The sequence below is a fragment of the Terribacillus saccharophilus genome, assembly GCF_002272745.1.
In the GTDB taxonomy this organism is placed as follows: Bacteria; Bacillota; Bacilli; order Bacillales; family Amphibacillaceae; genus Terribacillus; species Terribacillus saccharophilus_B.
This window is the reverse complement of sequence record NZ_NPBD01000002.1, coordinates 346,028-461,370: the sequence shown is the minus strand read 5'-3', so window position 1 is coordinate 461,370 and position 115,343 is coordinate 346,028. Positions and strand designations below refer to the sequence as shown.

The following is a 115,343-nucleotide window of genomic DNA, read 5'->3' as shown; positions in this document are numbered from 1 at the left end:
AAAGAACAGCAGCAGATCAGCAAAATTGAATGGCGTACACAGGAGCCCGCTGAGACAGACAGTGTACCCGAGACGATGCAGAAGCTGCAAATAGAACTTGAGGCTATAACAACTGCTGTTACGCAGGGCGAGCAGGAGCTTGTACAGCATAAAAATATTTGGCAGGAACGTCAGCAGCAATATTATGAAGCAAAGCAGCTACTTGACACGTTCAAACAGTTGGAGCAAGCGCTTGTTCAAAAAGAACAGCTCGAGCACAAGCTTCCTGATATCAAACAAAAACAGCAGCGCCTTCAGGATATGGAGCGCGCAAACCGCTTAGTGCCGTATGAGCAGCAGCTCGTCACCCGTAAACAGGAGTGGCAGCGTCAAGCAAAAGCCCAGCAAGAGACAAAAGAAAGAAAAGATCTACTAGAGCAGCAGTACACCACTATCTCCTCTTCTTACACAAAAGCAAAAGAGTTGGAACCGCAGCGGAAAAGCCGGCAGGAACAGCTGCAGCTACAAAAGCAGCAGCTCGAAAAGTGGAAAGAGTATGAGAAGCACAAACTAGAATTAACACGCATTCAGAAGATGCTTGAAGATAAGCAGCAGCGTTTGCATAAGTTAAAAGAGTTACACACAGATAAGAAGAGCCAGCAATCTAAACTGGAACAAGACTTAAGCCAGGAAGCTGCGCTGATTCAAGCATTCTATGAGGATCAGGGAATACTAGAAAAACTGGAACGACAAATAGAGGAAGCAGCGCGATTGAAAGATGCTTTCCGCCAGTTACAGGAAATGCGCAACGTTTATCAGCAGACCAAACAGCTGTTGCAGGAAAAGGAGAATAATGTACAGCAACTGCGGCGTGAGATTGCTGAGATGGAAGAAGCTCAGGCGGCCCATCACGCTGCACATCTTGCCGGACAGCTTGCATCTGGTGACCCTTGTCCTGTTTGTGGATCTATCGAGCATCCATCACCGGCTCAGACAACAACGCATATACAATCATTTGAGATGCTGAAACAAAAGAGAATGCTGCTCGAAGAGGCCCAGCGTGCATATGATGAAGTACAGAAAAAATATGTGGAAGCAAAATCGAATGGGCAGGCCATCCGCCAGGTGACAGATGAGCTATACCGGAACATTACCGGAGAAGCTTCTTATGATCAGGCAAAACTGGATGAATTGACACAAGATATACAAACGAAAAAGGACAAAACAACTGGCTCCCTTCGTGTTAAGCAGGCAGAGCGTAAGCAGCTGGAACAGAAGAGAAAGACACTTGAGCAGCTTAAACAAACGTTTGAACAAGAGCAGAAGGCCGCAGAAGAGCTCCAAAACGATCTGCGTACACTAGAAGAATCGTACACCCGCGCTGAGGCAGAAATAAGTTATCAACGCAAACAGCTGCCTGAAGTGCTTCAGGATCATTCCGAATGGGAACATAAAATCAGGCAAGAAGAAGCTGCAATCGAAGCTGCAATTAACGAATGGGAAGCATTACAGCACCAATTTGAGGAAATCTCCAGAAGCAGACAGCAAATAGCAGCAGCTCTTGAATCGACTGCAAAATTTACAGCAGATTTGGAGCAAACATACTTCCAGGAAGAAAAAGCTTTTCTCGCTAAGCTCGAAGAAGCTGGATTTTCTGATACGGAATCTTTCAGGCAAGCCAGCGGTTCGGAGCTGGAGGTAAGGAAGCTTCAGGAAGAATTGGAGCGGCATGAACAGCAGCGTCGAAGTGTTTCTGAACAGATCGAGTCACTGCTCAAGCGAACCGATAAAAAGGAAAAGCCAGATTTGAATCTGTATGAACAAGCAGTGACAGAAGCAGAGAAAGTATTCGAAGCGAAAAATAGCAGCCTGAATATAGCAAGAAGCTATGCCTCTCACCATGAAGATATTATGACATCCTTACTACGTCTTCAGGAAGAAGCCGCAGAGCAAAAAACACAGTATTACGATATTGGTGAATTAGCCAATTTAGCAAAAGGGGATAACAGCCTGCGACTTTCCTTTGAGCGCTATGTGCTAACCAGCTTCTTGGATGAAATCATTCTTCAGGCTAATATACGATTAGAAGAAATGACAGATCACCGCTATCAGCTCAAACGAAGCGGGCAGATTGCCAAGCGTGGTGCTCAAAGCGGATTGGATCTTGAAGTGATCGACCATCACACTGGACAGGAACGCCCAGTCAAGACATTATCCGGCGGAGAAGGCTTTAAAGCAGCACTATCGCTTGCTCTTGGCATGTCTGATGTTGTTCAAGCGCATGCAGGCGGTGTTGAACTCGAAACCTTATTCATTGATGAGGGCTTTGGTACACTGGATGAAGTGTCACTTGAGCAGGCCATTGACAGTTTGAAAGGATTGCAGGCGAGCAATCGTGTACTCGGCATCATTTCTCACGTACCACAGCTGAAAGAGGAGATTCATACAAAACTGCAGATTGATACTTCACCGACAGGGTCATCTGCAAAATTTATATTCCAATAAGGAGGAAGACAATTTGGGAACACCAATCAATTTTGAAACAGTCCTGCGTACAGAAGGAAAAGAAAAACGAATTGACAGCAAAGAAAATATTTTTCAGCTAAAACTTCAGGGATATCATATATTCCCCCTTCATCAACCGATAGATATCAAGCGAGCTAAAGATACCGACGAAATTGGCAGAGCAATCATTGTCGAATTGACGTTGAAAGAGGAGCAAACCATTTGTACGTATCAGCTTGTTTCGTTATCAAGCGTCAATTAACGACATAATCCCCTGCTTTAAAAGGAGGTAGAAGGGGAATTTTGCGCTTGCCCGGGAAATAGGAGCTGGATAGGGAAATATATTGCCTGCATACGGAATAGAATGGAACAAAAGACTTCTTACTCGCGTAGACTGGTAGAAATATTGACGTGAGAAGAGGTATGTGAATGGCAAGAAATCTATTCGGTCCTTCCGCCTTTGGGCGACGAGGCCAGCCACCTGTAAGAAGGAACCCGTTTCTTTCTCATCAAAGAGTTGTACCGCAGCCTCCGCCTCAGCCTCAACGTACATCTGGCGGCGGCTTATCTGGTGTTCTGCAAAAGATTCTGAACCGTGGAAGCAGAGGCGTACAAACTACGGCCAGGGCAGCTCTTCCGGCTAGCAGAAGTTCTTCTGGGGGAGTATCGTTCCTTGACATGCTGAATCATACACAAAGCGCACTCAGGGCAGCTGAGTCCTTCATGCCAATGGTGCAGGAGTATGGACCGATGGTGAAAAACTTGCCTTCCATGCTCAAAATGATGAAGGCTTTGAAGGACATCAACTTTGACGATGACGATGAGGAACCAGCATCTGAAACAGAAGCAAAGAATAAGGATGAGGAAAAGGATAAAAGCAATGAAGACGACAAGACCTTGACCTCTATCTCTAAGGATGAAAAAGCACCATCTAAACAGGAACCGAAGAAAAGCGGATCTGGAGAGTCTCTTCCGAAAATGTATATTTAAGCGTGCTACTTGATTTTTTTCCGCAAAAGAGGAAAATATATAGCATACGATGAAGGAGGGATTTATTATGGCATTACAACACGCTACCTTTGCAGGAGGCTGTTTCTGGTGCATGGTCGAACCATTTACGGAGCGCCCTGGGATCGAAGCAGTAGTTTCCGGTTACACAGGCGGCGACAAACCGAATCCCACATACGAGGAAGTGTGCTCGAACACAACTGGTCATGTCGAGGCCGTTCAAATTACTTTCGATCCAGATGTTTTCTCTTATGAGAAACTGGTAGAAACGTTTTGGCAGCAGATTGACCCGACTGATGCTGGCGGTCAGTTCCACGACCGTGGCGAATCTTACAAAACTGCGATCTTTTACCATGATGAACAGCAGCGGCAAGTGGCAGAGGCATCCAAAGCGAAGCTGCAGGAGAGCGGACGTTTCCAGAAGGATATCGTGACCCCGATCCTGCCTGCCAAGCCGTTTTATCCGGCGGAAGAGAAACATCAGGATTATTACAAGAAGAACAAGTACCATTATAAGATGTACAAGCGTGGTTCCGGTCGGGAAGATTTCATCAAGCAGAACTGGGCTCCTAAAAAAGACAAAGCAAAGCTGAGAGAAACTCTGACTCCGATCCAGTATCACGTTACGCAGGAGAATGGAACAGAACGTCCTTTCGAAAACGAGTATTGGAACAATACCAAGGAAGGTATTTACGTGGATGTCGTATCCGGCAAAGCATTGTTTTCTTCTAGGGACCAATATGACGCAGGCTGCGGTTGGCCAAGCTTTACTAGACCGCTTGATTCATACGAAGTGAAGGAGAATATGGATCTTTCACACGGAATGGTTCGGACGGAAGTAAGGTCGGCTGAAAGTGATTCCCATCTTGGTCATGTTTTCGATGACGGTCCGAAAGAGACAGGCGGACTGCGGTACTGCATGAACTCTGCAGCAATGAAATTCATTTCTGTCGCCGAGATGGAAAAAGAAGGTTATGGAGAGTATTTGTATCTCTTCAAGTAAATAAATACAGTAACAGCTTTGCTCTTGTTCGCTATACGATGGAACAAGAGCATTGTTTTGGACAAGGGGTATGAGAATGGATTCTTCATTAATAATTGAATATGGCTGGATTTTGCTAGTCCTGATTGGACTGGAAGGATTACTAGCAGCAGATAATGCGCTTGTAATGGCGCTTATCGTAAAACATCTGCCTGCTGAACAGCAGCGTAAAGCTCTATTGTACGGTCTGGGAGGGGCGTTCATCTTTCGTTTCGCTTCCTTGTTCTTTGTCAGCTTCTTAGTGAACATTTGGCAAATCCAGGCTTTAGGTGCTCTTTATCTTCTATATATTTGTATATCGAACCTTATTAAACTGAAGAAAAACAGCGGCGAGGAAGATGGCGAGAGTCCGTTTAGCAAGAAAAACTCCGGATTCTGGATGACAGTATTAAAAGTCGAATTAGCGGATATCGCTTTTGCAGTGGATTCTATTCTTACTGCAGTAGCACTTGCAGCTTCTCTATCAGCTACACCACTTCCTCATATCGGCGGAATGGATGGTGGTCAATTCCTTGTTGTATTAGCAGGCGGCATGATTGGTCTGATTCTAATCAGAATTGCGGCTTCTTATATCGTAAAAATCTTGGACAAGCGCCCTGGCCTTGAGGCAGCTGCATATTTAATCATCGGCTGGGTAGCAATCAAATTGGCTATCCACACATTGGCGCACCCTGCATTAGAGATCATTTCAGAACATTTCCCTGATTCTACGGGCTGGAATGCTACATTCTGGATCGTGATGGCTGTTATTGCCATTACCGGCTGGTTCTATAAACCTAAAAGCGAAAGGGCCTGACTTTGATGGGGGAGAACGGTCAATTACGTTCCATCTTGAAGTCTTATCTGATTGCCTTGATAGGCGGCAGCCTTTTCACTTTGCTGCATTTGCCGCTTCCTTGGATACTTGGTCCGGTAACGGGCCTTTTGCTTTCCAAAATTTTCTGGAATAACCGGACAGCTGCATCACAGCCGCTTCGTAAAGTGAGCTATTGGCTGCTTGGTATCCAGATCGGTAACACATTTACGGTGCATACATTCCATAATGTGCAGCCTTATCTTTTGATCTATACACTTTTGACATTGCTATTGATTGCAATTTGCATGGTCAATGCTTATATGGTCAGTAAATGGGTGAACGTGGATATGAAAACAAGCATGCTCGGCAGTATACCTGGAGGTTTGTCTGCTGTATCGGCGCTGAGCGAGTCTATGAAGGCCAATACTGGACTTGTGACGATATTCCAGACAATTCGTCTCGTCAGCATTCTATTCATCATTCCGTTTGCCGCTACGCATCTGTTCATGGATGCAGGGAGTCAAGGAGCAGTACAACTGCCGCAGACAGAGCAAGGAGCTTGGTGGACAATCGGGTTATATGTCATCATGTACATAATCGCCCGTCTGACAAACAGATTTATTCCGTCATCGCTTGTTATCGTCCCGATGCTGCTTACAGCAATACTGCAAGTAAGCGGGATGCATTTGTATCAGTTTCCGCATCTGTTTTTTGTTGCGGCACAGTTGACAATCGGCGTCTATTTAGGTCATTCTATTTCTATAAGAGATTTAAAAAAGGCCGGCAGACTTTGTCTCTATTATACTGGTCTGTCTATACTACTTATTTTACTTTGCTTTGGACTAGGGTTTTTGTTCAGCAAGTTCACATCATTGAACATGGCTACCTCTGTGCTAAGCATGGCACCAGGAGGACTAGTTGAAATGGCACTCACGGCGCAGACAACTGGCGGAGACCCTTCCATTGTAAGTTCTTTGCAAACAATAAGGTTGCTTTTGGTCGTACTTGTATTGCCTCTTCTGCTGCAATGGACGCTACCGAAGCTTGAGAAACATCAACGAAAGGAAGAAACGTAATGATCCATAAAAATTGGCAAGATACAGAAACAATCAAACAAGTGGAATGCGTCCACACAAACGCAAAAAAATATGTTGTTAATACAACTCTGACACCAGGAAAAATCTACGATGTTAAAAATGAAACAGAAGAATTCATCTTCATCATCGACAACACAAACCGGGTTGGAGCTTTCAGGAAAGATTATTTCAAGGAAGTGTAATAAATTGACAGAGTAAAGGCTAACCTAGTAGAGGTTAGCCTTTTTTGTTGGCTAGTATTTTCCTATGCTTGTAATTGTCTGATGGTTAACCGATAATAAGGCTAAGCATAGCTAGAAGGAGATGGGGCTTGTGAAAAGGATTATTCTTGTTCGTCATTGCAATGCACAAGGACAGCATAAAGACTCGCCGCTAACGTATGAAGGAATCAATGAAGCCCGATTGCTTGCTGCTTTTCTGAAAAGGTTGGATTATCCAATTCAACGTATCCTCTCCAGTCCCTTCTTCCGGGCCGTCGAGACAATTAAACCTTTCGCCGATGCAGCTGATGTACCGATAGAGCTAGACCGGCGGCTGCAGGAGCGCATTTTGAGCGAAGAACCTGTTGACGATTGGCTGGAAGTATTGGAAGAGTCGTTCGCTGACTTTGATATGCGGCTGCCTGGCGGTGAATCATCAAATGATGCCAGAGTCAGGGTACGTGCCCTGCTCGATGAACTGGAAGCAGAAGAGAAACTGGAAAATGTTGTTTTAGTCACACATGGAAATCTTCTGGCGATCCTTATGAAGGAATTTCAGACTGATATAGGTTTTTCCCATTGGAAAGGTTTTTCAAATCCGGATGTATTTCTCGTGCAGCGCACTGGCGGCAGTTATATGGTCGAACGTATCTGGAATGCTTAAATAGTATCACTTGCGAGTATGACCATTAAAATGGTGCGCAGCTTTTCATAAATTGTATGAACTTGTTCAAGGGGCAAGGGATTTTGTCCTTTGCCCAGTTCAATCGTAAAGCCAGGCCGCTGATAGGAATCAATGAACCAATCTTTGAATCCCGCATAATTATCAAGTTCCTTAACGGCTTTGTATCCGCTAAGATGCTCCATTTGAACCACTAGCTCTTCCGTTGAAGGCGGCTCTTTTTCCTCAAAGCTCCAATAGATCTCCTCTCCTTGCGTATGCAGCGCCACGACAGAATCAAAATCTTCTGATACAACGAGCTCATACATACCGATTGATTCCGGTTCTGTTAAAGGCGTAAGGCCAGGAAAGTCACGAGGTCCAGGCAATTTCGGTTTTCTCAGCTGCTCATATTCCCACTTGGCAGGATATTGTTTATTCAAATCCACACCTGTTATATTTGCCTTCCACCCTTGAAAGTCATAAGAACCTTCGTTTAGGAAATGGACAAGTTCTTCATAGTCATACGCAGCTTTACTTCCGTGAATAACAAGATCAACACCATCCGGGTTAACCATCGGTACAATAGAAAGCGTCACATCACGATATAATTTGCTTGCAGAGTGCCCGAAAATCTTTTTGTCATGGGTGACTGCAAGCAAGTACTCATTTACGAACCGCATAAGAGCCAAAGTAGTGATCCATTCATTGCCGTGGAAACTAGCATTTATATGAATCTTTTTCTTTCCTTTGCCAATTTGCAGTTCCGTTACTGGTTTTCCTAGTACCGATTTGTATACAGTACGCATACGGAAAAATGGAAAAAGATGATGAAGTGCTCTTATATCGTGAAGACAAGTGGCATAATCATAGTGCTGGCGGAAGCAAGTTACTGGATAGGTCACTCGCTGGGGGAGTACGAGCTCAGCACCTTCAGGGAAATAGGATGCGTTATACAATAGATGAACTAGTCGAAGCGGAAGCTTATAAGCAGATGCAAACACAGAATCTGTCATCTCCTTATCGAGTGTAACTGACTTAGGAGCATAGCCAGGGACCTGAATAGAGTGCTGTGATTTTACATGCGTGGAAAGAAACGGATTTGCAGCGAACAGGACATACGTCGGGAGGTGGAATAGTGTTGCCACCGTGCTTAATTGACAGCTTTCCTGTAGAGTTATTTCCATCTGAATCGCCTCCTTTGCTACAGTGTATGTCAAGTATGAAGTATTTAGGCAGAACGGGCAAGCTGTCAAATATTGAGTACGCCCGTTGTTATTATCGAATATTGTTGTTATAATTTGAATCGATAGGGTATAAATACATATAGTTCGTTGTATTTTGCGAAGTCGCAGTATACCTGGATAAAAACCGCGTCGAATGACCGGTTCATTCATAGTAGTAGAGGAGGCTATACACATGGCTTTTGTCATTACTTCCCCATGTGAAGCGGAAAAAGCGGGCGAATGCATGGAAGTTTGTCCGGTTGACTGTATCGCGGAAGGTAAAGATATGTTCTATATCGATCCTGACATCTGCATCGATTGTGGTGCATGTGAAGCGGTATGCCCAGTTGAAGCAATCTTCATGGAAGATGAGGTTCCAGCGGAAGAAACAAAGTATATCGAAATCAACCGCAAGTTCTTCCAGGAAAACTAAGTAGATCCACTGCCAAGAGGCAGTGGATTTTTTTGTTTATCTTTTCCTCAAATAGGTTAAGTGTAACAAAAAAAGGAGTTGTCGCTATATGTCGACTGGCAAGCATGAATCTTATTGGATTGAAACCAGTGCTTTTCCGAACTACGAGAAGCTGCAAGAAGATACGGAATCAGAGGTTTGCGTAGTCGGCGGTGGCATCGCGGGAATCACGACTGCTTATTTACTTACAAAGAAGGGCTATAAAGTCACTTTAATTGAGGCATTGAAACTTGGCCATGGTACAACAGGCTATACGACTGCCAAACTGACAGCACAGCATGACTTGATTTATGATCAGCTGATTAGTAAATTCGGTGAAGAAACTGCTAGACTCCATTATGAAGCAGCAATGGAAACAATCGACTTCGTAAGGGAAACAGAAAAGGAATTGCAAGCAGACTTTCAATTGAGTGTTGAGCCTGCCTACGTCTTCACTGATGAAGAAAAAAATGTCCGCCAAATTGAAAAGGAATGGAAAGCATATGAGAAGCTAGGCATACCAGGAGCACTAAAAGACGAAATAGCTCTACCGGTTTCTGTACAAAAAGCAGTAAGAATGAATAATCAAGCACAATTCCATCCGCTTCTTTTCCTTCAAGCAATGGCAGAGTATATCAGCTCGCATGGAGGCCGTATCTACGAAGACACCCGTGCAGAAACGATCGAAGAAGGTGCACCAGCTACTGTTAAGCTGAAGGATGGTGGAAGTGTAACAGCTAAACATGTGGTAATAGCTACTCATTTTCCATTTTACGATTTCAAAGGAGCTTACTTTGCACGTTTGGATGTTGCACGATCATACATTGTTGCAGGTAAAAGTCCACTTGCTTACCCAGGCGGCATGTATATCTCTATTGATAGCCCGTCCAGATCTGTGCGAAGTGCCCAGGATAAAAATGGAGATACAATATGGCTGATAGGCGGTGAGGGACATCGCACTGGTAAAGGGAGCAATATGAAGGAGCATTATAGTAATCTTCGTAATTGGGGACGCTCTGAATTTGATATAGACGAATATGAGTATAATTGGTCATCTGAGGACTTTATGAGCTTGGATCAGCTTTTCTATATCGGTCGTATAACAAAACGAACACAAAATCTGTATGTAGCAACTGCCTTCCGTAAATGGGGAATGTCCGGGGGGATCACAGCAGCCAAGGAAATTACTTCTTTGATTGATGAAGGCAAGAGTTTGTACAACGATATCTATGATCCAGCGCGGCAGGACGTTTCAAAAGGTATCGGTTCATTAGCTAAAAACATGGTGGAAGTAGGTAAAGAGCTCGTATCCGGTAAACTTGAGAAAACAGAAAAGACTATCGAAGAGCTAGACCGGGGAGAAGCAGGGAAAATACGACACAACGGAAAACTAGTTGGTATATATAAAGATGAGGAAGGTACTGTCCATAAAGTAGATACAACATGCACCCATATGGGATGTGAAGTACACTGGAATGATGCAGAGACGACCTGGGATTGTCCTTGCCATGGCTCTCGCTTCAGAGCAAGCGGTGAAGTTATCGAAGGACCGGCGGTTAAAGACTTGAAAAAGGTAGAATGAAAAAACACCCGGCTATTATGCCGGGCGTTTTTCGTTTACCTTACTTCAAAACGTTTGAAGCCTTGCTGTTTTTCTAAGTATTTCAAATCTACTTGTTTCACTTTTACAAACGAATTCGGACCTTTGCGGATTTGCTGGATGAATTGTTCCACCCGGTCTGGATCTCCCTCGGCATCAACTCGAACAGTACCATCTGCTTCGTTCCGAACAAAACCTACTAATTCAAGATTTCGGGCGATTTCTGCGGCTGAAAGCCGAAAACCGACACCTTGAACCTTTCCGCCAACTACCATCTGTACGCATTTCATCTCTATACCGCCTCCTTGAAGAACGTCTTCCCTGATAGCGTATACAAAAAACGTCTGATTAACACATCATTTATTTGGCAAAAATGTTGCTATTACAACAGATGGGGTGATTTTAATGACACATAATAAAAGCTATTGGCGGGAGAAGACGGAGATTCCGCAATTCGAATCACTCCGTTACGACACAGAAAGTGACATCGTCATTGTTGGAGGAGGTATTACCGGTGTAGTCACAGGCTATATGCTTGCCAAAGAAGGACGTCAGGTTACCATACTGGAAGCCGACAGTCTATATAGCGGAACCACAGGCTATACGACAGCAAAGCTAACTGCACAGCATGGGCTCATATATGATGAATATATCCAGCATTTTAATACTGATACAGCTAAGACACATTATGAAGCTTGCATGGATGCTATTAGATTTGTTAAAGAGACAACTTCTGCACATAGTATCGACTGTCATCTAGCAGAACAGGATGCTTACATCTATACAAAGGAAAAGCAGAACATCACTAAACTGGAGAAGGAATATGAAGCATATCAGAAGCTCGGAATCCAAGGAGAACTGACTGATTCGATTCCGCTTGGCTTTGACATAGAGAAAGCATTGACTATGAAGGGGCAATATCAGTATCATCCGCTGAAATTTCTTAACGGCTTGCTGCAAAACTTTTTAGATAATGGAGGTAAGGTATATACAGATACCCCAGTCGACACTATCGAAGAAGGACAGGATCCCGTTGTCATTACCAAGAGCGGATTGAAGATAAACTGTAAAAAGGTAGTCGTCGCTTCTCATTTCCCATTCTACGATGGTAAAGGCTTTTACTTTGCCAGATTGTATCAGGATAGATCTTACGTAGTAGCGGCTAAGCCAAAAACGACCTATCCAGGCGGCATGTATATCAATGCAGATACGCCTTCCCGGTCCATACGCAGCATTGAAACAGAAGAACACGGCACCTTACTTCTCATAGGCGGGGAATCCCACCGTACAGGCGAAGGTCATCCAGAAGAAACGTACTATAAGGAACTCACGGACTTTGCTGCTTATATGGGTACAGAGACTCCTATCTATATGTGGTCCGCACAGGATATCGTCACGTTAGATAATCTTCCTTATATAGGGCATATAAGCAAAGGAAACGATAATATCTTTGTCGCAACGGGCTATCGTAAATGGGGAATGACAAGCAGTATCGTTGCAGGTCTTGAAATCAGTTCACTGATTACAGCAGGCAGCAGCCGATACAAAAATATTTATCAGCCATCAAGGTTTCGGGCTGACCCGGATTTGGGTAGTGTAACTAAGAATGTTATGGAAGTGGCGAAGGAATTTGTATTAGGTAAACTGGAACAGCCATATGAGTATGTCCCGAACCTCAAGCGGGGCGAAGCGACCAAAGTGCGATTTAACGGCCTGCTGCTTGGTGTTTACAAGGACGAAAGTGGAGAAATTCACCAAGTCGATACAACTTGTACCCATATGAAATGCGAAGTCAATTGGAATAGTGCTGAATCCAGTTGGGATTGTCCTTGTCACGGATCACGTTTTTCTGGAACAGGTGAAGTTCTAGAAGGACCAGCTAAAAAGCCGCTAAAAAAATTGGATCGCGGGCTGAACAGTTAACAATTTGTTTACACACTCTCAAATCTTCCTTAACACCATATTGTTTTTCATTGCAACATCGTTAGCATATAATTGTTAACGAACGTACCAAGAAATGTTGATGTCACAGGAGGATGAGTCATGAAAATTGTTGTAGCTGGTGGAGATGGTTTCTGCGGATGGCCGACAGCCCTTTATTTGTCCAAGCAAGGTCATGAAGTAGCAATCGTCGATAACTTAGTAAGACGAAAGTATGATGAAGAATTACGATCCAATTCCGTAACACCAATTTATTCCTTGGAGGAGCGGGTCGCGAAGTGGAAAGAGAAGACCGGCAAGGAAATCAAGACATACATAGGCGACTTAAATCATTATGATTTTCTAGCGGAAGTATTCCGTCAGACACAGCCTGAGGCATTCGTGCACTTTGCGGAACAGCGCTCTGCTCCGTATAGCATGATTGATCGTGAGCATGCTGTATATACGCAGCAGAATAATGTGATCGGAAACTTGAATGTACTTTATGCAATCAAGGAATTCGCTCCGTCTTGTCATCTGATTAAGCTTGGTACGATGGGAGAGTACGGTACCCCTAATATCGATATTGAAGAAGGCTATATTGAAATCGAACATAAAGGCAGAAAGGATAAACTGCCATTCCCGAAACAGCCAGGATCTTTCTACCACTTATCTAAAGTGCATGACAGTCATAACATCATGCTCGCTTGCAAAATCTGGGGCATTCGTGCAACAGATTTGAACCAAGGTGTAGTATATGGTCTTCATACAGAAGAAACGAAACTTGATCCGGTTCTTGCAAACCGTTTCGATTATGATGGTGTCTTCGGTACAGCATTGAATAGATTCCTCATTCAGTCAGCTACTGGCCATGACATCACTGTATATGGCAGCGGCGGACAGACACGTGGCTTCTTGAATATTACGGATACAATCCGCTGTGTGGAAATCGCTGCAGAAAATCCAGCAGATGCAGGGGAATTCCGTGTATTCAACCAATTCACGGAAAGCTTCTCTGTGAAGGAGCTTGCTGAGAAGGTGCAGAAAGTGAGCCGGGAGAAAGGTCTTGATCCAGAGATCAAATCTATCGAAAATCCGAGGGTGGAAGCAGAGGATCATTACTATAACGCGGTAAATACAAAGCTGCGTGATCTTGGTCTCGAGCCTAATTTACTTACTGACGATGTGCTTCGTGAAATTTTAGAGACGGCTCTTGAACATAAAAATCGAGTCATTAAAGAAAATGTACTTCCTACGGTTACGTGGAAATAGGAGAACACATTGAAAATCGTCATTATCACCGAGACATTTCTGCCATCGACTGACGGTGTCGTCACCCGGCTCACCGAAGCGATCAAGTACCTGCGCAGCCAGAAGCATGAAGTCGTCGTCATTGCTCCGGATTTAGGTGTAACTGAATATGAAGGTGCGCTTGTGGAGGGGGTTGGGACAGTAACAATGCCATTTTACCGTTCCAAGAAATTCTCCATGCCGACGAGACGTATCAAAGCCTTGCTGGAGAAGCACCAGCCGGATCTTGTGCATGTGGCGAATCCTGCCTTAGTCGGAGTATCAGGAATACATTACGCGCATAAGAAAGGACTGCCGCTTTTGGCATCCTACCATACACATGTACCGAAATACCTTGATTATTACAAACTTTATAAACCTTTGAAACCATTATTCTGGTGGCATTTCCGAAGGCTTCATAATACAGCTGACATCAATCTGTGTACGTCTGCTGCTATAAAGCAGGAGCTTGATGCGCATGGCTTTGAGCGGATGCATGTGTTGCGCAGAGGTGTCGATGTAGAGAAGCGTCATCCGGATTTTTATTCAAAAAGTATGCGTGAGCGGCTTTTACAAGGAGATCATAGTAAGAAATTGCTCATCTTTGTCGGCAGACTGGCAATTGAGAAGGAAATCCATAAGATTCGTCCATTATTGGATGAACGGGATGACTTAGCATTAGCTATTATCGGAGACGGTCCAGCACGTAAAGAACTGGAGAAGATATTTGCGGGAACAAACACGCTCTTCACAGGCTTTCTTCATGGAGAAGAGCTATCCCAGGCGTTTGCTTCTGCTGATGCTTTTCTGTTCCCGTCTATTACCGAGACACTAGGTCTAGTCATACTAGAAGCAATGGCTTCCGGAATTCCTGTCATTGCTGCTAAAAGCGGACCGACATTGGAACAAATTGAGGAAGGTAAGACAGGGTTCCTCTTTGAAAATGAAGATGTAGCGAGCATGAGTAAAGCGGTTGGTAAACTTGATGATCAAGAATTAGCGTCTAAAATGAAACAGAATGTACGAATAGAAGCTGAGAAGCATTCCTGGACGAATGCTTCCAGTGAATTATTCGATTACTATTTAGAGACTATTCAAGCAAGATCCCCTGTATATCAAGCAGTGCAAAACCCGAGCTCCAGATAAAAGAGCCGGGTTTTTGCATGTTTAAGCTTTTTATCATATGGTTAACAATAAGAAAAAGCACACGAAATGAGGTGCAGCAGCATGAAATTCTTCAAAGGACTGCTAATCGGGATCTTGTTAGCTATACCATTCTGGATAGTGCTGATTTATTTACTTTTCTTCCGTAAAGGTTGAGAATTAAGAGTGAAAGGGAGTAATAACTATGAAAGCAATCACATTACAAGGTTTCGGCGGCACAGAGAAACTAAAACTGGAAGAAGCCGATAAACCCAAAATAAAACCAGACGAAATTCTTGTCTCCGTAAAGGCTTCAGCAATTAACCGTGCAGATATAGAAAAAAGAAAAGGAAATTACCCTTCAAGTGATTTTGATCCAATTTTAGGATTGGAAATTGCTGGTGTTGTGGAAGAAGCAGGAGAGGAAGCATACGGATGGGAAAAGGGAGAGCGTATATTTGGACTCATTCCATCCGGCGGCTACGCAGAATACGCTGTACTTAACAGCAAGCTTGCAATGCCCATTCCAGAGCATTTGAGCTACGAAGAGGCAGCGGCGGTACCAGAAGTGTTTATGACAGCTTATCAGACGCTACATTGGCTCGGTGAGCTTAAACAAGGTGAAACTGTCTTGATTCATGCTGGTGCAAGCGGCGTCGGAACGGCTGCCATTCAATTAGCTAAACAAGCAGGTGCAACAGTAGCAGTTACAGCGGGGTCTAAAGAAAAGCTTGATTTCTGCAAAGAACTCGGCGCTGACATCACCATTAACTATAAAGAAGAAGATTTTGCTGAAAAGCTTGCCGATACAGGCGCTGATGTTATATTAGATTTCATTGGAGCAACATACTGGGATCAGAATATCGAAACGCTCAAAACAGACGGCAGATTGATCTTAATTGGTTTCCTAGGCGGTACAAAGCTTGAAAATGCGAATATAACGCCATTACTTGCAAAACGCTTACATGTAAAAGGAACGTTATTAAGTACAAGAAGCATTGATTACAAAGCCAGACTGACGGCTGATCTGATTGATAATGTATTGCCATTGTTTGAATCACAAGCAATCAAACCAATTGTCGACAAAGTATTTCCTTTAGCAGAAGTTGCAAATTCGCATGAGTATATGGAAAGCAACAAGAATACAGGCAAAATTGTTTTGCATGTAGCGGATTGATAATAAGATCAGATTGTGCAGCAAACTAGTTGCGCAGTCTGTTTTTTTGATCTTGTCTCAATATCTTAAGAATACTTAGATTTTGAGATATGAAACAGCGTTTCATCATTACTTCCGATAATATATATTATGTAAACTAAGAAAAAATAAAATTATCTAATGAGTATTCCTAAGCTATCTTTATACCCCTTCTCGTTCATTAACACACAGAATTATACAGCCACGTTGCTATAAGTTCAATTAAGGTAATTCTATTAGCAGATCTTCTACAACTTCATAGCAACATGACCGTACTTTTGGATCAACTACTTAGACTCATTAATAATTTAATGCAATCGTATTTACAACACCTTAACCAAATTTAGATTCAATATAATCTCAAATCTTAATCTGCTACTTTAGAAACATTTTAACTACTGGTAAAGCTATGTTTATCCTACGTACAATATTAAATCTTATAACATTCTCGCCAAATCATTCGTTGCCTCGATATATTGTATTGGTGCTGTCTGGAACGCATCTTACATTAGCAGTGCCGCTTGTCTTTGTGATTGCTGGTATTGCTTTGTTTACATTCGTTTTTTTTGCAAATCATTCTATTGCCAGTAGTTTAGTTGGGAAACGTGCAGCAAGTCATAAAGCTCAAGCATCCTCTCTCTATCTTTTCTTTTATTATACTGGATCTAGTATATTCGGTTCCTTGGGCGGTTTCTTCTGGAGTGGATCAGGCTGGAAAGGAGTAGTCGCAATGGTGAGCGTGATGATACTGGTTACCCTGGTCCTTGCTATCAGTGTCATCCGCGAAAATGATGTCGCAGCAAACACAAAATGGTGTCCTTGTAGTGCAGTTTTCCTACTGCATACTTTTCTTTATTTATAAAGCTTGACTTGAAGCTAACTATAAGGAGTAATATAGAGCAGGATTAAGTGAGGTGAAAACAGATGTGTACGATAACGGAAGCTGCAGTAAAGACAGGATTTTCAACCGGTACACTCCGTTATTATGAGCGAATCGGACTTGTGAAAAAGCCGCAGAGAAAACCTAATGGTGTTCGTATATATACAAAAGGAGACATACAGCTGCTGCAAGCTCTTGCCTGCTTAAAAGAAGCTGGTCTCTCATTGGATGAGATTTCTTCCTTTATGAAAGATAATGACTGGCATGAATTGGGGTTCTTGGACGGAGACGATATCTCCAATCGTAATAAAGTGAGTATCCTTGAGACCCATTTGCAGAAATTAGAGGCTGAAAAGCAGCGTTTGGAGTCTGCCATAGCTTTAACACAGAAAAAACTGGCCAAATATAGCAAACTGTTTAACGAAAAATAGAAGAAATGAAGGAATGAACATGAATCAAGTAAGAGTAGTTAGTATGATAGCAATCATTAGTATTATTTGGGGATATTTATGGGTAACTGTAAAGATTGGTTTAGAGGATTTCCCTCCCTTTTTGTTCTCCTCCTTCCGTCTCCTGATTGGAGCGGCAGTATTAGTAATAGTTTTATTAGTAAAGAAGGTGCGCATTTTGCCGGAAAAGCATGAGTGGAAACCCTTCTTTATACTAGCCGCATTAATGTGTATTGGTTATTATGCGCTGTCTACATTCGGAATGCAATTTGTCGACTCAGGTGTTTCATCTGTTCTTGTATACACAATGCCGATAATTGTCAGTGTGATGGCACACTTTATGCTTAAGGAGCGACTAGTAATGAATAAAGTAATCGGACTGCTAGTCGGAGCTGCCGGTTTAGTATGTATTATAGGTACAAAGCTATTTCATTTGTCCTTTGATCTTACGTTAGTAGGAGAAGCGATTATCGTGGTTTCAGCCTTTTTCTGGGCAGGAGCGAATATCTATACAAAGAAAGTCGGTGGCGCACACCATAAAATTAAAATGACAATGTGGCAGATGCTGATTGGAGCAGTTCTTCTATTCGTTATTTCTTTTGCGAGTGAACATGCCGCGATCACGAATTTAACAGTATCCACTTCTTCCTTGCTCGCATTGCTTTACAACGGGATACTAGGTTCCGCTGTTGCATTCGTAGGATGGAACTGGGTATTGAGCAAAATTGAGGCTTCGATTGCATCTATCTCACTCATGTCCGTGCCGCTGCTAGGTTTATTTTTCGGCTGGCTACAACTGGGCGAGGAAATAACGCCCAATATTATCCTAGGTGCCGTACTAGTTTGTATCGGTATTCTGCTTACATCGATTAAGATACAGAGACAAACTATAGCTAAAGAGAAAAATGCAGATTAACTTATATAAAGAGATGTGTCATTAAGTACACATCTCTCTTTTATTTAGCTCTTCAGTTCATTAATCTTCCTTTATTCCCCAAAGCCATGCAGAAATTAGGATTGATTGATAAAGCCCTATTATAATAATCTAAGGTTTCTGTTTAAAGCTTCCCTATTGTTAATACCCCTTGCAGACGTTCGCTACAGCTGCATTCCTCAGGAGTTGATGGAGAAACAGGTATTTTCCTATACTAAAAAAGGGTGAAACTCAATGATTTCACCCTTTCGAAACAATTACTTATAAATTAAGTACTCTTTTCGAACCTTCTTAAATTCATATAGTTCGTTTTGGTATTTTTTCGTGATTTCTGTAACGGATGCTCCTTCAAGAATCATTGTTCTGACCCAATCGTTTCCAATTAATTTATCAAAGAAGTTGTTTGAAAGAAATTCGAAATCGTCTGGATACATGTCATGAATTATTTTAATGATGTAAAGACCTGTAGTTACCGCATCGAATTCAGCTCGGTCTGTTACATGAATTTCAACACCATGGCTGAGTTTTCCAGCATGTTTTGAAGATGTCGGTGTAAAGGATGCAGCCCTGAATTTCACACCTGGTAGACTAAGTGAGTTCAATTCTGCAGCAAGATTTGTGCTGTTGATAAAAGGTGCACCGATCAGTTCAAATGGTTTGGTTGTTCCCCGCCCTTCTGAAAGGTTTGTTCCTTCAATCAGACCGGTTGAAGGATAAACAAATGTTGTTGAAACTGTCGGCATATTTGGTGACGGTAGGACAAATGGAAGTCCAGTGTCATCGAAATCCATGGACCGCCTCCACCCTTTCATTTTGACGATTCTCAAATTTGCTCCAATATTAAATTCTTCGTTGAAGAAGGAAGCAAGCTCTCCGACTGTCATTCCGTGCTTTGTTGGAATTGGATACATCCCTATAAAGGAAGAGAACTCAGGCTCAAGTACAGGACCATCAACTGAAAGTCCGCCTAGAGGATTCGGACGGTCAAGCACGACAATTGGAATGTTGTTTTCTTTTGCTGCTTCCATGGCATAAGCCATTGTGTAGATGTATGTGTAATAGCGTGTTCCGACGTCCTGAATATCAAAGACAAGCACTTCTACGTTTTTAAGCATTTCAGGTGTTGGTTTTCTTGTTTGTCCATAGAGACTGTAAACAGGTAGTCCTGTTTTTTCGTCAATATAAGATTCAACATATTCCCCTGCCTGAGCATCACCGCGTACACCATGCTCAGGACCGAATAAAGCTGTCAGTTCAATATCCGAATCTTCATGCAGCAGATCAACAATGCTGTTCATTTTTGAGTCAATACCGGTCGGATTGGTAATTAAGCCAACTTTTTTGCCTTTTAAAAGTTCTTTCTGATCATCTAAAAGGACCTCAACACCAGGCGTTACTTTATTATCTTTCTTTCTCTTATGGGCAGCAACCTCTTTTTCCGCAGGAAAAGCACTTAAAGCAAGCATCAGAATCATAACCAGCAACAAACCCCTTTTCAATGGAACTCCTCCCCTTTAATTCGGATTATTTAAGCAGCTTGCCTGAACGAATATCGAGTCCATAACCATATGGATAAATAATTTCTTCAGGTTGATTGACAGATGGAATATCTACTGGTAATTTACCTTTTGGCTTTGATTCACCAAATATGGTCTTAATACCGGCAGGAATGTTCGGCTGTCTATATGCTCCATTTGAATAGCCTTTAAAACCATAGACCGCAAGCACAGCTTTTGCTTCTTCAAAATTCCCGACATCATAAGGATTGCGCAGACTCATTAACACAAACTTTTTATTCTTTGCTTCAGCATCTTTCATGACAGCTCTTGGAAAAGCTGTTGCCCATTTGCTCGAATCCTGAATACTATCATCAATGACGCCATCGTTTACAGCAGGGTCATTTTTCACAACATAGGAACCGGTAATAACATAGTCTGCGTCATCAATCATGGCTGCCACCTCTTCATTGAAAGACTTTTCCGAGAAAGCATAGCCAGTAATTTTAACATTTTTCTTCTTGCCTTTTAATTCGTTTATGCTTCTTGTCATCGCTTCTACTTGGTCATCAAATGGAGCTAGCACAAGAACATTGTCCCCTTTTTTCGGTTTGAAAGGGAGTGTTTTGTCTTCATTTTTCAAAAGAGTAACAGCATCCTCCGCCATGTTCTTTTCTTTCTTCAAATGCTCCTTGTTGCCTACTACTTTTAACGATTTAGCTACTTTTTCTTCAATTGGTGCTTTGTCAGGATCCAAAATACCACGTTTTTCTTTCAATTTAAGAATTCTCTCAACCGATGCATTTACTTGCTCCATTGGGATATCTCCAGATTCGATTGCTTCTAGCACTGCGTTATAAACGGAAGCCAAATTCTTTTCCATTTCCAAAGAGTTCACTTGTGCAGGCATTAACGCAATATCTACACCTGATTTTAATGCTAATACTACGGCTTCTTCCTGGCCAAAGTTGTATGAAATCGCTTTCATATTAAGAGCATCTGTGACGATGACACCTTCAAACCCCATTTCCTCGCGTAGCAATCCTGTCAAAACCTTTTTGGAAAGTGTGGCTGGAACCAAAATCTCCTGACCGTCTTTTTTGCTGATATACGTTGTATCATCAAAAGCAGGAAATTGAACATGCGCTGTCATAATCATATCTATGCCTTCATCAATCGCATTCTGAAAAGGCAGAAGTTCTACAGCATGTAATCTATCCTTGTCATGTGTAACAAGCGGCAAACCGTAATGACTGTCAGTAGCGGTATCGCCATGTCCTGGAAAATGCTTTGCTGTTGCAGCAACATTCTGGCGTTGCAGTCCTTTTATAGTCTCAATGCCTAGCTTTGAGACTAGCTCTGGATTAGAGCTGTATGAACGGACACCTATTACAGGATTTTCAGGATTATTGTTTACATCCAATGACGGGCCGAAATTTACATTTACACCAAGAGACGATAATTCTTTCCCAATGATTTTGCCAGTTTGATAAGCATATTTTTCACTTCCTGTTGCACCCAACGCCATGTTGCCGGGGAGGTTCGTTCCCGTTTGTAGACGTGTCACGATTCCGCCTTCCTGATCAATAGTGATGAAAAGCGGTAGTTCCGGACTTGCATTTTGCAAGCCATCTATCAAACGGACTGTTTGCTCAGTACCCACGACGTTTTCGGCAAATAGGATAACGCCCCCTAAATGATATTTCTGAATGATGCTTCCCACTTCATCGTTCATCTCTGTAAAACCTGTTGCTTTGCTTTCCCCTTGCTTTTGCCAGTTGCGGAAATCCGGCATAAGCATTTGACCCACTTTTTGTTCGACCGACATTCCCTCAACAATTGCCTTCACATCTGTGTCAGCCTTCACATCTGTAGGTTTGATTCCAACGAAAGCTGTAACTGAAAGCACTGCAACTAAAGCAGCTGCTGCCCATTTCTTTTTAAACATATTCCCATCCCCTTTTTAATTATTTGATGCTAAAGCTTTGAAAATAGCTATCACTACACTCCGGTAGTTTCCTGTTATGACAAGATCCCCGTAAAATGGATTACAGTCTTCAGTAAGCAGGACACTTCCCAAGTCTTGTTCCGGGTCAATGATGGTTAGGAGAATGATGCGAACATCGCACAAGGTAAAAGGTTGAGAGGAGCGACCGATCAAAGTGAGTAAGCCCGATGGTTATATCGCCACTCCCTTTTACAAGATTGAGCACTTAAAGGATTTTCTTTGTTTTGCAGGAAAAGAGGTAGCAATTAGGCATCGTCCAGGTTTGCATTGTCCATAAAGCTTGCAATTAGACACTAAATAGTAGTGCTGTTGTACCTTAATAAATGCGGAGTAATTTCTGTTGAACATTCGCTACTGTATTGTAAGCACCTATACCACAAAAACGGACGATTTTTTCTTTTATTAACATGAATTACATTTTTATAATTTCAATTAATAACTTCAGCTGTAACACGGACGATCTGAATATTAGTTCTTATAAGTGAGAATTGGGCTATTTCTAAAGCTGGGTGCTTTAATAAAGTGGAAAGCTTCAAATATAATTAATATTTTGAAAACTATGAGGAGGGGATCGGCAGTAAACGATAGATACTAAAACTAAGTAGTAGTATTTCCTGTTATATTGTGACCTCCATATCTATTTTTTCCCCAAGCTTAACATACTCCAATATAAGATGGTTCAATATTAGAATTTCTTTTAAATTCAGGAAAACTTGACTATTACCTTTTATATAGGACTGAAGGTTTACAATTCAGAACATATCAGGAAAGAAGAGTTGTGCTTTGAATACACAGCTCTTCTATTTTTTCTAATTCTTCAGTTGTATAATTCTTTTTGTCAGTTGATTAAAACGCTCATCCAAATGCTTATACGCTGTATCTCCAGGTATAAGCATACTCAGCTTCCCTAATACTTCCTGCCGTTCATTTTCCAGCTGCATGAGTATGATATCCACTTCTGAGTCTGGTTCCGCTTCTCTAGTACTTAGAATCTTCTGCATCGTGCCTTCCTGAATGATCAATTGCGTATCTGTCACTTTCTCTCTGAAATAGCGATCATGCGAGATAACAAGCAGTGTCCCACTGTAAGCTGCGAGTGTTTGTTCCAAATGTTCCCGAGATGGAAGGTCCATGTGGTTTGTTGGTTCATCCAGCAAAAGGACATCCTTATCTTCCAGGATATGCTGCATAAGTTTGAGCTTCACACGCTCCCCCATACTCATTTCTTCTATCTGAAGTCTCCAGCTTTCTGTCTCGAAACCGAGATGCAAAAGCAGCGTTTGTACCTTTCCCCTCTCTGCATATGATTCCTGGTGAAAGATCTCCGCAGGTGTCTTATCCAAAGGCAGATCATAGACATCCTGTGAGAGATAGCCGATGTTTGCTGTTGGTGACTTCCATATCTCTCCTGCATATGGTTCACTATCAGTTATCATACGGAAAAAGGTTGTCTTGCCGCACCCGTTCGGCCCTTGCAAGCCGACTTTCTCTCCATGCTTGATTGTAAAATTGGCATCACGAAAGAGTACCTTACTTTCATATTGCTTCGTTACGTTTTTACATTCCAAAAACCGTTTTCCTTTTTTGCGGGCTGATTTTAGTTCAAAGGTTATGCCTTGCTCCGGTTCAACAGCTTCTACTTTCTCCTTTTCCAATTCATTTTCTAGTCGCTTCCTTTTGGATTTTACAGCCTTATCCATTCGTTTCGCTTTTTTACGATAATATTCTTTAGCACCTTCTTGTTTGGTAGATTGTGAATGTGCTTTGGCGCTCCAGTTTTGCAACGAAGCTATTTGGTCTTCTACTTGGTTTATACGTTTTTGCTGTTTCTCATAGGCATGCTGTTGGGCCGCTTTTTCTTTATGCCGATGATCTGTATACGCAGTATAATTCCCTTCAAAAGTATGGAGCATCTGTTCTTCTATAGACCATATCTTTGTGGCCACTTGATCTAGTAGATAGCGGTCATGCGAAACGATCAATAACGTTTTATTTGATTCTTTGATTTCTTCCACAAGCAGGTTTACACTGTCTTCATCCAGATGGTTTGTTGGTTCATCCAGCAGCAATATCTCTGCCTTACTTGAAAGTCCGCTCGCAAGCCTCGCTTTTAGTTTCTCTCCGCCGCTCATATTATGATAAGGAACAGATGGCACGCTCCATTTTCTGCGCAGTATTGCTGCTTCAGATTGAATTGGATCATAACTATAATTGTCCTTTTCCTGTTCAACCAATTCAACATGGAGAGAATCCGCTGTCCGAATTACTCCTTCGATTACATGCTTATTACCTGCCAAAATCTGCAGTAATGTACTCTTACCAGCGCCGTTCCTTCCGATTATGCCAATTACATCACCCTGGTGAATTGTACCATTTGCCTGCTGTAATATGAGACGCTCACCGTACATATAGCTGATTTGCTGTAATTTGATTAATTCTTTCATAAGTAACCGCTCCTTAACGATAGGAGGACAGAAAAAAATCCTCCCAAAATAAATTGGAAGGATTAGCCGTACCAGAAAGACACATACATCCTTGGAGAGGTATACGTTTCCGTTCAATTAGAAAATGGGCAGACTAATCCTATTTTGTACGCGTTGAAAATGACTTTTCAATTCGTGAAAAATAAGATTAGTTAATCATTGGTCACCCATCATCCTCTCGTATTTGTTGCTTACAGTATACCAAAAGTGAAATGGAAGTCAATTACACTCAGATTAATTGCTCTTTTCGTTCTGTTCCAGGCGCTAATACAGTCTCATCTAGACCAGCTTGATACGGCTTATCAGCAGTTGCTCTTATGAACTCTGCCTTTGCTTGTTCCACAAGAGCTGGTTCAGTAAGAAGGTCATATGCGGTCAAAGCCATGATTCGCGCCGCATAATGCATGCCCTTCAGTCCAATACTTGTTCCGAATACTGCCGTAGCTTGCCACGCATGTACTTGGGTTCCAATCGGCCCGCATGTCGTACCGATACTAGCAAGCGGAGTGATCCAGCTTACATCGGCTACATCTGTCGAGCCAGGCATCGTTGTATCTTTCATTGTTATATTATAGAAATTCTTGGTGGGAAGTATATCATTGTAATCAAGCTGCAGCTGTCGGCGAGATTCTTCAATAAGTTTCGGATCCATAGACTTACGCAGTATAGCGGCATAAGCAACTTCATCCGAAGTAAAGCTTTCCATCGGGTAATCCTCCATATTGCGATAATTCAGCGTATCCATTGTGTCATTTGTCAGCATATGATAGCAATTGGCTAAAAGTTCATGAGAAGTTGAGGTGCCAGTAATCAATGCTGCCCCTTTTGCGATATCATGCATGCGCACCAGCATATCCTCTACTTGATCCCGATTTTCTCCTCGCAGGTAATACCATACCTCTGCTTCATCTGGAACTATGTTCGGCGCTTGCCCGCCGTTTGTGATGCTATAGTGGATGCGTGTGCCGTCTACTAGATGCTCCCGCAGATAGTTGGCTCCGATATTCATGATTTCAACAGCATCAAGCGCACTGCGTCCGGCATGCGGTGCACCTGCTGCATGTGCCGGGACACCATGGAAACGGAATTTGATGGAGATCATTGCTTGAGTGCTATAATTTTGGACCACATTACTTGTTCCAGGATGCCAGGTGAGACAGCAATCCAAATCATCAAATACACCTTCTCTTGCCATAAATGTCTTTCCTGAGAGCACCTCTTCAGCGGGACAGCCATAATAGCGGATCGTCCCATTCACCTTGCCTTGATCGATAAGCTGCTTCAGCCCTAGCACGGCCTCTACACCAGCGGTTCCAAGCAGATGATGGCCGCACGCGTGACCAGGTGCGTTATCTCTGACAGGATCCTTGTAAGGCTTGCTTGATTGCGACAAACCTGGCAGTGCATCAAATTCTCCTAGTATACCGATGGTTGGATGCCCACTCCCGTATTCCGCATAAAAAGCAGTTTGCATACCACCGATGTTATCTGTAATGCGGAAACCTGCGTCTGCAAGCACATCCTTCTGCGCTGTACTTGCATAAGTCTCTTTATAAGCGATTTGAGGATGCTGCCATATATCAAGTGCTAAACTTCCTGTAACGTGTTCCAACTCCTCCAGATTACGAACCAGCTCTTTTTTACTCATGAACCATCTCTCCTTCATTTGTTTTGGATGCTTGCTTGTTTTCCAAAAGTACACAGATAATGACTGTCAAGAACATACAGACCAGGCCTTTGAAGAAGACTGGAATTGGAATCTGTGTCAACAGGATGCCGAAAACGACACCGGTCACACCGAAAAGCGGTTTTCTCATAGCCAATTGAGCGATCATCCCGCCGAAGATAGCAGGAATGATATAGGTGAATGCAGCCTGAACGGATTCTGGGATTGCAGAGAGGATATACGATCCTGCTAATATGACAGGAATCAGCACGGCGATATTCATAAAGCTGGCTGCCGCTATTGCGAGAGTTGCTGCTACCTCGCCTTTCCTTGTACCTGGTTCTGCGCCTATCACCTGCTGAGCCGCAGCCGCAGATGGAAGACACATATTGGCGATGTTTCCAGTAAGGAAACTAAGGTACGTTCCAGAGACACCAAGTGTTGCGTAATAACTGACCGGCTCCACCACCCAAGCAAATCCAACGAGGGCGATATATGCGAGAAAGGCAGCGAATATTGCCTGCCAGCCAGGGTGGTATCCCGCGACAAACGATAGATAAAGCGGCAATGCAGCCGATAAGACAATCACACATCCAATCGTGAGTCTTCCCCAAAAATGAGCATTCACATGAAAAGCATCAAATGATTGCTGCTGTGTTTCAATCAGCTGTTCCTGTATTACTACCTGTTCCGCTGTTTTAGCCATTTTCCCTTTCCCTCCCTTATCCGATAAAGTAGCCGACTGTCAGTCCGCCAATGATAGCAAAACCTAAAGCCCATTCTTTCAGCCAATTCCTTTGCAGTTTATTTGCTAAGAGTAAAGTGCCGATCGTTATCAGGATGCTTGTCAGGATGACCAAGGTATGACCGCTGCTTTTCACTGCTTCATTTGCTGCAAAGTATCCGAACGCTCCAAGCATAGCTGCGGTTGAAATAATAACCATCTTCTTTGTGCCATTCTTACGTGCTGTTATTTTCTTTTGAAATGATCCCAATGACTTTGTAAAGAAAAACGTGACGATTAGCCATCCTGTTCCGCCGATACACAATGTCCAAGCAATAGTTGTAAAAGCCTCAGGACCAAAGTTTGCTGATCCTAGCTCAGTACCATAAGCTGTTGAAGCCATCTGGGCACCGAGTGACTCGGTAGCGGAGGATCCGATAATTGCACTGCGCATCATCGTAAGCGGATTTCCGATCAACGTCATCAGTGAGACGGCAATGATAATATTGCCTAATGCAGGACCGATGGCTGCAATAGCACCTGTCTTCATCGCACTTCGGGCCTCACGATCTGTCATACCGACCGCCTCTTTCACCTGAAACGCTGATCGCATGAATACAACACCTTGAAAAATAACGATAGATACAACAAGCAGACAGAACGCCCATAAAACACCGCTGTTCATGATCTCAGATATCTGCAATTTTTCGCCTCCTTTTATATAATTAATAATTCTGATTATTATGTTAATTGTGTTGTTACCCACTGTCAAAACCTTTATGAAAAACAGGCATTTCTGCGTAAGGATGCAGACGAATCAATACGGAATCATACCTATCACTTGTCAGTTTCTTTATCAAGAGACATTCGATAAGTAACAAGCATTGATGATCCTTTGGCTAACGACTATTAGGTGCTTGCCCTTATGCATAAGAGAGCATCTCCGGCTTTGTCCCAGCAATGTCATGATTTAATAGCTCTAATTTAAATAAAAGTTCGATTAATAAGTACTTACCTTTATCTAACAATGGCATTTAAACTGTCCGCTTACTATTCCATGACATAAACAGCCCCTTCCCCACATACATCTAAACCATGGACAAGTTGAGGTGACAAATGTGGGAAAACAATCATTATTGAAAGGTACGATCATTCTTGCAGTTGCAGCTTGCTACAGCAAGCTGATCGGATTTATAAACGGAATCGTTTTGTCACGGCTTTTGGGTCCAGAAGGAATTGGACTTGCGATGATGGCAATGCCGATAACCGGTCTGCTGATCGCGATCACAGGCTTCGGTTTGGAAGTGGCCGTAGCCAATTTGGTGGCAGAGAATAATGCGACGAATAATCGGACAAGACTTCGGCATGTCCTTTCTATCTCCTTTTTGATAACAGGGACATTAAGTATTGTCACATCCTTGCTGCTGCTTGGACTGATCCACTATGTTCCAGGACTTTTATTTGCTGATGAACGTGCTATATACACATTCACAGCTATCATTCCGATTATCCCGATAGTTGCAATTTCATCCATTTTAAAAGGCTATTTTCATGGAAAACAGTATATGTCGCCTGGAGCCTTCGCTTCTATTCTTGAGCAGAGTGTGCAGCTTGTTGTTACGTATATGCTCGTACAATACTTGCTTCCTTATGGTTTAGGTGTTGCCGCTGCAGGAGCAGTAATCAGTATGGTAATCGGCGAAGCGATATCTTTAGGTGTATTGATCGTAGCATTCAACAGGCAAAGAGAATTCAAATGGCGTTTCTTTCATATTATCCGGGACCTTGTTCGCGACGGGAAGCAGCATACACGAGACTTAATCCGTGTCGCATTACCGAATACCGGCAGTCATTTGGTCAATAGCTTTGCTGGTGTTCTATTGCCGATAATCATTACGCATAGTTTTCTTACTGCCGGACTTACTGCCGAGACTGCTACCGAAACATATGGCCTCTTAATGGGCTATGTCATGCCGCTTGTGTTTGTACCGACGTTCATCACACATTCCTTATCGACTAATCTGCTTCCTTCCATAAGTGACTTGTATGCACGTCGTCAATTTCAGCAGATGTACAGCAATATAAATCAGGTTATCAACGTTACAATGATGATCTGTATTCCTTGGGCACTGTTTCTTTATTTCTTTGCCACTGATTTGACCAGTTTGTTTTATCACTCTGAGGAAGCGGGTCTGCTTATTCAGAAGATGATCTTTTGCTTTATGCTCAGCTATTTACAGATTCCGCTGCAGGCAGTGCTGATTGGTATCGGGAAAAGCAGTGTTGTTCTTTATAACAATCTGATTGCTGCGTTAGTCAGTCTGGTGATGATCTACTTTGTTGCTTCTCAACCGAGCATGGGTGTAAATGGAGTCATACTCGGCCTTAACTTAGGAGAGGTTCTCGGGACAGTGCTTCATTTTGCGAGTCTGTACCAGGCTGTGCGTTTTCCTTTCAGTTTTGCGCGGTTTTATAAGCTGCTTATTGCCATCACTTGCATGGCTTCGTGTGCGATATTCCTTTATATGACGCTGGACTCGTACATTTCAAATGGTTATGTACTCCTTAGCAGTGTACTACTCGTTTCTGCAAGCTTTTATTTGCTACTTCTTCACCGATTCCGACTGTTCAAACAGGAACTGTAAAGAATCATGCTTGAAGCCGATAATTCCGCTGGGTTATACTTATACTAGTAATTGAGGTGAAGAGATTGTATAAACTATTGTCACATAATGACCTGGACGGTGTCGGCTGCGGTATTTTGGCCACACTTGCTTTTGGAGAGGATGTTGATATCCGCTATAACTCCATCAGCAGTCTGAATGAAGAAGTAAAGAAATTCCTGGCCGATGAAGCACAGCATGAAAAAGAATTATGGATAACGGATTTGGCTGTGAATGAAGAAAATGAAGCTGCTATCAGCAATTTCATCCAATCTGGCGGAAAGGTCCGCCTTGTGGACCATCACAAAACTAGTGAGCACTTGAATGCCCATGATTGGGCATGGATTGCGACTAAGGAAGAAGATGGAACACCTACGTCAGCAACAAGTATGTTGTATGACGTTCTTGTCAAAGAAGGACATTTAGAAAAAACCAAGGCGGTAAGCGAATTCGTCGAGCTTGTACGCCAATACGATACATGGGAATGGGAGAAACGGAACAATGAAGCTGCTAAGCAGCTGAACGCACTGCTCTTCCTGCAAAGCATTGAAGAATTTGCTGATGAGATGATCCAACGTCTGCAGCATAATGATACATTTGTCTTCAGCGACTTGGAGGAAAAATTGCTCCAAGTACAAGATGCTCAAACAGCTCGTTATATTCGTAAGAAAAGAAAACAAGTTGTTCCTGTTAAGACAGATACATATCTGGCTGGTGTCGTACATGCAGAATCTTACCTCTCTGAATTAGGTAATGATTTAGGTAAGACGTTCCCGCATCTGGATTTGATCATCATGATTATGATGGGGACAAAACGGATGAGCCTCCGGACAATCCATGATGATGTGGATGTTTCTGCTATTGCCGGTAACTACGGTGGAGGTGGCCATCAGAAAGCTTCTGGAGCTTCGCTCACTGACGAAGCTTTTGAATTGTTCGTGAAGAATGCTTTCGACTTGCAGACATTGCGACCTGATGCCGTAGATAATAGATTTAACGTACCAGAGAACGATCTTGGGACGCTGTATGTTAATGAGCAGAATGACAAGTTCCTCATTGTGCAGCAAAACCGCAAATATTATATTATGAGAAATCAACAGCCTGCAGAGATTGGATTTGATTCCTTCGAAGAGGCTGAGAAGCATCTGAAACGGGAAGAGCTTGCTTTCCTCGTTACTGATCACCGCTATGTAAGATACTTGAGTGAACGCGTGAAGAAACAAGATATCATCGTGAATCAGCCAATCCAAAAAAATCAAGAAAACTAATAAAAAGGCGGAAAGCACTTAAGTGTTTTCCGCCTTTTCTTTATGGTCCGTCAGCAGTCGCAATAGCTTGTTCTATCAAAAGAATATCATCATGAATTAGGCTCCGGATTTGAGGTTCGGGGCATCTTTTATACTCATCTTCCAGCCGTTTCAGTTCTGCGTAGAATATATCCATTTCTGTATAATGCACGATTCCTGCCTCCAAATGGTTTTTTTACTTATATATGCCGAATCCAGCAGAAAATATACATCTTATGTAATATTATTTATAGTTGTTGCAATAAATGAACTATGATAGAATCTCTTACATAGTTTAAAAAGTGTTAATATTTTATCTATTAAATTATCAAACAATTATGAAAATGAAAGTATCACATTTGGAGGCATTCATCATGAAAAAATCAATTCCTATGTCTTATGTTATCATTACTGGTTTCATGCTCTTCGCTTTGTTCTTTGGCGCAGGCAATCTAATCTTCCCTGCTTTACTAGGTCAGTCATCTGGTACTAATGTGTTGACTGCCAACCTTGGCTTTATTATCACCGGTGTAGGTCTGCCGCTGCTCGGTATTCTAGCGTTCGCCATTTCAGGCAAAAACGATCTCCAAGACTTAGCCAGTCGTGTTCATCCGATATTCGGCTATGCATTCACTATCATCCTGTATTTGTCCATCGGTCCGCTTTTCGCCATGCCGCGTACAGGAACTGTGTCATACGAAATTGGCATACAACCTTTCTTATCGAGTGATGTTGGACCATGGCCGTTGATTATCTATTCTATCTTGTTCTTCGGTATTACCTGCTTCTTTTCTTTGAAGCCGGCTAAAATCGTCGATATCGTTGGTAAATACTTAACGCCTGCCCTGCTGCTGTTCATCGCCATATTAATTATTACCGTTCTTGTCAATCCTATCGGCAGTCCTCAAGAACCAACGGAAGCATATAATAGCAACGCTTTCTTCAAAGGCTTCCAGGAAGGTTATCTGACGATGGATACATTAGCAGCTTTTGTCTTTGGAATCATCGTCATTAACTCAGTAAAGAATATCGGTATCACTGATCGTAAAAGTATTCTCGGATTCACTTGGAAGGCGGGTCTCATCGCTGCCGCACTTCTTGCTTTGATCTACACTTCTATATCCTATCTTGGTGCAACAAGTGTAGCTGGAATCGGCTTGTTGGATAATGGCGGTGCCGTATTAGCTGACGTTTCCGAATTCTATTATGGATCTTTTGGTAATGTATTGCTCGGTTTGATCGTGCTCGGCGCTTGCCTTACAACAAGTATCGGACTGGTAACAGCATGCAGCAGCTATTTCAGCCGTCTGTTCCCTAAGGTCTCTTATACAGTTATTGCAGTTGTACTGTCTGTATTCAGCGCCGTCATCTCAAACGCTGGACTAGCAAATATCATCGCATTCAGTGTACCTGTATTGACCATTATCTACCCACTGGCAATAGTGTTGATTTTCCTCACTTTCTTGCATGATGTTTTCGGTGGCAGCAGAGCCGTTTACTTGATCAGTCTGCTGTTCACTTTCGTCGTCAGCTTGATGGAAGGCTTAAATGCTGCGAAACTCCCTATACCGGGAGTACAGGAATTCTTAACTAATAACTTACCAATGTACAGTCTTGGTCTTGGATGGCTAATACCGGCGATTATTGGAGCGGTTATCGGGTATGTCATTTATCTATTTACAAAACCGAGTCAAAATGAACTAAGAAAAGCAAATGCAAGATAATGATACTTATTACAAATAGTGGGACGAAAAACCGCCTGGAATCATATCCGGGCGGTTTTTTTGTCATGATAAAGCTAAACAGCCTTTTCAAATGCAGATAATATATCATCTCATGCAGCGTTCGTTCATCGACAATCGTATCAACTTCCATGCGGCGGTATTCTCTGGAAGCAATAAAAATAGTAGCTCAACTATTTAATTGAGCTAACTGGATATGATTTCTGTAAAATAATAATGAATAATCGAGCTATTACACAGCATCTGTTCTAGGGAATGATTGAAGATCATAAGAACAATTTTCAAGAATTTCAATAAAGATGTCAACTATATCTGGATCAAAGAGGCTACCTTTGCAGCGAATCAATTCAGCCGCGGCCTCCCGAACTGACATACCTTCACTATAGGTGCGTACTGTTGTCATCGCGTCAAATGCATCTGCCACGCCGACGATGCGGGCAAATAACGGAATCTCTTCTCCTTTTAGCTGCTTTGGATAACCGCTGCCATCCATCCTTTCATGGTGGAGCATCGCTGTATCGATTGATTTTTGAAAGAAACGGTTTGGCTGAATTGCAGAAAGGATACGGGCACCAATTTCAGTATGCGTTTTCATGAGCTCGTATTCGCTTTCGTTTAATCCAGTCGTCTTGCGCAATATCCTGTCTTCGATGCCGATTTTCCCTATATCGTGCAAAATTGCTGCCTGATATAATTCGAAACATACTTCGGCATCCAACTTCATTCTTTTTCCGATTAGCCAGGCATAGCGAGCGACTCTCTCTGAGTGCCCCTTCGTCAGTGGATCACGTGCATCAAGCGCTTCTGCAAGCATACGAATCATACTGACAAACATCTTATACAATTCATCGTACATTTGACTGTTATGTAAAGCTAAGGCTGACTGCTCCGCCAATATGACAGCAAGCTCCCTGTCTCTATTGTCGAACTGACTTCCGTTCTCTTTATTCACGAGTTGAATGGCACCTAAGATATGCCCTTTTGCATGAAGTGGCACAGTAAGGATGGATTTAGCATAAAGTCTGGGATATGCTGCAGAGCACTCGATAACATTCTCCGCATTTTTTATCAATTCTGCCTCGCCAGTCTGAATCACTTTTCCAATGATTCCTTCTCCAATTGTAAGTGTGGGCATAGGCAGTGAATCAACTGAAACCCTGTAGGATGCTTTTGCTACAATCCGGTTCTTCTCTTTTTCATGCACCCATAATGTTGCTTCTTTTGCTTCCGCGATCATTACCATTTGATCGAGGATTCCCTGGTAAATATCTTGCAAATCAATTGCGGCATTCAATTCCTTCAGGGCTTCTAGCAGTTTTGATAATTCTTTCACTTTTGATTCAAGCTTCGATATAGTTGTCAAAACGCTTCCTCATTTCCCTGAACTCATACTTCTGTCATGGTACGTTCTTCCTTATATTCCTTGTTTTTAAGTATAAGCGAACAAGGGGTAAATTAGAAGCTGTATCCCTACTAAACTAGGGTATAGTAGATATTAATAAAATCTATATAGTGATAAGTCTATAAGATTGTTCACTTAGGACAATCTCTTATGCTACGCTGGAACTAAAATTGGAAAGGAGAAATTATAATGTATAACGATATCCCTACCAAAAAACTGCACGACGGAACGATTCTTCCTGCTGTAGGCTTCGGTACATACAGTTTGAAAGGCAGTCAAGGTGTTCAGGCTATCCGCAGCGCTATCGATGCAGGCTATCGTCTATTAGACACAGCTTATAATTATGAAAATGAAGCAACTGTCGGACAGGCCATTAAACAACATGGTATTTCGCGTGAGGAGATTTTGGTCACTTCCAAGCTTCCAGGCAGATATCATCAGCATGAAAATGCAATTACGACGATACAGGAATCACTTTACCGCGCTGGTCTAGATTATTATGACTTATATTTGATTCATTGGCCGAACCCGAAACAAGATCAGTATGTAGAAGCATGGCAGGCATTGCTTGATGCTCGTAAATGGGGCTTGATCCGTTCTATCGGTGTTTGCAACTTCCTGCCAGAGCATTTAGAGAGACTGAAGGCAGAAACAGGTGAACTGCCTGTCATCAATCAGATCGAACTGCATCCTTTCTTTAACCAAGAAAAACTAAGACAGTATCATGAAGAAAATGGGATTGTAACAGAGTCATGGAGTCCTCTTGGCAGAAAAACGAATCTGCTGGAGCATCCATTGCTTGCTGAAATTGCCGAGAGTCATGGCAGAACTGTCTCTCAAATTGTACTGCGCTGGCACTATCAGCTCGGGAGCATTGCCATACCTAAATCCGCTACTCCGAGCCGCCAGGTAGAAAATCTCGCTATCTTTGATTTTGAACTGAATCATGTAGATATGGAGAAAATCAACAGCTTGACCGTTTCAGACGGACGTATTGCCGATCAGGACCCGGCAGTTTACGAAGAATTCTAAAAGAGAGATGTGTGGTTTCTACAGAGCTTCTAATTTTGACAAATTTTATTCAGATAAAACTTAATAAGATATATAAAAAAACAACATCTTTTTGGATTTTAGAGAAAGATGTTGTTTATTTCTTTTTATTATTTTCTTTTTCGGTTGTGTCGAAAGAATTTAATATCGAATCCTCGAAATTATTAAAAATCCCTTCCAACTCCTTCGTTATTTCCTTTACTTTAGGTTCCTTTTCACTATTTATCACGCCAACTCTAAATATCCTGTCCTTTTTCTTCCTAGCCATTTTCACACCCATTTCTTTTGTGTTTTTTGAAGATAGCCTGCAATTTATAATTGCTTCATTTGTTTACTTACATATGTTTATTCTAGTAATAAGCTCATGATTCCTTTAAATAAGTGCTAATTTAACGTTTCCCTCCCAATTTGTTAATAATGGTCGAGATCTGACGTAAAAAATAGAGCGATGTGTGGAATCCACACATCGCTCTCATCATTTCTTCTCAAATTCCATCTTCCAGCTGTAGTAATCATTGTCTTCATTCTTTTCATAGGAAAGATAAGCCGAGAATTTCTTACCTCGTTTGCTCGTCATTCCTTTCACATGAGCCGTTCCGCTTTTCAGCAGAGCTTTCACCATCGTCTTCGTTGGTTTCTTCCGCACTGCTGCTAGGAATTTATCGTTCTTCCAAATGATATAGCTGCATGTTTTCTTATAGTTTTTACAGCCAAAGCCTTTATAACCTTCTACGACTTCTCCTCCACATGCCGGACACTTGCCCAGCACTTCATGGGTGATTGTTTGCTTTTCGATAGTTCGAATGGGTGCAGCTTCGTCTTGTTTCATGGTCTGCACTGCATCCTTCGTAAAGGAAAAAATCATCTCAAGAAAATCTTCTCGCCCAACTTTCGCATCCTCGATATCAGCAAGTGTCTTCTCAAGCCGTCCTGTAAAGTTCAAATCGAATAATGGCTTAACCGGGAACGTTTCGACTAGTTTCTTACCGGTCTCCGTTACGTGCAGTTCTTTTCCTTTATTACTGATATAATGGATATCTTTTAGTTTCTTGATCGTTTCTGCCCTTGTTGCTGCTGTCCCGATGCTGAAACCACGCAGCACTTCGACGACATCCTCTTCATCCTGTTTGCCTTTACCGCATGTTTCCATAACTCGTAATAACGTTCTTTCCGTATGTGGCTTTGGTGGCTGTGTCATATGAGAAGTAACGCTTGTTTCCCATGTATCCACAATCATGTCTTCCTGTACCTCTGGCAGCAATGTTTCCTTCGTCTGCTGCTTCTCGACTTTCTTCCAGCCATCAACAAGCTGAATACGGCCTTTTGAGATAAAGCTGCCAGATAATGAGATATCAGGAATAACAGTTTCTAAAGTTGTCTCTTCATACACTGCGACAGGCATGAATTGCATGATAAAACGGTTTTTGATTGCAGTGTATACAAGCTCTTGATCAGGCGCAAGCCTTTTAGGCAGAACATAAGTCGGTATGATCGCACTATGGCTAGATACCTTGCTGTTATTAAACACCCGTTTTGATCGGCTGAATTTAATCTCTGATTCATAAGGCAATCCTGCTGCTACTTTTTTCAATACACCAGCCGCTTTAGATACAAGGCTTTCTTCCAATGCTGTACTGGATGTTCTTGGGTAGGTAATGTACTTCTTCTCATAAAGTGTTTGCGCCACTTTTAAAACTTTATCGGATGTCCATCCGCTGTATCTAGCAGTCATATACCCTTGCAAACCGGAAAGGTTGAATAGCGGCGGACAGAATTCTTTTTTCTCTTCCGTCTGTTTATCCTTGATCTGGCCTTGTTTGCCTTGGATTTGCTGGAGAATATCCTGAAGTGGATCTCTTTCCTTGAATTTATCCGTTTTTCCTTCCTTATAGACACCTTCATAGAATTTCTTTTCAGGCGTACGGAAGGTTGCAAGTAGTTTGAAATATGGTTCCGGCTTGAACTGTCGGATTTCCTCATCACGATCATAAATGATCTTAAGTGTCGGCAAAAGTACCCGGCCGATATTGAGAACTTGTCCGCGACCGCTCTGATAACGAAGTGTCGCTACCGAGGTAAGATTGATTCCGATAACCCAATCCGCCCACTGACGGCCGATTCCGGCATCATAAAGAGGCCTTAACTCTGTGTTCGGCCGCAGTGATTGAAGACCGCGAAGCACTTCCTGCTCAGTCCATTCATTCAACAACAGCCGGTAAACTGGCTTGTCCGGCTTGATGTAGTTGATGATGCTGTCTCCGATCAGCTGCCCTTCCCTGTCGTAGTCACATGCAGACACGATTCTTCCGACATCTCTTCTTTGCATGAGTCGCTTTACAATTGCAATCTGCTTCTTTGCACCAGGATCGGCTGCATCACGATTGCGAGGGCTCGATTTAATTTTGTATTGGAAAGCATCCGGTACGAACGGGAAATTATCCAGCTTCCATCTTGCCATAGCAGTATCGTAGTCTTTCGCATCAAACAACTGCAGCAGATGTCCGAATGCCCAAGTAATGATATAATCAGGACCCTCATAAAACCCGTCCTGTTTTGTTTTTATTTTCAATGCATCGGCGATATTCTTCGCAACGGAAGGCTTCTCCGCCAATATGACTGTCATACTCATATATAGATAAAACTCCTTTAATCTATCAAACTCATAACTTCTATTTTAACATAAAAAAGCACTGACTCTTTCATAAGAGTCAGTGCAGTATTATTAAAGTGCATTCAATAGATTGGAATGAATTGTACGGAGGACATCCCCGCGGCTGATAACCCCAACCACCTGCTTTTGATCATTCAGGACAGGTATTTTTTTGAAGCGATGTTTTGCCAAAATGTTCACCACTTCTTCCATTTCGTCCTCTTCATGGACTGTGACGATTCCTCGTTTTTTAGCAAGATTCAATATAGGATGATCTTTTAGTTCATCAACGATTTTGTCTATCTTCTCTGCTTTAAAGCTTACAGTAAGCAAATAGTTGAAGACGACTGTATCCTTCGGCTGAATCCCTCGCAGAATATCTCCGTCACTGACGACGCCTACAATACGTCGGTCCTTATCCAGTATCGGCATTCCGCTGATCCGCCGATCAACAAACGTCTCCAAAACCTGCTTGACCGTATCTTGTTCGCTCGCTGCTATTACATCTGTTATCATGAAGTCTTTTGCTTTCATAAAAAAGCCTTCCTTCTGTATGGGATGAATGCTACATCTTTATTATACGCTTCCATGACGAAAACTGCTAAAAAAAAGACATCTGCCATAAGCAGATGTCAGTTTATCATTCTTTTTCGAGTTGCTTTGTGCTGCGTACAGTATCGATCGGACGGACAAGTTTTTCGATTTGTTCGCGCTTTGGCTCCAAAAACGGCGGCAAGGAAAGTTTTTCTCCAAGCGTCTCATAAGGTTCATCTCCCATGAAGCCAGGACCGTCAGTCGCAAATTCGAATAAGATCCCTGGTGCTACCCGGGAATATAGGGATTCGAAGAAGTGTCGATCCACATATCCGGAAGTTTGGAATTGGAAGCTGTGCATCCGTTCAATCCATTCCTCTAATACTGCTCGATCCTCGACACGGAAAGCAGCATGGTGTACAGTACCGAATCCTTGTCTTCCGTCTGGCAGAATTGTATTGTGCTCAAGAACAATGCTAGCACCATTCCCTCCTTCGCCTACTTCATACAAATAGTAGGATCCTTCCTGAGCAACAGGGCGGAAAACAAGTACTTTTTCAAGCATTTCCTTAAAATAATCAATATGTGCTGTCCGGACAAAAATCGGACCAAGACCTGTGATAGCAAACTCTAAAGGTACAGGACCGTCTTGCCAAGGTGTTCCTGAAGCCACACCTTTATCTTTTTCGTCACTGATCAACTGATATTGTTGTTCGTCAAAATCCTCGAAGGATAATGTCTGGATGCCGAATTGCTCTTTGATACCGTGATGCTTAACTTCTAAACGATCAAATCGTTTTACCCAATAATCTAGAGCTGCGTCGGATGGCACTCGGAATGAAGTTTTATAGATTTCATTTGTGCCGTGTGTACCCTTCGGAATGCCAGGGAAATCGAAGAAAGTCATATCTGTTCCCGCGCTGCCTTTGTCATCCGCGAAAAACAGATGATATGTTTGGATATCATCCTGGTTCACTGTTTTCTTAACAAGACGCATGCCAAGTACATACGTAAAGAATTCATAGTTTTTTTCTGCACTGCTCGTAATTGCCGTTACATGGTGAATACCTTTTAAATGATTCATTTTTATCACTCCAGCCTGATGATGGAATTACCTCGAATTCGAGATAAATATATTATGACGTACTCTTCCCCTGATGTCAAATGGATAGAAATCAAAGAAAAGATTTAATTTGTTTCAATTGCATCAATTCGTTTCAATTTTAGACTGAATTGATGTTAATTCGCGGTTTTGTTTCAAAGTTCCCTTTTCCTTTTTGATTTTCCCTCTTGTGGCAGAGGTCGCCGCTCCGGCGCATTTCTTATTTTTTTTCAATTTCTATCCAAAACAATAGAGGTTATTCCGCTCGAGCAGAATAACCTCTATTTCTATACTATAATCTCTTTTAGCTGCTTTGCTTTTCTTCTCAGTTTATAAATAGCGTATATATACAAAAGAGATACAGGAGCGATTGACGCTTCTATCCAAACAGGGAAACTACCCTGATTCGTAATCACCGGCACCCAAAATGAAAGTACATGAGATAATAAAATAAACGTCATCAAGTTTGATATTTGTATGTATTTAGCCGCCCTTGAATACATATCTGTAAAGATCTCCAGTTTATCAGTTCGGTCGTCTTCCTTACAGAAATAATGCCAGCCACTAAATGTACTAATAAATTTCCACCCATCCATTTCAAATAAATCAAAGTAGCTTCTGTCAGGAAAGCCCATCCTATAGTCCAGTCGATACACTAATTCTGAAGGGGCTGCAGCTTTAAAGGTGTACCTGAACCATTTGTATTCTTCAAGTACCCATCCTTGCTGTGCCATTTGCTGGAGCCACACCTCTTCTTTTTGGTCATCCCATGCCCAGAACCATTTTCTTATCTTCTTTCTCTCTATCATAGTTCTCCTCCTAACTGCTTTTCACTTATTTCAACAAGCTTTTTTAGCCGCTCATACTCAGCTATTAATAATCCTCCCCCGACATCCGTCAGCTGGTATGTCTTTTTCGTATCCTGCTGGTCCACTTGGCATATCAGCTGCAGTTTTTCAAGTTTTCTAAGTACTCCGTACAATGTTCCGGGCCCTAGTTTGACGGACCCTTCACTAATTCTCTCTACTTCTTTCATGATTCCGTAGCCGTGCAGAGGCTGCTTGAGAACCATCAAAATATAATAGGTAGTATGTGTCAGAGGTAGCAAGTCTTTCACTTTTTTCGATAGCATCTTCATCCTCCTCTATATCGGGGCACGTTATATATCGCACCTCGATATAGTAACATAATATTTACAATTATGGGTATCGATTTTTTCTATACCTAATGATACTGTGAAAAGATAATGGAAGGGCGGCTTTCGATGAAAAGTGCAGTTCGCGACCGTGTATTTGTAATGTGGACGATGTTGTCTTTGTTTTCACAAGTAGCAGCTTTATTAGTGGCGTTAAACGATAAAGACTTTTATATCGTTCTTTCATAATTGGCTTTGTGTTTACTGGATTATCATTTACAAGTGCTGATCGCTTCTATAAGTAACAAAAAACAAGCGCCTGAACAGTTGTCCAGGCGCTTTACCAATGCTTGACATCCTTGAAATCCCGCATGATAATGCGCGATTCTTTAATGTCCTGATATAATCGATATGGCTTGCTCGCCAGCCGGATCGGCAGCGTAAAGAGAAATTGGCTTAAGTCATCTTTGTACTCTGTTGTCATTCGGGAAGGTTTCGAGAGAATACGATTTTGCCATTCTTCCTTGAATTCCTTTTGCAAATCAAGTCTGACATCGATAGCATGATGGCATTGCGTACAGCAAATCGTTTTGAGTTTATCGTTGATGTACGTAATCGTAAATGGAGACTCCTCGCGACAATGGATACAATATAACTCTGCTTCCATGCGGCTTTGTTTCACCGTTATCTCCTTCTTTCCTAATATCTAGTTCCAGAAACCAGAAACTGAGCTTCAAACGATTAGTCCCAGAGTAGGATAAGACTGCTTACATCAGGCTTCCTCTCTTACTTCTCCGTTCCTATTTAGAATATTTCGCTATCCGCTTGCTGATATCCTGTCTATATCTCTCAATTTGTATGCATACTTTTCAACTCTTCATATACTATTTTCAATATCTTGTCTTCAATCACCGGTCCTACTTCTTCATCCAGCATTCCGTTTAACAGGATGGAAAAAACAACACGTTCACCAGATTTTGTTTTCATATAACCTGAAAGCGAACTAACGCCAGTAAGCGTGCCAGTCTTTGCTTCGATCTTTCCTGCGAGCTCCGTGTCGACAAAGCGATTACGGAGAGTTCCACCGACCATGCGTTCTGCCTTTCCTGCAACAGGCAAGGATGTTTTAAATACATGGAACCAAGACTCCTGTTGGACTTGTGTAAGCAATGTCGTCAGCTGCCGGGCAGTTATTCCATTCACATGTGACAAACCAGATCCATCTCTTATGACCATTTTTTCCTTCGGGAGCTGCATCCCGTCGAGGTAGTGCTCTAACTGGTTGATGCCATCTTCCCAATTCCCCGCCTTTTCGCTGCTGCCGATATGCTTCAGAAACATCTCAGCGTGCCCGTTATTGCTTAATTTCATAAAAGGAATAAGCAGTTCCTTGAGCGGAGCAGATTCCTTCCGCAAAAGCTCGGTTCGTTTCGCTGGAGCTTTGGCTGTTTTGGTAGTGCCTTTTATCTGGATACCGGATGCCTCCACATAATCATGAAAAAGGTGTAATACATATTCTGTTGGTTCCCAGACCGCTACCCATTCTTGCTCATTTTCTCCTGTTGCAATAGACCCCGATACTACAATGTCATTACTACCATGAGCTCGAGTCACTTCCAGCTCTGCTTCTTCGATATCGGAAACTATAACAGCATTGTTTTGAATCGTAACGTAATCCGTTTCAGGAACCACCCTTACCTCCGGTTTACCCGATGAGGAACTTGCCTTCACCATGACCTTAACTGTCCCCGTATCATAATCATTGTCAGGCGCTACTGTCAGGGCACTGATGGCAGCTCCATAATAAGCTGATTCGTCTTTCCATGTTGTATCCTCACTGTAGCGTTCCTGATCAAAATACGTATCATCTGCGATAATATTGCCGTTAATTTTCCGTATTCCTAGTTCATGCAGCTGACTTGCCAGCCGCTCTATATCTTCATATGTAAGAGAAGGATCTCCTTTACCGATCAAATATAAGTTCCCATTGAGTTGTCCGTTTTTTACTAGCCCATCTGTTGCAATTATCGTTTCGAAGCGATGCTCTTGTCCCATTTCGTCCAGCACCGCTGCAGCAGTCAGGAGCTTCATATTGGATGCAGGACGCATACGCTGATCAGCATTTTTTTCAAACATCGTCTTTCCTGATTGTTCTTCCATAATGTGAATTGCAAAGGCTGCTCCTTGCAACTGTTCTTCATTAGCCAGATATTCTGTTAACCTATCTATCATCCTATCCTCTTTTCCGGCTACGTGGACATGTGTATGAGGGACCATACAAGCGAAAAGCAGCAGTCCTGCGGCTAAAATCCACATCACTTTGCGAAGCATCAGCAACTCCTCCTTTTGCATATCCAACTTAACCTGCACGTTATAATGTATATGTATGTATTCTTCCTTAGTGTAACAAACTATCAGATTATTTAAAATATTGTTTTAGGCATAAAGAAAAGACACCATTAAATGGTGTCTTCGTCCTTGATATATAAGCATACCGGACAATGGTCGCTACCCATTGTATCTGCATGTATTTCCGCTTCTTGTATTTTGTTTTTCCAACGTTCGGAGACGATGAAATAATCGATACGCCAGCCGATGTTCCGTTCTCTTACTTTATTCATATATGACCACCAGCTGTAGGCGTCGTCACGATCCGGATAAAGGTACCTGAAACTATCTACGAAACCAGAAGCAAGGAAAGCAGTCATCTTTTCCCGTTCTTCTTTCGTAAATCCGGAATTACCGTGATTTGTTTTATGATTTTTCAAATCGATTTCCTGATGGGCGACATTTAAATCGCCGCATAAGATAACAGGTTTCCTATTATCTAGTTCCTGTACGTATGAGAGGATCTTATCTTCCCATTCTAAGCGCTCAGCTAAACGTGCTAAATCCCGTTTAGAATTTGGGGTGTATACCGTAACTAAAAAGAATTGGTCATATTCTAACGTGATGATTCTGCCTTCAGGCTCAATAACACCTTCATCTAGTCCGTATGTGACATGAAGCGGTTTATGCTTCGTGAACACTGCAGTACCTGAGTACCCTTTACGTTCAGCGTAATTCCAATACTGGTAATATCCAGGCAGATCTAATTCAATTTGGCCCTCCTGGAGCTTCGTTTCCTGCAAGCAGAAGAAATCTGCATCTTGTTCCTCAAAGTAGTTTAGAAAGCCTTTCTTTACACAGGCTCTGATTCCATTAACATTCCATGATACCAACTTCATTTCTCAATTTCCCCCGTTGTTTCTTTCTAATCTGTGATGTGCAGAATTATTTTTCCTGCATGTGTTCTGCTTTCCATTAGCTGATGTGCCTTATTTGCATCCTCGAGCTTGAATTCTTGTATGCTGGGAAACGTAATATCTCCCATCTCTACTAAACTGATAACTTGATCAGCAATACGTTTCAAATCTTCTGGCCGTTTTTTACGTGTCGTTCCCAAGCTATATCCGAGTAGTGATCGGCAGCTTGCGTGGACATCTGATGTTTTAATAGAACCAGCAGCACCACTGGCATTCCCGTAGTTTACTAATCTACCATAGGGAGCAAGACAAGTAAAACTCTCTTCCATTACAGAGCCGGCTAGCGAGTCTAATATAAGGTCAACACCAGCGCCATCGGTCAAGTTCCGTACAGATTCTGAAAGATTATCATAAGTTATACAATGGTCTGCGCCAAGTTCCAAAGGCATAGCTGCTTTCTGATCTGAGCTTACGGTTCCAATTATCTTGCCTGCACCTAGCTTTCTTGCAAGCTGAATCAATGTAAGGCCTGTCCCTCCCGATGCTGCATGAACAAGCACAGTTTCTCTCTTACTAAGTCTTCCAACGCGCTCGAGCAGCATGAAAGATAGAAAAGCAGGAACAGGACACGCAGCAGCGACAGCTGTATCTACATGATCTGCAATCGGATAGACAAGCAACGCATTCGCTATAGCAAACTCCGCATATGAACCTGTCTTTACGAATGCGATAACTCGATCTCCAATATGCAGCCCGTTGACGTCTTGTCCAACCTTATCAATGATTCCGACAGCATCGAGTCCAAGTATGCCCGGGATTCCAGAACCCTTGGCGCCTTTCCGCTTTTTTATATCTGCAAAATGGACACTTGCTTTTAACACCCTTATCCTTACTTCTCCTGTTGATGGTTCGGGTACTGTTATATCTTTATATTCCAATACCTCCGGACCACCTGTACTTGCCGCTACAATTGCTCGCATAAATAAGCCTCCTACCTGAACGGGACATGATGACGAGTCATAATAAGCTATTCTACGCATATTTTATCATATTGCAGTATATTTTCCGTTCCATAACTCTCGGGAAAAGGAGCTGTATCATGAGCCAGGTCAACATGGAAGATGTGAAGATGGCAATTGAGAAGCGTATCAATAAGCTTGAAGAGCTGCAGCAGAAAGATGGAACTTGGCGTATGTGCTTTGAGGGTGCGATTTTGACAGATTGCTTCTATATCATCACCTTCACTTCCTTCGGCAAGGAAACAGATACCGTAGAGAAATTAAAACTCCAATTATTAAAAAAGCAACGGGACGATGGCAGCTGGGCAGCATACCCTGGTGAAAGAAACGGCAACTTATCAGCGACTGTCTTGGCATATGCTGCACTTCGTTTTTCAGGAGTCTCTGCTAAAGAGCTACGGGCTGCAGAACGCTATATCAGCACTAACGGCGGCATCAACAAAGCACACTTTATGATACGCTTCATGCTGGCAGTCCACGGTATGATACCTTGGCCTCACTTTTTGAAGTTCCCGATGACCGCGCTGCTTGTTCCGACAACTTTCCCAATAAATTTCTTTCAATTCAGTTCCTATGCCAGAATCCATTTTGTCCCGATGCTGCTATTGCTGAATAAAAAATTCAAACGAATCAGCATGCACAGCGTGCAGCTAGAGCATTTATTGTTTGAGGATGAATGGGATGATTTAACGGATGCTCGCTCTCCTTTTCGTACCATCACGAATGAATGGAGTCGTCTGGCTCGCCTGCCAGCCCGTCTGCACCGTGCTGGCTATAAATATGCAGAACAATATATGCAGGAACGAACTGAATCTGATGGCACACTCTACAGCTATGCAAGTGCCACTTTCTTCATGATTTACGCCTACATGGCACTCGGGTATGAAGAAAACAATCCAAAAATACAGCGGGCATTAAAAGGTATACATGGTCTTGTCAATGAAAACTGCAACGGCATTCATGTCGAAAATTCCACATCAACTGTATGGGACACAGCATTGCTCAGTTATGCACTTCAGCAGGCAGGTGCCCCTGTCAAACAAAATATGATTCAATCAGCCAATCATTATCTGCTGCAGCGACAGCATGTTCAAAAAGCAGATTGGCAAATCCATCAATCTAGCTTAGAGCCTGGCGGCTGGGGGTTTTCTGATACTAACACCAATCATCCAGATAATGACGACACAGCTGCCGCACTTCGAGCCCTCACAAGACAGGCTCGTCATGATCTTACTGTTAAGCGTGCTTGGAAAAAAGGATCAGATTATTTACTAGCGATGCAAAATAAAGACGGCGGATGGGCAGCATTCGAAAAAGATACGGACTGGTGGGTATTAGGAAAGCTTCCGATTGAAAATGCAGAAGATGCAGCGATTGATCCTTCAACTGCAGACTTAACTGGCAGGGTTATGGAATTCCTCGGAACGTATGCTAGTTTGAAAAAGGACCATTACAGTATAAAAAAGGCTGTCCGTTGGCTTTATAAGCATCAGCAGTTAAATGGATCATGGTACGGGAGATGGGGAGTTTGTTATTTATATGGGACATGGGCTGCTTTGACAGGCCTTGCAGCAGTTGGTGTAAATCCGACAGAAAAACATGTCAAGCGTGCGGTAAATTGGCTGAAAGCTGTCCAGCATGATGATGGTGGCTGGGGAGAATCGTGCCGAAGTGCAGAAGTAGGAACGTACGTAGATTTACCGATCAGTACAGTCGTTCAGACCGCCTGGGCTGTTGATGCCCTTATTGCCAGCGGCGAACAGGATAGCAAGGAGGTACAGCAAGGCATCAGCTTTTTGCTGTCAGAGCCTCTGCTGCAAACCTCGATTGACTATCCTACTGGCATTGGCCTTCCTGGCCAATTTTATATCCGTTATGAAAGCTATTCGCATATCTTTCCGCTGCTTGCTTTAAGTCATTACCGAATCAAAGCGAAGTCTTAACTAATACTTTTGACCATTCCGCCATCCACGACGAAAGCTTGACCAGTAATATACGAATTGGCAGAAGAACAAAGGAAAGCAGCCATCTTAGCAAATTCTTCAGGCATACCGTATCTGCCCATCGGGATAGATGCTTGGCTCTGCTGCTGCACGTCCTCCAAGCTTTTGCCTAGCTGATCAGCGGTCTTCTGATCCAGCTGATCGACCCGGTCAGTATGTATTTTTCCAGGACCAAGCGTGTTGATCAATATATTGTGTGGTGCCAGTTCCTGCGAAAGAGATTTTGCCAATCCGACAATTCCAGCACGGAATGTATTGGATAACAGCAAGTTATCGATTGATTGCTTAATGGAAGATGAAGCGATATTAAGAATATGGCCCCCTCCATTTGCCTTCATGATCGGAACAGCTGCCCGGATGAAACAGACGAAACTTAATAAATTCAGCTCGAAAGCTTGCTGCCAATCTTCATCGGCAAAATCCATAAGTTTACCGGCCGGTGGTCCACCAGCATTATTAACAAGGATATCAACTGATCCGGTATGCTGCTTAGCTGTCTCGACTGCTCGGGTAATCGCTTGTACATCGGTAATATCACAAACTGAATATGCAATAAGATCATTTCCGGATTCATTTATTATTTCATCACGTGTCTGTATCAGTGCTTGCTCATCACGGCTGACTATGTGAACGCAAGCGCCTTCTTTGGCTAACTGCAAGGCTGTCGCCTTACCCAGTCCTTTGCTGGCTGCAACGACCAATGCTGTCTTGCCCTTTAATCCTAAATCCATATGATCACTCCTTACTCTGCTGCTTTTGCGATTTTACTTCTGATCCAGCGAGCTGCTGTTTCCTCCGGGATCTCATATGTACCGCCTTCGCGAAGCAGTTTATTTTTATACATCGTTTGGACGAGCATGATTACTTTCATCAGTGCAACTCCTTTCTGGTTCTCATTATACACCGAAGCCGCCTAGCTGACAGGCTTGGCGGCTTTTTCAAAGGAATACAATATAATTTCGATGGACAACGGCTTTATGCCAAACAGAAGATGGATCAGTCTCGCGGTTTGTTAGCATTTCGCGTAGATCTGCAGATGAGATATCACTAATTCCACGGGCAATTGTATCTCCAACGGTTGTCTTGATTTCAACAACAGCAGACGAGGTAAAAGTTCCCTGTATTTCCGTGATTCCGATCGGCAGCAGACTTTTCCCATGCTCTAGCAAAGCTGTAGCTGCACCTGTATCGATCGTAAGGCTGCCTGTCGCTCTGGCATGATGCGTGAGCCATTGCTTCGTTTTGCGCTGCACCTCTGTTGCTTCGTCTCCTATATACGTACCTGCTCCATTGCCTTGGGAAATCTCCAGCAGCGTCGATTGCTCATTCGTTGTACCGATAAATACCGGCACTCCTAGTTCAAGCGCAGTCTGAGCAGCCAGCACCTTCGAATACATGCCTCCCGTACCGACATTGGATCCGGATGTCTGTTCAATGGATGCCTGCATTTCCGGAGGAATGGCTTCTAATTGCTGATATCGCTTCGCATCAGGATAGGTATTGGGATTCTTATCGTAAATACCGTCTACATCCGTTATTAGTATCAATAAATCAGCTTTCACGAGCCCGCTAACATAAGCAGACAGCATATCATTATCACCAAATGTCAGTTCTCGGATAGAGACTGAGTCATTTTCATTGATGATCGGAATGATATTACGCTTCAGCAGCTCCTGCAGTGTATTGTAGCTGTTATGATATTGATCGGAATTTGTGAAAACATCGCGTGTTAAAAGCAGTTGCGCACATTTCATATCATGTCTGCCGAAAGCCTCTGTATAAGCTTGAACGAGCAGACCTTGTCCAATCGCTGCTGCAGCTTGTTTTCCTTCAATTGTCACTGGTCTTGACGGGTATCCCAGCTGACGGAATCCAGCTGCTACAGCACCGGATGATACAAGTATCACTTCATGCCCTTCTTTGATTAGTGCAGCTATTTGATCCGTATGCTGGCGGATTTTGGATTCACTCATTCCCCCGCCAGATTCCGAAAGCATGCTTGAACCTATTTTTACAATTATTCTTTTCATATTCCATTCACCTTTTCGTCTAACAACTCATTTTAGTAACGATTATATAGCAAAACAACGCAAGCTCCTAGTCTAGAAACTAAAAACCCCCACTGCTATGTGTGGAGGTTCCTCTAAAGTTAGTTGACTTCGATTGTCCAGCCGAATGTATCTTCTACCTCGCCCTTTTGGATACCGACGATCGTTTCATAGACGCGCTTAGCAACTTCACCAGTGACGCCATTATTGATCTCGTATGTTTCTCCTTCATAGAAGAGCTTACCGACCGGTGAAATGACTGCCGCTGTCCCAGTACCGAACGCCTCTTCCAGTTTGCCTTCTTTCTGCGCCTGAACCACCTCTGCGATAGAAACGCGACGTTCTGTTACCGGATAACCCCAGTGCTTCAACAAATGAAGGACACTGTCGCGTGTAACACCTTGCAGGATGCTGCCGTTCAGCTGCGGTGTAACGATTTCACCATCAATTTTGAAAAATACATTCATACTGCCAACTTCCTCGATGTATTTCTTCTCCACACCATCCAGCCAAAGAACCTGGGAGAAACCAGATGCTGCTGCTACTTCTTGTGCTTTAAGGCTTGCAGCATAGTTTCCGCCTGTTTTCGCATCGCCTGTACCGCCTTTGACTGCACGTACATAGTCATTCTCCACTGCAATGCTTACTGGGTTAATACCTTCTTTATAGTAAGCCCCTACAGGAGAAAGAATGATGATGAACTTGTAGCTGATAGATGCAGCTACGCCAAGGAACGGCTCCGTCGAAATGATGAACGGACGGATATAAAGTGAAGTTCCTTCTGCAGTCGGGATCCAATCTTTCTCGACCGAAATGAGCTGTCGCAATGCTTCTAATGCCACTTCCTCATCCAAACGCGGAATACATAGTCTGTCATTCGAACGGTTAAGTCGCTCGAAGTTCTTATCTGGACGGAATAGCAAAACTTTTCCTTCTTTGGTCACATAGGCTTTCAAGCCTTCAAATACTGTCTGGCCATAGTGGAAGCACATAGCTGCCGGATCAAGCTCCAGCGGTGCATATGGCACAATCTGAGGATCATGCCAGCCTGTTTCTGTTGTATAATCCATTGTGAACATATGGTCAGTGAATACCTTTCCGAATTGAAGCGTACTTGCGTCCGGTTTCTGTTTTAGATTCTCACTGCGTGTAAAAGCAAAAGTTTGTTGTTTCAAAGCTAGGACTCCCTGTCATTTAAGATTTTCATTCTCTTTTTTGGTTAAATTGTTTCTAATGATAGAATATTGCGACAACAATATCTTATCAACAGATTATATAGGAGATTCTATATAGTTTCAACCTAAAATTTTAACAAAATTCCGTTCAGTATGTTAGGATAAACAAAGATTAGGGAAAAGAACAGCACATACATAAAGGAGGGACGGCATATGGAAATGGGTACAATTATGTGGATCATTTGCGGCGTCATTATTATCGGTGCACTGGCTATAGCAGCTGGCATGATCATGAAAGCTGTAAAATCAATGCTTGCAACAAAGAAAAAAATCGATAAGACAATGGCTCCAATGCAAGCGGATATGCAGACAATCAAGCAAGAGCAGACAGTTTTGCAGCAGCATCAGAAGGATATCCAGTCTAATGTCCAGTCTATTACTGAAGGATCGAAGACTGTTATTTCTTCCATTAAACAAGCACCTTCTGCATTGAAGGAGCAATTTAAACAAACACAGTTTGAAAGCAAATAACCAGCAGTCACTTGACTGCTGGTTTTCTTTTATGTAAGCTCATTTAATTGTCGGAGTACGCTTTCTGCTTGCTGCATAGCTCCTTTTACATCCATAAGCTCTCCAGTGAATTGTTTGATACTTTCCTCTGTTCGGCTGCTTATTTGTTCGTTACTTTGAGAATGCGTCATGATGTTCTCAAATTTTGAGGTTACATCTCCTAGCTGTACAGTTCCATTGGCAATCAAATCCTCTGCTGTCTCCATGAATTTGCTTACGTTACTAATCTGGGAATGCGTATCTTGAATCAATGCTGTTACATCAGACACAGATGATTTCGTTTCTTCCGCCAATTTCCGGACTTCGCTTGCTACGACGGCAAATCCTTTTCCTTGTTCGCCTGCCCGTGCAGATTCAATCGAAGCATTAAGAGAAAGCAGGTTCGTTTGCTCAGCAATACCTTCCACTAACCCAACGATACTGCCGATTTTAGCAGCTGCTGCCTCCAGCGCCGTCAGCTCTTTTTGCACCATTTCCATTTGCTCTCCGATGTGCTGCATCCGTTGCTGCTGGGACGCTAGACCCGCTTGGCCTTCCTCGGAATGGTTTACTACTTCTTTTGCCGTTTGTTTCGTTTCATTACTTTGTTCTGTCAGCTTTGTCGAGAATGTAACTAGCTCTTCCACAGCTCGGTTCACCTTCAAGAATATGCTTGTAAGACTCTCGGAAGTTACTTGTATACTTTCATATAGTTTATCTTGTTTTTCAATGTGCTCAATATGTACGCTTTCATGTTCGGTATTATAAGCATCCAACACAATTTGCTGTTCGATGTTAAAAATCTTTGTCGTGGCAAGTACGGCTATGCGGTAAGCTGCAAAATCAGTGAGATGCTGTTCGAATATGGATAACATCTGCTGCAATAGATCTTGGAAAGCGCCCATATACCATTTCGGCTCCAGTCCAATTTTCGCATGAATCAAGGCAATACGTTTGCGCTTCTCTACATAGTCAGCATCTACCTTGCCATCAAACATTTCCTGTATATGCCGTTTTAATGTCTGCTTCAATCGTTCTACAGAACTATTACTTTCAATAATAGCGAGCAAATTTTCCTGATTGGTTATGTTCTGATAAAAGCGGCTCACGATACTTTCAATCTCTGCACAGACTAATGGCTGCAATCCTGTTAACACACGCAGATCGACTTCTGTCAGATGAATCATATCAAGCTGTTTTTTCAACTCACCCTCAATTTTCAGTACTACTTTTGCTTCTTTAGATATATTAGTAAGTTCCACTGCTTCTGCTTGTCTCTCTTTTTTGCGTTTCAATAACATGCTGATCCTCCTCATTGAATCCCCCATCCCTTGTATATCGGATGAATACAGGCATTATGAAGTTGTTCTGACAAAATACTGGCAGGAATCCTGACAAGTTGCTGGCTTGCATTTCCTTCTGAAGGCATAATAAAAGCAGAACCTCCGTTAAACGGAAATTCTGCTTTATCATCAAGGTAATACAGTCTCACCCATTAGTTGAAGATCAACCTGTTTGGCAACATCTCTGCCTTCGTTAATAGCCCAAACAATTAGACTTTGTCCGCGGCGGGCATCGCCAGCGGCGAAAACTTTATCTACATTCGTACGATAATCTCCGTAGGCTGCTTCCACGCGTTTGTTTGGTGTTACATTCACACCAAACTCTGTAAGCAACGGCGTTTCAGTGCCTTCAAAGCCGATGGCAATCAATACAAGCTCAGCAGGCCATACTTTCTCAGATCCTTCAACTTCCTGGTAGACGAACATACCTTTCTCATTACGTACTTTCTGCATATCAATAGTATGCAATTCTTTTAGATTGCCTTGCTCATCCTTGACGAATTTCGTTGTCTGGATAGAGTATTGGCGCGGATCTTCCCCGTAAACTGCTTTTGCTTCTTTATGTGCATATTCCAAACCGAATACATGCGGATATTCTGGCCATTGGTTATCAGCACTGCGAGCAAGCGGCAGCTGTGGGTGTTTCCCGAATTGCGTAACGCTTTTTGCACCTTGACGAACAGCCGTTGCAATACAGTCTGCACCAGTATCCCCGCCACCGATAACAATAACGTCTTTACCTGCCGCATCAAACTCCGGCTGAATTGCTAATTTGTCATCAAGCAGCGCTTTTGTTGAAACGGTTAGATAATCCATTGCGATATGAATACCTTTAGATTCTCTTCCTTTGATTACAAGATCACGCTGCTGTTGAGCTCCTGTACAAAGTATCACCGCATCATATTGTTCACGAAGCTCTTCAGCAAGGATATCCTTACCGATTTCTGTGTTCAGGATAAAGTCGATACCTTCCTGACGCAGTAGGTTGATGCGGCGTTCTACCACTTCTTTTTCCAGCTTCATGTTCGGAATTCCATACATAAGCAATCCGCCAGCACGGTCAGCGCGCTCGTATACAGTGACTGTGTGACCAGCTTGGTTCAGCTGATCAGCACTAGCCATACCTGCAGGACCAGATCCGATGATTGCGACCTTTTTGCCAGTACGTTTTTGCGGAATACGCGGTGTGATCCAGCCATTTTCGAAACCTTTATCGATGATTGCACGTTCGATATTTTTGATGGCAACTGCCGGATCACTAATTGCTACTGTGCAGGAACCTTCACAAGGTGCCGGGCAGACACGGCCAGTGAATTCCGGGAAATTATTCGTCAGCATCAGTCTTTCCAATGCTTCCTTCCATTTACCCTTATACACAAGGTCGTTCCATTCTGGAATCAAATTGTAAATCGGACAGCCGGAAGTGGCTCCTCCGATCTCCATACCGATATGACAAAACGGTGTACCGCAGTCCATACAGCGAGCTCCTTGTGTCTTTAGCGTAGCATCAGAGAAAGGAGCGGCGTATTCGTTCCAGTCCCGGGTCCGCGTCTTTGGATCGCGTTCATTTGCTTCTTCTCTTTTGTAGTCGATAAATCCGGTTGCTTTCCCCATACTTCCACCTCTTTCTTAATGTACTGCTGCAGGTCTCTCGGATTCTTTCACTGGTTTTGGCTGCTGGTTTTTCAATACGAATGCTTCCATGACAGCTTCTTCCTGAGATAGTCCAAGCTCACGCTGTGCATCGATCTGATGCATCATGCTGCGGTAATCGATTGGAATCACTTTGACAAAGTAAGCTAGTTCCGCTTCCCAGTTTTCCAGGATGAAGGATGCTTTCTCACTATCTGTGTAAGCAACATGCTTCTCAATAGTACCCCTAAGCTCAGCGATCTCTCTCTCATCAGATAATTGTTCAAAGTCAATCATTTCTGTATTGCAAAGCTGCTTGAACGCTTCCCTGTCAGCTGTATGAATGTAAGCAATTCCGCCTGACATTCCTGCAGCAAAGTTCTTGCCAACTTCACCGAGTATGACAACCTTACCGCCGGTCATATATTCACAGCCGTGCTCTCCGATTCCTTCTACAACAGCTGTTGCACCACTGTTACGGACAGCAAAACGTTCTCCTGCCATACCGTTGATATATGCTTCACCGGAAGTCGCTCCATATAATGCCACGTTACCAGCAATTACGTGCTTAGCAGCAGATGCTCGGAATTCAGCCGGCTTCTTAACGATCAATTTCGCGCCGGATAAGCCTTTACCAACATAGTCATTGCTATCTCCCGTTACTGTCAGGGTCATTCCCTTCGGTGTGAAAGCACCAAAGCTTTGCCCGGCTGAACCATGGAAATGCAGATTCACTGAGTCTTCCGGAAGTCCGGCTTCAGCAAACTTTTTACTGATTTCACTGCCAGCAAGCGTTCCTGCTACACGGTTGATATTGCGGATAGGAAGTTCCAGGTTAACTTGTTCTTTGCCAGATAAAGCTTTTTCTAGATGCGGCAGAATATCTGTTGTGTCCAATGCGATATCGATCTTATGGTTTTGCGGCGTGCTGTAAGTACGAGCTCCGTCGATTTGATGCAGCAGTCTGCTTAAATCAAGCTGTCCTGCTTTCCAATGAGATTGTGCTCGCTCAGATACTTCAAGTACATCTGTACGTCCAACCATTTCTTCCATTGTGCGGAAACCAAGCTCAGCCATAATTTCTCTTACTTCTTGTGCAATGAATGTCATGAAGTTGACGACATGATCCGGGTCACCCATGAATTTTTTACGAAGCTCAGGGTTTTGCGTCGCGATACCAACTGGGCATGTATCAATATGACAAACACGCATCATAACACAGCCAAGAACTACTAATGGCGCTGTTGCAAAACCATACTCCTCTGCACCAAGTAATGCCGCCATAACAACATCACGGCCAGTCATCAATTTACCGTCGGTTTCCAAACGGACACGGTCACGCAAACCATTCAGCATAAGTGTCTGGTGTGCTTCCGCTAATCCGATCTCCCATGGAAGGCCAGCGTGTTTGATACTAGTTTTCGGTGATGCTCCTGTTCCGCCGTCATAACCACTAATGACGATTACATCTGCAGCGCCTTTTGCAACACCAGCAGCAATCGTGCCGACGCCGCCTTTTGCGACTAATTTAACACTGATTCTTGCATCGCTATTCGCATTCTTCAAGTCGTGAATCAGTTGAGCCAAATCCTCGATGCTGTAAATATCATGATGCGGCGGCGGTGAAATTAAACCAACACCTGGAGTCGATTTCCGAACGTCCGCAACCCACGGATATACTTTTTTGCCTGGAAGCTGTCCGCCTTCCCCGGGTTTTGCACCTTGCGCCACCTTGATTTGCAGCTCATTCGCTTGCACAAGATAAGAGCTCATCACTCCGAAACGACCTGAAGCTATCTGCTTAATGGCACTGCGACGGAGATCACCGTTTTCATCCGGCGTATAACGCTTAGCATTTTCGCCGCCTTCACCACTATTGCTTTTACCGCCTAAACGGTTCATCGCAATTGCAAGTGCTTCATGTGCTTCTTCACTGATCGAACCGAATGACATGGCTCCTGTTTTGAAGCGTGTCACGATGCTTTCGACCGATTCAACTTCTTCAAGTGGAATTGCATTGGACTTTTTGAAATCGAATAAGTTACGAAGGAAACCGAGTCGTTCTTGATCGGCAGCTTCGGTATATTCCTTGAACAACTCATAGTTATCCTGACGGCATGCCCATTGAAGCGTATGGATCGTTTTCGGATTAAATGCGTGATGCTCGCCGTTTTTACGCCACTGATATTCACTGCCTGTTTCCAAGGCTGCTGATGTGGATTTATAGCCTGCATGATGACGTTTTCTCGCTTCTTCTGCAATCGTCTTTAAGTTAATTCCATCAAGCTGGGATGTTGTTCCAGTGAAATACTTAGAAATAACTCCATGACTGATACCGACTGCTTCAAAAATTTGTGCACCGCGGTAGCTTTGCACCGTACTGATGCCCATTTTGGACATAACCTTGACGACACCCTCTGTCATAGCAGCAGCATATTGTCTGACAGCTTCGGGATAAGACAGCACGATATCTCCTTTATCGATGCTTTCCTTCAGTGTCGCATACGCCAAATAAGGATGAATGGCATCTGCACCATATCCGAGAAGTGTAGCCACATGATGCACTTCCCGTACTTCCCCGGCAGAAGCGATCAAACTAACCTTCGTCCGAAGACCTTTCCGGACAAGATGCTGATGCAAGCCACTTACAGCAAGCAAAGTAGGAATCGGCACATAGATATCCGACATAAGACGATCAGTCAGTACGAGTACGCTGACACCTTTGCTGATTGCATCTTCTGCTTCTTGGAAAATGCGTTCCATACTCTTCTTCAGATTTTCTCCAAATAAAGTGTGAATCTCCTGAAGCTTGAAGTCGCCGCTCTGCTCAGAAACCAACTGTTCCAGCTGATTGTTTGTAATAACAGGTGATGCTAATTTAATCCGTCTGCAGTTCGTTTCATCCGGATGAAGAAGATTACCTTCTTTTCCAAGATAAGAAAGCGTACTTGTAACGATTTGCTCCCGATATGCATCGATCGGTGGGTTCGTTACCTGGGCGAACAACTGCTTGAAATAAAAGAACAATGACTGTGGTCGGTCAGACAGCACTGCAAGCGGTGTGTCATTTCCCATAGCCCCGATCGGGTCCTTGCCTTCTGATACAAGCGGAACGATGTACTTCTGCACATCTTCATATGTGTAGCCGAAAGCTTTCTGTTTCGTTACAAGGTCCTCAACAGCACTATCATCAGACACTGTTTGATCATGGAGTTCCACAATGTTCTCATCCAGCCACTGCTGGTAAGGTGCTGCGGCAGCCATTTCCTGCTTGATTTCCTCGTCAGGAATTAAACGTCCTTGCTCCATATCCAGTAGAAGCATCTTGCCAGGGCTTAGACGGTCTTTCAATAGAACATTCTCTTCTTCCACATCTAGAACGCCTACTTCTGAGGACAGAATCAAATGGTCATCCTTTGTTACGTAATAACGTCCTGGACGCAGACCATTACGGTCAAGGACCGCACCGATTTGTTTGCCGTTTGTGAATGAAATGGCCGTCGGGCCGTCCCATGGTTCCATCAATGTGCTATGATAAGCGTAAAAAGCACGTTTTTTCTTATTCATGTATGGGTTTTTATCCCATGGTTCCGGAATCATCATCATGGCAGCATGAGCCGGTTTACGGCCAGCAAGCACGAAGAACTCAAAAGCATTATCCATGATGGAAGAGTCACTTCCGTCTGTATCAAGAATCGGCAGGATCTTCGCTGTATCCTTGCCGAAAGCTTTTGATACAAGCTGCTTTTGACGAGCACGCATCCAGTTGACGTTTCCTTGCAACGTATTGATTTCCCCATTATGGATGAGATAACGGTTTGGATGGGCGCGTTCCCAGCTTGGGAATGTATTCGTACTGAAACGAGAGTGCACAAGTGCAAACGCACTTTCGAATAGCGGATCCTGTAAATCCAGATAGAACTGATCCACTTGGACAGATGTCAGCATCCCTTTGTAAACGATTGTCTCGCTGGAGAAGCTGGCAAAATACAAATGCTGATGCATTTCTTTCGCTTCGTTTTCCGCCTGTTTGCGGATAACATACAGCTTACGCTCGAATGGGAGTCCTTTTTCTGTTTCCTCCCCTTTGCCGACGAAAAGCTGACGGACAAATGGTTTTACATCCTTTGCCATAATGCCGATGTGCGTGTCATCGACAGGTGTCGTGCGCCAGCCGATAACATGCTGGCCTTCTGCTTCTACAAGAGCACTGATTTTGCTTTCCAGCTCTTCCTGCTGGGCGTCTTGCGTGTTGAAGAAGATCATGGCAACACCGTAATCTCCAGGTTCAGGTAACGAAAATTCTGTCTTTTCGGAAAAATAACGGTGTGGCAGCTGCACCATGATACCTGCTCCGTCTCCTGATGCAGGATCGCTCCCCTGTCCTCCACGGTGATCAAGCTGGCAAAGCAGTTGCAATCCTTTTTGGACAATATAATGGGCGGCTTTACCTTTCATATGTGCGTATAAACCGATTCCGCACGCATCGTGCTCAAATTCCGGTCGGTATAAGCCTTGCGCTTTTGGTAGGAAATGAAATGCCATTATTAATCCCTCACTCTCTGTCTCGAACCGACATGTTGTCTTATAGTACATTGTAGGTTTTCTAATTGATCGAAACAATATATAATTTAGATAGAATCAATCTCATTTTGAGATAGATAGGGGGATTACAGCATGGAATTGCGTCAACTACGCTATTTTATCGAGGTTGCAAAGCGGGAGCATATGTCGGAAGCAGCCGAATATTTGCATGTTGCACAGTCCGCCATCAGCCGTCAAATCAGCAATTTAGAGGATGAACTCGAAGTAGATCTGTTTGAACGGGAAGGCAGAAACGTCAAACTGACCAAAATTGGCCGCACTTTTCTCTCCCATATCGAAACGGCCATGCAGGCAATCGATTATGCAAAAAAGCAAATCGACGAACATTTAGATCCGGAGCGAGGTTCAATTAAGATCGGCTTTCCAACCAGCTTGGCTGGTCAACTTCTGCCGACTGTCATTTATTCCTTCAAAGAAGCCTATCCGAACATCCAGTTCCAGCTTCGCCAGGGAACATATCAATTTCTAATCGAACAAGTGTCTCGCGGTGATATAGATATTGCCTTCATCGGCCCTGTTCCAAGGGACCACGACCGAATTGAAGGAGAAATTCTCTTCACCGAGAGCTTTTCTGCGCTCGTTCCAGTCGCGCACCGATTTGCAGAACGGGAGCAGCTGCATCTGAAGGATCTGCAGAGCGAGCAGTTTGTTCTTTTCCCAGAAGGATATAAACTGCGCCAGCTTGTGATGGATGGATGCAAGAAAGCTGGATTTGTACCGACTGTATCATCAGAAGGTGAGGATCTGGACGCTATAAAAGGGCTCGTAGCAGCCGGCATCGGTATCACTATCTTGCCGGAAAGTACATTCTATGATGCTACGCCCAGGATGACTACGAAAATACCAATTACATTTCCCGAAGTCAGAAGATCGGTCGGTGTCATCATACCGAAAGAAAGACAAGTGGCGCCGTCTGAACGATTATTCTACGAATTCGTCCGGGATTTCTTTTCCCGCTTACAGCAATTTAGATGAAAAAAAGCGATTGTGCATAACGCACAATCGCTTTTTAGTTTGCCAGCTGGTCAGCAGCACGTAGTAAACGGCTCAGCTTTGTCAGTTCAAATTCCTCAAGCATTGTCTGTTTTTGCTTCTCATCTACTGCCCAAACAGCATCTTCAAGCTCACAGCTGATCGGAACTTCGCAATGGATAGCAGCAAGCTTTCTGCTCAAATGCAGGTTGTCCAAGTCGGACTCAATTTTCTTTCGTACACCTGCTGGAAGTTCTTCTAGATTCTCGAGCAGCTTATCGATATTTTCAAATTGAGTCAATAGCTTAATAGCTGTTTTCTCACCAATACCTTTAACTCCTGGATAGTTATCAGAACTGTCCCCCATTAAACCTTTCATATCGATGATTTGAGCCGGCGTCAGACCCTTTTGTTCGAAAAAGCTTGTTTCCTGGAATATTTCGTAGTTGCCTTCACCTTTTCGCATAATCGCAACATCGATATTCGGCCGAACAAGCTGCAGCATATCCTGGTCACCAGTGAGAACGGTAACCTGATGTCCTTCTGCAGCATAAAGGCTGGCTAATGTACCGATGCAGTCATCTGCTTCGTAGTTTTTCAATCCTATATTCGGGATACCATATCCAGCTGCAACCTGCTTGACTGCTTCAAATTGCGGAATCAGCTCAACAGGCGGTGCCTCACGATTCCCTTTGTACGTATCCAGCATTTCACTGCGGAATGTCTTTGAACCCATATCCCAGCAAGCAGCAACATGTGTCGGTTCAAAATGATCAACAGCAGCTGCCAAATGACGGATGAAGCCATGCAAACCATTTGTCGGCATTCCCTTAGAATTAATCATGTAATAATTTCGGTAAGCAGTAGCATGAAATGCGCGGAACAATATTGCCATGCCATCTATTAGTAAAATATGATTTTTCATAACGAAATTCATTGTCTCCTTTTCTTTCTCATCCTTCTTATTTAAGTTTACGAGCTTTTATTTTAACATACTAGTACAAGTTAATTATATAGGGTAAAATAAGTCATATTGCACCAGGAAGGAGCTATTAACTATGACAACAAACTTTGCTAAAGCAACATTCGCAGGAGGATGCTTCTGGTGTATGGTAAAGCCGTTTGATCAATGGGACGGCGTCGAATCAGTCATCTCCGGTTATACAGGAGGACATGTCGAAAACCCGACATACGAACAAGTGAAAACAGGTACTACAGGACATTATGAAGCTGTCGAAATCACTTATGACCCAACTAAAATAACATACAAGCAAATAGTGGACCTATATTGGCCGCAAATCGACCCTACCGATGCAGGCGGTCAGTTCCAAGATCGCGGAAATCAATACCGTACAGCCATCTTCTATCATGATGATGTGCAAGCAGAACTTGCCCAGTTCTCTAAAAAAGCAATTGATGAAAGCGGAAAATTCAAGCAGCCGATCGTAACAGAGATCCTGCCTGCAGCTGTCTTCTACCCCGCTGAGGACTATCATCAGGACTTTTATAAGAAAGAAAAAGAAGCTTACGAAGAAGATCGTGCCAAATCCGGCCGTGATGAGTTCATTGAAGAGCATTGGGATAAATAAAAGGAGCGAGTTTTTCGCTCCTTTTTTAAATCGATAGGTTTACATAATATTATTATGGTCGACTTCTTGTTTGATAAGTTCATATGATTTCCATTTAGCTACTTTATCGTAGATATTCGTAATCAGCATGAACTCGTCAGCTTGATAATACTCCTGCAGCCTTTCCAGCTCTTTCCTTACTTTTTCAGGTGTTCCAATTACACAGCGTTTGCGGTTTTGCCGGATTGTTTCTTTATCTGCTTCCGTCAGTTGGCGCTTTTTTATAAGTTCTGGCGATGGAATCTGCGTATCGCGCCCTTTCCCGACACTCAGCAGCCAGTGATCCTGACTCTCCGCTAACTCTTCCGCCTTCTCTTCTGTTTCAGCGCATACAACAAATATACAAACAATACCATAAGGCTTTTCCCTCGTAACAGACGGGCGGAATGCTTCCTTATATATAGGCATCGCATTTGGTTTGGCAGGACTAATGAAATGACCGAACACAAAACCGATACCAAGATCTGCCGCTCGCTTGGCACTGCCTTCCGATAAACCAAGCACCCACAATGGCGCTGGCTCTTTGACCCGCGGAGATGCTTTTACTGAACGATAGGCATGCTCGCGTGGAAGGGAATTATATAGGAAACCTTGCAATTCCTCTAGCTTTCTCGGAAATCCACCCATCCCGTTTTCGGCTCCATCTGCCAAAGCGCTTCGGGTCTGTTCATTTCCGCCAGGTGAACGGCCAACTCCAAGATCCACTCGACCTGGAAAAAGTCCGGCTATTGTATGAAATGTTTCCGCCACTTTCAGCGGGCTGTACTGCGGCAGCAGGACGCCGCCTGTCCCTACTTTTATTGTATTTGTCGCACTGGCAATCCGCGTTGCCATGATTTCAGGTGCGACGCTCACTAAACCATTAGTATTATGATGCTCCGCAAACCAGTAACGCTCATAACCTAATCTTTCCGCATGCTGAGCCAATTCCACGCTTTCCTGCAATGCCTCCTCAGGCGTTGCGCCTCTCCTGATCGGTGCCTGATCTAGTACGCTAAGCTTCATGCGCCCACCTCTTCTCTGCTCATCTCACTTCTTATTGTAGGGAAAGTGGTGGGAAGCATACAAGGTATCCGCTCAATAACGCAAAAAGTACTTTAAAAACCGAAACCCACGCTGATTTACTCAATGGATTGATCGCACGGTTTATATAGACTTCGCATTGAGGCAACGCCTCAATTATAATTTTATCTTAATATTTTTCGTTCTAAAGTATCCTCTACCAACGACCAAGCTTCATGACAGCTTGGAGCTGTGATAAATGGTTTAAATCCATAGTTTAGATACATATTAATCGCTTGGTAACTTGTTGTTTGCGAAGTAAGATAGGCCTTTGAATGATAGTTGGCCAAGATATTCATAGCTGCACTTAGTAAAGGTTTGGATAGTTTTTTCCCTTGGTATGCAGGAACAATTCCCACCCAATGAATTCTCCCTAATACTTCTCCATCGTCCTTTAAGTTGCCATACCATGCAGTTGTTGTTCCAATCACTTCTCCATGCTCATTCTCGATGAACACACATCTATTTATCATTTCATCAATATGTGGTCCAAATTCTTTACGAAAGTGCTTTAGTGCAGATTCTTGATTTTGAAATTCATCCACACTTGCTTCCACACGTGCCCAATGATGTTCGTCACCTTTTTCAAATAATCTTATGCGAAATCCATCTGGAAGCGGGTGTTGCGGGATATCCACCAAATCTTCTCTCACCATACGAAGTGAAATTCTTTTCATTTAAATCAGCTCCTTATACGATTCCATGCCTTGTACATCTAGATTTAAAGCCGACAGCGGTTAATTTCACTAATTATTTATGTATTCCACTATAGAAGTGCTTAACTTCGAGCCGTTTTTCTATAATCATCTGAAGTGGCATATCCATTACTTGATGCTGCGCCAGTGACAATTGAAATCCCAACCCCCTCATGAATCCGTTTTCATTTAATCCTCTCCAGTAAAAGTGAATCATAATTCCATAAGTTTTACCGTTTTTTTGAAAAACATGATATAGAAAAATCTAATAATTAAGTATCTCAACGTAAAAAAGCCTCATTCACAAACCACTACCTGCCTCGAAAACAACGCCTTCACTCCCTTATTAGCAACACATCGATCCATTATTGTAAAGCCTGCCTTCCCAATCATCTCGTCCATATCTTCGATAGTTAGAATAACCACTCTGTCGGCGATCCTTCTGGCATGCTTAATAATCGTGTACTGTTCTTCCGCTGTTGCACGGGAATAGAGATTATAAGGCATATCAATAATCGCGACGTCATAGTGCCCTTCTTGCTCGGCAATATCTTGAACTACCACTTCCCCTTGATAGTCAAAGTGGGCAATATTTTCCCGAGCTCCCTTAACCGCTAGTGGATTGCGATCCGCTCCAGTTATGGTTATCCCCATCGAGAGTGCTTCCACCAGGACTGTGCCGATTCCACAGCAAGGATCAATTACACTAACATCTGCCGAGTCTGGAACTGCGATATTCACAACTGCTCTGGCTAGACGTGTACTTAGAGCCGTCGAGTATTCCTGCGGTTTTTTAGCATGATGCAGCCATACAGATTCACTCTCTAGATAGCTGCCGAAATACCAGCGACCTTTAAACGGAACGATTCCAAACAGAACATCAGGGTTACGCATTTCTGCCTCACCTATAATATTCCATCCAACTTCTTTCTCAATAGCCCGCTGGTCTTCGAATGCAATTTTCTGGTTGCTTGGAAGGTCATTTATTTTAATATAAACCACCTTGAATGTTTTGTTATCAAGCTCAATCTGGGTTACTTGTTTAACAATCTCTTCAATAGAATCCCCGGAATAAAGAATAGAAAGTCTTCCTTTTATAAACGGACTTCTACTGGGTTCAATCATTCTTGTACTTTTAATAAGGTTGTCTGTTTCTTGTCCAAAAAGCATTCTTTGCTCTAGTCTGCAGAGTGAACCTTCCTCCAGACCCTTTGTATATACATATAGATATTCATTCGTTTCGATGCTTCGATTTTCCATGCTTTAGCCCTTCTTTAAGCCCGTATTCTCGTTAAAGAACCATTATACCAAAAGATAAGGATTCAACTTACAAAGTATGAGAAATATTAAAATCCACATAATGAAACTAGACAAACTCTAGGAGCGAAAACCATGGCAAAAAGTGAGGAAAGAATGAAAGATATCGAAATATGCATGCATTACGGCGAAGTCCCGAAAAGTTATAATGGTGCAATTATTCCGCCGACATTTAGCAATACTCTATTCGTTTACCCTACCTTTGAAGAATTAGGGAAAGCAGTGTCGAATGAACAAAACCATTTTGTTTATACACGGGGAACGAACCCAACGGTACATATAGCCGAACAGAAATTGGCTAAACTGGAACGCGGGGAAGCTTGTAAATGCTTCGCATCTGGTATGGCTGCAATTAGTGCTGCATTGCTAAACAGTCTTAAAAGCGGTGATCATGTATTGTGCATTAGCAATGTCTACTTCTCTTCTATGGATTTACTTACTTATATGGAAAAGTTCAACGTTTCGCACTCTGTTATATATTCCACAGACCTCGCTGACATTGAGGAAGCGCTGCTTTCCAATACTAAAGTCATCTATTTTGAATGCCCGACAGATCACAATTTCCGGCTGATTGATTTAAAAGCCCTGGCCAGCTTGGCAAAATCAAGAGGAATTCGAACGATTATAGACAACACATGGGCAACACCTCTCTTTCAGAAGCCATTAACCCACGGGATTGATATCGTCGTACATTCCACCTCGAAGTATTTGGGTGGACACAGCGATTTAATGGGAGGCGCTGTTATTTCCAGTAAGCAGATAATCAGTAAGATGTTCACCGATGAATTCATTGTATTTGGAGGTATAATGCCTCCTAAAGAAGCGGCCCAGCTATTACGCAGTTTACGTACCTTACCTATACGTATGAACACGCATGAAGCAAATGCACTTGAAGTTGCGAAGTTCTTAGAATTCCATCCAGCTGTAGAGGCAGTGCATTATCCGGGACTGCCATCCCATCCTGATTTCGATTTGGGACAGAGACAATTAACTGGATACTCCGGATTACTAAGCTTTTCATTGAGAGATGCTACTTATGAAACGGTAAAAAAGGTGATCAACAAGACAAAGGTGTTTCAAATTGGAGTATCCTGGGGTTCCTTCGAAAGCTTGATTATGTCTCCCAACTACGGGAATAATGATGAGCAGCTTAAGGAGGAACATACCAGTCCAGGACTGATCCGTATATCGGTTGGACAAGGCGATGCGGATGAGTTGATACAGGATTTAAAGCAAGCTTTGGAATAAATAGCCAGACAATGCTACGTAACTTGTCTATGTAATCTACAGTAATTTTATGATAAGTTGAATAATAGTATATAAATCAATGCGTTCTTTTTCCCCTATTGCCATAGCTATAACTTCAGGTTTTCCATTTCCGTTATTTCAATAATTTGAGAGGGGATCAAACATGAAGAATGTAGCTCTAATTGGAGGTATTATAGGACTGCTCTTTTCAATAATTGCGCAATTATTTGCTGTTATCGACGATTCGTATACATTCGGCAATATAGGCTTTTTGGGAGTATTTAGCGGAGTAGTTGCAATCGTTTGCTTTTTTTACGTAAATAAAAAGCCATTACTGGCCGGATGGTTACTAATCCTTACTACAGCAACTGGAGTTTATGCGCTTGCCGGACTTTATTTAATACCAGGTACCATGACTTTATTAGCAGGTATTCATACGTTAAGCAAAAGAAATGAAAATGGAGCAAGTTGATGAAAAAGGATTAAAAGGCCAAGTCTACAATAGACTTGGCCTATACACGTTAGAGAAGTCCAGTTATGTTCTATAGGCTTTTAATTCTAAGTTTAAACTCTTTGTTTTGGAATAAACTTGCTGGTAAATACTGAACAGCTTTTGATATTTTTGAACATTAGCCTCTTTCGGTTTGAATTCCTTCATTCTTTCAATGAATACCTCGGCACATTCCTCGAGTGTCGCAAACCATTCAACTCCTACAGCTGCAAGAATTGCTGCGCCGACACCAGGACCTTGTTCACTCTTTAAACGGACAATATTAGCATCAAAAATATCCGCTTGCATTTGTAACCATTCATCATTTTTTGCTCCGCCGCCAATAGAGATAATAGTATCAATAACATTGCCATTTTCCCGGAATATTTGGATTGATTCATTAAGCGAAAAAGTAATTCCTTCCAGAATTGCCCTTACAAAATCCTTTATATTATGAGAAGCGTCCATTCCAATAAAACTACCACGTATAACCGAATCAGCATAAGGAGTCCTCTCACCAGTAAGATAAGGTGTAAAAAGTAAACCATTGGAACCTGCTGGAACAGTATCAATACCATCAAGTAAATCTTCAAAATTATACTCTCTAGAGAATACCTCTTTAAACCAGGTTAGACTGTAACCTGCTGACAAAGTAACGCCCATCGTATAAAATGAATCCTTTTTTCCATGGTTAAAATAATGTACCCTTCCTTCAAATTCCGAATCAGCGTTGTCTTCATAAGACAAGATAACGCCAGAAGTCCCAATAGAGCATAAGGTTTCTCCTCTTTTTAAGATACCAGAACCAATTGCCCCGCAAGCGTTATCTGCCCCTCCTGCAAATACTCTGGTTGATTGGGATAAACCTGACTCAGAAGCAAAGGAGGGTGTTAATGTCCCTATGCATTCATGTGATTCTACAAGCGGAGGACATAAAGAAGAAGCAATACCTATATCGTCACAAATTTCCATACTCCATTTCTTTTCTTTTACATTCAATAAAAGTGTTCCAGCAGCATCTGAATAATCAGTAGCGAGATGTCCTGTCATGCGATAACGCAGATAATCCTTAGGAAGCACGAAAGTCGATGCGTTCTTGAACAATTCAGGTTCATTTTCTTTCACCCATAATAATTTTGGCAGAGTGAATCCCTCAAGAGCTGGGTTTTTAGTTACAGTCAGCAATTTCTCCCTGCCTACTTTATTATAAATTTCCTGACATTGCTTAGTAGTACGCGTATCGTTCCATAATATGGCATCGCGAAGAACATTTCCTTCTTGGTCAAGTAAAACAAGTCCATGCATTTGACCGGAAAAACTGATACCTTCGATATCTTCTATATTCCCATCAAATTTACTCAAGAGCCCTTTCAAAGCGTTGACCGTCTTACTAACCCACTCCTCCGGATCCTGCTCACTATAACCAGACTTACGTTGAATTAACGGATAAGCAATTGTTTGTTCCAGACAAACTTTCCCTGATTTATTAACTAGCAGTGTTTTGACGGCACTAGTACCTAAATCAATTCCAATAACATATTTCAAGCCTGCTCCCCCTTTACGACATAATAGGATATACCAGAGTCAAGCTACAAATCATCTGGTATATCTTTTTTTGCTCTATTTAGATAGAACGTTTAGTAGATATTGATTAATTGTTGCTTTTAACTGTTCCGTACGACCAGAAGTATTTGAAATTTCCCCCAATCCAAGTGCATACTCCTCCAATTTATGGAAGTCCGTTTCGTTCTCCACTATCTGTTTTCCAATTCCACTTGCATAGCTGCTGTAACGAGATGTAATAAAATCTTCCAAAACTCGATCTTCTATTAGTTTTTGCGCTGTTTTTAAACCAATTGCAAAACTGTCCATTCCCGCAATATGCGCGTGGAAAAGATCATCTGCTTCAAATGAACCACGTCGTACCTTCGCATCAAAGTTTAATCCTCCTTTACCAAGCCCGCCGTTTTGCAAGATCTCATACATCGCTAACGTAGTAGTATATAAATCTGTAGGAAATTCATCTGTATCCCAACCAAGCAATGAATCACCTTGGTTTGCATCAACAGAACCCAACAATCCATTAATGCGCGCCACCCGCAGTTCATGTTCAAATGTATGACCTGCCAATGTGGCGTGATTTGCTTCAATATTAAATTTAAAATGATCCTGTAAATTATAATTTTGAAGGAAAGCTAAGCCGGTGGCTACATCAAAATCATATTGATGTTTTGTCGGCTCTTTTGGTTTCGGTTCAATCAAAAATTGTCCTGTAAAACCAATTTCTTTTGCATAATTGACAGCCATATGGAAGAAGCGCCCAAGATTGTCCTGCTCAAGCTTCATGTCTGTATTCAATAGCGTTTCATAACCTTCACGTCCGCCCCAGAACACATAATTCTCTGCTCCTAGGTCCTTCGCAACTTCAAGCCCCTTCTTCACCTTGGCAGCGGAATAAGCATACACATCCGCATTAACAGCTGTTGCTGCTCCATGAACAAAGCGTGGATGTGTAAACATATTCGCTGTATTCCACAGAAGCTTTGTTTTACTAGTATTCATATATTCCTTTATCATGGAAACAATTGAATCCAGATTTTGATACGTTTCAGCAAGTGAATTTCCTTCAGGTGCAATATCTACGTCATGAAAACAAAAGAATGGTACATTCAGTTTTTCAAAGAACTCAAATGCAGCCTCAACACGAGCCTTAGCCAAATCCATGCCGGAAAACTTATCCCACGGTCGCTGCATATTGCCGTCTCCAAATGGATCTGAGCCATCCATCGTCATGGTATGCCAATATGCAACACCAAACCGAAGTATCTCTTCCATCGTCTTGCCAGCAATTCTTTCTTCAGGATCATAAAACTTAAACGCTAAAGGATTAGTAGATGCAGCACCTTCGTATACAACTTTGCTAACGTTTTCAAAATAAGCCATCTTTATTGCCTCCTATTATTTTTTACTTGATATATCTACCCAAACTGCCAGAATGAGAATGAGACCTTTTACGATGTATTGCCAAAACGCCTCTATATTCATAATGCTCATGCCATTATCGATACTAGCCATTATCAGAGCACCAATCAAAGCTCCGGTGATTCTTCCCTTTCCTCCCATAAGGCTTGTTCCTCCAATGACACAGGCAGCAATAGCATCCAATTCATACATATCACCTGCACTTACAGTTGCTGCATTCAATCTGCTTGTCAGCAAAATCCCACCTATGCCCGCCAAAGCTCCCATCGTGATGAATACCCAAAGTGTATTCCATTTAATATTGATACCTGATAGTGCAGCAGCTTCCTGATTTCCACCAATAGCATACACGTAACGACCGAATGCCGTTTTGTTTGATATAAAGATGAAAATCGCTGCCAGTACTATTACGATGAAGATAGGGACAGGTATTCCTAAGTAGCGATTTAACATATAGGTGGCAAGTAGAATAAAAAAGGAATATAACGATACTTTTCCATAATCTATGATGCCTGCAGGAATCACTAATCCTAACTGCTTTCGTTTAAAACGGTTTCTGTAAGTACCATAGATTAACAATGCAATACTGATCACCGCAAGGATGTATCCTAATACATATGGGAGATAGCTGTTTCCTATTTGTTTAAAGGTTTCATTCATAGGAGCAACGGTTTGCCCTTTACTAATTCCAATCAGTATTCCTCTAAAAACCAGCATTCCACCCAAAGTTACAATAAAAGCAGGCACTGCCCGATATGCAATCCACCATCCTTGCCATAAACCTAGCAATGCTCCGGCAATCACAGTCACAATTATGACAGGTATTGTTCCCCATCCATGCCATACCTGTAATATAGCGGCAATCCCGCCAAGCAATCCGACCAAAGATCCAACCGACAAGTCAATATGACCTGCTACTATAATCAATGTCATTCCTATTGCCAGTACAGCTATCACTGACATTTGCGTGAATAAATTGGAAATATTTCTTGATGATAGAAACTCCCCACCGGTGAAGATACTAAAAATCACAGCAATCAATACTAATGCAATAATGAGTGTGTATGCTTGTAAGTCCAACTTAAAAGTTAATTTAGGTTGTTTTCCTGATTCACCTTTAGCCGATGGAAGTGGACTGTTCATTTTGCTTCCCTCCTGTGGCACAAGTCATGATTTTTTCTTGAGTGGCATGGGCCCGTAGGAATTCACCTGTGATTTTCCCTTCAGACATAACGATAATTCGATCAGACATACCCATTACTTCGGGGAGCTCTGAAGAAATAATGACGATACCGACTCCTTCCTTGGCGAGTTCATTGATAATTTTATAGATTTCATACTTGGCTCCGACATCTATCCCTCTGGTAGGCTCATCGAGAATAAGTATCTTTGGATTGTTCATTAGCCATTTACTTAGTACTACTTTTTGCTGATTTCCGCCACTTAACTGGCCAACCTTCGTTTCTAGATTAGGAGCTTTCAATTTCATTTTATCAGTTACCATGGTTGCATTTTTGACTTCCAATGCTGCATCGATCACTTTAAACTTCATTACTTTATTAAGAGCAGCAAGCGTTGTGTTCTTTGTAATTTCCATACCCAATACAAGCCCATATCGCTTCCGGTCTTCTGATACGTAGGCCATTCCGTGCTTAATGGCATTAGAAGGTTGGGTAATATTTTTCTTTGTCCCTTCTATTAGGACAGATCCCTTCTTCTTACCTTTCAAACCTCCAAACAAGCTAACGAACAATTCCGAACGTCCAGCCCCCATTAAACCCGAAAACCCTAGAATCTCTCCTCTTCGAAGGCGAAAAGACACATCTGAGATCAATTTTTTGCCTGATTCATCAGTAAAAGAGTAATCTATGACTTCCAAAACATTTTCTCTTCCAATTGCATGCGGCTCATAAGGAAAAAGCTCTGTTAAGTCACGACCGACCATCTTGGATACAATTTTTTGTTCTGTCATATCCTTAATCAGTTCTGTACTAATAGTTTTTCCATCACGTAGAATGGTTACGGTATCAGCTAACTCTAAAACCTCTCCTAATTTGTGAGAAATGTAGATACAAGTTACTCCTTGGTCCCGTAAGTCATTCAGTAAATTGATCAATACCTTTACATCACTTTCTGTTAATGCAGCCGTCGGTTCGTCAAGAATCAATATCTCTGTTTTCTTTGTTAATGCTTTTGCAATTTCCACTAACTGTTGTTTTCCTACAGTCAGGTCACCTACTTTAACTTGAGGATCTATATTCAGACCGATTTCTGCTAGCTTTTTTTTAGCTTCAGAGTAAATTTTGTTCCAATTAACGATTTTTTGTCGCATTAGATCATGGCTAAGAAACAGATTTTCTGCTACCGACATCTCCTCCACTAGCGCTAGCTCCTGATAAATAATCCCTACCCCAGCTTCCTGAGATTCTTTAATTGACTTAAACTCTGCCTCCTTTCCATTGATATAGATTTGTCCACTATAACTATTGTGTGGATATACTCCGCTGAGTATTTTCATTAATGTGGATTTTCCAGCGCCGTTTTCACCGCACAGTGCATGTATTTCTCCTTTTCTTACGGAAAATGTTACATTATCTAAAGCACGTACACCTGGGAACTCTTTTGTAATACCTTTCATTTCAAGTGCAAACATGCCTGGTGTCATCTCCTTAAGTCAGTTGTTTTATTGGGATGCCAGCAAGAGTTACCTATACAGCAGCAGAATCCCACTTACCGTCGATCTGAACTCTTCAGATATGATACAGATAACTTACGTGTTTTATTATGGAGATGCTGGTCGTTCACTTTCCGGGACGTTTTTGTATACATCATCAAATGTGTGGAATCCATCATTGATAACAGTTTCTACCAAGTTATCTTTATTTACTTGAATTGGATCTAGTTTGATGAATGGCACATCCATTGTTCCATTATTAATGCTGGAATCAGCTGTTACTTCTTCTCCCTTTGCAAGCTGCACTGCTACTTCAGCACTCTTTGTTGCTATCTCTTTAATAGGCTTATAGATAGTCATTGTTTGTGTACCTTCTGCAATTCGCTGTACTCCAGCTAGATCGGCATCCTGACCGGATATAGCAACTTTACCGTCCAGTCCCTGAGCTTCAAGTGCCTGAATCGCACCACCAGCAGTACTGTCATTGGAAGCGACAACAGCGTCTATTTCATTTTTATTAGCAGTCAATGCGTTCTCCATTATTTTTAGAGCTTCATTGGCATCCCAGTTCTTAGCCCATTGGTCACCTACAACTTCAATATCCCCACTATCGACTAACGGCTGCAGGATATTCATCTGACCCTCTCTGAATAACTTGGCATTATTATCAGTAGGAGAACCTCCCATTAAGAAGTACTTACCTGTTGGCACCTGTTCCACCAGATATTCTGCCTGCATTTCTCCTACACGTACATTATCAAAAGAGACATACGCATCTATATCTGTACCATTAATTAATCGATCATAAGAAAGTACAGAGATTCCTTCTGCTTTAGCCTGATCAACAACTGTGGAAAGAGCGTCTGAATTGATTGCAATGATTACAAGTGCATCAATATCTTGGGACAGCATATTTTGAATCTGTGAAAGCTGCTTAGCTTCGTCTCCATCAGCTGATTGTACAAGAACTTCCGCACCAAGTTCTTCAGCCTTCTCCACAAAAAAGTCACGATCGTGCTGCCAACGCTCAAGCGTTAAGTCGGAAACAGACAAGCCAATCTTTAATCGATTGTCATCATTATCTTGACCTTCACCATTGTTAGCGCTTTCATTTCCTGCATCTTGACCACAGGCAGACAAGATTATTACAAGCATACCGATTCGCAATAATGATAGTAAGCCCTTACATTTTTTCATGTTTTTTAAGCCTCCCCTTCTCTGCTTACTTTATTTCCATTTGATGATATCACTGAAAACTTAGTTTGTCTAGGCGATAAACTAAGTTTTTTTGATTTCCCAACTCATAATTATTCGTCAGATAATCATATACTTTAGTATTTTTTTATTTTATAATGTAAGTGCTTTCATAACCTTTTTATTTCCTGACTTAAAACTAACTAGAATAAGGGAGGGTATTGCATTGAATAGACTCAGCAGTTCCTTATATCAAATATTTGAATGGATCACTCGCTTTGCATATCTGAATGTTCTATGGATACTGTTTACAATTGCCGGCGGTTTTATCTTTGGCTTTTTCCCTTCTACTATCGCAATGTTTACCATCATTAGAGATTGGTTAAAAGGAGAATCGGGTTCTGCTTTATTCCCTTCTTTTTGGACATATTTCAGAAGGGAATTTTGGAAAAGTAACCGATTAGGGGTTTTTGTTACAGTGCTCTCTATTATCATTGTTATTGATTTCTGGTATATGCACATCCTTACAACATCCTTGACCTGGACTCATATCCCATTGCTGGTATTTATCCTCTTTTCCTTACTTCTATTGTTCTATCTTTTTCCGACTTTTGTTCATTACGATTCAGGTGTAAGAACAATCATCAGGAATGCCTTTCTCATCATGTTGATTCATCCTTTGCATACTTTATTAATTCTTATTTGCCTCGCTTCCTTAACATCGATCATGTACGTGCTCCCTTCCTTGGCATTTCTATTTGGCGGCAGTTCCTATGCATTTATCACTATGTGGCTTAGCCTTCATGCCTTTACTAGTATGAGAAAGAAGAGTACTACGTAAAAAGAGCAATCCATAAGAGGATTGCTCTTTCCCTTTGTTACCCTTTAACTGCACTAGAAGAAATTCCTTCTACCACTTTATTGCTGAAAAATAGGAAGGCAAGCAGTATCGGCAGCATGCTAATGATAAGAGTTGCCCCAATTGCTCCCCAATCCGTCATATATTGTCCGATGAAATTTTGGATTCCGACCGTCAGTGTTTTGTATTCATCTGAGCTAATAAATGTATTCACAAACACAAACTCATTCCAGTTATAGATCATGTTAATTATCACTGTGGTAGATATGACAGGGATCGTCATCGGGAAGATGATTTTAAAGAATATCCGATGAACCGAACAGCCGTCCATTATAGCCGCCTCTTCTATTTCCCGGGGCAATGTATAATAGAACCCTAATAGGATCATTAAAGTAATCGGCAAATTATAAGCCGTATAAGTAATGACGATTGACCATGGATTGTCTATCATATTCACATTCAAAAACATATTGAATAAAGGAATGATGGAAGAATGTATAGGAATCATCAAACCTACCATAAATAGCCCCAGAACCAGTTTACTCCCCTTCCATTGCATCCTAGTAATCGCAAAAGCAGCCATGCTTGCTAATAACACTGTGAAAACAATTGCTACTCCTGTAATCCAAACACTATTCCAGAAATAACTTCCTATACCGCTATCCCATACCTTTAAATAATTTTCCCATCTAAACTCAGATGGTAAGGAAAATGGAGACTTAGAAAAGATTTCTTGGTTATTCTTTAACGAAAAGAGAAATAGCCACAAAACTGGAAATACTTGAAACACTGCTACTACAATTAAACAGACATAAAGAAGCATGTATCCGACTCTTTTCAATGCAATAACCTCCCCTTAATATTGAAGTTCTTCCTTAGACGCCGTAACCTTTCGGACAACGACAGTAACGATTAATGTGATGATTAATAATAAGAAACCAATAGCACTACCATAACCGAAATCATTACTGGAAAACGCTAATTTATACATATAGGAAGCCATTACTTCACTAGCACCATTAGGTCCGCCACCTGTCATAACGTAAATTAAATCGAAGTATTTTAGTGAACCTACAACAGCAAGTACGATTGTCACTTTTACAACACCCATTATCAATGGTAGTTTAATCTTAAATGCAATCTGAAAAGGAGTAGCTCCATCGATTCTAGCTGCCTCAACAATAGACTCTGGTATATTTTTCAATGCTGCATAATAGATCAATATATAAAAACCAGCGTATTGCCAAAGTATCGGAATAAAGATGGCATACAACACTACGGCTGGCTCTGCAAGCCACGCTGGTGGATTATCCACCCCAAGGCTAACTAATATGCTATTTAAAATACCGTTGGAAGGATTAAATACTTTAATCCATAATTGTGCTATTGCTACCGAAGATAATAACATCGGAATTAGATAAATCTTTCTCAGTAGATTGGAGCCTTTAATCTTTGATGCAAGAACCAACGATATTGCCAAATATACGATTAAACTGACAGCTGAAAACAACGCAAGCATGAAAGAATGAAAGGCACTTTGCCAAAAAAGACCATCCTGAATGGCATTAAAGTAGTTTTCCATACCTATGTACTTCATGGCACCAATACCATCCCAGTCCATTAAGCCATAGTATCCGGACAATAGCAGAGGAATAAAAATGAAAATACTGATCAGCAAAAATGCCGGAAGGATGTACATCCCAATTATCCATTTATTAGACATAACTCTGTTCATAGTGATCAACTCCTTTTTATAAAAAAAGGGCAATCCAGCTATAGGCTTGCCCTCTTCATCCGTTGATTTTGAGAATTATTTTGATAGAGCCTCTTCATGCTTCTCGGCAAACTCTTCGGGTGTTACCTCTTTACCAAATAGTGATTGGATCATATCCAAATGGGTTTGGGCAACATCTGCATTCATTTGGACATCTGCAAATAATGTAATATTGCTTGCATTGTTCAAATCATCAAGTACATCTACATACATATCGGGCAAATCTAGCGAGGCGGCATCTACTTTAGTAGCAGGAATAACCCCTGCTTCTGTAACAGATTTCTCGCCCCACTCCTTCACGAAGAATGCTGTAAAATCTTTCGCTTCTTCTTTCACATCAGAATCTTCAGCAACAAATAATCCTACTCCTGGTCCCCCGACGTAACTGTTCGTTTCACCTTTTCCATCAACTGTTGGGAAAGGAAAGTAACCGACAGAATCACGGAACTCCTGAGGTACATCTTCATTTGTTGTGTAATTCGGAAGATCCCAAGTTGCGATCAAATACATAGCAGCCTGTTCATTCATAAACATACTTTTTGCTTCCTCATCTGAAAGTCCATTGAATCCTTTAACGAATGCGTCCTTATCAACCAAATTCTGAACTTCTTCAGCTGCAGAAACCAATGCAGGATCAGTGAAAGAACTTGAACGGTTGATAGCATTTGTTAAGACATCTCCCCCACCGATCCTGTCAGCGAAATACATGTACCATAGAGATCCTGTCCAACGATCTTTATTGCCTAAAGCTATTGGAGCCACTCCATTTTTAGCTAGTGTTTCTACTGCATCCTGAAACTCTTCATATGTTTTCGGCGCTTCCAAACCATTCTCTTCAAAGATCTTTTTATTGTAGAACACAGTTGCCATATTCAATTCAAGCGGTAATCCATAGGTACTACCTTCAATCTCGTATGCTTCAGGTATTCCGGAAACAAAGCTGTCTTTTAAATCGCCTTCAAGTAAATCATCTAAAGGTGCAAATTTCTTACCGTCGACATAAGGTTCTAAATAACCTGCAGCCCAAGTCATACCGACATCAGGTAATTCATTGGAAGTAGATAACACTTTAATCTTATCCTTATATTGCTCGTTACTAAGAACTTCCAACTTAACCTTCACATCCGGATTGTCTGCTTCAAAATCGGCGACAATCTCCTTTACGATTTCATTATGCTGCTTAGAGCTGCCTTCTGGCCATAGATGCATAAATTCAATCGTTTTCTCACCAGAACCTGACACACCATCAGAACCCGAACACCCACTGATCAACAACAACGAGGAAAAAATAGCAAAGAAAATTGTAACCGCTTTCTTTTTACTCAATTGTAATACCCCCATTATTCATTTGGAATGGTTGTGTTGCTGAAATTAGTTTATCATCGAAAACAATGTTTGTCTAGTGGCTGAACTAAGTTTATAATATAAATAAATGATGTTAAAATGGAAATATTCAAATAGCAGAATGGAGCAAGCAAATGAAATCTCAAACCTTTAATCAGCATGTTGTAAAAAAAGGAAACAAATCTTTGGTTTTACAAACTATTCAAGAATATACACCTATATCTAGAGCAGATATTGCAAATAAAACTGGTCTGAATAAAGGAACTGTCTCTTCCCAAGTAAGTGAACTTCTTTCGGAAGATTTGATTTTGGAATCAGGTCCAGGTGTTTCAAGCGGTGGAAGGCGTCCTGTTATGCTCTTATTCAACCACCTTGCAGGCTACTCTATCGGTGTTGATATTGGAGTGAATTATATTCTTGGTATACTGACAGATTTGCAAGGAAATATCACAACTGAAAAAATCACTCATTTTAATGATTTGTCTTATGAAGAAATTCAGATCCAATTAAACATGATAATCGACTCCCTGCTTCTATCCATGCCTCCAAGTTCTTATGGTCTTGTAGGGATAGGTGTTGGTGTACCAGGAACAGTAAGTACAGAAGGCGAAATTTTACTTGCCCCAAACTTGAATTGGAGAAATAAAGACTTGAGAGGGTATTTAGAAGAAAAATATGATGTTCCTGTTTTAATTGAAAACGAAGCAAATGCAGGTGCGTACGGCGAAAAGAAATTTGGAGCTGGTCAATCCTCTGATAATTTAATTTACATAAGTGTAGGTATCGGGATCGGTGTTGGTCTTATCCTAAATGGTGAACTTTATAAAGGCCACAATGGTTTCTCAGGGGAGCTCGGTCATATGACAATAGAAGTGGACGGTCCTTTATGCCGTTGCGGTAATCAAGGCTGCTGGGAATTGTATGCATCTGAAAAGGCATTAGTTAATAGTGCAGCAGAAAAAGGGATCCGTCCAGCCGAAGGACAAAAGCTCTCCCTTGAGATGCTGAATGAACTAGCTGAAGGAGGTGATCCAGTTGCGATTAACATCTTCCGGGAAATTGGCAATTATCTTGGTATAGGAATTAACAATATCATCAATATTTTCAACCCAGAACAGATTATCGTTGGAAATCGCCTAGCCTCTTCCGGTAACTGGTTAAGAGAATCCATAAAAGAGAAACAAAAACAAATGCTTCGTACACATCAAAAAGATTTGAATATCTGTTTTTCTCAATTGTCTCGTTATTCAGCTGCCTTAGGGGCATCTGCCTATGCCAGTGAGAATTTCTTGGCTATCAACATTCAAGATATTTAAGCTGCTTGTTATTCCGTATCCTTAAGAAAAGAGAGGTTATACAAATGACAACAATTCAAAATCCAATTTTGACAGGGTTTAATCCCGATCCGAGTATTTGCCGGTCAGGAGAAGATTACTATGTTGCTGTATCTACATTTGAGTGGTTTCCCGGCGTGGGTATCTATCACTCCAGAGAATTAAAGAATTGGCGGCTGGTATCAAGGCCTCTTAATCGGATTAGTCAGCTGAACATGATTGGGAATCCTGATTCCGGAGGAGTATGGGCCCCTGCCCTATCCTATTATGATGATAAATTCTGGCTGATTTACTCCGATGTTAAAGTAGTGGATGGTCAATGGAAGGACTGTCATAATTACTTGGTTACCTGTGATACAGTAGAAGGTGAATGGTCCGACCCGATATTTTTGAACAGTTCCGGATTTGATCCTTCCTTGTTCCATGATGACGATGGTAAAAAATATCTTGTAAATATGGTCTGGGATCATCGAGTTGGCAATCATAACTTTCATGGCATAGTACTTCAAGAATATAGCGTTGATGAACAAAAACTAGTAGGCAAAAAAGACATCATCTTCAAAGGAACAGACGTGAAGCTGACAGAAGCCCCACACCTATATAAAATAAACGGATATTATTATCTTTTAACGGCTGAAGGAGGAACCAAATACGACCACCAAGCTACCATTGCTCGTTCAAAAGATTTGCTTGGACCTTATGAAGTTCATCCGCAGAACCCTTTGATTACTTCTTTTCCTTATCCAAGAAATCCGTTGCAAAAAGCTGGACACGCTTCCATTGTCCATACTCATACTGATGAATGGTTTTTAGTTCACTTAACTGGACGGCCTTTACGACAACCAGATAAACCGCTGTTGGATCCGCGTGGTTACTGTCCGCTCGGCCGAGAAACTGCAATTCAACGTTTGGAATGGAATAATGATTGGCCCTATGTAGTTGGCGGTAATCAACCATCTTTAGAGATAGAAGGACCAGCGATAAAGGAAGTAAAATGGAACAGTGACTCCGATGTGATAGATGATTTCGATACCGATTCTTTAAATCTTCATTTCCAGTCACTTCGTATTCCACTCGATGAGAAAATAGCAACATTACTAGATAACCCAGGACATTTAAGACTTTATGGCAGAGAATCTCTCACTTCGAAATTTACACAAGCCTTCATTGCGAGAAGGTGGCAGCATTTTAATTTTACTGCAGAAACAAAGATATCATTCAATCCAAGTAGTTTTCAGCAAGCAGCTGGACTGGTTAATTATTATAATACGCAAAATTGGACAGCATTTCAGATTACTTGGGATGAAAATAAAGGAAGGATCCTGGATCTAACGACATGTGATAATTTTGTTTTCGAACAGCCTCTCCTAGATAATCAAATCACCGTTCCACTTGACCTAGACTATATTTATTTAAGATGTAATGTAAGCGCAAACATTTATAGATATGCTTATTCTTTCGATGGAGATAATTGGACAGAAGTCCCTGTGACACTCCCTTCCTATAAATTGTCCGATGATTATATTAAAGGTGGTGGTTTCTTCACTGGAGCATTTGTTGGAATGCAGTGTCAAGATACATCTGGTCAAAGACTGCATGCTGATTTTGATTACTTCGTGTACAAAGCAGAAGAATAAAGATTAAGAAAAACCACAACTTTACTATCGATTCTTACAGAAGGTAAGCATTAATCGAATGGTACTATCTTGCGAACTACAATAATCGACCAGTTTATTCGTTTCTATTTGAATGAACTGGTCGATTTCTTTATAACCTTTTTCGGAATGTTGTCACCACTCTTCTATCGGCGGACGCTCTCCTTTGTTATTGCCTTTCTTCTGAAACCGGCGTGCCAGCTCTGCTTCTACCTCTTGCAGACTTACTCCTTGATTAGCGAGCAAAACGAAGCTGTGGTACAGCAAGTCACTTACTTCATTAATCAATTCCTCTGGATCATCATTTTTTGCAGCGATGACGACTTCACCAGCTTCCTCAATCACTTTCTTGCCAATTTTATCGACACCCTTTTGATATAGGTAATTTGTGTAGGATTTCTCAACAGGATGCTTTTTCCGGTCTTCGGCTTCATCCATAATAGTCTTGAAAATATTCGCTTCTTTCTCTGAATCACCAGTTATCGGAGTTTCGTTGAAGAAACAGCTAACTTTCCCAGTGTGACAGGCTGGTCCTTTTGGTATGACACTGATCAGAATTGTATCATTGTCACAATCCAGCTTCATATCAATAACTTGCTGAAAGTTGCCAGAGGTTGAACCTTTATTCCAAAGCTCCTCTCGCGAGCGGGAATAAAACCATGTTTCTTTTGTTTCCACTGTTTTCTCATACGCTTCTTCATTCATATAGGCAAGCATGAGTACTTGTTTTGTCTGGCTGTCCTGCACGATCGCAGGGACAAGTCCTTTGCTAAAATCAGGCTTCACGAATACGTACCCCTTCCTGTTGGCAGCTTTGTTTCACTTCTTCGATGCTGAAGGTTTTATCATGGAAAATGGACGCTGCAAGAGCTGCAGATACATCTGTTTCCTGGAATACTTCTGTTATATGTTCAGGACTGCCGCAGCCTCCAGATGCGATGATTGGTATGCGGACTTCATCGACTATCGCTTTCGTGAGCGACAGGTCGTAACCGGTTTTCACGCCATCAGCATCCATGCTTGTCAGCAATATCTCCCCTGCTCCTCTTGCCTCTGCTTCCTTCGCCCATTCTATAGCATCAATACCGGTGTCTTTACGCCCGCCATGCGTTACGACGTGCCAGCCATCCTCAAACCGTTTAGCGTCGATGGCAACAACGATACATTGTGAACCGAACTTTTCTGCTCCTTTCGTGATAAGTGCCGGCTCTGCAACAGCAGCTGAGTTGATAGCTACTTTATCCGCCCCTGCCTGCAGCATGGTCGTCATATCATCAAGCGAGCGAACACCGCCTCCGACTGTGAAAGGGACGAACACATGTAATGCCGTCTGGCGGACGATATCCATCATCGTTGCCCGTCCTTCATGTGTTGCAGAGATGTCGAGGAACACAATTTCATCAGCGCCGCTTTTCGAATAAGCCGCAGCCATGGCAACAGGATCACCTAGTTCACGCAAGGAGACGAAATTCGTTCCCTTTACGACTGTTCCGTCTTTCACATCCAGACATGGAATAATACGTTTTGCGATCATATGCTTTCCTCCTTGCTAAAGGCTTGCTGACTGCTTTCAAACACGCTCTGCAGAAGGAACTGACCTACTTTTTCGCTTTTTTCCGGATGGAATTGAATACCGCAAATAGTCCCATTTTGTACGATAGCAGGAATTTGGGTGCCATATTCCGTGCTGGCAACAATGTATTCTTCGGGTGTGTTCGCCTGGTAGCTATGCACAAAGTAAACATGCTTGCCGTCATGTTTTTTATATGTCGGGAAGCTGTCACTTACCTCTAAGCTATTCCAGCCGATATGAGGCAGCAAGTGAGTCGTTTCTATCTTATCAACAGTTCCTGGAATGAGGCCCAATCCCTCTGTTTCGCCATGTTCGAACCCTTTTTCAAATAAAAGCTGCATGCCGACACAAATGCCGATAAAAGGCTTTTGGGCAGCTAGTTCTAACAACAGTCCGCGTAGGTTCCGCCGCTCAATCTCCTCCATGGCAGCGCGGAATGATCCAACACCTGGCAGGATGATATGTGTTGCTTGCTCAAATTCTTCTTTTTTGTCAGTCAGGATCGTTTCATATCTTAACTGTTTACAGGCATTTGCAACGCTCGCGACATTACCGACGCCGTAATCGACGATTGCAATCATTCAATCATCCCTTTCGTACTGTTGACACCTTTGATATCTGGATTCACCTTAATTGCAACAGCCAGCGATTGGCCAAGTGCTTTAAACAAAGATTCCGCTTTGTGATGCGTATTGGATCCGTAATGAACCTTTGCATGCAGTGTGATACCTGCGTGTACTGAAAACGCTTGGAAAAATTCGCGTACCAGCTCTGTATCAAAGTTGCCCAGTTTAGGATTTTCGAATTCCGCATCAAACACAAGGAAAGGACGCCCGCTGATATCCAGGGCTACAAAGCCTAATGTTTCATCCATCGGTACAAACGCATTGCCATAGCGATTGATACCTTCTTTCGTACCAAGTGCTTCTTTCACCAGCTGACCTAGCACGATGCCGGTATCCTCCACGGTATGGTGACTATCGATATGTAAGTCTCCCTTTGCTTCTACCACGAGCCCGATTCTAGCGTGACTTGCGAACAGTGTCAGCATATGATCAAAGAAACCGACTCCTGTATTGATTAAGATATTGCTGTTATCATCCAGATTCACTTGCATATTGATGTCTGTTTCGAATGTTTTTCGAGCTTTTTCTGCTGTACGCATTATTACATCCCCCTGTCTCATTTGAACCGGATATTGATTGAATCACCGTGGCCAGTCAGCTGTTCTTCCTCAGTCAGCTGTGTGATAGCCTTTCTGCCCTGCTGCAATGCTTGTTTATCGTAATATGTGTAAGTCGTTTTTTTAATAAAATCATCAACGCTGAGTCCAGACGAGAATCTGGCTGTACCGTTTGTCGGCAGTACGTGATTCGTTCCTCCGTAATAGTCACCAAGTGCTGTCGGAGCATAGGGACCTAGGAAAACTGATCCAGCATGTTTTATTTTTCCTAAGGTTGATAGCGGGTCAGCTGTCTGGATTTCCAAGTGTTCCGGAGCGAACGCATTGGACAACTCAAAGCTTTCTTCCACGGATTCTGTTAAGACTAGTGCGCTATCGCCATTGATCGCTTCCGTTGCAATTGCTTTACGTGGCAGTTTCTCCAACTGACTTGCAAGCTCCGCTTCTACTGCTTGAATCAGTGCTTCGCTTTCTGTCAAAAGAACCACTCTTGCTTTTTCATCATGTTCTGCCTGTGCCAACAAGTCAGCAGCGATAAAGCAAGGATCTGCTGTTTCGTCCGCTATGATTGCCACCTCTGATGGACCGGCAATCATGTCGATTCCAACTTGACCGAAAACGAGCATCTTTGCTGCAGCCACAAATGCATTACCAGGACCGACAATTTTGTCGACTGGCGTGATGCTTTCTGTTCCGTATGCCAAGGCTCCAATTGCCTGGGCACCGCCTATCTTGTAAATTTTATCTACCCCTGCTATTTCAGCTGCAGCTACTAAAACCGGAGCAATTTCACCGTTATTCTTCACCGGTGTCACCATAATGATTTCCTTCACACCTGCCAGCCGTGCTGGAATAGCGTTCATCAGAATCGTAGAAGGATACACTGCTTTACCGCCAGGTACGTAAATGCCGATACGTTCCATTGGCAGAACGAGCTGACCGAGCTGTTTTCCATTTTCAGCTGCCATGATTCTGGATGCTGTGACTTGTTTCTCATGGAACGCCCGGATATTGGCTGCTGCCTGCTGTAAAGCTGTCACCGTTTCAGGAGCCACCTTTTCTTTTGCTTCTGCAATTTCAGCTTCTGAGACAAGGAGCTGTTCGGCTGTCGTACCATCGAATTGCTCGGTATATTTTCGGACAGCGATATCACCTTCCAGCCGGACATCTTTCAAAATAGCCGATACAGACTGAATCACCTCGGGCTCGAAACCGCTATCTGCTTTTCTGGTGCAAAACTGTTCCAGGAATTGCATGCTTGTTAGTTTTTTCAAGATTGCGCCACCTCTTCCTGTAGCACAGAAAGGTATGGCTGAAGGATATTGCGTTTCATTTTTAAAGATGAACGGTTTGCTATGACTCTAGCTGTAAAGTGCTGGATATCTTCAATCACTTCCAAACCGTTTTCTTTCAAGGTTGTGCCAGTTTCGACGATATCGACAATGGCATCTGCCAATCCAAGGAGCGGTGCCAATTCCACGGAGCCTTCCAGTTTGATAATATCGACTGACTCGCCTTTTTCTAAGTAATACTGCTTCGTGATATTGGTATACTTGCTGGCAATTCGTTTCTTCCGATCCGGCCAAACTTTTCCCTTTTCAGCAGCAACAGCCATCTTACAAGCACCAAAGGGTAATGGAAAGAGATTGAATACATCTGGCTGGAATTCAGCAATGATGTCTTCTCCTACGATTCCCAGGTCGGCAATACCATGCTGTACATACGTTGTCACATCTACGCCTTTGGCGAAGAAATAGATCGCCTCATCCGTTTCAACGCTCAACTTGCGTCCTTTCTCCACCAATGGCGTGCTGTCGATACCTCTTTCCTCCAAATATGCGAGGAATTGCTTTTCGACTCGACCTTTCGTTAATGCGATGACTGGTTTCATTTCTCGACCACCTCGTATCCTTCTCCGCTCTGAACCACTTGATAAACTCGATTATAATTTTCGGCTGTTGCTTCTGTCCTGACGTCTACAACTGCATCCGGGTATTTATAACGCAGCGCTTCAGCTGCGATCAGACCTTGCTCATCCGTCAGCAAGCATATGCGTTCTTGATTTTCTGGTGCCGACAAAGCAGCCGCAAGTACATCCATATCAAATGCCAAGCCGACAGCGCTCATCTTACCGCCAAACTGTTCGTACAGCTCGTCATACCTGCCTCCAGAGAAGCATTCAGCCCCACTTTCAGCCAGGAACCCTCTGAACATGGCGCCATTGTAATATGGAAGCTGCTTTACACGGCCCAGGTCAACGATGACATCCTGCCCAAGCTCTTCAAGGGCAGCCGCAAGCTGCTGCAGCTCTTTAATGACAGGTAGTAATTTCGAGTTATTTTCCCACGCTCCAGCGAATTTATCTAAAATGGCTGTTCCGCCGAATGCGTCCGCTAATGCAGCCACTGCTTCAGCTGTCTCTTCATCTCCTGCTTCCTTCACAAGACGGTATACTTCATCCTTCCGCTTATCGTGCATCGCCTGTCTGATCTGAGAAGCTGTAGCTTCATCAAGTTCTAGAGATGCAATGAATGTCTCGAAGATTTCCGTATGACCAAGCTCGATGCTGTACTGCTGCAATCCGAGTTCCCGCAGGAAGCGGACAGCCGTAAACAGGCTTTCATATTCCCCATATAGACCTGGTGTCCGGATGATTTCGATGCCAGCCTGATGGCTTTCGACACCTGCATGATCTTTTTTGAATACAGATCCGGCATAAGCCCATTTCTGCTGATCCGACTGCTGATTCGCAAGGGCACGAGCAACAGCAATCGTCCAATCCGGACGCAATACTTCGATCTCCCCTTCTTCATCGAACCATTTAAGCATCTTTTTAAGTGTCATACCGGCATATGGATTGGTAAATGTTGTGCTATACTCAATCACAGGCGTTTCAATCGCTTGATAATTTCGTAAATTCACGACAGACTGGAACTTTTCATATATAGCTACACGATTGACAAGTTGTCGACCTGTCAAATCACGGCTTCCTGCTGGTAAGAACATCTATAACCCTCCGATTCTCTCTTTATCATTCTACCACTTTACTCAGATAAAGGATTTCTATTGATTTGAATTTAACATAATGAGATACTTACGTCAACACATAACGAAAGGAGCAAGCATATGCTAGGAGATTTTCACGTACATACCCAGTATTGCCAGCACGGCGCAGACGATAAAATGGAAGCTTACGTCCTGCAGGCAATCGAAAAAGGGTTTACCCATTTATCATTTACAGAACATGCTCCGCTCCCGGAAAGTTTTACAGATCCTGCTCCACATCGTGACAGCACCATGGATCGAAACAAGGTGGAAGCTTATGTAATGGAAGGAAAAGCGCTGCAAAAACAATATAAAAATGATCTGCAGATAAATATCGGCTTTGAAGTTGATTATATCAGAGGCTACGAACAAGAAACACAAACTTTCCTTGATATGTACGGTCCGGAAATGGATGATGGTATACTTTCTGTTCACATGCTGCAAGCGCCGGATAAGTCTTTCTTCTGTATTGATTACAGTGAAGAGGAATTTGAACGAGCTGCTGATGCGTTTGGCGGACTGACTCCATTGTATAAAGCTTATTATGGCAGTCTGCAGGCTTCAGTTGAAGCTGATCTCGGCCACTTCAAACCTAAACGTATTGGTCACATCACTTTAGTTCAGAAATTCCAGCTTGCTTATCCGAAACCAGCTGACTTTTCAAAGGAACAGCATCTGCTTCTGGATCTTATTAAGAATAAAGGTTACGAACTCGATGTGAATACCGCTGGTCTTTATAAACCATTTTGTAAAGAAATCTATCCACCAGCTGAGCTTATAGCGTACGCAGCAAAGACGGGAATTCCACTCGTTCCTGGTTCAGACAGTCATGCGGCTGGAGGAATTGGTAAGGGTTTTGAATATTTATCTGATTATTCTCTCCATCTTCCGCAGAGGTTAACTTTATAAATGAAAAAACAGCTGCTCCCAAGGATGCAGCTGTTTTTTCATTTATACTGAATACTATTGAAGTTTTGTTGTTGTCATCACTCTTAGTAAAGTCTTCCTTGTATATTTTTATTAGGTAGTACCAATTTTTAACCACTACGCTAGTATGCGGTATCACAATTCCGCTTGTTCCGAAATTGTTTCTATTTCCATACTAGAAGAAAGTTAAATTAATGCACATTATGCTCTTATGGAGAACTGAAGAAAAGTCATTCTTCCGAAGTATTTTTCTTCTTCGGATATCCAATTAAAATGGCAATAATACCACAAATCCCTATCATGATTGGATAAAAGCTGTATGGGATAATACTGATTGGCGATATTCCTGCTACGGTTGCTGCAGTCAATAATTGAGCTCCGTATGGCAAAAGACCCTGGATTGAGCAAGAGAAAAGATCTAATATACTAGCTGATTTTCTCGGCTCTATTCCATACTGATCTGCAATATTCTTAGCTAGCGGACCAGTAATTAATATGGAAATCGTGTTATTAGCAGTTGATATATCAGTTAGACTCACAAGTCCGGCGATACTAAATTCGGCACCCTTTTTCGTTTTAATTCTTCGCGTTGCTAGGTGCAGAATATAGTCGATTCCTCCATTAAACTTAATTATCTCTACCATTCCAGCTATTAATATTGCAAGGAAGGCAATTTCATACATACCTGCCATTCCATCACCAATATGTTGCATCAGGCTCATGAAATGATAGCTGCCATCTATCAAGCCAACAGCTCCCGCGAGAACAATTCCCAAAACCAGTACGAGGAAGACGTTCATACCAATTAAAGCAAAAACTATAACTAGAACGTAAGGAATTATCTTTATCCAATTATAGCTTATGTGCTCCACTTGAGCTGATTCACCCATTGCAATGAATCCTAAAATGATGCAAGTTACAATAGCTGCCGGTAACACAATCCAAAAATTAACTTTAAATTTATCTTTCATCTGTGCGCCTTGCGTACGAACGGCAGTTATCGTTGTGTCTGATATGAAAGATAGATTATCACCGAACATCGAACCACCAACTATTGCTCCCATTACCAAAGCCATCGAAAGACCGGTTTGATCGCTAATCCCTACACCAATTGGAGCAAGAGCAACAATTGATCCAACCGATGTCCCCATCGACAAAGAAATAAAGCAGGCAATGACAAATAGGCCAACAACTAGTAAGTTTTGCGGTACTACTGAGGTAGTAAGGTTTACAGCAGACTCTACTGCTCCCATGCCCTTCGCCACTTCAGAAAATGCTCCTGCTAAGATAAAAATAATCACCATAAGCATTACATTGGCATTACCTGCTCCTTTGCAGAAAATATCAACCTTTTTAGTAAGAGATTCTCTTCGGTTCATTGACAAAGCTACACCCGCTGATATTGTGATTGCTACTATGACCGGAAAGTTATAAAAATCTCCTGTGATAATTCCTGATCCAATAAATAAAACTAGAAAAACAATAAATGGGATGAGAGCCCATGGATTTGCTTTCTTCATTGTTCCACCTCTGATTTTGTTTTACGGCAAAAAAAAACCCTCATCTTAAATCCATAAGAAGAGGCTTTATATCTATAAAACGCTCCTTATCTATCAAGCCGCAGCTTGCTGGATTTGGCACAGCAACTTAATCACATAAGTTCCGCTGCCGAGATTTCTTCGGGCCAGTCCCTCCATCTCTCTAAATAAGAAGAAAAGAATATTTTTTTCACAATAAGTAGGATTATACACATCTCCTATTCTTTTATCAATAGTTTTAGAAATCCTCGATATTGCTTTCTCTATATCTCCTTATTAGAAAAGCAACTACATAGTAAACATCCCTCTTTTATACTCATTCAAAATTGCTGTTTATAGAGGTTTAATACGTCTTCTCAAAAGCACCCTCGTACTAGACCGGTTCAGTAAACTGTTGATTTGATTTTCATACTCGACAACTTCCCTTACCGTACTTGCGTTCCGAAGTTTCTCTACTAACACTCTTAACTTTTGCTTTTCACGGCAATTAAGATTTTTATTCTCCAATCTTCAACTTTTCCTTTTACTCTCTACATCATTCAATGATCCTAACTGAAAGATTCCCTTCTCGTACAACAGACAAAGACTTATTCATCGTTGAAGTGGACCTTGCAGATGGCGAGACATCTAAAGTTAAATAACAGCTGTTTATTTTATAAAACCATAGGGCATTCAATGTTCTATGGTTTTGTACAATAACCTTCACCTGAATCGGTTCCCCTGTTTATTTGACATATCGCCGAAAGGACGATTTATAATTATGTTTATGAAACCTGTAGAGATTTTTAAAGCGTTGTCTAATGAAACAAGACTCCAAATTTTAGAATGGTTAAAAGAACCTGAGAAACACTTTTCGCCTCAACCCGTGGAAGTGAGTGACTTTAGTAAATCAGGTGTGTGTGTGACACAATTTCACGAGAAATTGAATGTTACACAATCTACGGCTTCTCAGCATCTTTCCCTTCTGAATCGAGCTGGTCTCGAAACCGCCCAGCGGCATGGTAAATTTACGTACTACAAAAGGAACGAAGAAGCATTTAAGCAACTTCAGGAGATGATTGGAAAAGACATATAAATTTTATCTCCTTTTTGTTTAGCACTTCGAGATTCCCAATATTAAAACACATTTAGTAGAGCATATAAATATGTCTCTTCTTTTTTCACCTATCGAATCGTCATATTATGAAATGACGAAACATAATAACTAAGGTCTTCCAAATCCATGTTCACATGAAATATCATCAGTAAGTAAATCTTGAAGATATTTTTTAGATTTTTCTAATTCTCTCTCAGTATCTTCAATCTCTAAGATTTTCGTTTCAAGTAAATCTTTTAGTAGATTATCTGATATACCATTTATAGAAATCATATTTTTAACCTCACTAATAGAAAACCCAGCATCTAAAACTGCTTTTAAAACACGTAAGTAATTAATACTGTCTAAAGTATAAACGCGATACTTATTCTTATCTCTTAGTATGAGATCATCTGGAAGGACACCCATTTTCTCGTAATAGCGTATTGTTGATATTGGCAAATCAAGAAGTTTTGCCACCTCACTAATTTTCAAAAAAAAGCACCTCTTTTCTTATTGCTATGAAGTATGGTTTATAGTTTAACATATTTGTTGTGAGTATCCTGCAGAGCATGATTTCACTAATAAAAAATAAGGGGTTATCCATTTGACGACAAATATAAATCAAAACGATTTTAGCCAAATAATAAAAGGCCGCCGATCTGTTCGTGCCTATCAGCCAGATTACAAGATTCCTAAAGAAGAGATGATGAAGATAATTGAAGAAGCATCATCCGCACCTTCATCGGCTAATCTTCAGCCTTGGCGAGTAGTGGTTGTTGACAGTAAAGAAGGAAAGGAAAAACTGCGACCTCTCGTTATGTTTAACACGACTCAAAATGATACATCTTCTGCAATGCTTCTGATTTTTGGAGATAATAAATTCTATGAAAATGCAGAATATATTTATAATATGGCTGTGGAGAAAGGTAAAATGCCTCCAGATGTACGTGACAGTCAGTTAAGTGCAATCAAGTCTCATTATCCGTCACTTTCTAAAACGGTCGCCAACGATGTCATTAAAATAGATAGTTCGCTCTTTTCCATGCAGTTGATGCTGACAGCAAGAGCTTATGGGTATGATACTAATCCAATGGCTGGTTTTGAATCAGATAAATTAGCCGAGGCTTTTGAATTGGATTCTAAACGATATATACCTGTTATGATTTTGTCTATAGGTAAAGCTGCAGAACCAGGATATGATTCTCTGCGCCTTTCCCCAGAACAAATTACATTTTGGCGTTGATAATTGTGTACATTTCCAAACATTTAGTTATTGCACTCTATTTTCTACTCAACACGTAGTCTCGTTAGCATTTGTACTCATATTTTCCTGATTTAACTCTAACCAAATAGATACATTACTCTCACCCCTATTAGATTATAATGGGGGTGATTGTATATATGCATTTCACTGATGTTATTGCACAAAGCAGAGGAAGCATTCTTAGATGATGAATACCTTAGTGAATCGAAATATGATGGTATACGATTAACCCTTTCAAAATGGAATGGAAACGTCAAACATTATACACGCCATAATAATGAAGTAACCAGTCGTTTTAAAGAATTGTTAGATAAGATATCCCAGACGCTACGGTTTTATCAAGACTAAAATTAGAATATAGATTTATCAAAGGTCGTTACATATTATATAGGGCCAATATGTAATGACCTCTAATTCAACAAAAGCCCCCAATAGTTTAAGTGTATTTCTTCATAAACTATACTATCAGCAGTCCATTCATAACAGAAATGCTGCCTTGTTTGTGCCTAAGGAAAAATAAACAAAAAAAGCATTGAACCTTTCTGGATCAATGCCCCAAATCTTAAGATTTTCTATATCAATAAGTGTTGTGCTTTTTTTAAGTTAGTGCCAAATAATAAAACTATATTAACTTATGAATGTTTTTACCATTTCGACAAACTCATTTGGATATTGAAATAAGGAACCGTGTCCTGCATGGTCAAATATTTCTAACTTACTATCGGAAAGTCTACTTGCCAAATTATATGAGTTTTCTGTTGGAACCATGCGATCATGATCTCCATTTATTATTAGTGTTGGCTGAACAATTTTAGATAGATCCGCAGGCCTGTCTTTGCCCCACTTATTGATTGCATCTAATTGTGATCTATACGCTCTCATACTGATTGTTTTATCACGATGGTTTTTCCTTTTTTTAATTTGAATTAGAAATTCTTTAGCCTTTTTCTTGCCATTCTTTGTGTTTGGGAAAAAGAGATAGTTCTTTACGTCTTTGAAAGTCAATATTGCGCGGACAAAATCAAGATTAGTAACACGTGTGACATTGGAAATACCTTTTCCTCCTCGAGGGCCCGTACCAACTAATACCAGCTTTCTAACCAAGCTTGGTTCCTTTAAGACTAATTCCTGAGCAATCATTCCTCCCATTGACAGACCTATCAAATCTATCTTTGAAAATCCTAGTAGTTTGATAAATGTGATGGCGTCGTGTGCCATTTGAGAAATGGTGTTTGGTACTTTACCATTGGATAGTCCTACTCCAGTGTTATCGAATGCGATGACCCAACGACTTTTAGCAAGACCATCAATAATCCGAGGATCCCAATTATCAAGATTAGCTGAAAGATGTGTCAATAATATAATCGGTGTTCCTTTTTTTTCTCCTAATTCTCTATAAGCATACCGTTTACCATTCTGGTGCTGAATAAATAAGTTAGGTGCGTCAATATAAGAATAATGAATCGACATTGCTACTTCTACTCCTACTCACCTTTAAAATTTAATAACTACTTTTCCTTTTGTCTTTCCTTTTGCTACTAAATGTAATGCATCATTAATATCATCAATTGTAAAATTGGTAGGATCAATGGCTGGCACAATATTGTTTTCTTCAATGATTTTTGTGATTTTTTCCAATTGTTTTCCGTCAGCTCTTACGAAAATGAAGCGATATTGAACACCTTTTTTCCGTGCTTTCTTATCAAATTTCGAGCCAACTAATCCAAAAATAAGTTGTTTCCATTTAGGCAGACCTTTATCTATTGCAAACTGTTTATTTGGTGCAGTACGAAGACTTAGTAACCGACCACCTGGTTTGATAATGGATAACTCGCGTTCGAATTCATCAGCACCTAAAGTATCGATTACAAAATCAACTTCGTCTAATATTTCCCAATAATTTTCCTTTGTATAATCAATATATTGATCTGCACCAGCATTCAACGTTCTCTCTTTAGCGGAAGGACTACCAGATACAATAACCTTTAATCCCATTGCTTTAGCTATAGGAACAGCCATTTGTCCAAAACTTCCTGATCCTCCTGGTATAAACACTGTTTGTCCCTTCTTTGCTTCTAACTCTTCAACTAAGCCTTGATATGCCGTCAAACCAGTCAAAGGTGCAGCAGCTCCAGTAACGAAATCTAAATTTTTCGGCAAATGCCATATGGATTTAGCATCAACTGCAACATATTCCGCAAATGCCCCGATTTTTTCAATAGGGAGTCTTGTATAAATAGGATCTCCAACCTTAAACCCATAGTCTTGTTTACTCACTTTTTCAACAATCCCTGTTAGTTCATTACCTAATATAAGAGGCATATCATAGTCTTGTATTAACTTTACACTTCCTGTGATATTTAATATTTCAAGTGGATTTATTGCAGCAACCTTTACCTTTATCAGTACTTCATTATCTTTCATACTTGGTATAGGGATATCAACAATTTGTGCTTCAATGTTTTTTGAGTATTTTGTGATTTGAGCAGCTTTCATATTCTTAATCTCCTCTTAAAAAACCATCAACTCTTACATTGATGGTTTTTCTCATTCGTTTATCTCGTCATTCATAGTCTAGCCTGTTTTATTCTTTTAAGAACGGATAATCTGTATACCCTTCCGCTCCTCCTGCATAAATGGTATTTCTATCAGGCGTATTTAGTGGGGCATCCAATTTCAATCGCTCGACAAAATCTGGGTTGGCTATCATCCAAGTCCCTACAGTTATAACGTCCGCAAGTTCATTATCCAAGTCTACTGTAAGTTGGTCTAAAGTACGTCCTGCTCGGTTGACAAGAAGTGCTTGTGACCAAAGGTGACGTATATCTTGTAATAATGATTCGTTTCCGAAGTGCATGATGTGTAGATATGCAAGGTTGAGCCTATCTAACTCGCTGATTAAATAACGATACATTTCACTACTTGTATCGCCCTCTTCTATACGATTTAGTGTTCCTTGAGGAGAGAAGCGTATGCCCGTTCGTTCTGGACCAATCTCATCCACAACTGCTTTTGCTATTTCTATGGCAAATCGCGAGCGATTTTCAATCGATCCACCGTACGCATCCTGACGGTGATTTGCATTTTCACTTAAGAACTGTTGAATAATGTAACCATTTGCTCCGTGGATCTCAACTCCATCTGCACCAGCTTCTACCGCTGCTCGTGCTGCTAAACGGAACTCATTTATAACATCCTTTATTTCTTCTTCACTCAACTCTCTAGGTGTAGGAATTTCCTTCATCCCTTGTGCTGTAAATATTTCTGTATTAGGTGCAATAGCAGAAGGCGCCACAGCTTGACGGTGATGAGGCGTATTGTCGGGATGTGATACACGGCCTACATGCATAAGTTGAACAAAGATTCGTCCTCCTTCGTTGTGCACTTTTGATGTTACCTTTTTCCATCCCTCAATATGTGATTCTGTATAAATACCAGGTGTATTAGAATATCCCTGACCATCATCTGAGGGTTGAGTCCCTTCACTTATTATTAAACCAACAGATGCACGTTGGCCGTAATACTCTGCTGCCAAATCACTAGGTGTGCCATCTGGCAGTGCTCTACTCCTTGTCATTGGTGCCATACCTAAACGATTTTTTAATTCTATGTTTCCAATTTTGACTGATTCAAATAACTTGCTCATATAATTTCCTCCTTGTTCATAGGTATATTGATATTAGTGGAATGGTTGCACAAGAATTGGCTACAAAAAAGGAATTTGCTTTTTTGATTGATAATCCTTTGTAAAGATACTATTTCCGCATATTTATTTGTTTCAGTTGAACGGTAGAAGTAAAACACGAAGTCCTCCAAAGCAATCTCTGCATTCCCACCGGTCGATTCATTCTTTCACCTTTCAAATAAAAAACTCATATTTTAAAAATTAACCTGCAATTATTGGATAAATTTGATCTCTTATCTTAAATTCATAATTTTGGTCTACCACACCTACTACCGCATTACTATCGTATATTTCCATCATAAATCCAGCTACTTGCTTAGCTGTGTGGTACATAGGTAAATTTTCTTTATAATTGAAACTATCCAAATCAGTTGCATTTTTAGCGAATTCTGTTTCCGTCATAGCTGGTGCTAACACTTTTGCTTTTAATTTTGCACCTTTCAATTCTAGTTCTTTTGCAAGACCTTCAGTGAAGGCACTGACATAATATTTAGATGCAGAATAAGTGACAGTTCCAACAGCAATTGCATATCCGAGTGCTGATGATACATTAATTAACTGAGTTCCCTCTTTCTCAGCAAAATCTCGAACAAATAATGTTGAAAGGATTGTCAAAGATTCTATGTTAACCCGTAACATCGTTTCAACTTTGCTTAAATTTTGATCTGCTACAAAAGCAGATTCACCAAGACCAGCATTATTAATCCAAGTCTCAATTTCATACCCTTTTAAGTTGTTATACAGGTTATATGCCTGCTCTGTGACAGACAAGTCAACTGTGCGAATGATAACATCTAATTCGGGATTTATATTTTGAATTGCGGTTTTTAGTTCTTCTAATTTATCTAATCTTCTTGCAACTATAATTAAATTTTTTCCCCGAGCAGCGAATGCTAATGCTGTCTCATACCCTATACCTGAGCTTGCTCCTGTAATAACTGTGTATTTCATATTAACTCTCCTTAAATTTAAGTAATTTAAATTAGCATTTAGTCTTTAAAATGTATCAACTGTAGTTCAGCTAGATTGATTATCACCTTTTGAGAACGATCGTTCTCAAAAGAGCAAAAAAATTAATCTAATACCGAGAGCGTTATATCAATTACATTATTTAATTTATCTATGTCATCGGTAGTTTTGGTCATAACACGTAGTCCTACTAAGGAATTATGAAGAAATTCCGATGTTTTTTTTGCATCAAGATGTTTAGATATTTCTCCAGATTTTTGACCTCTGAGCACTAGATTGTTTAGCAGTAATTCGGTCTTAGAAAAGCTCTCCACTACCTTTTCTGCTGCTTGATCATCATGTAAAGACAACTCAACTGCCGTGTTTACCGTCAAGCAACCAATAATTTGTTGTTCATCTCTGACAATTACCATTTCAAATAATTGCCTGATGGCATCCTTTACCGATTCCAGTTGGTTTACTTTATTCTCTGTTCTAATTCTTATTATTTCATTATAATGCTCTAACGCTTTTATAAATAAAGTATGTTTGTCCCCAAACGTATCATATAAGCTACGACGATGGATACCCATATACTTCACTAAATCTTGCATGGAGGTTTTTTCATAGCCCTGTATCCAAAAAAGTTCCATAGCTTTTCGTAATACTTCATTTTCATCAAACTCTTTATTTCTAGCCATACTATCATTTCCTTTGAGTTAATCTTAGAGTAACCAGAAAATAAATAACATTTGACTTTCTCGTCCTCACGCCAATAATATCATTTTGAGAACGATTGGTAAAGAATTATTTTTATGCCCAGTTTGTAATACAAGAAAGGTTCACCAAGCGCTTGAAGAAATTGTCTTGAAGAAGTCTGATTCTGTAATATTAGCCAGGCAGTAAGATCTCCTAACTGGTTAAAAGCGATAAATCATCAATTCATAGAGGTCAATTTTACAGGACTTCGCGAAGACAAATTCGGTCTCCTAAATGTCTCTTCTATAACTCCAATATAAGAATCTATTTCATTAAAAAAGGACGCCTTCTTATTCAATAAAAAGTGCCCGATTGTTGAAGATTACTATTTAACTAAAGCTATCGATACTTCATGTGAAACTACAGTATTTAACAGTAAAGTTCAATTAGCTTATTTTGCCTACCTAATAATCATATATATAAATACTAGTACTACTATTAATAATGCTATGATTACTGACATCCATCCAATCTTTACCCTACCTAATAAACGATCGATAATAAAGAATAGGATAGCAGAACCAAGACCAAACACTAGTAATACTGCTCCGCAGCAACAATGAATTAAGAAGGCGGTAATTTCACGAGTATAAGCTTTTTTAGAAATCTGCCTACTAAGCCAGTCGCTAAAAAAGGAAGCAATAACTCCGTACGTAATTACAAACATAAAGTTTAAATAATATAAATTTAAATATAGGTTAAAAAATCTGTTCACTTCAAAGCCACCAAGTAATGAAAAGATAAGTGCAAATAACAAACTACTAAGAATAGCAGTTAATATTTTTCTCTTTAAAATAATAGCAATTTCCCACTCTCTTATTATTTTGGTAATTAACTTACATCTTATAATATATTTCAAAATATTATATAAAATTCCAACATAGATAACTATATCTCACTCAGAAGATGTTGCTGCAGGAAATGCTACCGACAGATGAAAGGTTTGTATATGTACAGCATTTTGAAGTTCAACTTGCTGAGATCTTTATTGTAACCGAACATGCCCCTCATTTAATCTTATAGCAGCTATATCAATAAATCATTCACCTGGTTATTTTTTTCATTGTTACTTCTTGGTTCATCGTACCAGTTAATTGAACAAGAATACGGATATTAGTCAGATTGAGATAACATTTTAATAAAATATTTTGGGGATTCCGTAAACCCTTGCCGCATATAAAACCTATGTGCATCTTTTCTCCTTAAATGGCAATGCACTTCAATTCTATCGCAGTTTCTTTTTATGGCTAAATCAGTACAATATTCTTCAATCTTACGTCCTATCCCTTTACTTCTAATGTTTTTATCAACTGCAAGGTAACTTATCCTTGCGAAATCTCCTTTTACAGCTAACTGAGGTATAAAATGCATCGAAATTACAGCTATAACACTCTGATCCTCTTCAAACACTAATAACATCTCATTCGGATTCATAAGAAGTGTTTCAATTTTTCCCTTTAAAAAAGGTTTCGTATCTGGATAGTCTAACTGGTTTAATAACAAAGAAATTTGCTTCCAATCCTCAACCTTGGCTTTTCTTATCCCCATTCATTTCACTCCCAAAATTTAAGAACTCAATTATACCTAAAAGATAAATAATTGGAAAATATACTCAGTTTACGGTATGTTGATTTATATAAACTTCCTTGGTAAGTTTGGGCTTGTTAAAGAACTTAGCGTTAGCTAGTCTTTGAGTGCATGACAATTGAAGAAGTGCGGCTAGTTCCTGAAGCGGGGTTATAAGACGGGAGCCGTCATCCCTAAAGGCGGGGGTGCAAACCCATTAACTCATTAACATGTGGACAGGAAAGGTGTAAAAAGGACAAATTACTTAATCAGTGATTAGTCCTTTTTGTTATCTAATTTATGTAATAGAAGTGTATAAATAAAAAAGCTGCCTAAAGGCAGCTCATTAACTCATCTTTTTAACGGATACCGCTTATGTAGACGTAATAGAATGGCGGATAAAATGCGATGCCCTATCCACTACATATCGTGTACAAGTTGCTATCTTGTTGAAGAGAAGTCTATGAGTGTTGATGCCCCCTATAGATATCAAAGAGAATCCTTTCGTCTTGGGAGGTCTTTGTAAAAGGAATTGGATATTAAAACTAAGGAGTCGATTAATTATGAAGAATAGGCAAGAAGCTATAAACTATTGTAAGCAGTATAAAGATGTTTATGAAGACAGACCATTTCGAGATGATAATTGGACACTTATTAGGCATAAGGAAACTGATAAGACATTTGCTTGGATATTCGAGAGAGAGAATAGGATCTGGATTAATATAAAAAATGAACCTGGTATGAATGAACAACTCAGAAATGAATACGATTCTATAGTCCCCGCTTATCATTTAAATAAAGAGCATTGGAATTCTGTAATATTAGACGGCACAGTTCCTGAGCAAGAAATCCATGAATTAATTAGTACAAGCTATGATTTAACAAAGGATAAGTAATTTGAAAAGACCCTTTTGTGTAAAAGGGTCTTTCTTTAATGCTGCAAACGACAGCTATATTATTCTAGTCCCAACTGCGCTTTTGATTATACGACAGCAGGATCTCCTTGGAAGGTAATATTAGCGCTGGCTCCAAAACCACCTTCACCTTCCCAAGTAATCTAAATGCCCTTTGTAGTCGATACGAAACATCACTAAAAAGAGCAACGCTAATGCCCTGCTCTTATCTTCTTAATCTTTATTATAATTCTGGATGAATAATTGTTTCCACTAAAACTGTATTACTCTTGCAGATAAGGCTATGATGTTTTATAAAAATTAAATGGACGAACTCTGAATTTCCCATCTAACCTAAATTTTTTATAATAATAGAAGAGTTTACATTAGTTTGAGTGCCTCCAGCTAAAGTCTGAAGGATTACTGCTGAAGCAGAAGTATGGTTTCGTAGGGTAAGAACATCGCCGGCTGCTATTGCGATTATCGCCTGGCCATTATTTTGCTGTGTTCCGGCACCTGATCCATAAACTGTCCCTGGAATTGGCGCACCATTTAAAAATAGAGCAAATTGGTTGGGTTCTACACCTGACACTGAAAAAGTAACCTCGTAATCTCCTGGAACAGTGACTGCAATTTCAGCAGTGCCTGGTGCGTGAGTAATTCCGGCCGTTATTATTCCCGTTGAATCAAAAATAACAGGGTCCTCTATAGCAACCGTTTGAGGACTTAAATTGTAAATATAACCGTATTGGGATAACCCACCAGCCGCTCCTGTTGCTCCTGCTGGGCCTGCTTCTCCTGTTGCTCCTGCCGGTCCTGCTGGTCCTGCTGGTCCTGCTTCTCCTGTTGCTCCTACCGGTCCTGCTGGTCCTGCTTCTCCCGTTGCTCCTATTGCTCCTGCCGGTCCTGCCGGGCCTACTGGTCCTGCTGGTCCTGCTGGTCCAATTGCTCCTGCTTCTCCTGTTGCTCCTGCTGGTCCTACTGGTCCTGCTTCTCCTGTTGCTCCTGCCGGGCCTGCCGGGCCTACTGGTCCAATTGCTCCTGCTTCTCCTGTTGCTCCTGCCGGTCCTGCTGGTCCTATTGCTCCTGCTTCTCCTGTTGCTCCTGCCGGGCCTACTGGTCCTGCTGGTCCTACTGGTCCAATTGCTCCTGCTTCTCCTGTTGCTCCTGCCGGTCCTGCTGGGCCGATAGGACCCTGTATCCCTTGAATTCCTTGTAGTCCCGGAAATCCTCTTGGTCCTCTTAGTTCTTTTTTATCGATTTCACATGTAATATGCTTGCCACATTCGCATTCACATTCAATTTTTACTTTTTCATTTCTTTTTCTCCTGCACCTTGGGCAATTGCATTCCTCTTTCATGTTTGTTCCCCTTTTCAACGGTTATACAATATTATATGGGTGCAAAGACTTAAAGGTTATATAAATGGGCTACCAGTTTAACATATTAAAAATCTATGCTAATACTAAGTTTGTTGAAGTTCATATTAAAAACTGTGCGATTTTTTAATTGCGAAACGCACTGCTATTATAGCTGCGTTAATACGTGTTTTTATATCTGCGGGTACTCTTTCCAATGTTGAAAAGCTTACCTAATACCAATCCTTCGGTTTTATCTGGACTCTTTCATCAACCCAGTACGTGTTATATACTCTTTCTGTGAGCGTTTTTAGTGTTTAGAAACATATTTTATAACTCTTCCTGGGGGTAATTTATAGAGGTTCGCTAATTGGCTCACATGGAGTAGTCTGGTCGATTGTTATTGCAGATGCCGTCACATTCCTTGTCTGTGCTGTCATTCTGTATGTTTTGCGGAAGCAGGAAATTGATAGCATAGTATATAGAAAACATATAACACCCAGAAAGCAGGACAAGAGCATTCATTGCTCCTGCTTTTTTTGTTTCTGCATTGTAGCATTCTATAGACAGAAAGCAACATGCTTAAGGGCGAAAAAACATGAGTATATTTGATCTATCCTTAAAAACATCTCGTTTCTAATTTCATGCATGTTTACAGTGAATGAAGCAGGAGATTAATGAATAAAAATATAATTAAGTAAGGTCATATGGATAACTTTGTTAGTCATCTAATACGATATTGCGCCGCATAAGTAAAGCGTGATTTATCTGCATTGTGAATTGCTCAAAATGTTTATAATGTAAGCTCCCTTTATATGAATAGGAGGATATAATGTTCTTCATTTTTTTAATTTACTTATCATTTATTAGCTTAGGATTACCTGATTCTATTCTGGGGTCTGCGTGGCCGCTTATGAACACTGACCTTGGCGTTCCGATTGGGAATGCAGGTATTGCTTCTATTATTATATCTACCGGAACAATCATATCTAGTTTGTTTTCATATAGATTAATTAGAGTTCTAGGCACCGGTAAAATCGTTATAATAAGTATAGCGATGACTGCCGTTGCATTACTTGGTTTCTCGTTTTCCCCTTCATTTGCATGGTTATTATTATGTGCTATACCACTGGGTCTGGGTGCTGGAGCGGTAGACGCAGCCTTAAATAGGTTTGTTGCTACTCATTACGAAGCAAAACATATGAACTGGTTACATGGTTTCTGGGGAGTCGGAGCCCTACTAGGTCCCATTATATTATCAACATTAGTTCTTTGGGGGAATTCTTGGAGAAGTGGATATTTTACCATTTCATTATTACAATTTGCACTAGTCTTGTTGCTCCTGTTTTCACTTTCAAAGTGGAAAAAATACGAAGCTACTGATAATAATAGCATTCAATACAATAAAGAATTCAATTCTGAAAGCAGAATGGGATTGTTTAATTCATTTAAGAAAAAAGGCTCTATCTTCGGAATGGTATCATTTTTCTTAATAGCATCCACAGAGGCTTCCATAATGCTCTGGGGTTCTAGTTATTTAGTCAGAATAGAAGATGTCCCAGCCGAAAGTGCTGCTGGTTGGATTTCCTTGTACTTTCTTGGTATGACGGCTGGCCGTATGTTAAGTGGGTTTCTCTCAATCCGTATAAGCAATGAAGCTTTGATTCAAATAGGTTGTACTCTGACTGTTTCTGGTTTATTGATAATGTTACTTCCATTACCAATCATTTTTACATTACTATCCTTTGTAATTATAGGAACAGGTCTTGCACCAATCTACCCTTCTATGTTACATCAAACTCCTATTTATTTTGGTAAGCATAATTCTCAAGCAGCAATGGGAATACAAATGGCCTTTGCTTACACAGGTGCTACTCTAGTAGCGCCCTTATTAGGACAGTCACTTGCTAATATTTCGTTTTTGATATTCCCTTATTTTCTTCTAGTATGTGTAGCTGGAATACTGTTCTGTCGATTGATCTTAATACGCGCAAACAAAATTACTGTTGAGTCTAAACGATTGAGTCAATAATCGAATTGCCGTTTTGAAACCTCCTGAAATAGGAGAACGTAGTTATTGATGTAAAATGATATTATAATCTATCTTTTTAGAAATGAGGTTGTACATATGGATAAAAGTATTAAAGATGGCCTCCACAACAGCAGTATGTATTTACCAGGAGATAAAGAGTTTGCAGAACGTCAAACCCTGTGCCTAGAACGGCTATACGACTTTAATCAAACGCGTCCAAGTGAACTAGAAAAAAGAGAGGCTTTGCTTAAAGAGATGTTCGCTGAGATTGGGGAAGGTTGCTATATCGAGCCTCCACTTCACGCAAATTGGGGCGGAAACCACGTTCACTTTGGAAAGAATGTTTATGCAAACTTTAATTTAACTCTAGTGGATGATACTCATATTTACATTGGAGATTATACAATGGTTGGTCCTAATGTAACGATAGCAACAGCTGGACACCCTATCTTACCCGAACTACGTGAAAAAGCATATCAATTTAATGTACCAGTAACTGTAGGAAGAAACTGCTGGATAGGAGCTGGTGCAATTCTTCTTCCGGGGATTTCAGTAGGAGACAATACAGTCATTGGAGCAGGCAGTGTAGTTACGAGGGACATACCCCCAAATGTTGTAGCTGTAGGGAATCCGTGTCGAGTACTCAGAGAGATTACTGATCATGATAAAGAATTTTATTTCAAGAATTTAAGGGTAGTAGATAAGAAATAATAATGAAAGAAGCCGCACTTTACTTCAAGTGTGGCTTCTTTCATTATTATTTCTAAAGCTTAAAATGTTACACCATATAGTTCCTTGTTCATTCTCATCTTTAAAAGAGTGCTTCATTTCCTAGCTGGACACGGTATAAAACTTACAAGGAAAGTAGAAAAGGACATTTAATCAACTTTAAGTTTTTGGGGTATTTCTTCTAAAAATTGTCTTCTTTTCTCATCCGTCGTCAAGTTTACTCCAGAAAAATGAATCCAGTTGGTGTATTCATTTTTTAATCCCAAGTCAGCTAGAGTTCGGTTAATGAAGACTCCCTGAATAGCATTTCCACCTTCAGATTCAATGTACTCTTTATCAGTTGTAGAAGTAGAGATTACAGTTGTTTTTCTTATGTTTGTCAATAATCCTTTCAGCTCACCTGTTTCTTTATCTTCTAAAAAAGCAAAGCCACTCAACATTACTTTATCAATGAACCCTTTTAAAATAGCAGGTAAGTCCCACCACCAGACAGGGAAAATGAATATTAACTCAGTGGCCTGTTTTAGTTTTCTCTGATATTCCTTAACTAATTCGTATGGCGTTTCACCCTTATTAAATAGCTTCAATTCTTCAGCTGTATAGGCCGGATTAAACTCATCTCTATAAAGATCGATCACTTGAAATATTTCTCTCTTAGCTTCTAAGTCATTTGTTATAGAAGTTAAGATTGCATGATTAAAGCTTCCTTCCCATGGATGTGCATACACAATTGTTTTCATTATTGTTCCTCCTTTTTCCTTTTCTTTTCATTATATTTTGTTATACATTTAGTTTATTGAATGCCTTGAACTTCTACAAGTACGGTAATTAAAGTGCGATACTTACCTAAAGGAGAGTGTTAAATGGAGAAAGAACACTATGGATTTAAAAATAATATAAAGGAAACCGGTTTTGGATTTACTCTATCTTTAATAGGCAGTAAGTATAAAATGACAGTTTTATATGCCTTATATATAAGTAATAATCCTATTCGATATAATCAGTTGAAACGGATGCTTGGTGATATTTCCTTTAAAACGTTAACCAATACATTAAAGGAACTTGAAAATGATCAACTAATTAATCGCAAAGAATATCCTCAAGTGCCTCCAAAAGTAGAATATAGCCTAACCGAAAAGGGATTATCATTGATTCCTGTATTAGATGCAATTTGCTATTGGGGGGAAGAGCAATTAGAGAAGTGATTTTTAAGGTTAACAAATAGAATACAAAATAGACCAGAAAATTTTCTGGTCTATTACAAAGCAAAAATGCGTGTCCCTATAATGGACACGCATTAATCATTTTTTCTTCAGTTTATACCCTATTACAAGTATCAGTACCCATATAGGCAATATATAAAGAGCCAAACGATAATCTGGCATGAAGCCTATAATAACTATCACCGCTACTAGGAATAGCAGTACGACATAACTGGAAATAGGATATAGCGGCAGCTTAAAGGATAACTTGCTTGCTGCTTCCTTTCCTATGCGTTTTCTAAAAGCTAAATGAATGATAACAATCATACTCCAGTTGATGATACCCGCAACTGTTGCAGTTGCCATCACGTAGCCAAATACCTTCTCCGGCATTAAGAAGTTGATAATAACTGCAATCCCTGCCACTCCAGAAGAGAGTAAAATAGCTGGTACTGGTGCACCTGTCCGTTTCCCAACACGTTCTAGGAACTGCGGTGCGTTGCCTTGCTTCGCTAAGGAATGCAGCATGCGTCCATTACTGTACAAACTACTATTGTGTGCCGACACAGCTGCAGTCAAGACAACAAGATTCAATATTCCAGCTGCTGCCGGTATACCGACCCCGTCGAGTATTTGGACAAATGGACTGCTTTCCCCGTCTATTTGATTCCATGGGAAGATAGACGTAATTATAATCATTGCACCAACATAGAAGATTAGGATGCGGTAAACAACTTGATTAATCGCTTTGGGAATCGTCTTTTTTGGTGATTCAACCTCACCCGCTGTTATACCTACCAGTTCGACCCCACCGAAGCTGAACATGACGGGTACAAGCGAAAGAAGAATGCCTATCATCCCGTTCGGCAGGAATCCTCCTTCATTAAATAGGTTGGAGAAACCGGTAGGTACACCATTATTTCCAATACCAGTGAAGATGATTAATAAGCCTAGAATTATCATGCCGATAATAGCTATCACTTTGATTAGAGCAAAATAAAACTCGAATTCACCATATAGCTTGACACTCAATAAGTTAATGCAAGTAATCAGGACAAGAAATCCGAATGCTGTCAGCCAAGACGGTACTTCCGGAAACCAATATTGGACATATATGCCGACGACCGTCAACTCAGCCATCGTTACTGCCACATAATTGAACCAATAGTTCCATCCAGAGAAGAATCCGAAAAAGTCCCCTAAATTCTTATAAGCATAATAACTGATTGAACCTGAGTTTGGCGTATCAACTGAAAGCTCACCCAGAGCTCGCATGATAAAGAAGATCATCAAGCCGCCTACCAGATAAGCAAGTGGGATAGCCGGTCCTGCTAATCCGATGGAAGAAGCAGAACCATAAAATAGGCCCGTTCCAATTGCTCCGCCCAGTGCAATCATCTGTACATGCCGGTTTTTTAAACCTTTTTGTAAATCATTAGTCGATCGGTTGTTTCTTTCCATAGTAAAAGCTCCTTGCTACCTATTCTCACGTAGTTCGTTTGGTCGATAGTAAACAACTTACAATAAGTCATCTAGTACAACTGCCAAAACCACAGAAGAATATTGAAAACTGTGGGATGTTTTATATGTTATATCAAATAAACTTAATGATAAAACTATAATAAAGATCACTTATTAACTATCTATGTGCACATTGTACCAGTGTAAACTTTTACTTCAATAAAGTCTATTGTAACTGTGTTAGAGCTCTTTCCGTCAACTGCCATTCATTTTTACCTCTCTTCAAACTACCAATAACACCAAATACTCTTTTTGGAACTATTAACCATGATTCAATAACCTATCTACAGTTATTTATTTCCTTACTAAACTTTAATATAGCTTGAAAGTGAATGAAGAATCTATGAAAGAACAACTCTTTCAAAAGAAAATTAATATATTATGTGGAATCTTTAGATAAAAAAACTCCCCTTCAGTAAACAGTTTAGTTTTCAACTGTCTACTTGAATGAGGAGCATCCAAACCAATCTTCCGCTTTCTTATCTTAACTAGGTTTAACTAAAATCTTACATTCATTTTTATCACTTATTAGTTTTTCAAAACCATCTTCCACAATGTTGTCTAGTTCTATAATACTCGTTATGACTGGCTTAACATTTAATGACCCTTTTGATAATAAATCAATTGCTTGAGCAAAGATATTATTGTAACCAAGAGAGGAATTGATTTTCTTCTCACTAACTACTTGCATTGTCGGGTGATAGTTAACCGGATTCGCGAATACACTGACAATCATAAATTCCCCATTAGGTTTGATGCAATCAAGAGATTGATTGAAAGTAGCTTCCACTCCGGCAACATCAAAGGAAACATCCACTCCGCCATTCGTATTATCTTTAATGACTTGCACTGCATCTTCCTCTATCGGGTTTATAACTATATCCGCACCCATTTCCAAAGCTAATTTTCTGCGTTCCTCACTAACTTCAGCCACAAAGATCTTGCTAGCTCCTGCTGCCCTCAAACTTTCTGATAAAAGCAGTCCGATGGGTCCTGCACCAAAAAGCGCTACGCTGTCGCCAATTTTAAATTTGCTTTTTCTGATTGCTTGTAATACAACAGCAAGAGGTTCTACTAAAGCTGCCAATTCATAGCTGAGTGTATCCGGCAGAGCGAATACATTTGCTTCTTTTACTACAACGTATTCTGCAAAACCGCCATTCTCGTGAATACCGTATGATTTCATATCAGGACATATATTATAATTTCCTGTTTTACAAGTATCACACTCGCCACATCCCCAAATAGGTTCAACGGCTACTCTATCGCCAGCTTTATATTTAGTTACATTGTCGCCCACTTCTACAATTTCACCTGTAAACTCATGACCCAAAATCATTTTATCTTCTGTTACAAAGGTCTTATGTAGGTATTCGTGTAAATCAGTTCCGCATATACCTGCGAATTTAACTTTGACTTTAACCGTATCCTGGGACACTTCTGGTTCAGTAATATTTTCAACCTTTACATTTTTCGATCCGTAGTATACTAAAGATTTCATCTTATTTCCCCTTTTTCTAAATTAACTAGTTGTGTCCTAGTCCATATTAGTTTGTAATGTCTTTTATGTATTGTCCAATATCATTGCTTTGTTCATCAAGATTTTGTATGTCTTCCATGAACTCCACCATTACACGGGATTGTTCTTCTGAGGCAGTGGAAACTTCACCGATACTCACAGTCAAATTCTCCATGTTTGTCCGTATTTCCTGAAGGGATTGACCGATAGTACCGACTGCTTCCTTCGTCCCGACGGAAAGCTTACGTATTTCATCTGCCACGACGCCGAATCCTCTGCCAGCATCACCAGAACGGGCTGCTTCAATAGCTGCATTCAAGCCAAGCAAGTTCGTCTGTGTAGAAATGTCTTCAATTAATTGAACAACCTTACTAATTTCCTGCGAGTTCTCATTTGCATGAGCTGCTTGACCATTAATATCCGTGCTCGTAGCAGAAAGTTCCTCAGCTTGCGCTGCAACTTGCTGCACTTTTCCTTGCAGACTGCTGACAATAGTGCGTAATTCATCCAGCTCTTCATCTAATATTTCTTCATCTTTCAAGGTTTTGGTGATTTGGAATACACCGACAATCTCCCCGTTTTCATCACGTATGGGATTAGCGGAGTATTGCATACCGACACCATAACGCTCTTTTGGAATATGTATTTGTACCTTTTCTCCATGCAGTGCTTGACGTAATATATCATTATCGTCAGAAAAAGCAAAGTCCCCTACTTTAACACTATAATCAAAGTCTTTCGACTGGGAAGAAAAGATAAAATTCTCTGTGTCGGTAACGACAACAGCACAATTTTCACCAAGGTTTTTTTTGATTTCAGGTGCTAATTTGACCAATGCTTGTAGTGTAAGATGCATATTGTAATCTCCTATTCCTGATTAGTTACTTTCTTCATTGTTTCGATGATTTGTTTGCTCTTTACGTCCAAAGCTTGAATGTCATCCATGAATTCCACCATGACGACAGACTGCTCCTCTGATGAAGTGGAGACTTCATTTATGCTGAGTGTCAGGTTTTCAATGCTGGATCGGATCTCTGTCAAGGAACTACCGATTGTCTGCACTGCTTCCTTCGTATTGTCGGAAAGTTTACGGATTTCATCTGCCACTACGCCGAAGCCTTTTCCTGCTTCACCCGAACGAGCTGCTTCGATAGCTGCATTTAATCCAAGAAGATTTGTCTGTGTGGAAATTTGTTCAATTAATTGAACCACTTCGCCTATTTGGCGGGAGTTTTGGTTTGCATTGTTCGCTTGCTGATTAATGTCACTACTGGTTGCGGAAAGTTCCTCTGCCTGTGCAGCTACATGCTGTACCTTACCTTGCAATGCATCGATTACCTCATTCAGTCTGCTTAGCTCTTTATCTAGCTTTTCTTGATGCTCCAATGTCCGAGATAAAGACAAAAGACCAACGATTTCGTTCGTTTCCATATCCCGAATTGGCGTTATGGAAGTAACGACTGGTACACCGAAAACTGCAGGATCTTCAGTTTTAGAAATAATTTGTTCTCCTTTGATTGCTCGCAAATAAACCTCATGTTCATCAAGTCTTGATTTTCCTGCTTCAATGTCCAGCTTCAAAAGCGTTGAGGGGGCAAAGTATACAAATTTCTCTGTATCCATTACGCCCATGGCGGCTGTCGGGCCTAGTGTATCTTTTATAATGGGGGCAATATTGACTACTGCCTGAATTGTAGAATTCATAAAACAAGCTCCTCCGTACGTATTTCTTCTATATATCGGTCAGAAGTACTAGAATGTGAAGCGCTTCACTAAAAAAAGTCTGATTTTGTCACAATTTGTAGAATAGGTTCTTTCGGGGTGCTCTATTATGTATTTAAATATAAAAAAACGCAAAGACAGCGATCACTTAAAACTATTACCTATCTGTATCGAATATTAGTTTAATTTCCTCGAGTTACACGAACTCAATAAATAAGATTATAGAGGATAAAGAATAAAACATAGTACAAGTACTCTTTATTATAAAAAAAGCACACCTAATAGGTGTGCAAGTATAATTTGTTATTTAGAAGCAACAATCTGAGATTCTTTTCTCCACTCGCCTGGATTCATATTATCAGGAATCACTTTATTTAAGATTTGGTAATAGTGTTCAGCCTTCTGATCCATAAATTGAACACGTTTTTTAGCTTCCTCTAATTGAACATGTGCTTTTCTTTGCTGCTCAAGAAAGATCTCATAACGCTGAGGAATAGTGGATTCGCCTTCTAAGCATAGATTTACATACTCTTTTATTGCCTCTATCGACATTCCGCTCTCTTTTAAGTACTTTACCCCGGTAAGCCAATTAATAGACTCATCGTCAAAAAGTCTTTTATTGTTCTTATCTCTCTTAATACTTGGTACCAATCCTTTATCGGTATAAAAACGAACAGTATGTTCAGTCATATTAAGCATTTCCGCAACTTCTTTTACAGTAATCATAAGAACCTCCCAAAAGTATAGTATATCTATTGACTTCGTGTTACTCGAAGGTGCTACTCTCTTAATCATAACTCAATTTACTTAATTTTATTAGTGACTGAGTTAAATTAATCAACTGGAGGATTTTATATGGAATTCGTAAAACTTAATAATGGCCTGGAGATGCCTATACTTGGCTTCGGTGTTTTTCAAATTGAGGATCAAGAAGAATGCGAACGATCCGTTTTAGAAGCTCTGAAAGCTGGTTACCGATTGATTGATACAGCTGCAGCATATCAAAATGAAGAAGCGGTTGGGAGAGCAATTAAAAGGAGCGGTGTACCTAGAGAAGAGATATTTATAACTACTAAACTTTGGATCCAAGATACTGGTTATGAAAAAACAATACAAGCATTCCAGAGATCCTTACAAAGATTACAAGTTGATTATCTCGATTTATATCTGATACATCAGCCTTTTGGAGATGTATATGGATCATGGCGTGCAATGGAGGATTTATATCACGAAGGCAAAATTAAAGCCATTGGTGTAAGTAACTTCCATATGGATCGTCTAATAGATTTGATTGACCATAATGAAGTAACGCCTGCCGTAAATCAGATAGAAACGCATCCTTTCTGCCAGCAAATTGATAGCGCAAAATTTATGAAAGACAAAAATGTTCAAATTGAGTCCTGGGGACCCTTTGCTGAAGGGAAAAATCATATGTTCCAGAACGAAACTTTGGTCGCAATAGGAGAACAATATAATAAAACTGTAGCTCAAGTAATTTTGCGGTGGTTAGCTCAAAGAGGTGTTGTATCAATTCCGAAGTCCGTTCACAAAGAAAGAATCCTTGAGAACTTCAATATCTTTGACTTTGAACTAAAACAAGAGGATTTGGATAAGATTGCTGCTTTAGATACAAAAGATAGCATATTCTTTTCTCACAGAGATCCTGAATTTGTAAAATGGCTCGGTAACGTTATGTACGATATTTAAGGTTACTCGAATGGAGAACAAAATGAAGAAGAATAACAATAGTTTACTTATATTAATTTTAACAGTGGGTGTATTCGGCATTATCAATACTGAGATGGGTATAATCGGTATATTGCCTTCACTTGCAGGTCATTACGACGTCAGTGTTAGCCAAGCTGGGCTTTTAGTTAGTCTATTTGCGCTAGCAGTTGCTATCTCAGGTCCCACAATGCCAATCTTATTTTCCGGAATAAACCGTAAAACAGTTATGATGCTTGTGCTCGGAATATTTGTCATTAGTAATATCGTGTCAATCTTTACAACTAACTTTACAATATCATTAATAGCTCGTGTAATACCGGCTTTCTTTCATCCAGTCTATTGTGCTTTGGCATTATCAACAGCTAGTAGTTCTGTTGCTCCGGAAGAAGCGCCAAAAGCTGTATCCCGCGTAGTTATGGGTGTATCGGCAGGTATGATTTTTGGGTTGCCTGTAACTAGTTTTATTGCAAATAGCGGTTCTCTAGAACTAGCCCTATCCTTCTTCGCCATTGTTAATATCCTGGCATTGCTTGCAACCATCCTCTTTGTACCATCTATGCCAGTTAAGGAAAAAACGTCTTATGGTTCGCAGATTAGCATTCTAAAGTACGGTATTACATGGTTAGCTATTCTGGCAGTCATTTGCCTAAATTCCGCTATTTTTGGAGTATACAGCTACTTTTCCGAATATATGGAGAGTGTTACAAACATAACCGGACAGATGGTTACCGGAATGTTATTTATATTCGGGTTTGCCAGCATAATAGGAAATATATTGGCTGGAAAGTTGTTAAGTAGCAAGAAGAATATAAGAGCAATCTTATTCTATCCATTTGCCTTAGGAATCACCTATCTTCTTTTATTTTTGTTTGGTGAACTAACTATTCCAACAGCAATTATAGTATTGCTTTTTGGCATGCTTATGGGTATAGGGAATAACATCTGTCAATATTGGATTACTTCTGCAGCACCGAAAGCCCCTGATTTTGCTAATGGATTATTCTTGGCATTTGGTAATTTAGGTGCCACAATTGGAACTTCTGTCGGTGGATTATTCATTGCATCCATGGGAACAAGATATGTTGTGATCAGTGCTTGGATTTTCTTACTGTTAGCTGCAGTTTTTATAGCATTGCGGGTGTTTAAATATCATTCTCGTAATGCTGCTACAAATTAATCCGTCTGTACTGATGCTCTAACCTATCCCTAGGTCTACCCTGCCTGGATATAGTGCTTCAAGTAAAGTGAAGTTCTCCACTTCTTTGAGAGGACTATGCTTATAACATAATCCTTCCAGAACCTACACGTATATTTTTAGTTTAGTATGTGAAGCAGCGTGTAGAGATAACAAAACAGGAGATGTACTAATCTGGTTAGGGGTATTATGATGTTCCGTGAACCAATATCTCTTAAACCTAATCTAACAACTAGTTGGACAATCTCTGTAGAATTTCTAAGTCTTTTACTAGGATTATTGTACATGTACAAAATCTAAGATAGATAACTGTAGATCATTATATAATTCATTGTTGATTATTTAATAAGACTCCTCTTTCTACCATAGTCATTAGAATAATAACCACTTATATAGGAACCAGGATAATTTCTTTCCACAGTTTCCGGGTTTTATATAAATCAGACTTAATAAACAGTTTGTTCGAGGGAATCATACTGGTACCTGTACGTTTTATTCTATTCAATAGCACCCTGCCGGGGTAACTCGATTAGATATATATAAAAGGGGCAACTTAACACAGATTTATCTGTTAAGTGCCCCTTTTCTTTATAAAGCTCTATTCGTCTAACTCATCGACTCACGGTTGACTACGACACGGCGGATGAAGAGAGCTATTATTAAACCAATTAGTGCTATGCTCATCGTGAATATAAATACGTTGTGTGTTCCTGCTGCCATCGCGTTTGCTATTTCAGTCAGCTTGGTCGGGTCAGAGGAGCCGTGCATGTATTTCTCCATACCACCCGTAAGGATGCTTACTGCAACCGCTGTTCCAATTGCACCTACTACCTGCTGCAGTGTGTTCATTACTGCTGTACCATGTGGGTATAGCTCCGACGGCAATTGATTTAACCCGTTCGTTTGAGCAGGCATCCATATCATCCCTACCCCGACCATCAGCCCGATATGCAAGGCAACGATAAAGACCACTGAAGAAGCAGGAGATAAGGTCGTGAAGAACCATAACATGATTGCAACGATTACGATTCCCGGGATAACGAGCCACTTCGGCCCGTATTTATCGAACAAGCTCCCCATTCGCGGAGAGAGGATACCGTTCAGCGCGCTGCCCGGTAAAAGCATAAGCCCGGCAGTGAAGACAGACAGTCCCGCACCCGTCTGCAGAAACATTGGCAGTATAATCATACTCGACATGATGATCAACGTACACGTCATTACCAAAAGCAGCCCAACGACGTACATTGGGTATTTGAAAACTCTCAAATTCAACATCGGAATGCGCATAAAGCTCTGCCGAAGTGTAAACAACACTAATGCAACAAGCCCAACAATGATTGACGTGATTACTACTACACTTCCCCATCCTTCAGATCCTTCGCCTGCCTTACTAAAGCCAAAGACTATTCCTCCAAAGCCAATCGTTGACAATGCGACAGACAACAAATCTACTCTTGGCTTTGCGACCTCTGTGACATTCTCTAAATACTTTAACCCTACCAACAAACCAACAACCAGGAACGGCAGAGAGAACCAAAAGATATAATGCCATGTTAAATATTCTATTAGTAAGCCGCCTATAGTTGGACCGGTTGCCGGAGCAAACATGATTACAAGTCCCACGAAGCCCATAGCCGCACCCCGCTTTTCTGGCGGGTATACGACAAGAATGGTATTGAACATGAGTGGCAGCAATAAGCCCATACCTATCGCTTGTAAAACTCGAGCAAACATCAACATTTCAAAGTTGATAGAAAGCGCCGCAATTAAAGTACCTAAGATTAGGCTTATTATTGAACCTGTGAACAGCTGTCTAGTTGTAAACCATTGCAACAGCAACCCACTCATTGGCATTATAATGCCGAGAGTCAACAAGAAACCGGTTGTTAACCATTGTGCAGTTGCAGCAGAAATTTGGAACACTTCCATTAAATTAGTCATTGCTATGTTTAAAGCTGTCTCGCTGAACATGCCAACAAAACCGCAGAGAAGCAGTGCTGTCAAGATAGCACGCGTATTGTATTGCTTTTGCATTTCTATATCTCCCTAAATCAATAAATTGTTTATTTTTTGGCTAATCCTTGTTTATTTAAATACTCACGCATGAAAGGCAGTTTGCTTCTTTCAAGATGGTCCTCAATATGATCTTTCCACCCTTTTACCTTCTTTACTGTGAAAGGCGCTTTGACAGGACGATCCTGGTAATACTCCAGCATCCGTTGGTCATAGGTTGCTAATTTTTCTTGATCTAGTGGTTGGTACTGATTATCAAACATTACCATTGATTGTGGCAAACGTGGTTTGATTGCCGGTTTCTCTCCAGCAGGATGGCCTATGCATAGTCCCACCAGAGGAATTACATACTTCGGTAAATTTAATGCCTCGGTTAATTCTGTGATATTAGCTCTTACTCCGCCGATATAAACTCCACCTAACCCCATTGATTCTGCTGCAGTTAATGCATTTTGAGCCATTAACCCAGCATCAAATGTTCCTATTAAAAGATACTCCATATACTCTAGGTCTACTTTGGGGGCAATTTGATGGTTCCGATTAAAATCTGCACAAAAAATCCAAAATTCAGCTGCTTCTTCAATATAAGGTTGATTAACAGACAGCTGCATCACTTTTTTTCGAAGACCAGAATCTGTAATTCTAATGATAGAAACAGCTTGTAGAAGACTGAAAGAAGATGTCTGATTAGCTGCTTTAAAAATGGCATCTCGTTGTTCCTCGGTCAGTGGTTGATTTGTAAAAGAACGAATAGATGTATGATTATGAAGTAATTCAACAGTATTGTTCATTTGAATCCTCTCCTCAATTGTTAATTTTCAAGCCGTCCGTATTGATAAGGAACTCCCATATTTTCACGCAATGTATTTCCTTCATATTCTTTATGAAACAAACCGCGTTCCTGTAAGATTGGGACAACAAGATTCACAAAATCAGCAACGCCATCATAGGCTATATCCGGAACAACCGAGAAACCGTCACATGCACCGGCCAAGAACCATTTTTCCAAAAAGTCAGCAACTTGTACGGGGGTACCTGCAACTACCGGATGATAGTTAATGACTCCATGAGCAAGCACATCACGAATGGATAGCCCTTGTTTCAGCAGCTGTAAGGCTCTGTGGGAACGTGGATCCATTGGGTTGGCATATGCTTTTTTCAACATATCAGTGGATAAAGGCTGATCAATATCTACCGTGTTCACCGATAGTGGTAAGCCAACCATGGTGCCAAGGTAACTTACTCTGCTTGGAATCTCCTCAGGATTGAAACTCATCAGCTGTCTTCGCCGTTCCAAACCTTCTTCTTCCGTTGCGCCTATGGAAAACATAAAACCTGCATACATCTTGATGTCATCAGGGTTTCTACCAAAACGGGCAGCACTTTGTCGAAGAGCTTGTCTATGTTCACGAGCAGATTCTATATCATATGGATTTGCATAGACACCAGAAGCGTACCTCCCCGCCAATTCCAACCCTTCATCTCCTCCGCCTGCCTGGAAAATAACTGGCTGGCCTTGTTCAGAAGGCGGGATTGGCAAAGGACCACGAGATGCATAATACTGCCCTTTAAGATTGATGGGCTTAATTTTATCCATATCGGCAAACTTTCCACCATCTACATCTAACGTCCAAGCGTCTGGTTCCCAACTCCCCCATAGTGCTTGGACAATTTGTATACTTTCATGAGCCATCTCATACCTTTCTTTACGATGAGCAAGCTGAGCACCAAAATTTGCCGCTGCTAACGGATGGGATGAGGTGACCGCATTCCATCCTACACGACCATGACTTATAACATCGAGTGCCTTGAACTGACGTGCAATATTATATGGATAATTGAAAGTCGTTGAGAGGGTAGCAACTAGTCCAATATGTTCCGTTTCCCTGGTTACAGCCATCAATGCTAACATCGGATCCATAGGGAACATAGGAGTTTGAGGACCTAAGTCATTGTACAATGCAGGAGTATCAGCTATGAAAATCATTTGAAATTTTCCTTTTTCCGCTATTTTTGCTCGCTCCACATAACTATCCGTATTTGTATAGGCTGCTGGGTCGGTACCAGGCATTCTCCAAGCGCTGAATTCAGCTCCGTAACCTGAAACCATTTGTAATGCTAACTGCATCTCTTTTCTTTTCATCCATTTCTTCTCCTTAATTTTATATAGGCTCCACATAATAAATTAGAGCTTACAGTCGACTATTTAATTAAGCTTTAGTATCTGAAAAACCAATAATTATTTAGCTTGCTAACTAATTACCAAGGATTATTCTAAAGACAGCTCTTTCGTTTTCCTTTCTACTGTGAATGAATCTTATACCCTTAGTATTGGGTAGGCAATGTTACAGAGAGCTGGTAGTAACTAGTTAAAGTATTTACTGGCTAGAACTGACGATAATCCACTGCGCTATATATTATATTGGTTAATACCAACTTCTTCTTTCTTAATTATTTAGCATACTAAATAATTACTTAGAGAAAACTTAAGATAAGTTCTTCTCCATTCGCTTCATTAAATCCCTTAATATCAAACGTTCTTCCGGTGAAATGGAATGCAGTAATTTTTCTTGCTGCTGCTTCCATTTGAAGTCCACTGGATCCTGTAATTCTCTGCCTTCATCTGTTAAATAAATTCGCATCACCCTTGCATCTTTCTCATCACGCTTACGGTATATAAATCCGTTTTGTTCCAGCGACTT

At 41.2% G+C, this 115,343-nt stretch carries 103 protein-coding genes, 2 pseudogenes and 1 riboswitch (2 of these 106 running past the window's edge); of the genes and pseudogenes, 40 read left to right on the top strand and 65 right to left on the bottom strand.

What is annotated here, in order from left to right; genetic code table 11:
- The 8 genes from CHH58_RS04060 to CHH58_RS04025 all read left to right on the top strand — a co-directional run.
- Positions 1-2,484, top strand: the 3' portion of a protein-coding gene (locus tag CHH58_RS04060) for an AAA family ATPase (protein WP_095262064.1). It extends 624 nt beyond the left edge of the window; 2,484 of the gene's 3,108 nt are visible here — the last part of the coding sequence; the start codon falls outside the window, past its left edge; its stop codon occupies positions 2,482-2,484.
- Positions 2,485-2,497: 13 nt separating this feature from the next.
- Positions 2,498-2,746 (top strand): DUF2584 family protein, encoded by a 249-nt coding sequence (locus tag CHH58_RS04055; RefSeq protein WP_095217859.1) that lies wholly within the window; start codon positions 2,498-2,500, stop codon positions 2,744-2,746.
- A gap of 167 nt (positions 2,747-2,913) precedes the next feature.
- Positions 2,914-3,474: a VrrA/YqfQ family protein gene (gene vrrA / locus CHH58_RS04050; RefSeq protein ID WP_095232736.1), complete on the top strand. Its 561-nt coding sequence runs from the start codon at positions 2,914-2,916 to the stop codon at positions 3,472-3,474.
- Between the two features lie 67 nt (positions 3,475-3,541).
- Positions 3,542-4,495: a peptide-methionine (S)-S-oxide reductase MsrA gene (msrA, locus tag CHH58_RS04045; RefSeq protein ID WP_095227104.1), complete on the top strand. Its 954-nt coding sequence runs from the start codon at positions 3,542-3,544 to the stop codon at positions 4,493-4,495.
- A gap of 76 nt (positions 4,496-4,571) precedes the next feature.
- Positions 4,572-5,330, top strand: a complete 759-nt coding sequence (locus CHH58_RS04040) for a TerC family protein (protein ID WP_095232735.1) — start codon at positions 4,572-4,574, stop codon at positions 5,328-5,330.
- Positions 5,331-5,335: 5 nt separating this feature from the next.
- Positions 5,336-6,406, top strand: coding sequence for an AbrB family transcriptional regulator (locus CHH58_RS04035; protein ID WP_095232734.1), 1,071 nt, complete (start codon positions 5,336-5,338; stop codon positions 6,404-6,406).
- Positions 6,406-6,609 carry a DUF6501 family protein gene (locus CHH58_RS04030; RefSeq protein WP_095227107.1) on the top strand — a complete coding sequence of 68 codons (204 nt, stop codon included), beginning with the start codon at positions 6,406-6,408 and terminating at the stop codon, positions 6,607-6,609. Before CHH58_RS04035 ends, CHH58_RS04030 begins: the two co-directional genes overlap by 1 nt.
- 130 nt (positions 6,610-6,739) lie before the next feature.
- Positions 6,740-7,291, top strand: a complete 552-nt coding sequence (locus CHH58_RS04025; RefSeq protein WP_095227108.1) for a histidine phosphatase family protein — start codon at positions 6,740-6,742, stop codon at positions 7,289-7,291.
- On the opposite strand, the gene CHH58_RS04020 is transcribed toward CHH58_RS04025, so the two are convergent.
- Positions 7,288-8,475, bottom strand: coding sequence for a M14 family metallopeptidase (locus CHH58_RS04020; RefSeq protein ID WP_170937515.1), 1,188 nt, complete (start codon positions 8,473-8,475; stop codon positions 7,288-7,290). The two genes, CHH58_RS04025 and CHH58_RS04020, sit on opposite strands and share 4 nt — an antisense overlap.
- 232 nt (positions 8,476-8,707) lie before the next feature.
- Between CHH58_RS04020 and CHH58_RS04015 the strand changes: the two genes are divergently transcribed.
- Positions 8,708-8,947, top strand: a complete 240-nt coding sequence (locus CHH58_RS04015) for an indolepyruvate ferredoxin oxidoreductase subunit alpha (RefSeq protein ID WP_093728423.1) — start codon at positions 8,708-8,710, stop codon at positions 8,945-8,947.
- A gap of 88 nt (positions 8,948-9,035) precedes the next feature.
- The gene (locus tag CHH58_RS04010) at positions 9,036-10,547 is read left to right on the top strand and encodes an FAD-dependent oxidoreductase (RefSeq protein WP_095260611.1); all 1,512 of its coding nucleotides are present in this window, start codon (positions 9,036-9,038) and stop codon (positions 10,545-10,547) included.
- A 35-nt stretch (positions 10,548-10,582) separates the two neighbouring features.
- On the opposite strand, the gene CHH58_RS04005 is transcribed toward CHH58_RS04010, so the two are convergent.
- Complete coding sequence (locus CHH58_RS04005; protein WP_038560770.1) at positions 10,583-10,855, bottom strand: acylphosphatase; 273 nt, start codon at positions 10,853-10,855, stop codon at positions 10,583-10,585.
- Positions 10,856-10,970: 115 nt separating this feature from the next.
- Between CHH58_RS04005 and CHH58_RS04000 the strand changes: the two genes are divergently transcribed.
- The 7 genes from CHH58_RS04000 to CHH58_RS03970 all read left to right on the top strand — a co-directional run bounded on the left by CHH58_RS04000 (position 10,971) and on the right by CHH58_RS03970 (position 18,358).
- Positions 10,971-12,488, top strand: a complete 1,518-nt coding sequence (locus CHH58_RS04000; RefSeq protein ID WP_095262063.1) for an FAD-dependent oxidoreductase — start codon at positions 10,971-10,973, stop codon at positions 12,486-12,488.
- 120 nt (positions 12,489-12,608) lie between these two features.
- Entirely contained in the window at positions 12,609-13,757 is a 1,149-nt protein-coding gene (locus CHH58_RS03995; protein WP_095234095.1) for an NAD-dependent epimerase/dehydratase family protein, read from the top strand.
- Positions 13,758-13,766: 9 nt separating this feature from the next.
- The gene (locus CHH58_RS03990; RefSeq protein ID WP_095260608.1) at positions 13,767-14,921 is read left to right on the top strand and encodes a glycosyltransferase family 4 protein; all 1,155 of its coding nucleotides are present in this window, start codon (positions 13,767-13,769) and stop codon (positions 14,919-14,921) included.
- Positions 14,922-15,123: 202 nt separating this feature from the next.
- Complete coding sequence (locus CHH58_RS03985; RefSeq protein ID WP_095227114.1) at positions 15,124-16,095, top strand: NAD(P)H-quinone oxidoreductase; 972 nt, start codon at positions 15,124-15,126, stop codon at positions 16,093-16,095.
- Between the two features lie 427 nt (positions 16,096-16,522).
- Positions 16,523-16,975: a hypothetical protein gene (locus CHH58_RS18305; protein ID WP_170937514.1), complete on the top strand. Its 453-nt coding sequence runs from the start codon at positions 16,523-16,525 to the stop codon at positions 16,973-16,975.
- 62 nt (positions 16,976-17,037) lie between these two features.
- Entirely contained in the window at positions 17,038-17,424 is a 387-nt protein-coding gene (locus tag CHH58_RS03975; RefSeq protein ID WP_095232729.1) for a MerR family transcriptional regulator, read from the top strand.
- Positions 17,425-17,443: 19 nt separating this feature from the next.
- Positions 17,444-18,358 carry a DMT family transporter gene (locus tag CHH58_RS03970; RefSeq protein ID WP_095262173.1) on the top strand — a complete coding sequence of 305 codons (915 nt, stop codon included), beginning with the start codon at positions 17,444-17,446 and terminating at the stop codon, positions 18,356-18,358.
- A gap of 275 nt (positions 18,359-18,633) precedes the next feature.
- On the opposite strand, the gene CHH58_RS03965 is transcribed toward CHH58_RS03970, so the two are convergent.
- The 6 genes from CHH58_RS03965 to CHH58_RS03940 all read right to left on the bottom strand — a co-directional run bounded on the left by CHH58_RS03965 (position 18,634) and on the right by CHH58_RS03940 (position 27,456).
- The gene (locus CHH58_RS03965) at positions 18,634-19,851 is read right to left on the bottom strand and encodes an exo-beta-N-acetylmuramidase NamZ family protein (protein WP_095262172.1); all 1,218 of its coding nucleotides are present in this window, start codon (positions 19,849-19,851) and stop codon (positions 18,634-18,636) included.
- A 49-nt stretch (positions 19,852-19,900) separates the two neighbouring features.
- Positions 19,901-21,820: a glycoside hydrolase family 3 protein gene (locus tag CHH58_RS03960; protein WP_095262061.1), complete on the bottom strand. Its 1,920-nt coding sequence runs from the start codon at positions 21,818-21,820 to the stop codon at positions 19,901-19,903.
- A gap of 869 nt (positions 21,821-22,689) precedes the next feature.
- Positions 22,690-24,324 (bottom strand): ribosomal protection-like ABC-F family protein, encoded by a 1,635-nt coding sequence (gene abc-f / locus CHH58_RS03955; RefSeq protein ID WP_095262060.1) that lies wholly within the window; start codon positions 24,322-24,324, stop codon positions 22,690-22,692.
- A 268-nt stretch (positions 24,325-24,592) separates the two neighbouring features.
- Positions 24,593-26,011 (bottom strand): amidohydrolase, encoded by a 1,419-nt coding sequence (locus CHH58_RS03950; protein ID WP_095232726.1) that lies wholly within the window; start codon positions 26,009-26,011, stop codon positions 24,593-24,595.
- Positions 26,004-26,735 (bottom strand): small-conductance mechanosensitive channel, encoded by a 732-nt coding sequence (locus tag CHH58_RS03945; protein ID WP_095262059.1) that lies wholly within the window; start codon positions 26,733-26,735, stop codon positions 26,004-26,006. The genes CHH58_RS03950 and CHH58_RS03945 overlap by 8 nt, the downstream gene beginning before the upstream one ends.
- Positions 26,736-26,751: 16 nt before the next feature.
- Positions 26,752-27,456 carry a DUF5058 family protein gene (locus CHH58_RS03940; RefSeq protein WP_095227123.1) on the bottom strand — a complete coding sequence of 235 codons (705 nt, stop codon included), beginning with the start codon at positions 27,454-27,456 and terminating at the stop codon, positions 26,752-26,754.
- Between the two features lie 415 nt (positions 27,457-27,871).
- Between CHH58_RS03940 and spoVB the strand changes: the two genes are divergently transcribed.
- The gene (gene spoVB / locus CHH58_RS03935) at positions 27,872-29,398 is read left to right on the top strand and encodes a stage V sporulation protein B (protein WP_170937513.1); all 1,527 of its coding nucleotides are present in this window, start codon (positions 27,872-27,874) and stop codon (positions 29,396-29,398) included.
- A gap of 65 nt (positions 29,399-29,463) precedes the next feature.
- A complete protein-coding gene (locus CHH58_RS03930; protein WP_095262057.1) occupies positions 29,464-30,684 on the top strand; it encodes a DHH family phosphoesterase in 1,221 nt (406 codons plus the stop codon).
- A gap of 40 nt (positions 30,685-30,724) precedes the next feature.
- Here the strand turns inward: CHH58_RS03930 and CHH58_RS18300 are convergent, their stop codons facing one another.
- Complete coding sequence (locus tag CHH58_RS18300; protein WP_170937512.1) at positions 30,725-30,874, bottom strand: hypothetical protein; 150 nt, start codon at positions 30,872-30,874, stop codon at positions 30,725-30,727.
- A gap of 202 nt (positions 30,875-31,076) precedes the next feature.
- Between CHH58_RS18300 and brnQ the strand changes: the two genes are divergently transcribed.
- Positions 31,077-32,426: a branched-chain amino acid transport system II carrier protein gene (gene brnQ / locus CHH58_RS03925; protein WP_095262056.1), complete on the top strand. Its 1,350-nt coding sequence runs from the start codon at positions 31,077-31,079 to the stop codon at positions 32,424-32,426.
- Positions 32,427-32,676: 250 nt separating this feature from the next.
- Here the strand turns inward: brnQ and CHH58_RS03920 are convergent, their stop codons facing one another.
- Positions 32,677-33,807 carry an HD-GYP domain-containing protein gene (locus tag CHH58_RS03920; protein ID WP_095262055.1) on the bottom strand — a complete coding sequence of 377 codons (1,131 nt, stop codon included), beginning with the start codon at positions 33,805-33,807 and terminating at the stop codon, positions 32,677-32,679.
- 228 nt (positions 33,808-34,035) lie between these two features.
- On the opposite strand from CHH58_RS03920, the gene CHH58_RS03915 reads away from it, so the two are divergent.
- Entirely contained in the window at positions 34,036-34,878 is an 843-nt protein-coding gene (locus CHH58_RS03915; RefSeq protein WP_095262054.1) for an aldo/keto reductase, read from the top strand.
- A 115-nt stretch (positions 34,879-34,993) separates the two neighbouring features.
- Here the strand turns inward: CHH58_RS03915 and CHH58_RS18295 are convergent, their stop codons facing one another.
- The 10 genes from CHH58_RS18295 to CHH58_RS03870 form a co-directional block, all read right to left on the bottom strand.
- Positions 34,994-35,164: a hypothetical protein gene (locus tag CHH58_RS18295; RefSeq protein ID WP_170937511.1), complete on the bottom strand. Its 171-nt coding sequence runs from the start codon at positions 35,162-35,164 to the stop codon at positions 34,994-34,996.
- Between the two features lie 207 nt (positions 35,165-35,371).
- On the bottom strand, positions 35,372-37,519 hold the full coding sequence (locus CHH58_RS03910; RefSeq protein WP_095262171.1) for a type IA DNA topoisomerase: 2,148 nt from the start codon (positions 37,517-37,519) through the stop codon (positions 35,372-35,374).
- A 99-nt stretch (positions 37,520-37,618) separates the two neighbouring features.
- On the bottom strand, positions 37,619-38,080 hold the full coding sequence (locus tag CHH58_RS03905; protein ID WP_095232716.1) for a CBS domain-containing protein: 462 nt from the start codon (positions 38,078-38,080) through the stop codon (positions 37,619-37,621).
- A gap of 106 nt (positions 38,081-38,186) precedes the next feature.
- Positions 38,187-39,164, bottom strand: a complete 978-nt coding sequence (locus CHH58_RS03900) for a ring-cleaving dioxygenase (protein ID WP_095232715.1) — start codon at positions 39,162-39,164, stop codon at positions 38,187-38,189.
- 305 nt (positions 39,165-39,469) lie between these two features.
- Positions 39,470-39,991 carry a DUF2812 domain-containing protein gene (locus CHH58_RS03895; RefSeq protein ID WP_095262053.1) on the bottom strand — a complete coding sequence of 174 codons (522 nt, stop codon included), beginning with the start codon at positions 39,989-39,991 and terminating at the stop codon, positions 39,470-39,472.
- Positions 39,988-40,314, bottom strand: a complete 327-nt coding sequence (locus tag CHH58_RS03890) for a PadR family transcriptional regulator (protein ID WP_095232713.1) — start codon at positions 40,312-40,314, stop codon at positions 39,988-39,990. Before CHH58_RS03890 ends, CHH58_RS03895 begins: the two co-directional genes overlap by 4 nt.
- A gap of 343 nt (positions 40,315-40,657) precedes the next feature.
- A complete protein-coding gene (locus CHH58_RS03885) occupies positions 40,658-40,999 on the bottom strand; it encodes a hypothetical protein (protein WP_038560718.1) in 342 nt (113 codons plus the stop codon).
- A gap of 167 nt (positions 41,000-41,166) precedes the next feature.
- The gene (gene dacB / locus CHH58_RS03880) at positions 41,167-42,648 is read right to left on the bottom strand and encodes a D-alanyl-D-alanine carboxypeptidase/D-alanyl-D-alanine endopeptidase (protein WP_170937510.1); all 1,482 of its coding nucleotides are present in this window, start codon (positions 42,646-42,648) and stop codon (positions 41,167-41,169) included.
- 128 nt (positions 42,649-42,776) lie between these two features.
- On the bottom strand, positions 42,777-43,544 hold the full coding sequence (locus tag CHH58_RS03875) for an exodeoxyribonuclease III (RefSeq protein ID WP_095260594.1): 768 nt from the start codon (positions 43,542-43,544) through the stop codon (positions 42,777-42,779).
- A gap of 26 nt (positions 43,545-43,570) precedes the next feature.
- Positions 43,571-44,542, bottom strand: coding sequence for a quinone oxidoreductase family protein (locus CHH58_RS03870; protein WP_095262051.1), 972 nt, complete (start codon positions 44,540-44,542; stop codon positions 43,571-43,573).
- Positions 44,543-44,661: 119 nt separating this feature from the next.
- Between CHH58_RS03870 and shc the strand changes: the two genes are divergently transcribed.
- A complete protein-coding gene (gene shc, locus CHH58_RS03865; RefSeq protein ID WP_095262050.1) occupies positions 44,662-46,524 on the top strand; it encodes a squalene--hopene cyclase in 1,863 nt (620 codons plus the stop codon).
- On the opposite strand, the gene CHH58_RS03860 is transcribed toward shc, so the two are convergent.
- From CHH58_RS03860 to CHH58_RS03850, 4 genes are all read right to left on the bottom strand, one after another.
- Complete coding sequence (locus tag CHH58_RS03860) at positions 46,521-47,315, bottom strand: SDR family oxidoreductase (RefSeq protein ID WP_095262049.1); 795 nt, start codon at positions 47,313-47,315, stop codon at positions 46,521-46,523. The two genes, shc and CHH58_RS03860, sit on opposite strands and share 4 nt — an antisense overlap.
- A gap of 11 nt (positions 47,316-47,326) precedes the next feature.
- A complete protein-coding gene (locus CHH58_RS18735; RefSeq protein WP_255220691.1) occupies positions 47,327-47,455 on the bottom strand; it encodes a hypothetical protein in 129 nt (42 codons plus the stop codon).
- Between the two features lie 67 nt (positions 47,456-47,522).
- On the bottom strand, positions 47,523-48,614 hold the full coding sequence (gene proB / locus CHH58_RS03855) for a glutamate 5-kinase (RefSeq protein WP_095262048.1): 1,092 nt from the start codon (positions 48,612-48,614) through the stop codon (positions 47,523-47,525).
- 119 nt (positions 48,615-48,733) lie between these two features.
- Positions 48,734-49,807, bottom strand: coding sequence for a branched-chain amino acid aminotransferase (locus CHH58_RS03850; protein ID WP_095227156.1), 1,074 nt, complete (start codon positions 49,805-49,807; stop codon positions 48,734-48,736).
- 213 nt (positions 49,808-50,020) lie between these two features.
- On the opposite strand from CHH58_RS03850, the gene CHH58_RS03845 reads away from it, so the two are divergent.
- Positions 50,021-50,338: a hypothetical protein gene (locus CHH58_RS03845; RefSeq protein ID WP_095262047.1), complete on the top strand. Its 318-nt coding sequence runs from the start codon at positions 50,021-50,023 to the stop codon at positions 50,336-50,338.
- Positions 50,339-50,367: 29 nt separating this feature from the next.
- Here the strand turns inward: CHH58_RS03845 and CHH58_RS03840 are convergent, their stop codons facing one another.
- The 3 genes from CHH58_RS03840 to gltB all read right to left on the bottom strand — a co-directional run bounded on the left by CHH58_RS03840 (position 50,368) and on the right by gltB (position 57,876).
- On the bottom strand, positions 50,368-51,657 hold the full coding sequence (locus CHH58_RS03840) for a globin-coupled sensor protein (protein ID WP_170937509.1): 1,290 nt from the start codon (positions 51,655-51,657) through the stop codon (positions 50,368-50,370).
- A gap of 171 nt (positions 51,658-51,828) precedes the next feature.
- The gene (gene gltD / locus CHH58_RS03835; RefSeq protein ID WP_095262045.1) at positions 51,829-53,313 is read right to left on the bottom strand and encodes a glutamate synthase small subunit; all 1,485 of its coding nucleotides are present in this window, start codon (positions 53,311-53,313) and stop codon (positions 51,829-51,831) included.
- A gap of 15 nt (positions 53,314-53,328) precedes the next feature.
- Positions 53,329-57,876: a glutamate synthase large subunit gene (gene gltB / locus CHH58_RS03830; RefSeq protein ID WP_095262044.1), complete on the bottom strand. Its 4,548-nt coding sequence runs from the start codon at positions 57,874-57,876 to the stop codon at positions 53,329-53,331.
- 132 nt (positions 57,877-58,008) lie between these two features.
- Between gltB and CHH58_RS03825 the strand changes: the two genes are divergently transcribed.
- A complete protein-coding gene (locus CHH58_RS03825) occupies positions 58,009-58,911 on the top strand; it encodes a LysR family transcriptional regulator (RefSeq protein ID WP_095227161.1) in 903 nt (300 codons plus the stop codon).
- 34 nt (positions 58,912-58,945) lie between these two features.
- Here CHH58_RS03825 and CHH58_RS03820 read toward each other — a convergent pair whose 3' ends face one another.
- On the bottom strand, positions 58,946-59,833 hold the full coding sequence (locus tag CHH58_RS03820) for a 5'-3' exonuclease (RefSeq protein WP_095232844.1): 888 nt from the start codon (positions 59,831-59,833) through the stop codon (positions 58,946-58,948).
- 133 nt (positions 59,834-59,966) lie between these two features.
- Here CHH58_RS03820 and msrA (CHH58_RS03815) point away from each other — a divergent pair, with 133 nt between their 5' ends.
- Entirely contained in the window at positions 59,967-60,497 is a 531-nt protein-coding gene (msrA, locus tag CHH58_RS03815) for a peptide-methionine (S)-S-oxide reductase MsrA (RefSeq protein WP_095227162.1), read from the top strand.
- Between the two features lie 39 nt (positions 60,498-60,536).
- Here the strand turns inward: msrA (CHH58_RS03815) and CHH58_RS03810 are convergent, their stop codons facing one another.
- The 3 genes from CHH58_RS03810 to CHH58_RS03800 all read right to left on the bottom strand — a co-directional run bounded on the left by CHH58_RS03810 (position 60,537) and on the right by CHH58_RS03800 (position 63,553).
- Positions 60,537-61,541: an LLM class flavin-dependent oxidoreductase gene (locus tag CHH58_RS03810; RefSeq protein ID WP_095262043.1), complete on the bottom strand. Its 1,005-nt coding sequence runs from the start codon at positions 61,539-61,541 to the stop codon at positions 60,537-60,539.
- A 182-nt stretch (positions 61,542-61,723) separates the two neighbouring features.
- Complete coding sequence (locus CHH58_RS03805; protein WP_095262042.1) at positions 61,724-62,275, bottom strand: GNAT family N-acetyltransferase; 552 nt, start codon at positions 62,273-62,275, stop codon at positions 61,724-61,726.
- Positions 62,276-62,590: 315 nt separating this feature from the next.
- The gene (locus tag CHH58_RS03800; RefSeq protein WP_095262041.1) at positions 62,591-63,553 is read right to left on the bottom strand and encodes a TRM11 family SAM-dependent methyltransferase; all 963 of its coding nucleotides are present in this window, start codon (positions 63,551-63,553) and stop codon (positions 62,591-62,593) included.
- Between the two features lie 132 nt (positions 63,554-63,685).
- Here CHH58_RS03800 and CHH58_RS03795 point away from each other — a divergent pair, with 132 nt between their 5' ends.
- Both CHH58_RS03795 and CHH58_RS03790 read left to right on the top strand, forming a co-directional pair.
- Positions 63,686-64,858 carry a trans-sulfuration enzyme family protein gene (locus CHH58_RS03795; protein WP_095262040.1) on the top strand — a complete coding sequence of 391 codons (1,173 nt, stop codon included), beginning with the start codon at positions 63,686-63,688 and terminating at the stop codon, positions 64,856-64,858.
- A gap of 163 nt (positions 64,859-65,021) precedes the next feature.
- The gene (locus CHH58_RS03790) at positions 65,022-65,330 is read left to right on the top strand and encodes a hypothetical protein (protein WP_095227167.1); all 309 of its coding nucleotides are present in this window, start codon (positions 65,022-65,024) and stop codon (positions 65,328-65,330) included.
- Positions 65,331-65,393: 63 nt separating this feature from the next.
- On the opposite strand, the gene xylB is transcribed toward CHH58_RS03790, so the two are convergent.
- From xylB to xylF, 5 genes are all read right to left on the bottom strand, one after another.
- Complete coding sequence (xylB, locus tag CHH58_RS03785; RefSeq protein ID WP_095262039.1) at positions 65,394-66,893, bottom strand: xylulokinase; 1,500 nt, start codon at positions 66,891-66,893, stop codon at positions 65,394-65,396.
- A gap of 75 nt (positions 66,894-66,968) precedes the next feature.
- Complete coding sequence (xylA, locus tag CHH58_RS03780) at positions 66,969-68,291, bottom strand: xylose isomerase (protein WP_095227169.1); 1,323 nt, start codon at positions 68,289-68,291, stop codon at positions 66,969-66,971.
- Between the two features lie 15 nt (positions 68,292-68,306).
- Positions 68,307-69,473, bottom strand: a complete 1,167-nt coding sequence (locus CHH58_RS03775; RefSeq protein WP_095262038.1) for a sugar ABC transporter permease — start codon at positions 69,471-69,473, stop codon at positions 68,307-68,309.
- Positions 69,448-70,983: a xylose ABC transporter ATP-binding protein gene (locus CHH58_RS03770; RefSeq protein WP_095227171.1), complete on the bottom strand. Its 1,536-nt coding sequence runs from the start codon at positions 70,981-70,983 to the stop codon at positions 69,448-69,450. The genes CHH58_RS03775 and CHH58_RS03770 overlap by 26 nt, the downstream gene beginning before the upstream one ends.
- A 129-nt stretch (positions 70,984-71,112) precedes the next feature.
- Positions 71,113-72,201 carry a D-xylose ABC transporter substrate-binding protein gene (xylF, locus tag CHH58_RS03765; RefSeq protein WP_095262037.1) on the bottom strand — a complete coding sequence of 363 codons (1,089 nt, stop codon included), beginning with the start codon at positions 72,199-72,201 and terminating at the stop codon, positions 71,113-71,115.
- Positions 72,202-72,424: 223 nt separating this feature from the next.
- On the opposite strand from xylF, the gene CHH58_RS03760 reads away from it, so the two are divergent.
- Positions 72,425-73,039, top strand: coding sequence for a YesL family protein (locus CHH58_RS03760; RefSeq protein WP_095227173.1), 615 nt, complete (start codon positions 72,425-72,427; stop codon positions 73,037-73,039).
- A 37-nt stretch (positions 73,040-73,076) separates the two neighbouring features.
- On the opposite strand, the gene CHH58_RS03755 is transcribed toward CHH58_RS03760, so the two are convergent.
- The 3 genes from CHH58_RS03755 to CHH58_RS03745 all read right to left on the bottom strand — a co-directional run bounded on the left by CHH58_RS03755 (position 73,077) and on the right by CHH58_RS03745 (position 76,157).
- On the bottom strand, positions 73,077-73,898 hold the full coding sequence (locus tag CHH58_RS03755; protein ID WP_095227174.1) for a carbohydrate ABC transporter permease: 822 nt from the start codon (positions 73,896-73,898) through the stop codon (positions 73,077-73,079).
- 15 nt (positions 73,899-73,913) lie between these two features.
- Positions 73,914-74,792 (bottom strand): carbohydrate ABC transporter permease, encoded by an 879-nt coding sequence (locus CHH58_RS03750; protein WP_095232696.1) that lies wholly within the window; start codon positions 74,790-74,792, stop codon positions 73,914-73,916.
- A 75-nt stretch (positions 74,793-74,867) separates the two neighbouring features.
- Complete coding sequence (locus CHH58_RS03745; RefSeq protein WP_095227176.1) at positions 74,868-76,157, bottom strand: extracellular solute-binding protein; 1,290 nt, start codon at positions 76,155-76,157, stop codon at positions 74,868-74,870.
- Between the two features lie 152 nt (positions 76,158-76,309).
- Here CHH58_RS03745 and CHH58_RS03740 point away from each other — a divergent pair, with 152 nt between their 5' ends.
- The gene (locus tag CHH58_RS03740; protein WP_095227177.1) at positions 76,310-77,491 is read left to right on the top strand and encodes an ROK family transcriptional regulator; all 1,182 of its coding nucleotides are present in this window, start codon (positions 76,310-76,312) and stop codon (positions 77,489-77,491) included.
- 44 nt (positions 77,492-77,535) lie between these two features.
- On the top strand, positions 77,536-79,146 hold the full coding sequence (locus CHH58_RS03735) for a glycoside hydrolase family 43 protein (protein WP_095227178.1): 1,611 nt from the start codon (positions 77,536-77,538) through the stop codon (positions 79,144-79,146).
- A gap of 153 nt (positions 79,147-79,299) precedes the next feature.
- Here the strand turns inward: CHH58_RS03735 and hisIE are convergent, their stop codons facing one another.
- From hisIE to CHH58_RS03700, 7 genes are read right to left on the bottom strand one after another with little or no spacing between them, the layout of a single operon-like run.
- Entirely contained in the window at positions 79,300-79,950 is a 651-nt protein-coding gene (gene hisIE, locus CHH58_RS03730) for a bifunctional phosphoribosyl-AMP cyclohydrolase/phosphoribosyl-ATP diphosphatase HisIE (protein ID WP_095227179.1), read from the bottom strand.
- Positions 79,940-80,698, bottom strand: coding sequence for an imidazole glycerol phosphate synthase subunit HisF (hisF, locus tag CHH58_RS03725; protein ID WP_095227180.1), 759 nt, complete (start codon positions 80,696-80,698; stop codon positions 79,940-79,942). Before hisF ends, hisIE begins: the two co-directional genes overlap by 11 nt.
- Entirely contained in the window at positions 80,695-81,318 is a 624-nt protein-coding gene (hisH, locus tag CHH58_RS03720; protein WP_095227181.1) for an imidazole glycerol phosphate synthase subunit HisH, read from the bottom strand. Before hisH ends, hisF begins: the two co-directional genes overlap by 4 nt.
- Positions 81,315-81,902 (bottom strand): imidazoleglycerol-phosphate dehydratase HisB, encoded by a 588-nt coding sequence (gene hisB, locus CHH58_RS03715; protein ID WP_095227182.1) that lies wholly within the window; start codon positions 81,900-81,902, stop codon positions 81,315-81,317. The genes hisH and hisB overlap by 4 nt, the downstream gene beginning before the upstream one ends.
- A 17-nt stretch (positions 81,903-81,919) precedes the next feature.
- Positions 81,920-83,197, bottom strand: coding sequence for a histidinol dehydrogenase (hisD, locus tag CHH58_RS03710; RefSeq protein ID WP_430980827.1), 1,278 nt, complete (start codon positions 83,195-83,197; stop codon positions 81,920-81,922).
- On the bottom strand, positions 83,191-83,811 hold the full coding sequence (gene hisG / locus CHH58_RS03705) for an ATP phosphoribosyltransferase (protein WP_095227183.1): 621 nt from the start codon (positions 83,809-83,811) through the stop codon (positions 83,191-83,193). The genes hisD and hisG overlap by 7 nt, the downstream gene beginning before the upstream one ends.
- A complete protein-coding gene (locus tag CHH58_RS03700; RefSeq protein ID WP_095227184.1) occupies positions 83,808-84,926 on the bottom strand; it encodes an ATP phosphoribosyltransferase regulatory subunit in 1,119 nt (372 codons plus the stop codon). The genes hisG and CHH58_RS03700 overlap by 4 nt, the downstream gene beginning before the upstream one ends.
- Before the next feature lie 120 nt (positions 84,927-85,046).
- Between CHH58_RS03700 and hisJ the strand changes: the two genes are divergently transcribed.
- The gene (gene hisJ / locus CHH58_RS03695; RefSeq protein ID WP_095260577.1) at positions 85,047-85,874 is read left to right on the top strand and encodes a histidinol-phosphatase HisJ; all 828 of its coding nucleotides are present in this window, start codon (positions 85,047-85,049) and stop codon (positions 85,872-85,874) included.
- A gap of 248 nt (positions 85,875-86,122) precedes the next feature.
- Here the strand turns inward: hisJ and CHH58_RS03690 are convergent, their stop codons facing one another.
- Positions 86,123-87,412 carry a Na+/H+ antiporter NhaC family protein gene (locus CHH58_RS03690; protein ID WP_095227186.1) on the bottom strand — a complete coding sequence of 430 codons (1,290 nt, stop codon included), beginning with the start codon at positions 87,410-87,412 and terminating at the stop codon, positions 86,123-86,125.
- An 83-nt stretch (positions 87,413-87,495) separates the two neighbouring features.
- A riboswitch (SAM riboswitch) is annotated at positions 87,496-87,604 on the bottom strand.
- Positions 87,605-88,196: 592 nt separating this feature from the next.
- Between CHH58_RS03690 and CHH58_RS03685 the strand changes: the two genes are divergently transcribed.
- Positions 88,197-88,505, top strand: coding sequence for an ArsR/SmtB family transcription factor (locus CHH58_RS03685; RefSeq protein ID WP_095262170.1), 309 nt, complete (start codon positions 88,197-88,199; stop codon positions 88,503-88,505).
- A 129-nt stretch (positions 88,506-88,634) separates the two neighbouring features.
- Here CHH58_RS03685 and CHH58_RS03680 read toward each other — a convergent pair whose 3' ends face one another.
- Positions 88,635-89,000 (bottom strand): MerR family transcriptional regulator, encoded by a 366-nt coding sequence (locus CHH58_RS03680; RefSeq protein WP_095227187.1) that lies wholly within the window; start codon positions 88,998-89,000, stop codon positions 88,635-88,637.
- Positions 89,001-89,112: 112 nt separating this feature from the next.
- Between CHH58_RS03680 and CHH58_RS03675 the strand changes: the two genes are divergently transcribed.
- Both CHH58_RS03675 and CHH58_RS03670 read left to right on the top strand, forming a co-directional pair.
- Positions 89,113-89,751, top strand: a complete 639-nt coding sequence (locus CHH58_RS03675) for a nitroreductase family protein (protein WP_095262036.1) — start codon at positions 89,113-89,115, stop codon at positions 89,749-89,751.
- Positions 89,752-89,907: 156 nt separating this feature from the next.
- Positions 89,908-90,110 (top strand): annotated as a pseudogene (locus CHH58_RS03670) (ATP-dependent DNA ligase); the annotation flags it as partial.
- 289 nt (positions 90,111-90,399) lie between these two features.
- On the opposite strand, the gene CHH58_RS03665 reads toward CHH58_RS03670, so the two are convergent.
- From CHH58_RS03665 to CHH58_RS03635, 6 genes are all read right to left on the bottom strand, one after another.
- Entirely contained in the window at positions 90,400-91,242 is an 843-nt protein-coding gene (locus CHH58_RS03665; protein ID WP_095262035.1) for an alpha/beta fold hydrolase, read from the bottom strand.
- 24 nt (positions 91,243-91,266) lie between these two features.
- The gene (locus CHH58_RS03660) at positions 91,267-92,268 is read right to left on the bottom strand and encodes an NADP-dependent oxidoreductase (RefSeq protein WP_095260574.1); all 1,002 of its coding nucleotides are present in this window, start codon (positions 92,266-92,268) and stop codon (positions 91,267-91,269) included.
- Positions 92,269-92,356: 88 nt separating this feature from the next.
- The gene (locus CHH58_RS03655; protein WP_095262034.1) at positions 92,357-93,418 is read right to left on the bottom strand and encodes an alkene reductase; all 1,062 of its coding nucleotides are present in this window, start codon (positions 93,416-93,418) and stop codon (positions 92,357-92,359) included.
- Between the two features lie 240 nt (positions 93,419-93,658).
- Positions 93,659-94,408, bottom strand: coding sequence for an SDR family NAD(P)-dependent oxidoreductase (locus CHH58_RS03650; protein ID WP_095262033.1), 750 nt, complete (start codon positions 94,406-94,408; stop codon positions 93,659-93,661).
- A 122-nt stretch (positions 94,409-94,530) separates the two neighbouring features.
- Positions 94,531-95,106, bottom strand: coding sequence for a TetR/AcrR family transcriptional regulator (locus CHH58_RS03645; RefSeq protein ID WP_095227193.1), 576 nt, complete (start codon positions 95,104-95,106; stop codon positions 94,531-94,533).
- Positions 95,107-96,277: 1,171 nt separating this feature from the next.
- Positions 96,278-96,712: a GNAT family N-acetyltransferase gene (locus CHH58_RS03635; protein WP_095227200.1), complete on the bottom strand. Its 435-nt coding sequence runs from the start codon at positions 96,710-96,712 to the stop codon at positions 96,278-96,280.
- A 581-nt stretch (positions 96,713-97,293) separates the two neighbouring features.
- Here CHH58_RS03635 and CHH58_RS03630 point away from each other — a divergent pair.
- Positions 97,294-97,626 (top strand): MmcQ/YjbR family DNA-binding protein, encoded by a 333-nt coding sequence (locus tag CHH58_RS03630; protein ID WP_095227201.1) that lies wholly within the window; start codon positions 97,294-97,296, stop codon positions 97,624-97,626.
- Between the two features lie 346 nt (positions 97,627-97,972).
- On the opposite strand, the gene CHH58_RS03625 is transcribed toward CHH58_RS03630, so the two are convergent.
- Positions 97,973-98,983: a BclA C-terminal domain-containing protein gene (locus CHH58_RS03625; protein WP_095262032.1), complete on the bottom strand. Its 1,011-nt coding sequence runs from the start codon at positions 98,981-98,983 to the stop codon at positions 97,973-97,975.
- 829 nt (positions 98,984-99,812) lie between these two features.
- On the opposite strand from CHH58_RS03625, the gene CHH58_RS03620 reads away from it, so the two are divergent.
- Positions 99,813-101,012 (top strand): MFS transporter, encoded by a 1,200-nt coding sequence (locus CHH58_RS03620; RefSeq protein ID WP_095230380.1) that lies wholly within the window; start codon positions 99,813-99,815, stop codon positions 101,010-101,012.
- A gap of 96 nt (positions 101,013-101,108) precedes the next feature.
- Entirely contained in the window at positions 101,109-101,723 is a 615-nt protein-coding gene (locus CHH58_RS03615; RefSeq protein WP_095230377.1) for a sugar O-acetyltransferase, read from the top strand.
- A gap of 167 nt (positions 101,724-101,890) precedes the next feature.
- Here the strand turns inward: CHH58_RS03615 and CHH58_RS03610 are convergent, their stop codons facing one another.
- Positions 101,891-102,481 (bottom strand): NAD(P)H-dependent oxidoreductase, encoded by a 591-nt coding sequence (locus CHH58_RS03610; RefSeq protein ID WP_095230374.1) that lies wholly within the window; start codon positions 102,479-102,481, stop codon positions 101,891-101,893.
- Between the two features lie 123 nt (positions 102,482-102,604).
- Between CHH58_RS03610 and CHH58_RS03605 the strand changes: the two genes are divergently transcribed.
- Positions 102,605-102,946, top strand: coding sequence for a winged helix-turn-helix transcriptional regulator (locus CHH58_RS03605; RefSeq protein ID WP_095262031.1), 342 nt, complete (start codon positions 102,605-102,607; stop codon positions 102,944-102,946).
- Between the two features lie 96 nt (positions 102,947-103,042).
- Here the strand turns inward: CHH58_RS03605 and CHH58_RS03600 are convergent, their stop codons facing one another.
- The 5 genes and pseudogenes from CHH58_RS03600 to CHH58_RS03580 all read right to left on the bottom strand — a co-directional run bounded on the left by CHH58_RS03600 (position 103,043) and on the right by CHH58_RS03580 (position 108,431).
- A complete protein-coding gene (locus tag CHH58_RS03600) occupies positions 103,043-104,404 on the bottom strand; it encodes an amino acid permease (RefSeq protein ID WP_095262030.1) in 1,362 nt (453 codons plus the stop codon).
- Between the two features lie 544 nt (positions 104,405-104,948).
- The gene (locus CHH58_RS03595) at positions 104,949-105,965 is read right to left on the bottom strand and encodes a 2,3-butanediol dehydrogenase (protein ID WP_095230368.1); all 1,017 of its coding nucleotides are present in this window, start codon (positions 105,963-105,965) and stop codon (positions 104,949-104,951) included.
- A 46-nt stretch (positions 105,966-106,011) separates the two neighbouring features.
- On the bottom strand, positions 106,012-106,839 hold the full coding sequence (locus CHH58_RS18730; RefSeq protein WP_095230366.1) for a methyl-accepting chemotaxis protein: 828 nt from the start codon (positions 106,837-106,839) through the stop codon (positions 106,012-106,014).
- 11 nt (positions 106,840-106,850) lie between these two features.
- Positions 106,851-107,183, bottom strand: a pseudogene (locus CHH58_RS18885) (methyl-accepting chemotaxis protein); the annotation flags it as partial.
- A gap of 825 nt (positions 107,184-108,008) precedes the next feature.
- Entirely contained in the window at positions 108,009-108,431 is a 423-nt protein-coding gene (locus CHH58_RS03580; RefSeq protein WP_095230362.1) for a MerR family transcriptional regulator, read from the bottom strand.
- A 129-nt stretch (positions 108,432-108,560) separates the two neighbouring features.
- On the opposite strand from CHH58_RS03580, the gene CHH58_RS03575 reads away from it, so the two are divergent.
- Positions 108,561-109,412: an aldo/keto reductase gene (locus CHH58_RS03575; protein WP_095232684.1), complete on the top strand. Its 852-nt coding sequence runs from the start codon at positions 108,561-108,563 to the stop codon at positions 109,410-109,412.
- 22 nt (positions 109,413-109,434) lie between these two features.
- Positions 109,435-110,610, top strand: a complete 1,176-nt coding sequence (locus tag CHH58_RS03570; protein ID WP_095262028.1) for an MFS transporter — start codon at positions 109,435-109,437, stop codon at positions 110,608-110,610.
- 624 nt (positions 110,611-111,234) lie between these two features.
- Here CHH58_RS03570 and CHH58_RS03560 read toward each other — a convergent pair.
- From CHH58_RS03560 to CHH58_RS03545, 4 genes are all read right to left on the bottom strand, one after another.
- Positions 111,235-112,662 carry a DHA2 family efflux MFS transporter permease subunit gene (locus tag CHH58_RS03560; protein WP_095262027.1) on the bottom strand — a complete coding sequence of 476 codons (1,428 nt, stop codon included), beginning with the start codon at positions 112,660-112,662 and terminating at the stop codon, positions 111,235-111,237.
- Between the two features lie 29 nt (positions 112,663-112,691).
- A complete protein-coding gene (gene nfsA / locus CHH58_RS03555) occupies positions 112,692-113,432 on the bottom strand; it encodes an oxygen-insensitive NADPH nitroreductase (protein ID WP_095230354.1) in 741 nt (246 codons plus the stop codon).
- Positions 113,433-113,452: 20 nt separating this feature from the next.
- Entirely contained in the window at positions 113,453-114,784 is a 1,332-nt protein-coding gene (locus tag CHH58_RS03550; protein WP_095262026.1) for an NtaA/DmoA family FMN-dependent monooxygenase, read from the bottom strand.
- A 343-nt stretch (positions 114,785-115,127) separates the two neighbouring features.
- Positions 115,128-115,343 carry the 3' portion of a MarR family winged helix-turn-helix transcriptional regulator gene (locus tag CHH58_RS03545; protein ID WP_095230350.1) on the bottom strand. It continues 210 nt past the right edge of the window, so only the last 216 of its 426 coding nucleotides appear in the window; its start codon lies beyond the right edge, outside the window; the stop codon is at positions 115,128-115,130.

What these genes read in the sequence shown, in the direction of transcription:
- vrrA (WP_095232736.1), top strand. Translation starts at nt 2,914, where the DNA reads ATGGCAAGAAATCTATTCGGTCCTTCCGCCTTTGGGCGACGAGGCCAG.
- msrA (WP_095227104.1), top strand. Translation starts at nt 3,542, where the DNA reads ATGGCATTACAACACGCTACCTTTGCAGGAGGCTGTTTCTGGTGCATG.
- CHH58_RS04040 (WP_095232735.1), top strand. Translation starts at nt 4,572, where the DNA reads ATGGATTCTTCATTAATAATTGAATATGGCTGGATTTTGCTAGTCCTG.
- CHH58_RS04035 (WP_095232734.1), top strand. Translation starts at nt 5,336, where the DNA reads ATGGGGGAGAACGGTCAATTACGTTCCATCTTGAAGTCTTATCTGATT.
- CHH58_RS04030 (WP_095227107.1), top strand. Translation starts at nt 6,406, where the DNA reads ATGATCCATAAAAATTGGCAAGATACAGAAACAATCAAACAAGTGGAA.
- CHH58_RS04020 (WP_170937515.1), bottom strand. Translation starts at nt 8,475, where the DNA reads ATGGAAATAACTCTACAGGAAAGCTGTCAATTAAGCACGGTGGCAACA.
- CHH58_RS04015 (WP_093728423.1), top strand. Translation starts at nt 8,708, where the DNA reads ATGGCTTTTGTCATTACTTCCCCATGTGAAGCGGAAAAAGCGGGCGAA.
- CHH58_RS04010 (WP_095260611.1), top strand. Translation starts at nt 9,036, where the DNA reads ATGTCGACTGGCAAGCATGAATCTTATTGGATTGAAACCAGTGCTTTT.
- CHH58_RS04005 (WP_038560770.1), bottom strand. Translation starts at nt 10,855, where the DNA reads ATGAAATGCGTACAGATGGTAGTTGGCGGAAAGGTTCAAGGTGTCGGT.
- CHH58_RS04000 (WP_095262063.1), top strand. Translation starts at nt 10,971, where the DNA reads ATGACACATAATAAAAGCTATTGGCGGGAGAAGACGGAGATTCCGCAA.
- CHH58_RS03995 (WP_095234095.1), top strand. Translation starts at nt 12,609, where the DNA reads ATGAAAATTGTTGTAGCTGGTGGAGATGGTTTCTGCGGATGGCCGACA.
- CHH58_RS03985 (WP_095227114.1), top strand. Translation starts at nt 15,124, where the DNA reads ATGAAAGCAATCACATTACAAGGTTTCGGCGGCACAGAGAAACTAAAA.
- CHH58_RS18305 (WP_170937514.1), top strand. Translation starts at nt 16,523, where the DNA reads ATGTTTATCCTACGTACAATATTAAATCTTATAACATTCTCGCCAAAT.
- CHH58_RS03975 (WP_095232729.1), top strand. Translation starts at nt 17,038, where the DNA reads ATGTGTACGATAACGGAAGCTGCAGTAAAGACAGGATTTTCAACCGGT.
- CHH58_RS03970 (WP_095262173.1), top strand. Translation starts at nt 17,444, where the DNA reads ATGAATCAAGTAAGAGTAGTTAGTATGATAGCAATCATTAGTATTATT.
- CHH58_RS03965 (WP_095262172.1), bottom strand. Translation starts at nt 19,851, where the DNA reads ATGATTCTGATGCTTGCTTTAAGTGCTTTTCCTGCGGAAAAAGAGGTT.
- CHH58_RS03960 (WP_095262061.1), bottom strand. Translation starts at nt 21,820, where the DNA reads ATGTTTAAAAAGAAATGGGCAGCAGCTGCTTTAGTTGCAGTGCTTTCA.
- abc-f (WP_095262060.1), bottom strand. Translation starts at nt 24,324, where the DNA reads ATGAAAGAATTAATCAAATTACAGCAAATCAGCTATATGTACGGTGAG.
- CHH58_RS03950 (WP_095232726.1), bottom strand. Translation starts at nt 26,011, where the DNA reads ATGAGTAAAAAAGAGCTGGTTCGTAATCTGGAGGAGTTGGAACACGTT.
- CHH58_RS03945 (WP_095262059.1), bottom strand. Translation starts at nt 26,735, where the DNA reads ATGGCTAAAACAGCGGAACAGGTAGTAATACAGGAACAGCTGATTGAA.
- brnQ (WP_095262056.1), top strand. Translation starts at nt 31,077, where the DNA reads ATGAAAAAATCAATTCCTATGTCTTATGTTATCATTACTGGTTTCATG.
- CHH58_RS03915 (WP_095262054.1), top strand. Translation starts at nt 34,036, where the DNA reads ATGTATAACGATATCCCTACCAAAAAACTGCACGACGGAACGATTCTT.
- CHH58_RS18295 (WP_170937511.1), bottom strand. Translation starts at nt 35,164, where the DNA reads ATGGCTAGGAAGAAAAAGGACAGGATATTTAGAGTTGGCGTGATAAAT.
- CHH58_RS03910 (WP_095262171.1), bottom strand. Translation starts at nt 37,519, where the DNA reads ATGACAGTCATATTGGCGGAGAAGCCTTCCGTTGCGAAGAATATCGCC.
- CHH58_RS03905 (WP_095232716.1), bottom strand. Translation starts at nt 38,080, where the DNA reads ATGAAAGCAAAAGACTTCATGATAACAGATGTAATAGCAGCGAGCGAA.
- CHH58_RS03900 (WP_095232715.1), bottom strand. Translation starts at nt 39,164, where the DNA reads ATGAATCATTTAAAAGGTATTCACCATGTAACGGCAATTACGAGCAGT.
- CHH58_RS03895 (WP_095262053.1), bottom strand. Translation starts at nt 39,991, where the DNA reads ATGATAGAGAGAAAGAAGATAAGAAAATGGTTCTGGGCATGGGATGAC.
- CHH58_RS03890 (WP_095232713.1), bottom strand. Translation starts at nt 40,314, where the DNA reads ATGCTATCGAAAAAAGTGAAAGACTTGCTACCTCTGACACATACTACC.
- dacB (WP_170937510.1), bottom strand. Translation starts at nt 42,648, where the DNA reads ATGCTTCGCAAAGTGATGTGGATTTTAGCCGCAGGACTGCTGCTTTTC.
- CHH58_RS03875 (WP_095260594.1), bottom strand. Translation starts at nt 43,544, where the DNA reads ATGAAGTTGGTATCATGGAATGTTAATGGAATCAGAGCCTGTGTAAAG.
- CHH58_RS03870 (WP_095262051.1), bottom strand. Translation starts at nt 44,542, where the DNA reads ATGCGAGCAATTGTAGCGGCAAGTACAGGTGGTCCGGAGGTATTGGAA.
- shc (WP_095262050.1), top strand. Translation starts at nt 44,662, where the DNA reads ATGAGCCAGGTCAACATGGAAGATGTGAAGATGGCAATTGAGAAGCGT.
- CHH58_RS03860 (WP_095262049.1), bottom strand. Translation starts at nt 47,315, where the DNA reads ATGGATTTAGGATTAAAGGGCAAGACAGCATTGGTCGTTGCAGCCAGC.
- CHH58_RS18735 (WP_255220691.1), bottom strand. Translation starts at nt 47,455, where the DNA reads ATGAAAGTAATCATGCTCGTCCAAACGATGTATAAAAATAAACTGCTT.
- proB (WP_095262048.1), bottom strand. Translation starts at nt 48,614, where the DNA reads ATGAAAAGAATAATTGTAAAAATAGGTTCAAGCATGCTTTCGGAATCT.
- CHH58_RS03845 (WP_095262047.1), top strand. Translation starts at nt 50,021, where the DNA reads ATGGAAATGGGTACAATTATGTGGATCATTTGCGGCGTCATTATTATC.
- CHH58_RS03840 (WP_170937509.1), bottom strand. Translation starts at nt 51,657, where the DNA reads ATGTTATTGAAACGCAAAAAAGAGAGACAAGCAGAAGCAGTGGAACTT.
- gltD (WP_095262045.1), bottom strand. Translation starts at nt 53,313, where the DNA reads ATGGGGAAAGCAACCGGATTTATCGACTACAAAAGAGAAGAAGCAAAT.
- gltB (WP_095262044.1), bottom strand. Translation starts at nt 57,876, where the DNA reads ATGGCATTTCATTTCCTACCAAAAGCGCAAGGCTTATACCGACCGGAA.
- CHH58_RS03825 (WP_095227161.1), top strand. Translation starts at nt 58,009, where the DNA reads ATGGAATTGCGTCAACTACGCTATTTTATCGAGGTTGCAAAGCGGGAG.
- CHH58_RS03820 (WP_095232844.1), bottom strand. Translation starts at nt 59,833, where the DNA reads ATGAAAAATCATATTTTACTAATAGATGGCATGGCAATATTGTTCCGC.
- msrA (WP_095227162.1), top strand. Translation starts at nt 59,967, where the DNA reads ATGACAACAAACTTTGCTAAAGCAACATTCGCAGGAGGATGCTTCTGG.
- CHH58_RS03810 (WP_095262043.1), bottom strand. Translation starts at nt 61,541, where the DNA reads ATGAAGCTTAGCGTACTAGATCAGGCACCGATCAGGAGAGGCGCAACG.
- CHH58_RS03805 (WP_095262042.1), bottom strand. Translation starts at nt 62,275, where the DNA reads ATGAAAAGAATTTCACTTCGTATGGTGAGAGAAGATTTGGTGGATATC.
- CHH58_RS03800 (WP_095262041.1), bottom strand. Translation starts at nt 63,553, where the DNA reads ATGGAAAATCGAAGCATCGAAACGAATGAATATCTATATGTATATACA.
- CHH58_RS03795 (WP_095262040.1), top strand. Translation starts at nt 63,686, where the DNA reads ATGGCAAAAAGTGAGGAAAGAATGAAAGATATCGAAATATGCATGCAT.
- CHH58_RS03790 (WP_095227167.1), top strand. Translation starts at nt 65,022, where the DNA reads ATGAAGAATGTAGCTCTAATTGGAGGTATTATAGGACTGCTCTTTTCA.
- xylA (WP_095227169.1), bottom strand. Translation starts at nt 68,291, where the DNA reads ATGGCTTATTTTGAAAACGTTAGCAAAGTTGTATACGAAGGTGCTGCA.
- CHH58_RS03775 (WP_095262038.1), bottom strand. Translation starts at nt 69,473, where the DNA reads ATGAACAGTCCACTTCCATCGGCTAAAGGTGAATCAGGAAAACAACCT.
- CHH58_RS03770 (WP_095227171.1), bottom strand. Translation starts at nt 70,983, where the DNA reads ATGTTTGCACTTGAAATGAAAGGTATTACAAAAGAGTTCCCAGGTGTA.
- xylF (WP_095262037.1), bottom strand. Translation starts at nt 72,201, where the DNA reads ATGAAAAAATGTAAGGGCTTACTATCATTATTGCGAATCGGTATGCTT.
- CHH58_RS03750 (WP_095232696.1), bottom strand. Translation starts at nt 74,792, where the DNA reads ATGAACAGAGTTATGTCTAATAAATGGATAATTGGGATGTACATCCTT.
- CHH58_RS03740 (WP_095227177.1), top strand. Translation starts at nt 76,310, where the DNA reads ATGAAATCTCAAACCTTTAATCAGCATGTTGTAAAAAAAGGAAACAAA.
- CHH58_RS03735 (WP_095227178.1), top strand. Translation starts at nt 77,536, where the DNA reads ATGACAACAATTCAAAATCCAATTTTGACAGGGTTTAATCCCGATCCG.
- hisF (WP_095227180.1), bottom strand. Translation starts at nt 80,698, where the DNA reads ATGATCGCAAAACGTATTATTCCATGTCTGGATGTGAAAGACGGAACA.
- hisH (WP_095227181.1), bottom strand. Translation starts at nt 81,318, where the DNA reads ATGATTGCAATCGTCGATTACGGCGTCGGTAATGTCGCGAGCGTTGCA.
- hisB (WP_095227182.1), bottom strand. Translation starts at nt 81,902, where the DNA reads ATGCGTACAGCAGAAAAAGCTCGAAAAACATTCGAAACAGACATCAAT.
- hisG (WP_095227183.1), bottom strand. Translation starts at nt 83,811, where the DNA reads ATGAAACCAGTCATCGCATTAACGAAAGGTCGAGTCGAAAAGCAATTC.
- CHH58_RS03700 (WP_095227184.1), bottom strand. Translation starts at nt 84,926, where the DNA reads ATGTTCTTACCAGCAGGAAGCCGTGATTTGACAGGTCGACAACTTGTC.
- hisJ (WP_095260577.1), top strand. Translation starts at nt 85,047, where the DNA reads ATGCTAGGAGATTTTCACGTACATACCCAGTATTGCCAGCACGGCGCA.
- CHH58_RS03690 (WP_095227186.1), bottom strand. Translation starts at nt 87,412, where the DNA reads ATGAAGAAAGCAAATCCATGGGCTCTCATCCCATTTATTGTTTTTCTA.
- CHH58_RS03685 (WP_095262170.1), top strand. Translation starts at nt 88,197, where the DNA reads ATGAAACCTGTAGAGATTTTTAAAGCGTTGTCTAATGAAACAAGACTC.
- CHH58_RS03665 (WP_095262035.1), bottom strand. Translation starts at nt 91,242, where the DNA reads ATGTCGATTCATTATTCTTATATTGACGCACCTAACTTATTTATTCAG.
- CHH58_RS03660 (WP_095260574.1), bottom strand. Translation starts at nt 92,268, where the DNA reads ATGAAAGCTGCTCAAATCACAAAATACTCAAAAAACATTGAAGCACAA.
- CHH58_RS03655 (WP_095262034.1), bottom strand. Translation starts at nt 93,418, where the DNA reads ATGAGCAAGTTATTTGAATCAGTCAAAATTGGAAACATAGAATTAAAA.
- CHH58_RS03650 (WP_095262033.1), bottom strand. Translation starts at nt 94,408, where the DNA reads ATGAAATACACAGTTATTACAGGAGCAAGCTCAGGTATAGGGTATGAG.
- CHH58_RS03645 (WP_095227193.1), bottom strand. Translation starts at nt 95,106, where the DNA reads ATGGCTAGAAATAAAGAGTTTGATGAAAATGAAGTATTACGAAAAGCT.
- CHH58_RS03635 (WP_095227200.1), bottom strand. Translation starts at nt 96,712, where the DNA reads ATGGGGATAAGAAAAGCCAAGGTTGAGGATTGGAAGCAAATTTCTTTG.
- CHH58_RS03630 (WP_095227201.1), top strand. Translation starts at nt 97,294, where the DNA reads ATGAAGAATAGGCAAGAAGCTATAAACTATTGTAAGCAGTATAAAGAT.
- CHH58_RS03625 (WP_095262032.1), bottom strand. Translation starts at nt 98,983, where the DNA reads ATGAAAGAGGAATGCAATTGCCCAAGGTGCAGGAGAAAAAGAAATGAA.
- CHH58_RS03620 (WP_095230380.1), top strand. Translation starts at nt 99,813, where the DNA reads ATGTTCTTCATTTTTTTAATTTACTTATCATTTATTAGCTTAGGATTA.
- CHH58_RS03615 (WP_095230377.1), top strand. Translation starts at nt 101,109, where the DNA reads ATGGATAAAAGTATTAAAGATGGCCTCCACAACAGCAGTATGTATTTA.
- CHH58_RS03610 (WP_095230374.1), bottom strand. Translation starts at nt 102,481, where the DNA reads ATGAAAACAATTGTGTATGCACATCCATGGGAAGGAAGCTTTAATCAT.
- CHH58_RS03605 (WP_095262031.1), top strand. Translation starts at nt 102,605, where the DNA reads ATGGAGAAAGAACACTATGGATTTAAAAATAATATAAAGGAAACCGGT.
- CHH58_RS03600 (WP_095262030.1), bottom strand. Translation starts at nt 104,404, where the DNA reads ATGGAAAGAAACAACCGATCGACTAATGATTTACAAAAAGGTTTAAAA.
- CHH58_RS03595 (WP_095230368.1), bottom strand. Translation starts at nt 105,965, where the DNA reads ATGAAATCTTTAGTATACTACGGATCGAAAAATGTAAAGGTTGAAAAT.
- CHH58_RS18730 (WP_095230366.1), bottom strand. Translation starts at nt 106,839, where the DNA reads ATGCATCTTACACTACAAGCATTGGTCAAATTAGCACCTGAAATCAAA.
- CHH58_RS03580 (WP_095230362.1), bottom strand. Translation starts at nt 108,431, where the DNA reads ATGATTACTGTAAAAGAAGTTGCGGAAATGCTTAATATGACTGAACAT.
- CHH58_RS03575 (WP_095232684.1), top strand. Translation starts at nt 108,561, where the DNA reads ATGGAATTCGTAAAACTTAATAATGGCCTGGAGATGCCTATACTTGGC.
- CHH58_RS03570 (WP_095262028.1), top strand. Translation starts at nt 109,435, where the DNA reads ATGAAGAAGAATAACAATAGTTTACTTATATTAATTTTAACAGTGGGT.
- CHH58_RS03560 (WP_095262027.1), bottom strand. Translation starts at nt 112,662, where the DNA reads ATGCAAAAGCAATACAATACGCGTGCTATCTTGACAGCACTGCTTCTC.
- nfsA (WP_095230354.1), bottom strand. Translation starts at nt 113,432, where the DNA reads ATGAACAATACTGTTGAATTACTTCATAATCATACATCTATTCGTTCT.
- CHH58_RS03550 (WP_095262026.1), bottom strand. Translation starts at nt 114,784, where the DNA reads ATGAAAAGAAAAGAGATGCAGTTAGCATTACAAATGGTTTCAGGTTAC.